The 111996-nt window shown below is 61.5% G+C and carries 116 protein-coding genes, 4 tRNA genes and 1 other RNA gene (2 of these 121 running past the window's edge); 49 read left to right on the forward strand and 72 right to left on the reverse strand.

Annotated features, from left to right (window positions below; genetic code table 11):
- From B6S08_RS05520 to paaA, 13 genes are all read right to left on the reverse strand, one after another.
- Positions 1 to 42 carry the 5' end (the start) of a phenylacetic acid degradation protein PaaY gene (locus tag B6S08_RS05520; protein ID WP_094199739.1) on the reverse strand. Its footprint begins 555 nt before the window's first position, so the window shows 42 of its 597 coding nt (coding positions 1-42); it begins with the start codon at positions 40 to 42; its stop codon lies beyond the left edge, outside the window.
- A 31-nt stretch (positions 43 to 73) separates the two neighbouring features.
- Entirely contained in the window at positions 74 to 1027 is a 954-nt protein-coding gene (gene paaX / locus B6S08_RS05525) for a phenylacetic acid degradation operon negative regulatory protein PaaX (protein ID WP_094199740.1), read from the reverse strand.
- A 178-nt stretch (positions 1028 to 1205) separates the two neighbouring features.
- Entirely contained in the window at positions 1206 to 2495 is a 1290-nt protein-coding gene (gene paaK / locus B6S08_RS05530) for a phenylacetate--CoA ligase PaaK (RefSeq protein WP_094199741.1), read from the reverse strand.
- Between the two features lie 26 nt (positions 2496 to 2521).
- Complete coding sequence (pcaF, locus tag B6S08_RS05535; RefSeq protein ID WP_094199742.1) at positions 2522 to 3730, reverse strand: 3-oxoadipyl-CoA thiolase; 1209 nt, start codon at positions 3728 to 3730, stop codon at positions 2522 to 2524.
- Positions 3723 to 4169: a hydroxyphenylacetyl-CoA thioesterase PaaI gene (gene paaI, locus B6S08_RS05540; RefSeq protein ID WP_094199743.1), complete on the reverse strand. Its 447-nt coding sequence runs from the start codon at positions 4167 to 4169 to the stop codon at positions 3723 to 3725. The genes pcaF and paaI overlap by 8 nt, the downstream gene beginning before the upstream one ends.
- Positions 4166 to 5665: a 3-hydroxyacyl-CoA dehydrogenase gene (locus B6S08_RS05545; RefSeq protein ID WP_094199744.1), complete on the reverse strand. Its 1500-nt coding sequence runs from the start codon at positions 5663 to 5665 to the stop codon at positions 4166 to 4168. The genes paaI and B6S08_RS05545 overlap by 4 nt, the downstream gene beginning before the upstream one ends.
- A 1-nt stretch (position 5666) precedes the next feature.
- The gene (gene paaG, locus B6S08_RS05550; RefSeq protein WP_094199745.1) at positions 5667 to 6458 is read right to left on the reverse strand and encodes a 2-(1,2-epoxy-1,2-dihydrophenyl)acetyl-CoA isomerase PaaG; all 792 of its coding nucleotides are present in this window, start codon (positions 6456 to 6458) and stop codon (positions 5667 to 5669) included.
- Positions 6458 to 7234 (reverse strand): enoyl-CoA hydratase-related protein, encoded by a 777-nt coding sequence (locus B6S08_RS05555; protein WP_094199746.1) that lies wholly within the window; start codon positions 7232 to 7234, stop codon positions 6458 to 6460. Before B6S08_RS05555 ends, paaG begins: the two co-directional genes overlap by 1 nt.
- Before the next feature lie 10 nt (positions 7235 to 7244).
- Positions 7245 to 8306: a 1,2-phenylacetyl-CoA epoxidase subunit PaaE gene (paaE, locus tag B6S08_RS05560; RefSeq protein ID WP_094199747.1), complete on the reverse strand. Its 1062-nt coding sequence runs from the start codon at positions 8304 to 8306 to the stop codon at positions 7245 to 7247.
- Positions 8307 to 8331: 25 nt separating this feature from the next.
- On the reverse strand, positions 8332 to 8826 hold the full coding sequence (gene paaD / locus B6S08_RS05565) for a 1,2-phenylacetyl-CoA epoxidase subunit PaaD (RefSeq protein ID WP_094199748.1): 495 nt from the start codon (positions 8824 to 8826) through the stop codon (positions 8332 to 8334).
- 10 nt (positions 8827 to 8836) lie between these two features.
- Positions 8837 to 9601, reverse strand: coding sequence for a 1,2-phenylacetyl-CoA epoxidase subunit PaaC (paaC, locus tag B6S08_RS05570; protein WP_211284158.1), 765 nt, complete (start codon positions 9599 to 9601; stop codon positions 8837 to 8839).
- A gap of 10 nt (positions 9602 to 9611) precedes the next feature.
- Complete coding sequence (gene paaB, locus B6S08_RS05575) at positions 9612 to 9896, reverse strand: 1,2-phenylacetyl-CoA epoxidase subunit PaaB (RefSeq protein ID WP_094199750.1); 285 nt, start codon at positions 9894 to 9896, stop codon at positions 9612 to 9614.
- A gap of 25 nt (positions 9897 to 9921) precedes the next feature.
- Positions 9922 to 10845, reverse strand: coding sequence for a 1,2-phenylacetyl-CoA epoxidase subunit PaaA (gene paaA / locus B6S08_RS05580; RefSeq protein ID WP_094200559.1), 924 nt, complete (start codon positions 10843 to 10845; stop codon positions 9922 to 9924).
- A 295-nt stretch (positions 10846 to 11140) separates the two neighbouring features.
- On the opposite strand from paaA, the gene paaZ reads away from it, so the two are divergent.
- Entirely contained in the window at positions 11141 to 13180 is a 2040-nt protein-coding gene (paaZ, locus tag B6S08_RS05585; protein WP_211284159.1) for a phenylacetic acid degradation bifunctional protein PaaZ, read from the forward strand.
- Between the two features lie 104 nt (positions 13181 to 13284).
- On the opposite strand, the gene B6S08_RS05590 is transcribed toward paaZ, so the two are convergent.
- Positions 13285 to 14109, reverse strand: coding sequence for an ion transporter (locus B6S08_RS05590; protein WP_094199752.1), 825 nt, complete (start codon positions 14107 to 14109; stop codon positions 13285 to 13287).
- Between the two features lie 18 nt (positions 14110 to 14127).
- Positions 14128 to 14985 (reverse strand): bifunctional methylenetetrahydrofolate dehydrogenase/methenyltetrahydrofolate cyclohydrolase FolD, encoded by an 858-nt coding sequence (gene folD, locus B6S08_RS05595; protein ID WP_094199753.1) that lies wholly within the window; start codon positions 14983 to 14985, stop codon positions 14128 to 14130.
- A 151-nt stretch (positions 14986 to 15136) separates the two neighbouring features.
- On the opposite strand from folD, the gene B6S08_RS05600 reads away from it, so the two are divergent.
- From B6S08_RS05600 to B6S08_RS05630, 7 genes are all read left to right on the forward strand, one after another.
- Positions 15137 to 15213 (forward strand) — tRNA-Arg (locus tag B6S08_RS05600).
- A 277-nt stretch (positions 15214 to 15490) separates the two neighbouring features.
- Positions 15491 to 16093, forward strand: a complete 603-nt coding sequence (locus B6S08_RS05605; protein WP_094199754.1) for a phage tail protein — start codon at positions 15491 to 15493, stop codon at positions 16091 to 16093.
- Positions 16094 to 16119: 26 nt separating this feature from the next.
- Positions 16120 to 16734, forward strand: a complete 615-nt coding sequence (locus B6S08_RS05610) for a phage tail protein (RefSeq protein ID WP_094199755.1) — start codon at positions 16120 to 16122, stop codon at positions 16732 to 16734.
- 67 nt (positions 16735 to 16801) lie between these two features.
- Positions 16802 to 17155, forward strand: a complete 354-nt coding sequence (locus tag B6S08_RS05615; protein ID WP_094199756.1) for a hypothetical protein — start codon at positions 16802 to 16804, stop codon at positions 17153 to 17155.
- On the forward strand, positions 17155 to 17715 hold the full coding sequence (locus tag B6S08_RS05620) for a GNAT family N-acetyltransferase (RefSeq protein WP_094199757.1): 561 nt from the start codon (positions 17155 to 17157) through the stop codon (positions 17713 to 17715). The genes B6S08_RS05615 and B6S08_RS05620 overlap by 1 nt, the downstream gene beginning before the upstream one ends.
- A gap of 1 nt (position 17716) precedes the next feature.
- Positions 17717 to 18202, forward strand: a complete 486-nt coding sequence (locus B6S08_RS05625) for a hypothetical protein (protein WP_094199758.1) — start codon at positions 17717 to 17719, stop codon at positions 18200 to 18202.
- A gap of 221 nt (positions 18203 to 18423) precedes the next feature.
- Positions 18424 to 18499 (forward strand) — tRNA-His (locus B6S08_RS05630).
- 46 nt (positions 18500 to 18545) lie between these two features.
- Here the strand turns inward: B6S08_RS05630 and B6S08_RS05635 are convergent.
- Genes B6S08_RS05635 through pspA form a run of 6 tightly spaced genes read right to left on the reverse strand, consistent with a single transcriptional unit; the run spans position 18546 to position 22872 of the window.
- On the reverse strand, positions 18546 to 19187 hold the full coding sequence (locus B6S08_RS05635; RefSeq protein WP_094199759.1) for a tellurite resistance TerB family protein: 642 nt from the start codon (positions 19185 to 19187) through the stop codon (positions 18546 to 18548).
- The gene (locus tag B6S08_RS05640; protein WP_094199760.1) at positions 19187 to 20197 is read right to left on the reverse strand and encodes a YcjF family protein; all 1011 of its coding nucleotides are present in this window, start codon (positions 20195 to 20197) and stop codon (positions 19187 to 19189) included. Before B6S08_RS05640 ends, B6S08_RS05635 begins: the two co-directional genes overlap by 1 nt.
- The gene (locus B6S08_RS05645) at positions 20194 to 21597 is read right to left on the reverse strand and encodes a YcjX family GTP-binding protein (protein WP_094199761.1); all 1404 of its coding nucleotides are present in this window, start codon (positions 21595 to 21597) and stop codon (positions 20194 to 20196) included. Before B6S08_RS05645 ends, B6S08_RS05640 begins: the two co-directional genes overlap by 4 nt.
- Entirely contained in the window at positions 21594 to 21989 is a 396-nt protein-coding gene (pspC, locus tag B6S08_RS05650; RefSeq protein WP_094199762.1) for an envelope stress response membrane protein PspC, read from the reverse strand. Before pspC ends, B6S08_RS05645 begins: the two co-directional genes overlap by 4 nt.
- Positions 21974 to 22207, reverse strand: a complete 234-nt coding sequence (pspB, locus tag B6S08_RS05655) for an envelope stress response membrane protein PspB (RefSeq protein ID WP_094199763.1) — start codon at positions 22205 to 22207, stop codon at positions 21974 to 21976. The genes pspC and pspB overlap by 16 nt, the downstream gene beginning before the upstream one ends.
- Positions 22204 to 22872, reverse strand: a complete 669-nt coding sequence (gene pspA, locus B6S08_RS05660; RefSeq protein ID WP_094199764.1) for a phage shock protein PspA — start codon at positions 22870 to 22872, stop codon at positions 22204 to 22206. Before pspA ends, pspB begins: the two co-directional genes overlap by 4 nt.
- A gap of 185 nt (positions 22873 to 23057) precedes the next feature.
- On the opposite strand from pspA, the gene pspF reads away from it, so the two are divergent.
- The 6 genes from pspF to B6S08_RS05690 are packed head-to-tail and all read left to right on the forward strand — an operon-like array spanning position 23058 to position 29318.
- A complete protein-coding gene (gene pspF / locus B6S08_RS05665; RefSeq protein WP_425435315.1) occupies positions 23058 to 24077 on the forward strand; it encodes a phage shock protein operon transcriptional activator in 1020 nt (339 codons plus the stop codon).
- Positions 24078 to 24079: 2 nt separating this feature from the next.
- Complete coding sequence (locus B6S08_RS05670) at positions 24080 to 25678, forward strand: ABC transporter substrate-binding protein (RefSeq protein ID WP_094199766.1); 1599 nt, start codon at positions 24080 to 24082, stop codon at positions 25676 to 25678.
- A 2-nt stretch (positions 25679 to 25680) separates the two neighbouring features.
- Complete coding sequence (locus tag B6S08_RS05675) at positions 25681 to 26643, forward strand: ABC transporter permease (protein ID WP_094199767.1); 963 nt, start codon at positions 25681 to 25683, stop codon at positions 26641 to 26643.
- Positions 26627 to 27520: an ABC transporter permease subunit gene (locus B6S08_RS05680; protein WP_094199768.1), complete on the forward strand. Its 894-nt coding sequence runs from the start codon at positions 26627 to 26629 to the stop codon at positions 27518 to 27520. The genes B6S08_RS05675 and B6S08_RS05680 overlap by 17 nt, the downstream gene beginning before the upstream one ends.
- Positions 27520 to 28521 (forward strand): peptide ABC transporter ATP-binding protein, encoded by a 1002-nt coding sequence (locus B6S08_RS05685; protein WP_094199769.1) that lies wholly within the window; start codon positions 27520 to 27522, stop codon positions 28519 to 28521. The genes B6S08_RS05680 and B6S08_RS05685 overlap by 1 nt, the downstream gene beginning before the upstream one ends.
- Positions 28518 to 29318 (forward strand): peptide ABC transporter ATP-binding protein, encoded by an 801-nt coding sequence (locus tag B6S08_RS05690; protein ID WP_094199770.1) that lies wholly within the window; start codon positions 28518 to 28520, stop codon positions 29316 to 29318. The genes B6S08_RS05685 and B6S08_RS05690 overlap by 4 nt, the downstream gene beginning before the upstream one ends.
- Positions 29319 to 29403: 85 nt before the next feature.
- On the opposite strand, the gene B6S08_RS05695 is transcribed toward B6S08_RS05690, so the two are convergent.
- From B6S08_RS05695 to B6S08_RS05710, 4 genes are read right to left on the reverse strand one after another with little or no spacing between them, the layout of a single operon-like run.
- Positions 29404 to 30816 (reverse strand): sodium:solute symporter family protein, encoded by a 1413-nt coding sequence (locus tag B6S08_RS05695; protein ID WP_094199771.1) that lies wholly within the window; start codon positions 30814 to 30816, stop codon positions 29404 to 29406.
- An 11-nt stretch (positions 30817 to 30827) separates the two neighbouring features.
- A complete protein-coding gene (locus tag B6S08_RS05700) occupies positions 30828 to 32222 on the reverse strand; it encodes an FAD/NAD(P)-dependent oxidoreductase (protein ID WP_094199772.1) in 1395 nt (464 codons plus the stop codon).
- Positions 32219 to 32494, reverse strand: a complete 276-nt coding sequence (locus B6S08_RS05705) for a (2Fe-2S)-binding protein (RefSeq protein ID WP_094199773.1) — start codon at positions 32492 to 32494, stop codon at positions 32219 to 32221. The genes B6S08_RS05700 and B6S08_RS05705 overlap by 4 nt, the downstream gene beginning before the upstream one ends.
- Positions 32487 to 33584, reverse strand: coding sequence for an NAD(P)/FAD-dependent oxidoreductase (locus B6S08_RS05710; RefSeq protein ID WP_094199774.1), 1098 nt, complete (start codon positions 33582 to 33584; stop codon positions 32487 to 32489). The genes B6S08_RS05705 and B6S08_RS05710 overlap by 8 nt, the downstream gene beginning before the upstream one ends.
- 99 nt (positions 33585 to 33683) lie before the next feature.
- Between B6S08_RS05710 and B6S08_RS05715 the strand changes: the two genes are divergently transcribed.
- Entirely contained in the window at positions 33684 to 34592 is a 909-nt protein-coding gene (locus tag B6S08_RS05715; RefSeq protein ID WP_094199775.1) for a LysR substrate-binding domain-containing protein, read from the forward strand.
- 76 nt (positions 34593 to 34668) lie between these two features.
- On the opposite strand, the gene miaE is transcribed toward B6S08_RS05715, so the two are convergent.
- Entirely contained in the window at positions 34669 to 35454 is a 786-nt protein-coding gene (gene miaE / locus B6S08_RS05720) for a tRNA isopentenyl-2-thiomethyl-A-37 hydroxylase MiaE (protein ID WP_094199776.1), read from the reverse strand.
- 341 nt (positions 35455 to 35795) lie between these two features.
- Here miaE and rbsD point away from each other — a divergent pair, with 341 nt between their 5' ends.
- The 14 genes from rbsD (at position 35796) to B6S08_RS05790 (ending at position 48124) form a co-directional block, all read left to right on the forward strand.
- Positions 35796 to 36215, forward strand: coding sequence for a D-ribose pyranase (gene rbsD, locus B6S08_RS05725; protein ID WP_094199777.1), 420 nt, complete (start codon positions 35796 to 35798; stop codon positions 36213 to 36215).
- A 7-nt stretch (positions 36216 to 36222) separates the two neighbouring features.
- On the forward strand, positions 36223 to 37725 hold the full coding sequence (gene rbsA, locus B6S08_RS05730; RefSeq protein ID WP_094199778.1) for a ribose ABC transporter ATP-binding protein RbsA: 1503 nt from the start codon (positions 36223 to 36225) through the stop codon (positions 37723 to 37725).
- Entirely contained in the window at positions 37722 to 38687 is a 966-nt protein-coding gene (gene rbsC, locus B6S08_RS05735; RefSeq protein ID WP_094199779.1) for a ribose ABC transporter permease, read from the forward strand. The genes rbsA and rbsC overlap by 4 nt, the downstream gene beginning before the upstream one ends.
- A 25-nt stretch (positions 38688 to 38712) precedes the next feature.
- On the forward strand, positions 38713 to 39594 hold the full coding sequence (gene rbsB / locus B6S08_RS05740) for a ribose ABC transporter substrate-binding protein RbsB (RefSeq protein WP_094199780.1): 882 nt from the start codon (positions 38713 to 38715) through the stop codon (positions 39592 to 39594).
- Positions 39595 to 39707: 113 nt separating this feature from the next.
- Positions 39708 to 40619, forward strand: coding sequence for a ribokinase (gene rbsK, locus B6S08_RS05745; RefSeq protein ID WP_094199781.1), 912 nt, complete (start codon positions 39708 to 39710; stop codon positions 40617 to 40619).
- The gene (locus B6S08_RS05750) at positions 40620 to 41624 is read left to right on the forward strand and encodes a substrate-binding domain-containing protein (protein ID WP_094199782.1); all 1005 of its coding nucleotides are present in this window, start codon (positions 40620 to 40622) and stop codon (positions 41622 to 41624) included.
- A 47-nt stretch (positions 41625 to 41671) separates the two neighbouring features.
- The gene (locus B6S08_RS05755) at positions 41672 to 42547 is read left to right on the forward strand and encodes a DMT family transporter (RefSeq protein ID WP_094199783.1); all 876 of its coding nucleotides are present in this window, start codon (positions 41672 to 41674) and stop codon (positions 42545 to 42547) included.
- A gap of 16 nt (positions 42548 to 42563) precedes the next feature.
- The gene (locus tag B6S08_RS05760) at positions 42564 to 43478 is read left to right on the forward strand and encodes a LysR family transcriptional regulator (protein ID WP_094199784.1); all 915 of its coding nucleotides are present in this window, start codon (positions 42564 to 42566) and stop codon (positions 43476 to 43478) included.
- A 116-nt stretch (positions 43479 to 43594) separates the two neighbouring features.
- Positions 43595 to 44626 carry a TRAP transporter substrate-binding protein gene (locus B6S08_RS05765; protein WP_165661591.1) on the forward strand — a complete coding sequence of 344 codons (1032 nt, stop codon included), beginning with the start codon at positions 43595 to 43597 and terminating at the stop codon, positions 44624 to 44626.
- Between the two features lie 79 nt (positions 44627 to 44705).
- Positions 44706 to 45155, forward strand: coding sequence for a TRAP transporter small permease (locus tag B6S08_RS05770; RefSeq protein ID WP_094199785.1), 450 nt, complete (start codon positions 44706 to 44708; stop codon positions 45153 to 45155).
- Positions 45152 to 46438, forward strand: a complete 1287-nt coding sequence (locus tag B6S08_RS05775; protein WP_094199786.1) for a TRAP transporter large permease — start codon at positions 45152 to 45154, stop codon at positions 46436 to 46438. The genes B6S08_RS05770 and B6S08_RS05775 overlap by 4 nt, the downstream gene beginning before the upstream one ends.
- Positions 46435 to 47184, forward strand: coding sequence for a M15 family metallopeptidase (locus B6S08_RS05780; protein ID WP_094199787.1), 750 nt, complete (start codon positions 46435 to 46437; stop codon positions 47182 to 47184). The genes B6S08_RS05775 and B6S08_RS05780 overlap by 4 nt, the downstream gene beginning before the upstream one ends.
- A gap of 86 nt (positions 47185 to 47270) precedes the next feature.
- Entirely contained in the window at positions 47271 to 47813 is a 543-nt protein-coding gene (locus B6S08_RS05785; RefSeq protein ID WP_094199788.1) for a septation protein A, read from the forward strand.
- Positions 47814 to 47824: 11 nt separating this feature from the next.
- Positions 47825 to 48124, forward strand: a complete 300-nt coding sequence (locus tag B6S08_RS05790) for a YciI family protein (protein ID WP_094199789.1) — start codon at positions 47825 to 47827, stop codon at positions 48122 to 48124.
- A 68-nt stretch (positions 48125 to 48192) separates the two neighbouring features.
- Here the strand turns inward: B6S08_RS05790 and B6S08_RS05795 are convergent, their stop codons facing one another.
- From B6S08_RS05795 to B6S08_RS05805, 3 genes are read right to left on the reverse strand one after another with little or no spacing between them, the layout of a single operon-like run.
- Positions 48193 to 49536, reverse strand: a complete 1344-nt coding sequence (locus B6S08_RS05795) for a short-chain fatty acid transporter (protein ID WP_094199790.1) — start codon at positions 49534 to 49536, stop codon at positions 48193 to 48195.
- A 47-nt stretch (positions 49537 to 49583) separates the two neighbouring features.
- The gene (locus B6S08_RS05800) at positions 49584 to 50246 is read right to left on the reverse strand and encodes a CoA transferase subunit B (RefSeq protein ID WP_094199791.1); all 663 of its coding nucleotides are present in this window, start codon (positions 50244 to 50246) and stop codon (positions 49584 to 49586) included.
- 55 nt (positions 50247 to 50301) lie between these two features.
- On the reverse strand, positions 50302 to 51000 hold the full coding sequence (locus B6S08_RS05805) for a CoA transferase subunit A (protein ID WP_094199792.1): 699 nt from the start codon (positions 50998 to 51000) through the stop codon (positions 50302 to 50304).
- Positions 51001 to 51138: 138 nt separating this feature from the next.
- Between B6S08_RS05805 and B6S08_RS05810 the strand changes: the two genes are divergently transcribed.
- The 3 genes from B6S08_RS05810 to galU all read left to right on the forward strand — a co-directional run bounded on the left by B6S08_RS05810 (position 51139) and on the right by galU (position 53458).
- Positions 51139 to 52029 carry a LysR family transcriptional regulator gene (locus B6S08_RS05810; RefSeq protein WP_094199793.1) on the forward strand — a complete coding sequence of 297 codons (891 nt, stop codon included), beginning with the start codon at positions 51139 to 51141 and terminating at the stop codon, positions 52027 to 52029.
- Between the two features lie 142 nt (positions 52030 to 52171).
- Entirely contained in the window at positions 52172 to 52459 is a 288-nt protein-coding gene (locus tag B6S08_RS05815; protein WP_094199794.1) for a ComEA family DNA-binding protein, read from the forward strand.
- A gap of 93 nt (positions 52460 to 52552) precedes the next feature.
- Complete coding sequence (gene galU, locus B6S08_RS05820; protein WP_094200561.1) at positions 52553 to 53458, forward strand: UTP--glucose-1-phosphate uridylyltransferase GalU; 906 nt, start codon at positions 52553 to 52555, stop codon at positions 53456 to 53458.
- Here the strand turns inward: galU and B6S08_RS05825 are convergent.
- On the reverse strand, positions 53452 to 54435 hold the full coding sequence (locus B6S08_RS05825; protein ID WP_094199795.1) for a response regulator: 984 nt from the start codon (positions 54433 to 54435) through the stop codon (positions 53452 to 53454). The genes galU and B6S08_RS05825 overlap by 7 nt on opposite strands.
- A gap of 134 nt (positions 54436 to 54569) precedes the next feature.
- Here B6S08_RS05825 and B6S08_RS05830 point away from each other — a divergent pair, with 134 nt between their 5' ends.
- Positions 54570 to 55256, forward strand: coding sequence for a DnaT-like ssDNA-binding domain-containing protein (locus tag B6S08_RS05830; RefSeq protein ID WP_094199796.1), 687 nt, complete (start codon positions 54570 to 54572; stop codon positions 55254 to 55256).
- Positions 55240 to 56082: a DnaA ATPase domain-containing protein gene (locus B6S08_RS05835; protein ID WP_094199797.1), complete on the forward strand. Its 843-nt coding sequence runs from the start codon at positions 55240 to 55242 to the stop codon at positions 56080 to 56082. The genes B6S08_RS05830 and B6S08_RS05835 overlap by 17 nt, the downstream gene beginning before the upstream one ends.
- Positions 56083 to 56095: 13 nt before the next feature.
- Here the strand turns inward: B6S08_RS05835 and B6S08_RS05840 are convergent, their stop codons facing one another.
- Genes B6S08_RS05840 through B6S08_RS05850 form a run of 3 tightly spaced genes read right to left on the reverse strand, consistent with a single transcriptional unit; the run spans position 56096 to position 57056 of the window.
- On the reverse strand, positions 56096 to 56335 hold the full coding sequence (locus B6S08_RS05840; RefSeq protein ID WP_094199798.1) for a hypothetical protein: 240 nt from the start codon (positions 56333 to 56335) through the stop codon (positions 56096 to 56098).
- Between the two features lie 9 nt (positions 56336 to 56344).
- Positions 56345 to 56737 (reverse strand): phage holin family protein, encoded by a 393-nt coding sequence (locus tag B6S08_RS05845; protein ID WP_094199799.1) that lies wholly within the window; start codon positions 56735 to 56737, stop codon positions 56345 to 56347.
- 4 nt (positions 56738 to 56741) lie between these two features.
- On the reverse strand, positions 56742 to 57056 hold the full coding sequence (locus B6S08_RS05850; RefSeq protein ID WP_094199800.1) for an ElaB/YgaM/YqjD family protein: 315 nt from the start codon (positions 57054 to 57056) through the stop codon (positions 56742 to 56744).
- Between the two features lie 220 nt (positions 57057 to 57276).
- Here B6S08_RS05850 and B6S08_RS05855 point away from each other — a divergent pair, with 220 nt between their 5' ends.
- Positions 57277 to 57852: a YceI family protein gene (locus B6S08_RS05855; protein ID WP_094199801.1), complete on the forward strand. Its 576-nt coding sequence runs from the start codon at positions 57277 to 57279 to the stop codon at positions 57850 to 57852.
- A gap of 61 nt (positions 57853 to 57913) precedes the next feature.
- Here B6S08_RS05855 and B6S08_RS05860 read toward each other — a convergent pair whose 3' ends face one another.
- The 7 genes from B6S08_RS05860 to B6S08_RS05890 all read right to left on the reverse strand — a co-directional run bounded on the left by B6S08_RS05860 (position 57914) and on the right by B6S08_RS05890 (position 66496).
- Positions 57914 to 58327, reverse strand: coding sequence for a host attachment protein (locus B6S08_RS05860; RefSeq protein WP_094199802.1), 414 nt, complete (start codon positions 58325 to 58327; stop codon positions 57914 to 57916).
- Between the two features lie 271 nt (positions 58328 to 58598).
- Positions 58599 to 61481, reverse strand: coding sequence for an aminomethyl-transferring glycine dehydrogenase (gene gcvP / locus B6S08_RS05865; protein ID WP_094199803.1), 2883 nt, complete (start codon positions 61479 to 61481; stop codon positions 58599 to 58601).
- 169 nt (positions 61482 to 61650) lie between these two features.
- Positions 61651 to 62040: a glycine cleavage system protein GcvH gene (gene gcvH / locus B6S08_RS05870; RefSeq protein WP_094199804.1), complete on the reverse strand. Its 390-nt coding sequence runs from the start codon at positions 62038 to 62040 to the stop codon at positions 61651 to 61653.
- 19 nt (positions 62041 to 62059) lie between these two features.
- Positions 62060 to 63163: a glycine cleavage system aminomethyltransferase GcvT gene (gcvT, locus tag B6S08_RS05875; protein ID WP_094199805.1), complete on the reverse strand. Its 1104-nt coding sequence runs from the start codon at positions 63161 to 63163 to the stop codon at positions 62060 to 62062.
- A gap of 332 nt (positions 63164 to 63495) precedes the next feature.
- A complete protein-coding gene (locus B6S08_RS05880) occupies positions 63496 to 64710 on the reverse strand; it encodes an FAD-dependent oxidoreductase (RefSeq protein WP_094199806.1) in 1215 nt (404 codons plus the stop codon).
- Positions 64711 to 64713: 3 nt separating this feature from the next.
- The gene (gene ubiH / locus B6S08_RS05885) at positions 64714 to 65904 is read right to left on the reverse strand and encodes a 2-octaprenyl-6-methoxyphenyl hydroxylase (RefSeq protein ID WP_094199807.1); all 1191 of its coding nucleotides are present in this window, start codon (positions 65902 to 65904) and stop codon (positions 64714 to 64716) included.
- Positions 65905 to 65929: 25 nt separating this feature from the next.
- On the reverse strand, positions 65930 to 66496 hold the full coding sequence (locus B6S08_RS05890) for a UPF0149 family protein (protein ID WP_094200562.1): 567 nt from the start codon (positions 66494 to 66496) through the stop codon (positions 65930 to 65932).
- A gap of 141 nt (positions 66497 to 66637) precedes the next feature.
- On the opposite strand from B6S08_RS05890, the gene B6S08_RS05895 reads away from it, so the two are divergent.
- From B6S08_RS05895 to rpiA, 5 genes are all read left to right on the forward strand, one after another.
- A complete protein-coding gene (locus B6S08_RS05895; RefSeq protein ID WP_094199808.1) occupies positions 66638 to 66937 on the forward strand; it encodes a cell division protein ZapA in 300 nt (99 codons plus the stop codon).
- Positions 66938 to 66956: 19 nt separating this feature from the next.
- A non-coding RNA gene (ssrS, locus tag B6S08_RS05900) (6S RNA) lies at positions 66957 to 67139 on the forward strand.
- Between the two features lie 20 nt (positions 67140 to 67159).
- A complete protein-coding gene (locus B6S08_RS05905) occupies positions 67160 to 67393 on the forward strand; it encodes a VF530 family protein (RefSeq protein WP_094199809.1) in 234 nt (77 codons plus the stop codon).
- 65 nt (positions 67394 to 67458) lie between these two features.
- Positions 67459 to 68037: a 5-formyltetrahydrofolate cyclo-ligase gene (locus tag B6S08_RS05910; RefSeq protein WP_094199810.1), complete on the forward strand. Its 579-nt coding sequence runs from the start codon at positions 67459 to 67461 to the stop codon at positions 68035 to 68037.
- 209 nt (positions 68038 to 68246) lie between these two features.
- On the forward strand, positions 68247 to 68906 hold the full coding sequence (rpiA, locus tag B6S08_RS05915) for a ribose-5-phosphate isomerase RpiA (protein ID WP_094199811.1): 660 nt from the start codon (positions 68247 to 68249) through the stop codon (positions 68904 to 68906).
- 141 nt (positions 68907 to 69047) lie between these two features.
- Here rpiA and modC read toward each other — a convergent pair whose 3' ends face one another.
- Genes modC through modA form a run of 3 tightly spaced genes read right to left on the reverse strand, consistent with a single transcriptional unit; the run spans position 69048 to position 71521 of the window.
- Positions 69048 to 70097, reverse strand: coding sequence for a molybdenum ABC transporter ATP-binding protein (gene modC, locus B6S08_RS05920; RefSeq protein WP_094199812.1), 1050 nt, complete (start codon positions 70095 to 70097; stop codon positions 69048 to 69050).
- Positions 70094 to 70774, reverse strand: a complete 681-nt coding sequence (gene modB / locus B6S08_RS05925; protein WP_094199813.1) for a molybdate ABC transporter permease subunit — start codon at positions 70772 to 70774, stop codon at positions 70094 to 70096. The genes modC and modB overlap by 4 nt, the downstream gene beginning before the upstream one ends.
- Positions 70775 to 71521, reverse strand: coding sequence for a molybdate ABC transporter substrate-binding protein (gene modA, locus B6S08_RS05930; protein WP_094199814.1), 747 nt, complete (start codon positions 71519 to 71521; stop codon positions 70775 to 70777). It lies immediately after the preceding gene.
- Between the two features lie 124 nt (positions 71522 to 71645).
- Between modA and B6S08_RS05935 the strand changes: the two genes are divergently transcribed.
- Entirely contained in the window at positions 71646 to 72419 is a 774-nt protein-coding gene (locus tag B6S08_RS05935; protein ID WP_094199815.1) for a TOBE domain-containing protein, read from the forward strand.
- Positions 72420 to 72575: 156 nt separating this feature from the next.
- Here B6S08_RS05935 and acnA read toward each other — a convergent pair whose 3' ends face one another.
- Positions 72576 to 75287, reverse strand: a complete 2712-nt coding sequence (gene acnA / locus B6S08_RS05940; protein WP_094199816.1) for an aconitate hydratase AcnA — start codon at positions 75285 to 75287, stop codon at positions 72576 to 72578.
- Between the two features lie 285 nt (positions 75288 to 75572).
- Between acnA and rimK the strand changes: the two genes are divergently transcribed.
- Positions 75573 to 76475 carry a 30S ribosomal protein S6--L-glutamate ligase gene (gene rimK, locus B6S08_RS05945; protein ID WP_094199817.1) on the forward strand — a complete coding sequence of 301 codons (903 nt, stop codon included), beginning with the start codon at positions 75573 to 75575 and terminating at the stop codon, positions 76473 to 76475.
- The gene (locus tag B6S08_RS05950; RefSeq protein WP_094199818.1) at positions 76475 to 77494 is read left to right on the forward strand and encodes a succinylglutamate desuccinylase/aspartoacylase family protein; all 1020 of its coding nucleotides are present in this window, start codon (positions 76475 to 76477) and stop codon (positions 77492 to 77494) included. The genes rimK and B6S08_RS05950 overlap by 1 nt, the downstream gene beginning before the upstream one ends.
- Before the next feature lie 738 nt (positions 77495 to 78232).
- On the opposite strand, the gene thrC is transcribed toward B6S08_RS05950, so the two are convergent.
- The 21 genes from thrC to rlmE form a co-directional block, all read right to left on the reverse strand.
- Positions 78233 to 79507, reverse strand: coding sequence for a threonine synthase (gene thrC, locus B6S08_RS05960; RefSeq protein ID WP_094199820.1), 1275 nt, complete (start codon positions 79505 to 79507; stop codon positions 78233 to 78235).
- Complete coding sequence (gene thrB / locus B6S08_RS05965) at positions 79504 to 80460, reverse strand: homoserine kinase (RefSeq protein WP_094199821.1); 957 nt, start codon at positions 80458 to 80460, stop codon at positions 79504 to 79506. The genes thrC and thrB overlap by 4 nt, the downstream gene beginning before the upstream one ends.
- Complete coding sequence (gene thrA, locus B6S08_RS05970) at positions 80461 to 82917, reverse strand: bifunctional aspartate kinase/homoserine dehydrogenase I (RefSeq protein ID WP_094199822.1); 2457 nt, start codon at positions 82915 to 82917, stop codon at positions 80461 to 80463.
- 219 nt (positions 82918 to 83136) lie between these two features.
- Entirely contained in the window at positions 83137 to 83829 is a 693-nt protein-coding gene (locus B6S08_RS05975; protein WP_169716386.1) for a tRNA/rRNA methyltransferase, read from the reverse strand.
- A 5-nt stretch (positions 83830 to 83834) separates the two neighbouring features.
- Positions 83835 to 84977 carry a ribosomal protein uL16 3-hydroxylase gene (locus B6S08_RS05980; protein WP_094199824.1) on the reverse strand — a complete coding sequence of 381 codons (1143 nt, stop codon included), beginning with the start codon at positions 84975 to 84977 and terminating at the stop codon, positions 83835 to 83837.
- 140 nt (positions 84978 to 85117) lie between these two features.
- A complete protein-coding gene (locus B6S08_RS05985; protein ID WP_094199825.1) occupies positions 85118 to 85612 on the reverse strand; it encodes a GNAT family N-acetyltransferase in 495 nt (164 codons plus the stop codon).
- A gap of 16 nt (positions 85613 to 85628) precedes the next feature.
- The gene (gene pdxH, locus B6S08_RS05990; RefSeq protein ID WP_094199826.1) at positions 85629 to 86264 is read right to left on the reverse strand and encodes a pyridoxamine 5'-phosphate oxidase; all 636 of its coding nucleotides are present in this window, start codon (positions 86262 to 86264) and stop codon (positions 85629 to 85631) included.
- Positions 86265 to 86445: 181 nt separating this feature from the next.
- Positions 86446 to 88590 carry a polyribonucleotide nucleotidyltransferase gene (gene pnp, locus B6S08_RS05995; protein WP_094199827.1) on the reverse strand — a complete coding sequence of 715 codons (2145 nt, stop codon included), beginning with the start codon at positions 88588 to 88590 and terminating at the stop codon, positions 86446 to 86448.
- A 201-nt stretch (positions 88591 to 88791) separates the two neighbouring features.
- The gene (gene rpsO, locus B6S08_RS06000) at positions 88792 to 89061 is read right to left on the reverse strand and encodes a 30S ribosomal protein S15 (protein ID WP_094200563.1); all 270 of its coding nucleotides are present in this window, start codon (positions 89059 to 89061) and stop codon (positions 88792 to 88794) included.
- 114 nt (positions 89062 to 89175) lie between these two features.
- A complete protein-coding gene (truB, locus tag B6S08_RS06005) occupies positions 89176 to 90111 on the reverse strand; it encodes a tRNA pseudouridine(55) synthase TruB (RefSeq protein WP_094199828.1) in 936 nt (311 codons plus the stop codon).
- Position 90112: 1 nt separating this feature from the next.
- Positions 90113 to 90517, reverse strand: coding sequence for a 30S ribosome-binding factor RbfA (gene rbfA / locus B6S08_RS06010; RefSeq protein WP_094199829.1), 405 nt, complete (start codon positions 90515 to 90517; stop codon positions 90113 to 90115).
- Between the two features lie 73 nt (positions 90518 to 90590).
- Positions 90591 to 93302, reverse strand: coding sequence for a translation initiation factor IF-2 (gene infB / locus B6S08_RS06015; RefSeq protein WP_094199830.1), 2712 nt, complete (start codon positions 93300 to 93302; stop codon positions 90591 to 90593).
- Between the two features lie 19 nt (positions 93303 to 93321).
- Complete coding sequence (gene nusA, locus B6S08_RS06020) at positions 93322 to 94824, reverse strand: transcription termination factor NusA (RefSeq protein WP_094199831.1); 1503 nt, start codon at positions 94822 to 94824, stop codon at positions 93322 to 93324.
- A 14-nt stretch (positions 94825 to 94838) separates the two neighbouring features.
- Complete coding sequence (gene rimP / locus B6S08_RS06025; RefSeq protein ID WP_014291934.1) at positions 94839 to 95297, reverse strand: ribosome maturation factor RimP; 459 nt, start codon at positions 95295 to 95297, stop codon at positions 94839 to 94841.
- 178 nt (positions 95298 to 95475) lie between these two features.
- Positions 95476 to 95552: transfer RNA gene (locus B6S08_RS06030), tRNA-Met, on the reverse strand.
- 58 nt (positions 95553 to 95610) lie between these two features.
- Positions 95611 to 95697, reverse strand: a tRNA-Leu gene (locus B6S08_RS06035).
- A gap of 6 nt (positions 95698 to 95703) precedes the next feature.
- Positions 95704 to 96039, reverse strand: a complete 336-nt coding sequence (gene secG / locus B6S08_RS06040) for a preprotein translocase subunit SecG (RefSeq protein WP_094199832.1) — start codon at positions 96037 to 96039, stop codon at positions 95704 to 95706.
- Positions 96040 to 96261: 222 nt separating this feature from the next.
- Complete coding sequence (gene glmM / locus B6S08_RS06045) at positions 96262 to 97587, reverse strand: phosphoglucosamine mutase (protein ID WP_094199833.1); 1326 nt, start codon at positions 97585 to 97587, stop codon at positions 96262 to 96264.
- On the reverse strand, positions 97584 to 98426 hold the full coding sequence (gene folP / locus B6S08_RS06050; protein WP_094199834.1) for a dihydropteroate synthase: 843 nt from the start codon (positions 98424 to 98426) through the stop codon (positions 97584 to 97586). The genes glmM and folP overlap by 4 nt, the downstream gene beginning before the upstream one ends.
- Positions 98427 to 98492: 66 nt before the next feature.
- Positions 98493 to 100439 carry an ATP-dependent zinc metalloprotease FtsH gene (ftsH, locus tag B6S08_RS06055; protein ID WP_094199835.1) on the reverse strand — a complete coding sequence of 649 codons (1947 nt, stop codon included), beginning with the start codon at positions 100437 to 100439 and terminating at the stop codon, positions 98493 to 98495.
- Between the two features lie 44 nt (positions 100440 to 100483).
- Complete coding sequence (gene rlmE / locus B6S08_RS06060; RefSeq protein ID WP_094199836.1) at positions 100484 to 101113, reverse strand: 23S rRNA (uridine(2552)-2'-O)-methyltransferase RlmE; 630 nt, start codon at positions 101111 to 101113, stop codon at positions 100484 to 100486.
- Between the two features lie 85 nt (positions 101114 to 101198).
- Between rlmE and yhbY the strand changes: the two genes are divergently transcribed.
- Complete coding sequence (gene yhbY / locus B6S08_RS06065) at positions 101199 to 101495, forward strand: ribosome assembly RNA-binding protein YhbY (RefSeq protein ID WP_094199837.1); 297 nt, start codon at positions 101199 to 101201, stop codon at positions 101493 to 101495.
- 166 nt (positions 101496 to 101661) lie between these two features.
- Positions 101662 to 102255 (forward strand): PilZ domain-containing protein, encoded by a 594-nt coding sequence (locus B6S08_RS06070; protein ID WP_094199838.1) that lies wholly within the window; start codon positions 101662 to 101664, stop codon positions 102253 to 102255.
- A gap of 20 nt (positions 102256 to 102275) precedes the next feature.
- Here B6S08_RS06070 and greA read toward each other — a convergent pair whose 3' ends face one another.
- The 4 genes from greA to grpE form a co-directional block, all read right to left on the reverse strand.
- Positions 102276 to 102752: a transcription elongation factor GreA gene (gene greA, locus B6S08_RS06075; protein WP_094199839.1), complete on the reverse strand. Its 477-nt coding sequence runs from the start codon at positions 102750 to 102752 to the stop codon at positions 102276 to 102278.
- Between the two features lie 126 nt (positions 102753 to 102878).
- Positions 102879 to 104012: a molecular chaperone DnaJ gene (dnaJ, locus tag B6S08_RS06080; RefSeq protein ID WP_094199840.1), complete on the reverse strand. Its 1134-nt coding sequence runs from the start codon at positions 104010 to 104012 to the stop codon at positions 102879 to 102881.
- Between the two features lie 88 nt (positions 104013 to 104100).
- Positions 104101 to 106029 (reverse strand): molecular chaperone DnaK, encoded by a 1929-nt coding sequence (gene dnaK, locus B6S08_RS06085; protein WP_094199841.1) that lies wholly within the window; start codon positions 106027 to 106029, stop codon positions 104101 to 104103.
- Between the two features lie 123 nt (positions 106030 to 106152).
- A complete protein-coding gene (gene grpE, locus B6S08_RS06090) occupies positions 106153 to 106767 on the reverse strand; it encodes a nucleotide exchange factor GrpE (RefSeq protein ID WP_094199842.1) in 615 nt (204 codons plus the stop codon).
- A gap of 179 nt (positions 106768 to 106946) precedes the next feature.
- On the opposite strand from grpE, the gene nadK reads away from it, so the two are divergent.
- Positions 106947 to 107831: an NAD(+) kinase gene (nadK, locus tag B6S08_RS06095; RefSeq protein WP_094199843.1), complete on the forward strand. Its 885-nt coding sequence runs from the start codon at positions 106947 to 106949 to the stop codon at positions 107829 to 107831.
- A 147-nt stretch (positions 107832 to 107978) separates the two neighbouring features.
- Positions 107979 to 109646 carry a DNA repair protein RecN gene (gene recN / locus B6S08_RS06100; RefSeq protein WP_094199844.1) on the forward strand — a complete coding sequence of 556 codons (1668 nt, stop codon included), beginning with the start codon at positions 107979 to 107981 and terminating at the stop codon, positions 109644 to 109646.
- A 64-nt stretch (positions 109647 to 109710) separates the two neighbouring features.
- Here the strand turns inward: recN and udp are convergent, their stop codons facing one another.
- On the reverse strand, positions 109711 to 110469 hold the full coding sequence (udp, locus tag B6S08_RS06105; protein ID WP_094199845.1) for a uridine phosphorylase: 759 nt from the start codon (positions 110467 to 110469) through the stop codon (positions 109711 to 109713).
- Positions 110470 to 110632: 163 nt separating this feature from the next.
- On the opposite strand from udp, the gene B6S08_RS06110 reads away from it, so the two are divergent.
- A complete protein-coding gene (locus B6S08_RS06110) occupies positions 110633 to 110971 on the forward strand; it encodes an outer membrane protein assembly factor BamE (protein WP_094199846.1) in 339 nt (112 codons plus the stop codon).
- A 41-nt stretch (positions 110972 to 111012) separates the two neighbouring features.
- Here the strand turns inward: B6S08_RS06110 and B6S08_RS06115 are convergent, their stop codons facing one another.
- A complete protein-coding gene (locus B6S08_RS06115; RefSeq protein WP_094199847.1) occupies positions 111013 to 111354 on the reverse strand; it encodes an RnfH family protein in 342 nt (113 codons plus the stop codon).
- The gene (locus B6S08_RS06120; RefSeq protein ID WP_094199848.1) at positions 111335 to 111784 is read right to left on the reverse strand and encodes an SRPBCC family protein; all 450 of its coding nucleotides are present in this window, start codon (positions 111782 to 111784) and stop codon (positions 111335 to 111337) included. The genes B6S08_RS06115 and B6S08_RS06120 overlap by 20 nt, the downstream gene beginning before the upstream one ends.
- Before the next feature lie 137 nt (positions 111785 to 111921).
- Here B6S08_RS06120 and smpB point away from each other — a divergent pair, with 137 nt between their 5' ends.
- Positions 111922 to 111996, forward strand: the beginning of a protein-coding gene (smpB, locus tag B6S08_RS06125; RefSeq protein WP_094199849.1) for an SsrA-binding protein SmpB. 411 nt of this gene lie beyond the right edge of the window; only the first 75 of its 486 coding nucleotides appear in the window; its start codon is at positions 111922 to 111924; the stop codon falls past the right edge of the window.

Consider the following 111996-nt stretch of genomic DNA (forward strand, 5'->3'; position numbering starts at 1 on the left):
TTCCACCACCGGCACCAGGCCGTCAATTTCATAACAGTTCATGGTCACTCCTTGTGATCCGTTTTACAGGCTGTCAGGCCGACACATCTGCCGTCTGGGCATGGCGGCGCAGGCCGCCAAAACGCTGATAAAAAGCGGCATCGGCGGGGGGCAGCGGGCCTTCCGCCGTGCGCCCTTTGTGCCAGATGTATTCTTCCGCCGTCGGATACAGCAGGTTGTAGATATTGGCGCATAGGGTGCGGGCCGCCATGCCCGGCCAGTCTGCAGGCAGTAACTCCGCCGGCAGCATGGGATCCCGCAGCTGAATACGACGGTAGTGATGCACCAGCAAAATGCGAAGCTGAAACGCCAGCATGGGATCAAGCGCCTCACCGTCTTCCAGCTGACCGAGCATGGGCCGGTACAGCGCCAGAAATTCCTCGTAGCGCTGGCGGATCTCGTCCAGGGGCCAGTTGGCCGAAATCATCCGCGACAAGGGCGGCGCTACCCCCAGGCCCAGATCCTGAGTCTGAGCCCGGAACACCACTACCTGCTCGCCCATGTCCAGATCGATCAACAACTGGCGCAGCCGGCGCTGCTCCAGGCCGGGAAAGCCCATCAAATTGGGGGCGATGGCAGCGCAGCCCAGCCACCCCAGCTCCTTTTTCAGCTGGGCCTTGGCTTCCAGCTCTACCGAACTCAGCAGCACCAGATCCCAGTAACCGTCCCAGGGCTTTTGCTCCATCACATAAATACGGTTTTCCGCTTCCCGCAGGCGCCGGAAGCCCTGCTCTGTCATGCGGTAGAAGCTGAGCCGACCAATCCGCTCGGAACTCAGCCAGCCGTCCTTGCCTAGTCGAAACACCGAGGTACGCACAAAGCGCTCGTTAAAGCCAAAGTCGGCCACCATATCGATCAGGCTGGCCAGGCTGATGCAAGCGCCGCGGTGGGAAATGGCATCACCGAAAATACTCATGATCAGTGAGGTGCCGCTGACGGTTTCATGATCCAGGGCCTGTTGCACTAAGGGAGATAAGCGGGTTTCCATGACACGTAATTACCAGATAAAGTGGGCCAAATGTCTGAGCTTGAAACAAATCTAAGCCGATAAAACAGCATAGCATGTATCAATTTAAAGGCCGATTTTATTGATTAGCTCATACATAAACAGATTAAATAAAAACAAAAAAGTGGCCATTCGGCCACTTTTAGTATCATTTTAAACTTCAGGCGCTTTTGCGCAAATCCACCACCCGGACCGCCTTGCCCTGGGAGCGGGGCAGCTCCCCTTCGCCCACCACGTCGATGGCGGTGGAAATGCCGATCATCGCCTTGATGCGGTGCTTGATATGGTGCTCCAGAGAATGCAGATCGGCGCTGGCATGGTCGTGGCGCAGCTCCACCCGAATGCGCAGGGAATCCAGGTGACCGTGACGGCTCACTTCCAGCTGGTAGTGCGGGGTCAGCTGGGGGAACTGCAGCAGCTGCTCTTCCACCTGGGTCGGGAACACGTTGACACCGCGAATGATCAGCATGTCGTCGCTGCGGCCGGTGATCTTGTCCATGCGCCGCATGGTGCGGGCGGAGCCCGGCAGCAGGCGGGTCAGATCCCGAGTGCGGTAACGGATCACCGGCAAGCCTTCCTTGGTGATGGTGGTGAACACCAGCTCGCCCTGCCCGCCGTCGGCCACAACCTCGCCAGTGACCGGATCGATGATCTCGGGGTAGAAGTGGTCTTCCCAGATGGTGGGGCCATCCTTGGACTCGAGGCATTCCATGGCCACGCCAGGGCCCATGACTTCAGACAGGCCATAAATGTCGAGGGCATCGATCCCCATGCGTTGCTCGATTTCATCGCGCATGCCGTTGCTCCAGGGCTCGCCGCCAAACACCCCTACTCGCAGGGAGCACTGACTGGCATCGCCCATCTGCCGCTCCAGCTCGTCGATGATGTTCAGGCAGTAGGACGGCGTTACCATGATGCCATCGGGTTGGAAGTCCTGGATTAACTGGGCCTGTTTCTCGGTCTGACCACCGGACATGGGAATGACTGCCGCACCCAGGCGTTCGGCGCCGTAGTGAGCGCCGAGGCCACCGGTGAACAGGCCGTAGCCATAGGACACGTGGATCTTGTCCTTGTTGCTTAAACCCGCAGCTCGCAGGGAGCGGGCCATCACGTCGGCCCAGGTGTCGATGTCCTGCTGGGTGTAGCCCACCACGGTCGGCTTGCCGGTGGTGCCGGACGAGGCGTGCAGGCGCACGATTTTGTCCATGGGCACGGCAAACAGGCCAAAGGGGTAGTTGTCGCGCAGATCCTGCTTGGTAGTGAAGGGAAACTTGCTCAGATCCTCCAGGCTTTTGCAGTCGGAGGGATGCACGCCGGCCTCGTCAAACTTGCGCTTGTACATGGGTACGTTGTCGTAGGCGTGTTGCAGCGACTTCTGCAGGCGCTCCAGTTGCAGTGAGCGCAGTTCGTCAACAGATGCGGTTTCGATGTGATCCAGTTTGGTTGTCATGAGTGCCTCCTCCCTTTGGCTAGTTCTCAGTCAATATTTTCCACGATCAGCGCGACACCCTGGCCAACGCCGACACACATGGTGCACAGACCGTAGCGACCTTTGGTGCGTTTCAGTTCATTTACCGCAGCCATCACCAGCCGCACGCCGCTCATGCCCAGGGGATGCCCCAGGGCAATGGCGCCGCCGTTGGGGTTGACCCGGGCGTCGTCATCCTGCAGGCCCAGCTCGCGCAGCACCGCCAGGGCCTGGGCGGCAAAGGCCTCGTTGAGCTCAATTACGTCCATTTCGTTCAGGCTCAGGCCGGTATTTTCCAGCAGGTTGCGCACCGCCGGCACCGGGCCTATGCCCATGTACTTTGGCTCCACGCCGGCACTGGCCATGGCCACAATGCGGGCTTTGGGCTTGAGGCCATATTGCGCCACCGCCTCACCGCTGGCCAGCAGGGTGCAGGCGGCGCCGTCGTTCACGCCGGAGGCGTTGCCGGCGGTCACCGAGCCACCGGCACGGAACGGGGTCGGCAGCCGGGCCAGATCGTCCAGGGTGGTCCGGGGCCGGGGATGCTCGTCGGCGCTGACCTCGGTCACCTGACCCTTGCGGCCGTGGATCAGCACCGGCACCATGCCCTGGGCCAGGATGCCGGACGCGCGGGCCTGCTCGGTTTTCTGCTGGCTGCGCAGGGCGAACAGGTCCTGATCTTCCCGGCTGATGCCAAAACGTTCCGCCACATTTTCGGCGGTTTCGGGCATGGAGTCCACGCCGTACTGGGCCTTCATCAGCGGGTTGACAAAGCGCCAGCCAATGGTGGTGTCGTGCACCTCGTTGGCCCGGCTGAAGGCGCCGATGGCCTTGGGCATCACAAAGGGGGCGCGGCTCATGCTCTCCACGCCGCCGGCCAGCACCAGCCTGGCCTCGCCGGCCTTGATGCTGCGGGCGCCAAAGCCGATGGCGTCCAGACCGGAGCCGCACAGGCGGTTCACCGTGGTGCCCGGCACCTGGGTGGGCAGCTCCGCCAGCAGGGCGGCCATGCGGGCCACGTTGCGGTTGTCTTCACCGGCCTGGTTGGCACAGCCCATGATCACTTCGTCTACCTTTTCCCAGGGCAGATCCGGGTGGTTCTCCTTCAGCCGGCGCAGGGGAATGGCCGCCAGATCGTCGGCCCGCACCGCGCTCAGGGCGCCGCCGTAGCGGCCCACCGGGGTTCTGACCATGTCACACAGAAACGCATCAGTCATGGTGTTCTTCCTTTAAAATGCTTCCTTTCACCTGGTAGGAACGCCCCCGGAACAGGGCCAGCGTTTCTCCCGCTTCGTTTTCCAGCACCACGTCGTAGGTGCCGGTGCGACCGCCTCTGTGCAGCTCCCGGGCCCGGGCCCGCAGAAACTCGCCGTTAAAGGCGGGCTTGAGGTAATCGATGGTGCAACCCTGGCCGATGGTCACCTTGTTGTAGCCGTTGCAGGCAAAGGCAAAGGCCGCATCGGCGAAGGTAAACAGAATGCCCCCCTGTATGCTGCCGTGGCCGTTGAGCATCCAGGGCTGCACCCGCATGGTCATCACGGCTTCGCCGGGGCTGACGCTCTCAATTTCCAGGCCCAGGTGCTGACTGCAGGCATCGTTGGCAAACATGGTCTCGGCGCACTGGCGGGCCAGCTCGTTTGGATTCAGTTCACTCATACTTGTGCCTCCTTCGTCGCCCAGTGGCGCAGTTGCAGGGACGGCCGGTATTTTTCCTCACCGTAGACCGCCTGCAGGTGGTCGAGCAGGACCACCAGCCGGCGGTAGCCCACCTCGGCGCCCCAGGCCACCGGCCCCTTGGGATAATTCACGCCAAAGCGCATGGCCAGATCCACGTCCTCGGCGCTGGCTACCTGATGCAGGCAGGCTTCCGCCGCCTCGTTCACCAGCATGGCCAGGGTACGCAGCACCAGCAGGCCCGGATGATCCGACAGCAGCACCACCTGCTTGCCCAGGGCCTGGAAGAAACCGGTGACGGCGGCCACCTGTTCCTGGCTGCAGTGGGCGGACACACCCAGAGCCACATGAGACACACTGTCGTAGTCGTCGGCCCAGTCCAGGGCTATGGCGGCCTGGCCGGGATAACGCAGGGCGGCGGACTGACCGTTGGTCAGGGACACCCGCACACCGTCAATAAGCCAAGCGGGCTCGCCCTCGGCGCGGATAAACTCGCCCTGGTGGCGGGCCAGCAGGGTCTCGGCGCCCTTCAAGCCGGACCAGTCACCCACCACAGTAACGCTTTCAGGCGTGCGGCCTGCCGGCACCGGCAGGGCTTCCACCACCGGCTTGCCACCCTGGTAGGCATAAAAACCCTGGCCGGTCTTGCGGCCAAAGCGGCCCGCATCCACCAGCGCCTGCTGCACCAGGGACGGACGGTAGCGCGGCTCGTCGTGAAAGGCGCGATAGACGCTGGCGCTCACCGCAAAGTTCACGTCCTGGCCGATGAGGTCGGTCAGCTCGCAGGCGCCCATGGGGAAGCCGGCGCTGCGCATCAGCGCATCCAGCACCGCCGGGGTGGATACCCCTTCCTGCAGGGCGCGCAGGGTTTCGCCGTAATAAGGACGGGCGATACGGTTGACGATAAAGCCGGGGGTGGAGCTGGCGTGCACCGCCACCTTGCCCCAGTCCCGAGCCAGCGCCAGCAGGGTGTCACGCACCTCGTGGGCGGTGGCCAGGCCGGAGATCACTTCCACCAGCTTCATCACCGGGGCCGGGTTGAAGAAATGCAGGCCGGCCAGCCGCTCGGGGTGCGCCAGGGCGGCACCGATGGCGGTAATGGAGATGGACGAGGTATTGGAGGCCAGAATGCACTGCTCGCTGCAGATGCTCTCCAGCTCGGCAAACACCTTTTGCTTGATGTCCAGGCGCTCGACGATGGCCTCGATCACCAGGCTGGCATCGGCCAGCTCGCTCAGGCTGTCGGCGGCGCTGATGCGGGCCTGCAGGGTTTGTGCTTCCTGCTCGCTCAGCTTGCCCCGCTTCACCCGGCTCGCCAGGCGGCTGGCAAAGTCGTCCAGGGCGCGGGCGGTCTGGGTCGCGTTGGCGTCGAACAGTTTGACCTGGTGGCCGGCCTGGGCCGCCACCTGGGCGATGCCCATGCCCATGGTGCCGGCGCCGATCACCGCCACCTGCTGGATCTTTATGCTGCTGCTCATGTTACCGTCCCTTGTATTCCGGGGTGCGCTTGTTAAGGAAGGCGTCCACCCCTTCCCGGTAGTCTTCACTGCGGCCGGCCAGGCGCTGCAGATCCCGCTCCAGCTCCAGCTGTTCGGCCAGGCTGTTGTCGGCGGCGCGGTGGATGGCCTGCTTGATCAGACCCAGACCGTAGGTGGGCTGACGGGCCAGGTGCTGGGCCTGCTGCATGGCCACACTCTGCAGCGCCTCGTCGTCCACCACCTGCCAGATCATGCCCATGTCCCGGGCCTGCTCGGCGCTGACCTTGTCCCCCTGCAGGGCCAGGGCCATGGCGCGGGCGCGGCCCACCAGCCGGGGCAGGAACCAGGTGCCGCCGGAGTCGGGCACCAGTCCCAGCCGGCAGAAGGCCTGAATAAAGGAGGCGCTGCGGCCGGCGATCACGATGTCGCAGGCTAGGGCGATGTTGGCGCCGGCGCCGGCGGCCACGCCGTTCACCGCACAGATCACCGGCTTGGCCATGCCGGTAATGCGGCTGATCAACGGGTTGTAGTAGCGGTCGATGGACTGGCCCAGATCCGGGGCGGCCTGGTCGCTGTTGACGGCGCGGTCACCCAGATCCTGGCCGGCGCAGAAGCCCCGGCCCTTGCCGGTGAGCAGCACGGCGCGCACCTCGGGGTTGCGATCCCAGTCTTTCAATATGGCGGCCACTTCTCGATGCATGGCCTCATTAAAGCTGTTGAGCTGGGCCGGGCGGTTCAGCACCAGCACGCCCACGGCGCCTTCCAGGTAACATTCGATGTGTTGATATTCCATTATTTCCCCCGGTAGTTCGGTGCGCGTTTTTCCAGAAACGCGTTAATGCCTTCGTTGCGGTCTTCGGTGCCGGCCAGCCAGACAAAGGCCTGCCGTTCCTGGCGCAGGCCCTGGCTCAGGCTGGTTTCCTGACAGGCCTTGATGGCGCCCTTGGCGGCCTGCACCGCCAGCGGTGCTTGGGCGGCAACCTGCCGGGCCAGTCGCCGGGCATACTCGGCGGTCAGGGCCGGCACACAGATCTGGCCCACCAGGCCCAGGGCGTGGGCGCGCTCGGCGCTGATCGGTTCGCCGGTCAGCACCATCTGCATGGCGGTCTGCTGGCCAACCTGCCGGCTCAGCCGCTGAGTGCCACCGGCGCCGGGCATGATGCCCAGCTTGATTTCCGGCAGACCCAGCAGGGTGCCCTCCCCCGCCACCACCAGGTCGCAGTGCAGCACCAGCTCCAGACCGGCGCCGAGGGCGTAGCCGTTGACGGCGGCGATCAGCGGCTTGTTGAAGTCGTCGATCCGCTTCCACAGCGCCGGCCTTTCGTCCTGCTGCAGGCTCACCGCGTCATGGTGGCGCATTTCCTCCAGATCGGCGCCGGCGGCAAAGCAGCGCTCGTTGCCCTGGATCACCACGGCGCGCACCGCATCGGTGGTGGCGGCGGCGGCGAGGGCATCCCCCAGCTCACGCAGGGTCTGGTTGCGCAGGGCATTGCGGCGCTCGGGCCGGTTCAGGGTGAGGGTCAGCACCCCCTCTTCAATCTCGCCGAAGCGAATATCTGCAACACTCATGACCTCGCCCTCAGTCGTCAAAGCTGATGCGTACTGTGCCGGCCCTGGGGCGGGACTGGCAGCTCAATACATAGCCGGCGGCCACTTCGTCAGGCTCCAGGCTGTAGTTGATGGCCATGTCCACTTCCCCTTCCACCACCTTGCACTTGCAGGTGGCGCAGACGCCGCCCTTGCAGGCATAAGGCAGGTCGGCGCCGGCACGCAGGGCGGCGTCGAGAATGCTGTCGTCATCCGGACTCACTTCCACCTGCAGCTCGCGGCCATCGAGGATCACGCCCACCAGACCCTGAGTGCGGGCGGCGCGCTCCTCGGCGCTCAGGGAGCGGGCCGGGCCGGTGTTGAAGCGCTCGGTATGCACCCGTTCCCGGGCCAGGCCGTATTCCGGCAGCACGGTTTCCACCGCCGTCATCATTTCTTCCGGACCGCAGGCAAAGCAGTGATCCACCTCGGCGGTCAGCAACCGGCTGTCCAGCAGGCTGCGGATCTTGGCCTCATCCAGCCGGCCGTTGAGCACCTCGCTCTCGCCCTGCTCGCGGCTGAAGATGCACACGAACTGGAACCGGGTCGGGTAGCTGTCCTTCATATCCGCCAGCTCGTCGGCGAACATGGTCTGGTTCCAGCTGCGGTTGCCGTAGACCAGGGTGAAGCTGGCCTGCTCATCCTGGGCCAGCAGGGTCTTGACGATGGACAGCAGCGGGGTGATGCCACTGCCGGCGGCAAAGCCCAGGTAGCTGCGGCCACCCATTTTCTCGGCCTGCTGGAAAAACACCCCCTGGGGCGGCATTACCTCCAGCACATCGCCGGCCTTGAGGTGGTCGTTCACCCAGTTGGAGAAACGGCCATCGGGAATACGCTTGACCGCAATGGTCAGATCTTCGTGGCCGTCGCGGCTGCAGATGGAATAGCAGCGGCGCAGCTCTTCACCTTCATGCTGGTGACGCAGGGTCAGGTGCTGACCCGGCTTGAAGCGAAAACGCTGATGGTTGTCGCCAGCGAGCTCAAAGGAGATGGCGATGGCATCGCGGGTTTGTTCCTGTACGGATTTAACCCGCAGTGAATAAAACTGATTCATGACTCTGCTCCCTGTCTGGTCGGGACTAAATGCACTTGAAATAATCAAAGGGCTCCAGGCAATCCCTGCACTGGTACTGGGCCTTGCAGGCGGTGGAGCCAAATTCGCTCACCAGGCGGGTATGCTGGCTGTTGCACTGGGGGCAGGGCACACCGTCATCCGGCACCAGGTGCTGGCCACAGGCCGGCCCCTGGGGCGGCGCGATGCCGTACTCCCGCAACTTGCGCTTGCCGTCGGCGCTCATCCAGTCGGTGGTCCAGGCCTCGCTCAGATCCACCCTGACCCGGGCCGGTTGCAGGCCGGCCTGCGTCAGCGCCGCCAGAATGTCGGCGCTGAGCTCATCGGTGGCCGGGCAACCGCTGTAGGTAGGCGTGAGGCGCACTTCCAGGGCGTTGTCGGCGGCCACGTTCACGCCGCGGATCATGCCCAGGTCGATCACCGACAGCACCGGGATCTCGGGGTCCGACACGGTTTTCAGCTGCTCCCAGCAGCGGGGAATACGGGCATCGACAATCTGCACCTGAACCTCCTTACCAGCTCATGTTCGGGTAGCTGCGCTGCACGGTCTGCATTTCCGCCAGCAGGTAACCCAGATGCTCGGTATGCAGTCCCTGACGGCCGCCCTGGCGGTAGGCCGCCTGCTCGGGCAGGCTCAGGCCGGCGTCGCGGCATTCCGCCTCGATACGGCCCTGCCAGGCCTCGGCCAGGCCGTCGAGGGCAGGCAGCAGGCCGGCGTCCACCAGGCTGGCTTCCACCTCGTCGGTGACAAACAGCTCGCCGGTAAAGCGCCACAGTTCGTCAACGGCGGCCTGGGTGCGGCGGGCGCTTTCCTCGGTGCCCAGTCCCAGCCGCTGGATCCAGTTGCTGGAAAAGCGCAGGTGGTAGTTCACCTCTTTCAGGGATTTGACCGCAAAGGCGGCCAGGGGCGCATAGCTCGACTGGGTCAGCTCGGTCAGCAGCAGCTGCTGGTAGTGATCCATCAGCCACTGGCGCACCAGGGTCTGGGCGAAGTCGCCATTGGGCTGCTCGCACAGCAGCAGGTTGTAGTACTCCCGCTCACCCCGGAAAAAGGCCAACTTGTCTTCGTCGCGGCCCTTGCCTTCCAGCTCACCGGCCAGGGTCAGCAGGGTGCGGGCCTGGCCCAGAATATCCAGGCCGATATTGGCCATGGCGATGTCCAGCTCCAGCTCGGGGGCGTGACCGCACCATTCGGACAGACGGTGCGACAGCACCAGCTGGCTGTCCGCCAGCCGCAGCAGATAGGTAAAGAGGGAATCTTGCAGTGCCTTGTCCATCACCAGCTCCTTACATGTGCTCGATGCCATCGGGGATGGTGTAGAAAGTGGGATGGCGGTAGATCTTGTCGTCCGCCGGCTCAAAGAAGGCGCCCTTGTCTTCCGGCTGGCTGGCGGTGATCAACTCCGACTTCACCACCCAGATGCTCACCCCTTCCCGGCGGCGGGTGTAGGCGTCACGGGCATTTTCCAGGGCCATGGCGTCGTCGGCGGCGCGCAGGCTGCCCACATGGCGGTGATGCAGTCCCTGCTTGCTGCGAATGAATACTTCGTACAAAGACCATTGCTTGCTCATTGCTTCTCTCCTTGGTCGTTCGTGATCAGGCGGCGTTCTGTTTGCGGGCGGCATAGGCGCTGGCGGCATCGCGTACCCAGCGTCCGCCTTCCCAGGCCTTGCGTCGGGCTTCAATGCGCTCATGGTTGCAGGGGCCCTGCCCCGCGATCACCGCGTAGAACTCGTCCCAGTTGATGTCGCCAAATTCGTAATGGCCGGTTTCCTCGTTCCATTTCAGATCCGGGTCCGGCACGGTCAGGCCCAGGGCGTGCACCTGGTGCACCGTGTTGTCCACAAACTTCTGGCGCAGCTCGTCGTTGCTGAAGCGCTTGATGTGCCAGGCCATGCTCTGGGCGGAATGGGGGGAATCGTCGTCGCAGGGGCCGAACATCATCAGTGCCGGCCACCAGAAGCGGTTAACGGCGTCCTGGGCCATCTGCTTTTGCTCCTCGGTGCCGTTGGCCAGCACCGTCATGGCCTCATAGCCCTGGCGCTGGTGGAAGCTCTCTTCCTTGCACACCCGCACCATGGCCCGGGCGTAGGGACCATAGGAGGCGCGGCACAGGGCCACCTGATTGACGATGGCGGCGCCGTCCACCAGCCAGCCGATGGCGGCCACGTCGGCCCAGGTCAGGGTCGGGTAGTTGAAGATGGAGGAGTACTTCATCTTGCCGGCGATAAGCTTGTCCATCATGTCGTCCCGGTCGGCACCCAGGGTTTCGGCGGCGCTGTACAGATAGAGGGCGTGACCCGCCTCGTCCTGTACCTTGGCCAGCAGCACCGCCTTGCGGCGCAGGGTCGGCGCCCGGGTGATCCAGTTGCCCTCGGGCAGCATGCCCACCACTTCGGAATGGGCATGCTGCCCGATTTGACGGATCAGGGTGCGACGATAGGCCTCGGGCATCCAGTCTCTGGGCTCTACGCTGCTTTCTGCCGCGATAGTCTGATCAAACCTCTGCTGTTGTTCCATGTTCTCCACCACTCACCCTCCAGCACCATTTAATGCAACATTTAAAAAACATAATAAAAAGCTAATACGACACCAATATTAATTCAATACATTTTTTTGTGAATCACAAAATAACAAAAATAAAATCAATAAATTCAATTAATTAACTAATCACAGGTTAACAAAACCTCTTTTTAATGACCGTAACACATTGACTTAAGTACAAAACACCAACAAATTATGTAACGAGACTTGTGAGTCACATGTTATTACCTCAATGAATTTAACGTATCGTTTAATCAAGGGAGAAAGAACGATGGAAAAGCTGAAAAGCTACGTATCCGGCCAATGGCTGGCGGGCTCCGGAGAAGGTCGGCTGGTGCGCCATGCGGTCACCGGCGCCCCCCTGTATGCGGTGACCAGCGAAGGACTGGAGATGGCACCCATGCTGGCGTATGCCCGGCAGGGCGGTAAAGCGCTCGCGGCCATGAGCTTTCATCAGAGGGCCATGATGCTGAAAAACCTGGCCAGCCACCTGACAGCGCAGAAAGAGGACTTCTACGCCCTGTCCGGTGCTACCGGCGCCACCCGCAAGGACAGCTGGATCGACATTGAGGGCGGCTTTGCCACCCTGTTTACCTATTCCAGCCTGGTGCGCCGGGAGCTGAGTGACGAGCCCTTCCTGGTGGAGGACGCCTGGACCCCGCTGTCACGCAAGGGCGGTTTCGGCGCCCGCCACGTGCTGACTCCCAAGCCCGGTGTAGCCGTGCACATCAACGCCTTCAACTTTCCCATCTGGGGCATGCTGGAAAAACTGGCTCCCACTCTGCTGGCGGGCATGCCGGCCATTATCAAGCCGGCCACCGACGGCGCCCGGCTGGCCCAGGCGGTGCTGCAGTCTGCCGTTGAATCCGGCATTCTGCCCGCCGGCGCCCTGCAGATTATCTGCGGCGGCGTCAATGACCTGCTCGATCTGCTCGGCCCCCAGGACGTGGTCACCTTTACCGGCTCGGCTCACACCGGTCAGACCCTGCGCGCCCATCCCAACTTCAACCGCCATTCCATTCCCTTCACCATGGAAGCGGATTCGGTCAACAGCGCCATTCTGGCGGAAGGCGCCGGTGACGAGGCCATTGCGCTGTTTGTGCGGGAAATCGCCCGGGAAATGACGGTCAAGGCGGGCCAGAAATGCACCGCGATTCGCCGCGCCTTTGTGCCCCGCTGTCAGCTGGAGCAGGTGAAGTCGGCGCTGCTGGCCCGCCTGGGCAAGGTGGTGGTGGGCGATCCAGCCCGGGAAGGCGTGACCATGGGTCCCCTGGCCAGCCTGCGCCAGCTGGAAGACGTCAAGGCACGGGTGGAGCAGCTTTCGGCCCAGGCCGAAATCCTGTGCGGCGGCCACCTAACACCCTTTGAGGTGCAGGCCGACGAGCCGGAGAAAGGCGCCTTCTACCCGCCCACCGTGCTGCTCTGCCATCAGCCCAAGGAAAGCCCGGCGGTGCACAATACCGAGGCCTTTGGCCCGGTGTGCACCCTGCTGCCCTATGACTCGGAAGACGAGCTGGCAGAGCTGGTGGCTCGGGGCGAAGGCAGTCTGGTGGCGTCCGTGGTATTCGACGCCGGCCAGGATGTGACCGCCCTGGTAGGCAGCCTGGCCCCCTGGCACGGCCGCCTGCACCTGCTTGATCCGATCAGCGCCGAGGAAAGCACCGGGCACGGCTCGCCCCTGCCTCATCTGGTACACGGTGGCCCGGGCCGCGCCGGTGGCGGTCAGGAGCTGGGCGGCCTGCGCGCGGTCAAGCACTATATGCAGCGCACCGCCGTGCAGTCTTCTCCCGGTGCCATGAGCCAGCTCACTCACAGCTGGAATCCCGGCGCACCGGTACAACAGGACAGAGTGCATCCGTTCCGCAAGTATTTTGAAGAGCTGGTGATCGGCGAGCGCCTGCTGACCGCCCGTCGCACCGTCACCGAAGCCGACGTGGTCAACTTCGCCTGTCTGAGCGGCGATCACTTCTACGCCCACATGGACAAGGTGGCCGCCGCCGAGTCGCTGTTTGGTGAGCGGGTGGCCCACGGCTACTTTGTGGTGTCGGCGGCCGCCGGCCTGTTTGTGGACGCAGCCCCGGGCCCGGTGATCGCCAACTACGGCATGGAAGGCCTGCGCTTTATCGAGCCGGTGAAAATCGGCGACACCATTCAGGTGGAGCTGACCTGCAAACAGAAAACCCGCAAGCCAAAGCGCAACCCGGAGGATCTGCCACAGGGCGTGGTGGTCTGGGACATCAAGGTCAAGAACCAGCGCGACCAGGTGGTGGCCAGCTACGATATTCTGACCCTGATCGAAGCCAGGGACTAAGGCATTGGACGTGAAACAAGCAGTAAGAGGGGAGCCATGCTCCCCCTTTTTTATTGTGCGTTAGCCCAGGATCTCCGCCTGCGCGAAGATAACAGACTTCCTACTCATACCTTGTTATTCGGTGGTTCCAGCTCGGCGCCACAGTGGTTGCAGAATTTCGCATCCCGCTCGTGACCGCTGCGATCGCACTGGGGGCAGTGACGGCGGGAATACTCCCGGCGCATTTCCCGGCCCAGCTCGGCGGTAATAATGCCGGTGGGCACGGCAATAATGGCATAGCCCATCAGCATGGTGACGGCGGCGATGCCCCGGCCCAGCCAGGTTTGCGGCGTGATATCGCCAAAACCGACCGTGGTGATGGTGACGATGGCCCAGTAAATACCGGTAGGAATGCTGGTAAAGCCGTTTTCCGGTCCTTCCACCACATACAGCAACGAGCCAAACAGGGTCACCAGGATGAACAGGCTGCTGAAAAACACCAGGATTTTGCGCCGACTCTGGTAGAGCGAGCGCATCAACAGGTTGGCTTCGTCCACATAGCGGATCAGCTTGAGCACCCGGAACACTCTGAGCACCCGCAGCAGGCGCACCATCAGCAGAAAGCTGGCGCCGGGAATAAAGATGGCAAGGTAGGTGGGCAATACCGCCAGCAGGTCGATAATGCCGTAAAAACTGCGTAAATAGGCCGACCGGCTCTGGGCGCACCAGATGCGCAGGCCGAACTCCACGGTAAACAGCAGGGTAAAGCCCCACTCAAGGCCATACAACCAGGGGCCGTATTGGGCGCGAATGCTGCCGATGGAATCCAGCAGCAGCACCACCATGGACAGCAGAATGGCAACGATCAGGGCAATGTCAAAACGACGCCCCGCCGGGGTCTCGGTGCCGAAAATGACGGTGTACAGGACATCCTTGTCGAGCCACTTCATGCCATTCCCCTGTGTGGTTTAGTTGTCGTGATAACGCTCGCAGGCAATCAGGGTGTTTTCAATCAGCGAGGCGACCGTCATCGGGCCCACACCGCCGGGCACCGGGGTGATATAGGCGGCACGCTCGGCGGCCACGGCGTATTCCACGTCGCCCACCAGGCGACCGTCGTCGAGACGGTTGATGCCCACATCAATCACCACGGCACCGGGCTTGATCCAGTCACCGGGAATAAAGTTGGGCTTGCCCACCGCCACCACCAGCAGATCGGCCCCTTCCACCTTGCCGCGCAGATCTTCGGTAAAGCGGTGACAGGTGGTGGTGGTACAGCCGGCCAGCAGCAGCTCCAGGGTCATGGGCCGGCCCACGATGTTGGAGGCACCCACCACCACGGCGTTGAGACCGTGGGTCTTGATGTGGCTGCGCTCGATCAGGGTCATGATGCCCTTGGGTGTGCAGGGGCGCAGGGCCGGAATGCGCTGGGCCAGCCGGCCCACGTTGTAGGGATGAAAGCCGTCAACGTCTTTATGGGGATGAATGCGTTCCACCACCAGGGTAGTGTCGATGTGGGCCGGCAGCGGCAGCTGCACCAGAATGCCGTCGATGGTGCCGTCCCGGTTCAGCTCATCGATCAGATCCAGCAACTGCTGCTGGCTGGTTTGCTCGGGCAGGTCGTAAGACTTGGACACAAAGCCCACTTCCTCACAGGCCCGGCGCTTGCTGCCCACATACACCTGGGAGGCCGGGTTGGCACCTACCAGTATGACCGCCAGGCCGGGGGCCCGTTTGCCGGCGCTTTTGCGGGCGCTCACCCGCTCGGCCACCTGGTTGCGCACCGCCTGTGCAATCGCTTTTCCATCGATTATTTGAGCTGACATCTGCGTTATTTCTCACCTTTATAAACCTGTGGCGATTGTCGCATTTTTTCGAGGCTTTGATAAGCAAGCGCCGCGCGGATAAAGCCGTTGACCCCTCGGGCTCAAATCGGTATTATCCCGCCCCGTTGCTTTCGGCCATGCCACGCAACATGCGCCCTTAGCTCAGCTGGATAGAGCATCCGCCTTCTAAGCGGATGGTCGCAGGTTCGAGTCCTGCAGGGCGCGCCACCTTTCTCCCTGCTTTATTTCATCGTTCGCTTCATCCATTGATTCCCCGGCTCGTTCGCCCGTCGGTCATCCTTGCGCTCGTCTTGCGTCCCCAGAAATCCCGTACGCAGTCTCTATTCCGCCACCTGCTCCTCATAAGGCCAACCCCCAGGCATGGGTTAGGGCAAACATCCGCGGTCATCGCCTTGATAAACGGTTATTCGGTTTGACAAGCCCACCCCATTCTGGAATCAATAGAGTCCATTTCACAGGAAGGGTTCACACTCAAGGAGGAGCCATGAACGAGGGCTATATGGGCGTCATTCAGGCGCTGGGTTTTCAGTTTGCCCCGCTGAACTGGAGTTACTGTAACGGCAACGTTATCGCCATCAGCCAAAACCAGGCCCTGTTCGCCTTACTGGGCGACATTTACGGCGGCGACGGCCACACCAGCTTCGGCCTGCCCGATCTGCGCGGCCGCACTCCAATGGGCCAGTTCCAGGGCCCGGGTCTAACCAACCGTGTCATCGGCCAGAGACTGGGCGCGGAAACCGTCACCCTGACCGAAGCCCAAATGCCGGCGCACACCCATACTCACTCCTATGCCGGCTCCGGCCCGGCCTCCGCGGCCACTCTTCGGGTCAGCACCGACCCCGGCACCCGCGCCGTGCCGGAGGACGGCGACGTGATCGCCAGCGTGGCGGGGACCAACATGTATCTGCCCGCCAGTGACGTCACCGCCACCGTGCCCCTCGGCGGCGTTTCCGGCGGTGGCAGCTTCGACAACAGCCAGTTCGCGATCCAAAACGCCGGCGGCAGTCAGCCGGTGCCCATCATGCAGCCTTCACTGGTGGTGAACTTCTGTATCTGCGTCAACGGCCTGTTCCCGCAGCGCAGCTGAAGCCCATCGGTCAAGGAGCATGACACATGTTTGATTCATATATAGGCGTCATTCAGGCGCTGGGGTTTCAGTTCGCCCCCGAGAACTGGGGCTACTGCGCCGGCGGCCTCATCCCCATCCAACAAAATACGGCCCTGTATTCCCTGCTGGGCACTATTTACGGCGGTGATGCCAGAACCGTCTTCGCCTTGCCCGATCTGCGGGGCCGCGTTCCGGTGGGCCAGTTCCAAGGTCCCGGTCTCTCTCCGTGGAACATGGGTATGCGCCCCGGCTATGAGGTGACTAGCCTGTCTGTCTTAGAGCTGCCCGTGCACAGCCACGGCCATGCTTACGGCGGGCAAAACGGGAGCATTGATGTACAGGTGGCCGGCCAGCTCGGGAGCCAGGATGCCCCCTCCACCGGCGACTATCTGGCGGGGCCGTCTCGGCGGGGCCGCCCGGCCGGCAACCTGTTTGCACCGGCCGATTCACAGCCCCTGGTCGCCGTGCATAGCTTGGTCGATGATCCCGGCCAAGGCTTCATCAACGCTGGCCTGACGATTGACGTTTCCGGCGACAACGGCGATGTGTCACTCGAACAGCCCAACCAGGTGATCAATTACTGTATCTGCATGGATGGAATCTATCCGTCACGCAGCTGAGGACCCATGACGGCGTCCGACCCGGACGCCGTCATGCACGACACCCAACGAATTCACAGGAAAAACCATGGAACACGCAAGCGATCAGGCCGGTGCCCTGGCGGCGCTCAACGCGGCGCAGTTTGCCGGGCGGGTTGACGAAGTCCCGTTCGAGCTGGTGAACGGGGATATCCGCCTCACCGTTACCCTGGCCCAGTGCCGGGAAAACCCGCAGGCGGCCGGCCCCGACAGCACCCGAGTCCCCTTTAGTCTGTTGTTTCGGGCCGACGATCTGCCGGAGCATCCCTTTCAGCAAGTGCAGAGCCTGCTGGTCACGCTGAATGACGCGTCAGACACCCTCGCCGACGGCATCATGCTGACCCGGGTGTTGCGTCCGGTGGGCATGGGACCAGGGGTCTATTTCCAAGCGGTATTCAACTGATGATTGCAGGCAATGTTCAGCTGCCTCACGGCATCACGGCGCGCCCCGCCCGGCCGGCGGACAAGGCATTTCTGACCACGCTGCACAAGGACAGCCGGCCCGAGCTGACCCAACTGAACGCGGAGCAGGACTTCATCGAAATGACCCTTAAACTGCAGCTCAAGGCCCAGACCCAGGGCTATGGCGGCCAGTTTCCCAACGCCATCTATCTGATCCTGGAGAAAAACGGCAGCCGCATCGGCAAGCTGACCCTCGACATTGGGCCGGTCGAGCTGCGCATCATCGATCTCGCCTTTATTCCCAAGGCCCGGGACAAGGGCTTTGGCCCGGCCATCATATTGTGGGTGATGAAGGCGGCGGCCCAGACCCGCAAACCCCTGGTAGCCCCCACCCGCCGGGATCTCACCGGGTTGATGACCTTTTTGCGCCGCTACGGATTCGTGGAGGAGGAACAACTCTCCGACTCGGTTTACGCCCGCATGATCTGGTTTCCCAACCAGGCGGAGATGCACGGCGGCGCCGACATTCGGCCCCGGACCGCCGGCGGCGGCACCCTCTGACATGGCGGACCTGCATCTCGTTGATCGCATCGTCGGCTTCCTGCGCGACCTCGGCCTGCCCGTGCACGAGGGCGAGGTGATCGCCGGCTTTCTGCCCGGCATCGCCATTCGCGGCGGCGGCCTGGTGGTGGACACCGCCAGGCTGAGCCATCCCGGCGACCTGCTGCACGAGGCGGGCCACTTGGCGGTGATGGCACCGGCCCAGCGGCTACAAGCGGACGGCGATGTCAGCAGCGACGGTGGCGAGGAAATGGCGGCCATCGCCTGGTCCTATGCCGCCGCCGAGTCGCTGTCGCTGCCCCTGGAAGTGCTGTTTCACGAGCAGGGCTACCGGGGCCAGGCGGCCTGGCTGAGGGAGCATTTCCGGGAAAGCCGGCAGGGCCGCCTGGGAGTGCCCCTGCTGGTGTATTTCGGTATGACGGACTCACCGGACCAAGAGAGGGACACCGGCTTTCCGGCCATGTGCCACTGGCTGAGACCGGCCTGAGCGCCATCCCCCTCCCATGCCCGGCCGCCCGCCGGCACGACGGGCGGCCGTAACTTTTTGCCACTCTGGTTGAAAATGCAAAAACAGGGTGCTAGTATGCGCGCCACTCGATGAGCGGGCCGGCTGTTAACTTCTGGTCTGGCGTGCCAGCATTCACCGTTCATCTGCGTTTGAGGCTACCCCGCCCGGGGACATAAACGCCTGCAACGCCCGCCACAATGGTGACCGTAGCTCAGTTGGTAGAGTCCCGGATTGTGATTCCGGTTGTCGCGGGTTCGAGCCCCGTCGGTCACCCCATTTCTCCCTGCGTTATTCGCACGCAATTTCAATATTTCTTAATGTTTTATTCCAGCCCCTTTCTGGCCTGTTGTTCCAGGTGTGCCACCAGCTCGGCCGGCAGTTGCAGCCGGTGGGCCAGCGCGTCCAGATAAACACGCTCCGCGGCCTGATCGGGATCGATCACCAGCCGGGAAGCCAGATACAGCTCCGCCGCCTGCTCCGGGCCCCTGGCCGAGGCCACTATCTCGCTCATGGCCACCGGCGCCGAGAGCATGTCAAACACCAGCGCCTTTTCGTCGGCGGCCAGCCCCAGCTGCTCCACCTGCTCAAAAATGCGTTGCTGCTCGGCGGCATCCACATGACCATCGGCCTTGGCGGCGCCTATCATGGCGCGCATCAGCGACAGCTGAAACGGTTCGCCGCCGGCGGAAGGCGCGTCTGGTGAGAAACGCGGATCCACGCGCCGAAAGTCATCCTCCTGCACCGGCGTGGCCTGCTCGGGCTGTTTGCCTTGCTGCCAGCCCTGATAGGCCTTCCAGGCCATGACCCCGGCGGCGGCGAGCCCAGCATATTTCAGGCCGCTACCGGCCATTTTACGGCCCTTCTTGCTGCCGAGCACGGCCCCCAGAATGCCGCCGGTGGCCGCGCCCTTGCCAAAGCCCGACGAATTGCCCAGAAACGATTTCATCAGCTTGTTTACATCCACTATTGCGTCTCCTTTTGTTCGCGCCGGGCCAGCAGGCTCGCCACCCGGTCTATCAGCGCACGACGAATGCCGCCCAGTTGCTTTTTCTCATCGCCCTGCCAGGGAATGGGCCGGCACAAGTCCATGGTCTGCAGGCCCAGGCGGGCGGTAAGCAGGCCGGCGCCCACCCCCTGCCCGGCCCGCGCCGACAGCCGCCCGGCCAGCTCCAGCCCGAGCAGGTCCATGCCGGCGTCGATGGCCGCTTCCGACACCCCCACATAGAGCATGTGATGCAACACTCCTTTCAGCAACCGCAGCCGGCTCAGGGCACCAAGGCGAATGCCGTAGCACCGGGTAATGTCTTCCATCATTTTCAGGTTGCGCCACAGCACCAGCAGCATGTCCACCGCCGCCAGGGGGCTTGCCGCCACCATTACCGCCGCCTCGCCGGACCATTTCAATACTCTGGCCCGAGCCTGCCTGTCCTGGCTGGCCAGCACCTGGCGACTGTACAGGCTCAGCACCTCATCGTCCTGCTCGTCACCGGTCAGCCCGGCTTGCCAGTGGGCAAAGGCATCGCCGTTGTCGAGGCCACTTTGCCGCGCCAACTGCTCGCAAAAGCCCCGGGCCTGGCCATGGCCGGCCTCGGCCAGCAACTGTTCGGCCCGGACCCGCTGCCGGGACACCCGGCCCAGCCGGCGCAGCTGCTTAAGTTCCCACCACAGGCTGCGCCCGGCGGCCAGGGCCAGCAACGCCAGCGCCAGGCTCCAGGCCGCCCCCAGCCACTGATTGTCCTGCCAGGTCTGCCATAGCGACAGCCCGGACTGCACCAGCAGCAACACCACCATCAAACCCAGCGCTCCGCCCCACAGCCGGTGCCGACGCCTGGGCCGCAACGCCTCGGTAAGGCCATCGGGAGTAGGCTCGGCCTGCAGAAAGTCCTCGTCGTCAAGGGGTTTTCCGGGGCGCAATGACTCGGGTTTGGAGGCGTTCAGGGGTTGGTCAAGAATGACCTTGCTCTTGAGGGTCACGCGAGTTTGTCTCCCAGTAAAAAGGCCAGCGCCCGATCCAGGCGCACATGCGGCAGCGGCTGTTCCGGCTGCCAGCCGGGGGGCGCGAAGTCGATAAAATCAAAGCCCTGTCGCTGCCAGAAGGCGGCGTCGGGCAAGCGTTCCGGCACCTCACCCGGATACAGGGTCACCGGCTCGCCGTTATCCAGGCGCCGGCCCTGCAGGGCGGGAATGCTTTCACCCTGGTGGCTGACCTCACCGCTGGTGGTGGCCTTGATGGAGGCCAGCGCCAGGGTCTCGATGTCGATACCAGAAAGCCTCGCATGGCGCTGCCCACCCCGAACCAGGGTATCCAGCAAGTGAGCCAGCCGCCCGTGCTGGTCCGGGGTGAGGTGATCGGCCTTGGTGGCGGCAAACAGCAGCTTGTCGATGCGCGGCGCAAACAGCCGGCGCCACCAGTTGCTCTTGCCGTAATCAAAGCTCTGCACAATGGCGTTCACCGCCCGGCCCAGATCTGCAAAACTGCCGGGGCCACGGTTCAGGGCGCTCAGGCAGTCCACCAGCACTATCTGGCGATCAAAACCGGCGAAGTGATCCCGGTAAAAGCCCGCCACCAGGTGTTTTTTGTAATGCTCAAAGCGGGTTTCCATCATGCCGTAGTGGTGTTGCTCGTTAAGCCCCGCCGGCACCTCGTCCCATACCCAGGGCACAAACTGCAGCATGGGCGCACCCTGGTATTCACCGGGCAAAATAAAGCGCCCCGGCTGCACCAGGTAGGCGCCGCATTCCCGTTTGATGTCGTGCAGCCACTGCGTATAGGCCGCCGCCAGGGGCGCCAGCCGGTTATCGTCGGCAGGGCTGTCGGGGGCGATGGCCTCGCCGGCGCTGAGCCAGCGATGAGCCAGACGGGCCAGCGCCGGTGTTTGCAGCAGCCCCCGCTGCTGGGCACTCCACTCGGCGTAGCTCATGGACAGCAGCGGCAGATCCAGCAGCCATTCACCGGGATAGTCCACCAGCTCCAGGTAAAGGGTGGCGGTGTCCTGCAGCCGGCGCTTGAGCCGGTTTTTGGGGCAGTAACGAATGGCTAGGGTGATTTCACTGATGCCCCGGGTAGGCTCGGGCCAGGCCGGTGGCGTGGCCGCCAGCTGGCTCAGCGCCGCCTCGTAGCCAAAGGCCGGCACATGGTGATGTCGCCCCGGCACCCGCCGGCTGCCCAGTACGCGCCTTTCTGCCGCCGGCAACCAGTGGGGCAGCCGGGCATCGAGCCCGGCATGCTCCAGCTGGTTGACCAGGCTGGTGATAAAGGCGGTCTTGCCGCTGCGGCTCAGGCCCGTGACCGCCAGCCGCAGCCGTTTGTCGAGCCCCCGCTGCACCCAGGACTCGGCCTTGTTGCGCCACTGCCGAATGGCCGTTTTGTTCATTTATCCTCGCGCAGATCGTTGAATTGTCGTCGCAGGCGAAACTCGCCGGAGGTGATCAGTCGCTCCATGGCCGCCACCCTGGTATTGAGTCGCGTCAGCCGGGTTTCGAGCCGCTCCAGCGCCTCACGCGGGGCCAGCCCCGAGCGCCAGCCGGCGGCCTTGACGTGCTCCTGGGCCGGCTCGGGCTGAGGGTTGTCCGGTATGTCGTCCAGCAACAGCCAGGCGGCGATATAAAGCACCAGGGTAAGAAAGCTGGCAAACAGCAGGCCGGTAATGGCCAGCACCCGCACCAGCCAGGGCTCGACCTCCAGCCGCCGGGCAATGCCGGCGCACACCCCGCCCAGCTTGCCGTTGCGCTTGTCGCGATAAAGGTTAATCAGCGTTGACGCCATTCGGGCACCTCCTGATCCAGCAGCCGTTCCAGGGTATCTACCCGCTCCGCCAGCTGCTCGGACTGTTGCAGGGCCTGCTCAAGGCGGGTGCGGGCGCTGTCGTCCAGGCCCTCATCGAGTCGACGCTTGCTGCGGTAATGCAGTACCAGCCAGATGGGCACCACCAGGAACAGAAAGATGTTTAACGGGGCCACCAGGGCCCAGGCCAATTCGGTCATTGCGGCTCCTTGTTATCATGCATTTTCGCCTTGAGCCGCTCCAGCTCCTTGCTGATGGCGTCGTCCACCTCCAGCTCGGCAAACTCCTGATCCAGGCCCTTGCTCTGGCTGTAGAGATCGGCCCGGGCTTCCAGTTCATCAATTTTACGCTCCATGCGATCAAACTTGTCGATGGCCGACTGGTTCTCGCTGCGGCGCACCCGCTCCTGCACCTGAATGCGGCTTTGGGCGCTTTGCTGGCGCAGCTGCATGGCCTGCTGACGGGTACGGGCGTCGGCCAGCTTGGCTTCGAGTTTGGCAATGGCATCGGACAGTTTGTTCATGCTGTCTTCCACCAGGGTGCACTCCTGCTCCAGGGCGGTAAGCAGCTCGCTTTGCTTTTTCTTTTCCAGCAACGCGGCCCGGGCCAGATCTTCCCGTTGCTTGGTCAGCGCCAGCTCGGCCTTGCCCTGCCATTCGTCCACCCGTTCATGGTGGCGTTCAATCTGGCGCAGCAGGTCCTTTTTTTCGGCCAGAAAGCGGGCCAAGTTGGAGCGCTCGCGCACCAGCTCGTCTTCCATTTCCTGAATGATCAGCCGCACCATTTTTTCCGGATCCTCCGCCTTGTCGAGCAGCGAATTGAGGTTGGCGTTAATGATGTCGGCCATGCGGGAAAATATGCTCATAAAGCGTCTCCTTGGTCATCGGGCGGGTCAACACCCCGCTCCACTGCCCCTATTTAATACAACTATCGTGCCAGCACCATAAATAAAGGTAATCCATTGTTTTTAAAATATAAAAATTAATCTTTACGGGACGGCGCTGGCCACCCATGGTTAAACACACTACCATTTGGCGAAATTCACCACACGTGATCATCATGGACAACGAACTCATTGGCCAGTCCAACGCCCTGCTGGAAGTGCTCGACGAGGTCTCCCGGCTAGCGCCCCTCAACCGGCCGGTGCTGGTGGTGGGCGAACGCGGCACCGGCAAGGAGCTGGTGGCGCACCGGCTGCACTACCTGTCATCCCGCTGGCAACAGCCCTTTGTGTCCATCAACTGCGCCACCCTGGCCGAAAGCCTGCTGGAAAGCGAGCTGTTCGGCCACGAGGCGGGCTCCTTTACCGGGGCACAAAAGCGCCACGCCGGCCGCTTTGAGCGGGCAGACGGCGGCACCCTGTTTCTGGACGAGCTGGCCACCACCAGCGCCCGCGTGCAGGAAAAGCTGCTGAGGGTCATCGAATATGGCGAATTCGAGCGGGTGGGCGCCAGCCAGCCGGTGCGGGTAAACGTGCGCCTGCTGTGCGCCACCAATCAGGACTTGCCCGCCCTGGTCAAAAAAGGGCAATTCCGGGCCGATCTGCTTGATAGACTGGCCTTTGATGTGATTACATTGCCGCCCCTGCGCGCCCGGGAAAAAGACGTGCTGCATCTGGCGGAGCATTTTGCGGTGAAATGGTGTGCAGAGCTGGGCCGGTCCTTGTTTCCGGGCTTTGCCGAGGAAGCACGCCGGCAACTGCTGACCCACCCCTGGCCGGGCAATGTGCGCGAGCTGAAAAACGTGGTGGAGCGCAGCCTGGGACGCCAGCGTGAGCCCGAACAACCCCTTGAAGCGTTGTGCCTGGACCCCTTTGCGTCGCCCTGGCGGCCCCAGGCCGGCGGCCAGGGCCAAAACACGCCCGCGCCGGCCTGGCCGATGGATCTGAAAACCCATCTGGCGTCACAGGAACGGGATCTGTTGCGTACTGCGCTCACTCATGCCCGTTATAATCAGCGCCAGGCGGCGGAACTGCTGGGGCTGAGCTATCACCAGCTGCGCGGCCTGCTGCGCAAACACGGGGTTACTACTTCCTTCGAGTCGCCTGCGGCCTCGAAGCACAAGGACTGAACATGCGTTTCTGGCTATGCTGGCTGAGCGCCCTGCTGCTGACGGGGTGCGACACCGGCGACCGACAACTGGCAAAAGAAAGCCTGCTTTACTGTGCAGAAGGCGCCCCTTTTACCTTCAATCCGCAGCTGGCCGCCGCCACCCAGACCCTGGACGCCACCGCCCACCAGCTTTACGATCGCCTGCTCGACATCGATCCGGAAACCCTGCAGCCGGTGCCGGCGCTGGCGCTGGACTGGCACCGCAGTGACGACGGCCTGCACTATCGCTTTACCCTGCGGCCCGGCGTGCAGTTTCACCACACCGCCTGGTTCTCGCCAAGCCGGCCGCTTAACGCCGACGATGTGGTGTTCAGCTTTCAGCGACTTATCGACAACACCCACCCCTTTCACGGCGTCAGCGGCGGCCACTACCCCTTCTTTGACAGCATTGGCCTCGGCGGGCTGGTGAAACGTGTCAGGGCCCTGGGCCCTCGGGAAGTGGAGTTTGAACTGCGCCGCCCTGACGCCTCCTTTATTGGCAACCTGGCCACCGACTACGCCGTGGTGCTATCGGCGGAATACGCCGGTCAGCTGCTGGCGGCGGGCACCCCCGAACTGCTCGATCAGCAGCCGGTGGGCACCGGGCCTTTTTACCTGGCCCAGTACCGGCTGGACGACTTTATTCGTTACCACCGTCATCCCGGCTACTGGCGCGGCGGCGTCAAGCTGGCGCAGCTGGTGTTTGACATCACCCCCAAGTCTTCCAAGCGTCTGGCCAAGTTGCTGACCGGCGAGTGTGATGTCATGGCCCATCCGGGTGCCAGCCAGATGGCGGTGATCAAGTCCCACCCCGAGCTGGTGTTGGATCAGGCCACCGGCATGAATGTGTCGGTACTGGCACTCAACACCCAAAAGGCGCCGTTCAACGACGTGCGGGTGCGCAAGGCGCTGGCGCTGGCGTTGTCGCGCAACGATATTTTGCAGGCGGTCTATTTCGGCATTGGCTCCGAGGCCGAGTCGGTATTGCCGCCGGTGTCCTGGGGCTACAACCCCAACCTGCTGATGCCCCTGCCCGATGCCGAGCGGGCACGCTGGCTGCTGGCGCAGGCCGGGCTGGCAAAGGGCTTTGACATGACCCTGCTGATCCCCACGGGGGCCCGCAGCTTTAACCCGGACGGACTCAAGACCGGACAGTTGATCCAGCGCCGGCTCGAGGAGCTGGGCATTCGCGTTCGGCTGCAGAGCCTGGAAGAGCAGATTTTGCGCCGGGAGCTGATGGCCGGCCGGCAGGATGCGGTGCTCACCGGCTGGTCTGCCGACACCCCGGATCCCGACAACCTGCTGCACAACCTGCTCGGCTGCCAGGCCATCGCGGCCGGCACCAACGCCAGCCGCTGGTGCCATCCGCTGTTTGAGCAGCAGATCAACGCGGCCCGCCGAGCCCCCACCCTGAACGAACGCATTCGTCATTATCACCTGGCCCAGGAGCTGATCTACCAGGACATGCCGCTGATCCCCCTTAATCACACCCTCAAGCAGCAGGCCTATCGTCGTTCGGTTCAGGATCTGCAACTGCAACCTTATGGCGGAGTGGTACTGCGCCAGGCCCGTAAGGAATAGTCATGCTGATTTATCTGCTGCGTCGTTTCAACCTGCTGTTCAGTACCCTGCTGCTGCTTACCCTGCTGGCCTATGCCCTGGAATACCGACTGCTGCATCAGGGGGACGGCGACTTCTGGCCGGGATATCTGCGCTTTATGCAGGCGCTGCTGGCGGGCGATTTCGGCATTTCGAGCGCCACCGGCCTGCCGGTGCTGGGGGCTCTGGGCCAGTATTTTCCCGCCACCCTGGAGCTATGCCTGGCGGCCTTTGTGATTTCCCTGGTGGTGGGCGTGCCGGTGGGTACCCTGGCGGCGGTGCGTCAGGGCCGCTGGCAGGACACCCTGATCCTCACCGGTACCCTGGTGGGCTATTCGGTGCCGGTATTCTGGCTGGGGCTGTTGCTGGTGATGTTGTTTTCCCTGCACCTGGGCTGGCTGCCGGTGTCGGGCCAGCTCAGCCTGCTGTATGAAATTACGCCGGTCACCGGCATCATGACCATCGACACCCTGATCACCGATCATCCCTATCGCTGGGAAGCCTTTGTCGATGCCCTGCGCCACCTGGTGCTACCAGCACTGGTGCTGGCCATCGTGCCCACCACCGAAGTCATTCGCCAGATCCGCAGCGCCCTGCTGGAAGTGCTCAAGCAAAACTACATTCGGGCGGCACTGACCAAGGGCTTTAGCGAAGCCCACGTAGTGCTGCGTCACGGCCTGCGCAACGCCCTGCCCATGGCCATTCCCACCCTGGGGCTGCAGTTTGGCACCGTGCTTACCTCCGCCATGATGACCGAAATCGTGTTTGACTGGCCGGGCCTGGGGCGCTGGCTGGTGACCAGCATTTCGCTGCAGGACTATGCTGCCATCAAGGGAGGCACCCTGGCCATCGCCACCTTTATCATTGTAGCCAGCGTCAGCATGGATATTCTCTCTACCCTGATCTACCCCAGCAGAAGGAAGGCCATCTATGCCGGCAAGGGCTAACATCTACCCCGAGCTGCACGTGCGCTCTCCTCGGGAGCGGGCCTGGCAGCTGTTTCGCCAAAATACCCTGGCCATGATCGGGCTCTGGGGCCTAGGCATTTTGTGTGCCCTCACCCTGCTCGGGCCCTGGCTGGCCCCCTATGCCCCCAATGAACAATTTGGTGAGGCCCTGCTGTTGCCGCCGTCCTGGGCCGACGAGGGAAATGTGGACTTCTTCTTCGGCACCGACGATCTGGGCCGGGACATGCTCTCCCGGCTGGTAAACGGCGCCCGGCTGACCTTTGGCAATGCGGTGCTGGTGGTGGTGCTGGCACTCGTTGTGGGCAGCGCCATCGGCGTGCTTGGCGGTATGAGCCGAGGGCTCAAGGCCAGTGTGCTCAACCATCTGCTCGACACCCTGATGTCGATTCCGTCGCTGCTGCTGGCCATCATCTTTGTGGCCATGCTCGGTCCGGGGCTGTTCAACACCCTGATCGCCATCACCCTGGCGCTGATTCCCCAGTACATACGCGCCACCTACAACGCGGTGTCGGACGAAATGCAGAAGGAATACATCACCGCCATTCGCCTGGACGGGGCCAACCCCTGGCGCATTTTGCGCTTTGGCATACTACCCAACCTGAGCGATACCCTGATAAGCCAGACCACCCGGGCGCTGTCGACCGCCATGCTCGACATCACCGCCGTGGGCTTTCTCGGCCTGGGCGCCCAGCCCCCCCGACCGGAATGGGGCGCCATGCTGTCGGACGCCATGGAGCTGGTGTTTCTGGCCCCCTGGACGGTCACCCTGCCGGGACTGGCGATCCTGCTCAGCGTGCTGGTGGTCAACATGGTGGGTGAAGGCCTGCGCCAGGCCATTAACGAGGTGATGGACTGATGGCACTGCTGGACATTCGCAATCTCACCATTGAAATCGACACGCCCCAGGGCATGGTCAAGGCGGTCGACAAGTTCAGCCTGACCCTGGCCGAAGGGGAAATTCGCGGCCTGGTGGGCGAGTCGGGATCGGGCAAGAGCCTGGTGGCGCAGACCATAGTGGGAATAGAAAGGGATAACTGGCGGGTGACCGCCGATCGCATGTATCTCGACAACGTCGATCTGCAGAGCCTGTCACCCAAGGAGCGACGGCTGGTGATGGGCCGGGACATGGCCATGGTATTTCAGGAGCCCTCTACCAGTCTGGATCCGTCCGAAAAGGTGGGTGCCCAGCTGATTGAGGCCATTCCGTCCCGCAGCTTTCAGGGCAAGTGGTGGCAGCGCTGGCAATGGCGCCGCAAGCAGGCGGTGGGTCTGCTGCATCGGGTGGGCATTCGCGACCACAAAATGGTGATGAACGCCTACCCCTTTCAGCTCTCCGACGGGGAATGCCAGAAGGTGATGATCGCCATGGCCATCGCCAATCAGCCCAAGCTGCTGGTGGCCGACGAACCCACCAATGCCATGGAGGCCACCAACCAGGCCCAGATATTCCGCCTGCTGGAGCGGGTCAACAAGCTCTCGGGCACCACCATTTTGCTGATCGGCAACGACATCACCAGTTTTGCCGGCCTGACCCACAACATTACCGTGATGTATTGCGGCCAGGCGGTGGAGTCGGGCAGCCGCGAGCAGATCCTGACTCACCCCCATCACCCCTACACCGCCGCCCTGCTGCAGATGATGCCAGATCTCGACGGCAGTCTGCCGCACAAGTCGCGGCTCAATACCCTGCCGGGGGTCATTCCGCCGCTGCAGAGCCTGCCCATTGGCTGCCGGCTGGGGCCGCGCTGCCCCCGGGCCCAGCGCCAATGCGTGGTGGCGCCGCCGCTGGCCAAATACAAGGGCCAGAGCTACTACTGCCACTTTCCCCTCAACATGCCAAAGGGCAAAAAGAAATGACCCGCCCTCCGCTGCTCAAGGTCGACAACCTCAGCAAGGTGTTCGTCAACCACACCGGGCTGTTTCGCAAGACCGTGAAAACCGCCTTTCACCCCCTCTGCTTTACCCTGGAACGGGGCCAGACCCTGGCGCTGATGGGAGATGCCGGCTCGGGCAAGAGCAGCCTGGCCAAGGTACTGGCGGGAGTGCTGCCGCCGTCCAAGGGCAGCATCTATATCGACGGGGAAAAAATCGAGGCCGGGGATTACAAAAAGCGCTGCCAGCTTATTCGCATGATTTTTCAGGATCCCGGCACCTCGCTTAACCCACGCAGCCGCATCGGCCAGATCCTGGAAGCACCGCTGCTGCTGAACACCGATCTCGATCCCGAGCAACGCGAGGCCCTGGTGCTGGATACCCTGCGCATGGTGGGGCTGCTGCCGGACCACTACCACTTCTACCCGCAGATGATCTCCACCGGCCAAAAGCATCGAGTGGCCCTGGCCCGGGCGCTGATCCTCTCTCCCAACATCATCGTCGCCGACGAGGCCATCTCCAACCTGGATATTTCGGTACGCTCCCAGATCATCAACCTGCTGCTCAGCCTGCAACAAAGCCTGGGGCTGTCTTACGTGCTGGTGGCCAACGATCTCGGGGTGGTGCGCCATATCAGCGATCAGGTCATCCTGATGCACGAAGGCCATGTGGTGGAAGCCGGACCCACCCTCAGGGTGCTCAACAACCCACAGAGCGAGCAGGCTGCGCGCCTGCTGCAAAGCTATAACAATGAGTATCGCTGGCGTCCGGCCAGGTTCTGACGTCATTCGGAACGCTGCGCCTACCGCAGAAAAAACAGCCCGACCAGGTCGGGCTGTTTTTTTTCACAACGGCGACCGTTGACGGTTAACGGTTCGCCTTGGCCAGACGCGATGCCCCCGGCTGGGTCATCAGGCTGACAGCCACGAATACCACCGCCGACATACCGATGCCCCACACCACCGCGGGGAGGAAAGTCAGCAGTTTGTAGCTGGAGCAGACAAAGGCGGCACTCACCCCGGTAACCATGCCGGCGATGGCGCCGGCTGCCGTGCCTCCCTGCCACAATCTGCCGGCATACAGAGGGATCAGCAGGCCGGATGCCGTCAGGGTATAGCCCATCAGCAGGATCTTGAACACCGCTGGCACATAAATGCCGATCACGATACCGGTCACGCCCACCACCAGCACACAGGCCTTGGTAAAGCGCAAAACCTGCCTATCGGTGGCCTTGGGGTTCAGCACCTGGTGGTAGATATCCCGGGTAATGCTGGATACCGTGCTGTGCAGTGCCGAATCGGCGGTAGAGACAATGGCCGCAACAATGGCCCCCACCATCAGAATGGCCACGCCTTCCGGCAACAGCTCCATCAGCGCCCAGGTCATGGCCTGTTCCTTGTCTTCCAAGCCGCTGTTCATGGTGTAAATGCTCATACCGAGCAGGGCTGCCCACACTCCCATGCCGGCAGAGGCGATGGACTTTATCACCATACTGTTGCGGGCAATGGCCTCGGTTTTGGCAGCATAGATACGCTGATGGTAAATCTGCAGCACCAGCTGACCAGGTATAATGGACAGCATCCAGCCCCACACCACCGCATCGCCGGCGGCCCAGATGCTCAGGTTCTCGCTGGGCACACTGGCAAAGACCACGTCCAGGCCACCGGCATTGTTGATGGCCAGCGGCAAAATAATAAACACCGCGATCAGCATCAGGATCAGCTGGGCCACATCGGTATACGCCACTGCCATGATGCCGCCCCCCATGGTGTACAGCATGACCACCACCGCCGAAATAATAATGCCCCATTCCAGCGGTAATCCGGTCAGCAGATTCAGGATCTTGCCGGCAGCCACCGGCTGAGCCACCCACCAGCCCATGGTAACCATCATCACCACACAGGAGCTGACCACCCTGAGTACCTTTGAATCACCGTATTGATGGCACATCCAGTCGGTGGTGGTATAAAAGTCCTGCTTGCGCAGCCACTTGGCCACTACAAACGCCAGCAGCATACCACCGATGGGAATGGCTATACTGCTGTAGGCCAGCTCGGAAAACCCCCACTTGTAGCCGATGCCTACATGGGCAATCATCATACCGCCGCCGAAAGCGGAGGCACACTGGGTGGCGGTCACCGTCAGCATGCCGAAATTACGGCCGCCGATCAGAAAATCCGCGCTGGTTTTCATCTTTTTGGAAGACAGATAGCCGATGAACAGCATGGCGGCAAAAAATCCGCCGATCACCGCCAACGTCAGCCAGTTAATCCCTGACATGTTTTAACTCCCTAAGTGTTTGAAGAAGGCCGGTGGCCCTGAATGTTGCCCAGCTCTCCGAAGGTGACAGGCACCACGGGTGAACGGGCGTGATAGTAACCGACCTGACTGACGGGCTCTCCCAGCCATCTGGCCTGTAACAGGCTGACCGCATTACCGCACTGACGGCCCTGGCAGGGCCCCATGCCGCAACGGGTGTAGGTTTTCAACTGATTCACCCCGCGAGCCCCCGCCTCACAGGCCTGTTTCAGCTCTGCCACCGTGACTTCTTCACAGCGACATACTACCACCTCATCGTCCAGGGTCAGCAGCTGGTCGAAAGGCGGTAAGAACAGGGTTTCCAGAAAGGGACGCACACGGGCATCGTCCTGGTAATCCCGCATTAGCTGACGATCGCGCGCCTCATCCACACTGTCGAGCCAGTGGAACTCGCGCAGGCACTGGCGCACCGCAAGAGCCCCGGACAGGGCGGCGGATCTGGCGCCAAAGATGCCCTGTCCGTCGCCCACCGCATAGATGCCCGGCACCGTGGTGCGAAACCCGTCCGCCCGCACCGGTCGCCAGCAGTGCTGGCTGTCATCCCAATGCAGATCAGCACCGACCGATGCCAGCAGGTTGGTGTTGGGGATAACGCCGAAATGGGTCATCAGGTGCTCGGTGTCCAGCCGCCGGGTTTGGCCACGGTGGGAAAAGGTCACCGCCTGCAGCCGCTGGCAGCCCTCGGCCGCCAGCTGGCTGCAGCCGTCCAGCCAGGGTACGCCGGCGCGGCGAACCTCGGCCTGCAGCGCCAGCCCCTTTTTCAGGTAGCTCCAACCTGCCACGGCGCTGGGCAACTGCCGCAGCGCCCGCAGATAGTTGATGCGTGGGGTCAGATCGACCACCGCCGCCGGCCTAACTCCGGCGCGCACATACTGCCAGGCCAGCAACGAGAGCAAGGGACCGGCTCCGGCCAGCACCACGTCTTGGGCGCTAATGCCGGCGCTCTTAAGCAAGATCTGACCGGCCCCGGCGGTCATGACCCCGGGCAGCTGCCAGCCGGTAAAGGGCACCGAACGCTCCATGGCGCCCGACGCTACCAGCAGGGCTCGGCCCTGTACCTGGGCGACCCGATCCTGCTGCCGGTAACAGACGGTGCCCTCCCGGTCGATACGCCAGACGGTACTGCCCGGCCGGAACTCGGCGCCGCTGTCCCGAAAGCCGCGGATCAGCGACTCACCGGCCCAGTAATCCTCGCCCAGTACCGAACGGTCCTGCAGCGGCGTGCTCTCCAGGGCGCGGTAAATCTGTCCGCCCGGCTGCCACTGCTCGTCGAGCACCACCACCTCCAGCCCGTGGTCGTCGGCCTCGGTGGCCGCCGCCAGCCCCGCCGGTCCGGCGCCGATGATCACCAGATCCACCCTGCTCATTCCAGCTCTCCCGTGTCGATACGCATGCCGGGCCTTACCCGGGTCATGCAGGCGCGTACGCCCGGTTTGTCGTCAATGGTCAGCTCGCAGCCGAAACACACGCCCATCATGCAGTAGGGCGCCCGGGGCTGGCCGCGGCGCAGCGAACAACCGATGGTGAGCACCCCCAGCTCCATCAGGGCGGCCGCCACGCTGATGCCGGCCATCAGCTGGCGTTCTTCCCCGTTAACCAGGGCGATGACCCGAAACGGGTCGGTAAGGCTGTTAAACATCGAATCTGTCTCCCCGAAAACTGGCCAGCGACGCCGGCAACTGCCCGTCGGCGATGCAGTTGGCCAATTGGTTGGCATGAAAGGCGGCCAGCGTAATGCCGCTGTGGCAGGACACGTTGAAAATGCCGGGATGCATGGGCGCCTGTTCGTAAAGCGGCAGGCCGTCCGGGGTCATGATGCGCAAGGCACCCCAGGCCCGGTTGACCTGAATGTCGGCCAGAAACGGATAGATGCGTACCGCCCGTTGTGCGATGGCCTGCATCACCTCGACCGTGGTGCCGCAATCCTCACCCACGTGCTCGTGGGAATCACCGCAGATGATGGTGCCCTCGCGGGTCTGACGCACCTGCAGGCTGGGCAGGGCCAGACGCTCGGGCTGGCGGGCCGACACCATGATCTGGCCCCGTACCGGCTCCAGCGGTACCTTGAGCCCAACCTGGCCGGCCAGCCGGTCGCTGTCCAGGCCGGCGGCAATCACCACCTTGTCGGCCTTCAGGGTGCCGGCGGTGGTCTCCACCTCCAGACGCTGATCCTGGCCTACCAGGATGCGGTTGGCGCGGCAACGGGTACGGTGGCTGACGCCCTGGCGGCGGGCGGCCGACAGCAGGGCGTACAGCAGCTTGAGCGGATCGCAGGTGCCGTCGAGTGGACAAAAGGAGGCACCGAGTACCTCTGGGCCCAAATCCGGCAGGGTCTCGAGCAGTTGCTCACGGTCAAGCAGGGAAAAGGGTATCGCCTCCGCGGCCTGCTGCTGGACCGCGTTCAGCCGTTGCTGGCGGGTATCGCGACCGGCGACGTCAAAATAAAAGTACAGGCCACCCCGGTTGTCGTACTCGACATCGATACCGGTCTCGGCCTGCAATTGCTCGGCGAAACCCGGCCACTCCCGACAGGAACGCGCCGTAATGTCGGCGTAGGCCGGGGCGCCAAAGCCCTTGCCCTGGCACCAGACCAGTCCGAAATTGCCCCGGGACGCCCGCAGCGCCCTATCGCCTTCATCCAGCAGGGTCACAGACAGTCCCTGCCTGGCGAGGCCATAGGCGACGGCGCTGCCCACGACGCCGGCGCCGATTACGATCACTTCCTGCATGAGTTCATCCGAGCGTGTTACAAGTGGGTGAAAATTATGCGCTCAGACCCATAAAATCCAATTATAATAAAGCATCCACCCATACACTTTTGATATGGTATGAAATTCGAATTGTTACGCGCCTACCGCGCGGTCATGCGCTACGGCAATGTCACCCGTGCCGCCGACATGATTGGCGCCACCCAGCCCGGTGTGAGCCGCATGCTGAGCCAGCTGGAGCACCAGGTGGGCTTTGCGCTGTTCGAGCGGGTCAAGGGCAGACTGTATCCCACCCCCGAGGGCGAACTGTTTTTTCAGGAAGTGGAGCATACCTACCAGGGAATGGAGCGGCTGCACGATACCGCCAGACGGATTCGAAAAAAGGAATCGGGCATGGTTCGGGTCTGCGCCATGCCGGCGCTGACCATCGGTTTTCTGCCGCGGGCCATCGCCCGCTTCAAGAAGGCCTTTCCCAACATTCATGTAATACTGACCACCGAGCGTTCGCAACAGGTCATTGAACAGGTGCGGGCGGGACACTGCGACCTGGCCATGGCCATGCATGCCGAACCAAGCGATGACTACAGTGCCCAGCCTCTGATCACCCCCAAGGTATGCCTGTTGCCGGCCGGCCACCCGCTCGTGAATAAAACGGTGATTACCTGCGAGGATCTGCGGGGCGAGCCCATGGTGACCACAGAACAAAGCTCCCGCAATCATCAGGAGCTGGTCGAGGTGTTCCACCAGGCCGGCGTGGCCCTGAACATAGAGCATGAAACCTCAATGAACGCCAGTTGCTGCCACTATGTGGCCAACCGGTTGGGCGTGGCCCTGGTGGATCCCTTTTCCGCCAGCTCGCATCGTTCACTGGGCTATGAGGTTCGCCCCTTTGAGCCGATCATTCCCTTCACCTGCTACCTGCTGCAGCCCCGGCACAGACCCAGGGCCAGTACCACCGACGACTTTCATCGGCTCTTTATGCAGGAAGCCGACGCCGTTCTGGCGGAGTTCGGGATTGGCCCCGGTTGAGCAAGGCTCGGAGCGGCCCAGACATAAAAAAGCGGCATCGCCTTTTGGCAATGCCGCTTTTTCCAACCAATGAGTGCTAGGCCAGGGCCGTGGGCACGCCGCTGTGAAAGCGAAACAGCTCGTCGGGCTGCCGAATAAGCGCCGCTTCCTGTTCACCGAAAAACGCCACCCGCGCATCGATACTTTCCCCGGCGTAGTCCCGTGCCAGCACCAGGTAGTCCTGATAATGGCGGGCTTCCGACCGTAACAGCGACACGTAAAACCGGCTCAGCTCCCCATCCAGGAAGGGCGCCAGTCGCGCAAAGCGCTCGCAGGAGCGGGCCTCGATATAGGCGCCGATGATCAGGCGGTCCACCATGGCCGCCGGCTCGTGGGTACGCACATGAGCCAGCATGCCCTTGGCATAGCGGGACGCCGACAGGGTATCGTAACCGATGCCCCTGGCCTGCATGATCTCCAGTACCTGCTCGAAATGGTGCAGCTCTTCCTGGATCAGCCGCACCATCTTCACCAGCAAATCATTCTTGGCCAGCTCGTCAAACACGCGGCGGTTGTCGCCCATCAGGGTCTGCTTGCCGAGCACCTCGCCCTTGTCCGGCAGGGCATCAAGGGACTTGTAAAAGTCGAGATTGGGCAACAGCTTGCGCTTGTCCTTGGGCAGGCAATAGCGGCGCACCAGGCTGTGGGCGCTCATCGCCGCCTTCATTTCGCAGTTGGCGTGATCCACCAGCAGCACCGCCAGTCGCTCGGGCTTTCTGGCCTCGGCAAGCCATGCCTCGGGGGTCGCGCAGTGCAGAAAGTCGTGAATGGGGGCAAGCAGGGTATCAAATTCGGTGGTCAACGGGCTGGCGGTCACAATCATTACCTGTTCGGTGCTAAAACGGCGGCCCGCAGTGTACCAATTCACCGAACCCGAGGCAGCCTTGTATCGGTCTTTTTCCGGCGTTCCCGCTTCGGCGAGCCGGCAAAACCGTCCGCTCATCGATATCGAGCAACAACCAGCCCCGAACGAGAACCATTTGAACAATGGGGTTCTCGGCAAACCTGACCCGCGTCACAGTTTTTAAGGCAAAGCCTATTTTCATCTAACATTATTGCTGGTTTTACCTAAAATCCCGCCATCGAATCGTTTGCGTAATCGTTTCGCCAGCCGATTCTTCGTTTAATCAGAGGACTTCGCTTCCTCACTGACAGGGCGCTACCGTGAAAAAAACCACTCTGCTGAACAGCCGGCTGTCCGCGCTGGTGGCAAGCCTCGGCCACACCGACGAAATCACCCTGGGGGACGCCGGCCTGCCCGTGCCTGCCGGGGTGGAACGCATCGATCTGGCGGTCAGCCCTGGCCTGCCGGGCCTTGAAAGCACACTTTGCGCGCTGCTCACCGAGCTGCAGCTGGAGGCCGTGGTGCTGGCGGAAGAAATCAAGATGGTCAGCCCGGAGCTGCATCAGCGCCTGCTGGCTCAGCTGGCCGACGCCGGTCGAGCTCAGGGTCGCGACATTGCCGTCAGCTATGTCAGCCATGGCGAATTCAAGCAGCGTAACCGCCACAGCCGGGCCGTGGTGCGCACCGGTGAATGCACGCCCTACGCCAACCTGGTGTTGTGCGCCGGCGTGCCCTTCTGAGGTAACCATGAACGCAGTATTGTCTCTTTCCGGCATTGAAAAGGCCTTTCCCGGCGTCAAGGCGCTGGATCAGGCCGGGCTCAATGTTTATGCGGGCCAGGTGATGGCCCTGATGGGTGAAAACGGCGCCGGCAAATCCACCCTGATGAAGGTGCTTACCGGCATCTATCAGGCCGACGCCGGCACCATTCACTACCGGGGCGAAGCGCGCCGTTTTAAAGGCCCGCGCGAGTCGCAACAGGCCGGCATTGGCATTATTCATCAGGAGCTGAACCTGTTGCCGGAGCTGACCATTGCCGAAAACATCTTTCTCGGTCAGGAGCCGGTCAACGCCTTTGGCAAAATCGACTGGCGCCGGCTTTATGCCGACGCCCAGGGCCTGCTCGACCGGCTGCAGATCAAGCACTCCCCCAAAACCCGGGTGGGCGATCTCAGCATTGGCGCCCAGCAGATGGTGGAGATCGCCAAGGCGCTGTCGTTCAACGCCGATGTCATCATCATGGACGAGCCCACCGACGCCCTCACCGATACCGAAACCCGTGCCCTGTTTCGCGTGATAGAGGAGCTGCGCCAGAGTGGTTGCGGCATCGTCTATATTTCCCACCGGCTGGCGGAGATCTTTGAGATCTGCGATCGCATCACCGTGCTGCGCGACGGCAAGTGGATTGGCGAGGAAGCGGTGGCCGACATCGACGAAGACCGCCTGATTGAGATGATGGTGGGTCGCCGCCTCGACGAGCAGTACCCTCGCCTGGCGGTGGACTCGGGCCCGGAAGTGCTGAAGGTGGAACACCTCGCCGGCGCCGGGGTCAAGGACGTTAGCTTTACCCTGAAGGAAGGGGAAATTCTCGGCTTCTCCGGACTGATGGGCGCCGGCCGCACCGAGCTGGCGCGCATTCTCTACGGCGCCGAGCCCCGCCACGCCGGCACGGTAACCCTGGCCGGCCAGCCCTATCACGCCAGGACGCCCCATCAGGGGCTGGACGCCGGCATTGCCTATATCTCCGAAGACCGCAAGGGCGACGGCCTGGTGCTGGGGCTGTCGGTGCTGGCCAACATGAGTCTGTCGGCCCTGGCCGAATTCAGCCGAGGCCCCCAGCTCAATCACGGCGCCGAACGCTCGGCGGTGGACGAATTTATTCGCCTGTTCAATATCAAGACCCCGACCCGGGAGCAGTTGATCGGCAACCTCTCCGGCGGCAACCAGCAAAAGGTGGCCATCGCCAAGGGGCTGATGACCAACCCCAAGGTGCTGATCCTGGACGAACCCACCCGGGGCGTGGATGTGGGCGCCAAGAAGGAAATTTACCAGCTGATCAACCGCTTCAAGCAGCAGGGCATGGCCATTTTGCTGCTGTCGTCCGACATGCCGGAAGTGCTGGGCATCAGTGATCGCATTCTGGTAATGCACGAAGGGCGCATTACCGGTGAATTCAAGGCCGCCGAGGCCACTCAGGAACAACTGCTGGCCGCCGCCGTGGGCCAGGCGCAACAAGAGGAAATGGCATGAACACCGCTCTCAACCCCGGCCGTCGCTGGTTCAGCAAGGAATGGCTGATCGCCCAGAAATCGCTGATCGCGCTGATCCTGCTGATTGGGGTGGTCTCCCTGCTCAGCCCCAATTTCTTTACCGTGGACAACCTGCTCAATATTCTGCGCCAGACCTCGGTCAACGCCATTATCGCCGTGGGCATGACCCTGGTGATCCTCACCGCCGGCATCGATCTCAGCGTGGGCTCGGTGCTGGCCCTGTGCGGGGCCTTTGCCGCCAGCATGGTGTCGATGGAGCTGTCGATTTTCATCACCCTGCCGGCGGTGCTGCTGGCGGGCTTTGCCCTGGGCGGGCTAAGCGGTGTGATCGTGGCCAAAGGCCGGGTGCAGGCCTTTATTGCCACCCTGGTGACCATGACCCTGCTGCGCGGCGTGACCATGGTCTATACCGAGGGCAGACCCATTTCCACCGGCTTTACCGATGCCGGGGATATTTTCGCCTGGTTCGGTACCGGCTATGTGTTCGGTATTCCGGTGCCGGTGTGGCTGATGGGCCTGACCTTCCTCGGCGCCTGGTATCTGCTTAACCATACCCGTTTCGGCCGCTATATCTATGCGGTGGGCGGCAACGAGGCCGCGGCCCGGCTGTCGGGCATCAACGTGGCCCGAGTGAAGATGGGCGTCTACGCCATCTGCGGCATGCTGTCGGCGCTGGCGGCCATTATCGTCACCAGCCGGCTGTCGTCGGCCCAGCCCACCGCCGGCACCAGCTATGAGTTGGACGCCATCGCCGCGGTGGTGCTGGGTGGCACCAGCCTGGCCGGCGGCCGGGGCGCCATTATGGGTACCCTGATCGGTGCCCTGATCATCGGTTTTCTCAACAACGCCCTGAACCTGCTCGACGTGTCTTCCTACTACCAGATGATCGCCAAGGCTTCGGTGATCCTGCTGGCGGTACTGGTTGACAACAAAAACAAGTAATTCACACAAGGAAAGGAAACGCATCATGAAAAAACTGACCACCATGCTCTCCGCCGCGCTGGTAAGCGCCACCATGACCGCCGGCGCCTATGCCCAGGATACCCTGGCGCTGGTGATTTCCACCCTCAACAACCCCTTCTTCGTGACCATGAAGGAAGGCGCCGAGCAAAAGGCCGCCGAGCTGGGCTATGACCTGATCGTGCTTGACTCCCAGAACGATCCCGCCAAGGAGCTCGCCAATGTGGAAGATCTGAGCGTGCGCGGCGCCAAAGTGCTGCTGATCAACCCCACCGACTCCGACGCCGTCACCAACGCCATTCGCCTGGCCAACCGTGCCGGCCTGCCGGTGCTGACCCTGGACCGCGCCGCCAGCCGTGGTGACGTGGTGTCCCATATTGCCTCCGACAACGTGGCCGGGGGCAAAATGGCCGGCGACTTTATCGCCGAGCGAGTGGGCGCAAGCGCCAAGGTGATTCAGCTGGAAGGCATTGCCGGCACCAGCGCCGCCCGTGAGCGCGGCGAAGGCTTTGCCCAGGCGGTGAGCGAGCACGGCTTTAACCTGCTGGCCAGCCAGCCCGCCGACTTTGACCGCACCAAGGGCCTGAACGTGATGGAAAACCTGCTCACCGGCAATCCGCAGGTGCAGGCGGTGTTTGCCCAGAACGACGAAATGGCCCTGGGTGCCATGCGCGCGCTGCAGGCCGCCAACAAGAAAGACGTGCTGATCGTGGGTTTTGACGGTACCGAAAACGGTATCAAGGCCGTGGAAGGCGGCCGTCTGGCCGCCACCATTGCCCAGCAGCCCGGCGAAATCGGTGCCATTGCGGTGGAAACCGCCGTGCAGGTGCTGAACGGCGAAACCGTGGCCAGCCATATTCCGGTACCGCTGCAGGTGATCGGCAAGTAACATCCCCTACCGCCGCAGGCACCGCCTGCGGCCGGTCCATCATGCATTCAAGGCCCGTTGCACAGGCCCGGCCGACTAACACGGCAACGACAAAAGACCCAGAGACTCGGAACATGACTTTAACCGTAACCGGCAGCATCAATATCGATCACGTGATTCGGCTGCCCCAGTTTCCCCGCCCCGGCGAAACCCTGACCGGCAATGACTACCGCATTGTGCCCGGTGGCAAGGGTGCCAACCAGGCAGTGGCTGCCGCCCGGGCCGGTGCCGTCACCCAGCTGGTAGCCTGTGTGGGCGAAGACCCCATGGCCGCCAGCCTGGTCGCCGGCTTTGCCGCCGACGGCATCAATACCAGCGCCATCGACACCGTGGCCGGGGTCAACACCGGCGTGGCGCTGATCCAGGTGAACGACACCGGCGAAAACACCATCGCCCTGGCCGCCGGCGCCAACGCCGCCCTGACCCCGGAGCGGCTGCAGAGTCATGCCAGCGCCCTGCATTGCAAGCAACTGCTGCTGCAGCTGGAGATTCCGCTGGAAACCAACCTGGCCGCCGCCCGCCTTGCCCGGGCCGAGGGCGCCCGCGTGGTGCTCAACCCCGCTCCCGCTCAAGCCTTGCCCGCCGAGCTGCTGGCGCTGGTGGACCTGATCACCCCCAATGAAACCGAGGCCGAGCGGCTCACCGGCGTGGCCGTCAATGACGAAGCCGGGGCCGCTGCGGCGGCCAGGGCGTTGCACCAGCAAGGCATTGCCACCGTCATCATCACGCTTGGGGCTCGCGGCGTGTGGCTAAGTGAGCAAGGCCATGGCCGGCGCATACCCGGTTTTGCGGTCAAGGCGGTAGACACCACGGCGGCGGGCGATACCTTTAATGGCGCCCTGGTGGCTGCCCTGCAACGAGGCCAGGCACTGGAGCCGGCGGTGCGGTTTGCCCAGGCCGCGGCGGCCCTTTCCGTGACCCGCCCCGGTGCCCAGACCTCGGTGCCCTATCGGGCCGAGATCGAGGCATTGCTGGAGCAGGCTTGAATGGCCACCATCAAGGACGTGGCCAGGCTCGCCGGCGTGTCTACGTCCACCGTCAGCCACGTGCTGAACAAAACCCGTTTCGTCAGCCCGGAAATCACCGAAAGGGTACAACAGGCCATCGACCAGCTGCACTACACGCCGTCGGCACTGGCACGCAGCCTCAAGGTCAACCAGACCCGTACCCTTGGCATGCTGGTGAACTCCAGCGCCAACCCGTTTTTTGCCGAAGTGGTTCAGGGAGTGGAGCAGCGCTGCTACGAGCTGGGCTATAGCCTGGTGCTGTGCAACACCGGCGCCGACAGCAACCGCCTGGGCACCAGCCTCGACATGCTGCAGCAAAAGCGGGTGGACGGCATTATCGTTATGTGTACTCGCGTCAACCTGACCGCGGGCGATCTTGAACGGCACGCCAGCCTGCCGCTGGTGATGGCCGACTGGGGCCCGGTGGATCTCGATGCCGATCTGATCCAGGACTCCAGCCAGCGCGGAGGCCGGCTGGCCACCGAACACCTGCTTCGCCTGGGCCACCGTCGCATCGGTTGCATTACCGGCCCCGCCGGCCAGCGCGCCAGCGAGGAGCGACTGGCCGGCTTCGAGGCGGCATTGGCCCGGGCCGGATTGGCGGTGCACCGCCCCTGGGTGGTGGAAGGTAACTTTGAACTGGCCGGCGGCCAGGCGGCCATGGCGCGTCTGCTGGCCCTGCCCGACCGTCCCACGGCGGTGTTTGCCTGCAACGACATGATGGCCGCCGGTGCCCTGCGGGCCCTGGCCGATGCCGGCCTGCATGTGCCGCAAGACATGTCCCTGGTGGGCTACGACAATATCGAGCTGGCCCGTTACCTAGTGCCGCGCCTCACCAGCATAGAGCAACCCAAGGCGGGACTGGGGGCACTGGCGGTGGATGCCCTGCTGGCACGCATTCAGAACCCCCATGCTCCCCGGCGTATCCTGCCTCTGGAGCCCAGCCTGGTGGCGCGGGAAAGCAGTGCTCCCCTGGCCATTTGACGTCACTGCGGTTAGCCTCGGGGGTTTACCCTGAACCGCAATGACTTATGGATAATCATCAGAAAGGACTGCTGCTCACCGCCCTGGGGGTGCTTATCATCTCCCCCGATGCCCTGCTGCTACGATTGGTCAACGTGCCGCCGGAGCAGCTGGTGCTGTGGCGCGGCCTGCTCAATATGCTGGGTTTCTGGCTGATCGTGGTGGCCCGCCACCGCCGGCACTGGCCTCAAGCCTTTCGCGTGTGTGGCCTGACCGGGGTGGGTTGCGCCCTGCTGTTTACCCTGGGCACCTTTGGCTTTGTGCTCGGCAACCACTTTACCAAGGCGGGCAACGTACTGGTGATCCTGGCGTGCTCACCGCTGATTGCGGCCCTGCTGAGCCGCGTGTTTCTGCATGAACGGCTGCCCCTGCGCACCTGGGTGGCCATTATTGCCTGCCTGCTTGGCATCGGCCTGATCGTGCTTGATGACGCCGGCAGCGGCTCCCTCACCGGCAGCCTGCTGGCACTGTTGGCCGCCCTGGGACTGGCCGGTAACCTGACCCTGGCGCGCAGCAAACCCGGCGTGGACATGAGCCCCATGCTGGCCCTGAGTGGCCTGTTCACCGCCCTGCTCACCTTTGCCTGGAGCGGCCAGATCATACTGCCCGAGGGCGCCAGCTTGGGCTGGCTGGTACTGTTATGCCTGGTGCTGCTGCCGGCGGGCTTTACCCTGATCCAGCGGGGCCCGCTCTATCTGCCTTCGGCGGAAGTCAGCCTGCTGATGCTGCTGGAAACCGTATTCGGCACCCTGCTTGTATGGCTGTTCTTAAGCGAACGCCCCAGCAACCTGGGACTGGTGGGCGGCGCCATCGTGTTGCTGGCCATGATCATCAAGGCCGTGCTGGAACGGCGGCCGCTCGCCGTTAATCCCGTGCGAGCCTGACAAGGAGCGTCTTTATATGTGGAAACTCAACCCGCGGGCACTGCGCTATCTCAACGAGGTATCCCGTCAGGGCTCGCTGCGCAAGGCGGCCGCCAGGCTGAATGTGGATGTTTCGGCTATCAGCCGGCAACTGCACCAGCTGGAAGAGGAAATCGGCCTGCCGGTGGGCTATCGCAACGGCCAGGGCTTTGTGCCAACCGAGGTGGGCGAAGAGCTGATCTCCCTCTATCGTCAGCAAAAGGCGAGCGAAGACGCCACCCTGTCCCGCATCGAGGCACTGCAGGATCTGCGCCGCGGTCAGGTTACCCTGGCCGTGGGCGAAGGCTTTATCGCCGACCTGATCTCGGCACCGCTGCAAAGCTTTATGCAGCACTATCCGGACATTGCCATTTCCGTGGAGATGGCCGGTGCCAACGAGGCCGTCCGCCTGGTCAAGGAAGACGAAGTCGATTTGGCGCTGGTCTATGCGCCCCAGCCGGATTCGGCACTGCATTGCCACGTGACCCGCAATCGCCCGCTCGATCTGATCACCCCGCCCGGGCATCCGCTTTCCCGCAAGGGCCGGCCCGACATTCACGACGTCCTGAACTACCCGCTGGCGCTGATCGATCAGCAATTTGGCATGGGCCAGCTGCCCAGGCTGGTTGAGCAACTGGAACACATTCGCTTCAAGCCGCAGCTGAAAACCAACTCGGTGTCGGTCCTCAAGAATTTTGTGCTGTCCGGCATGGGGCTGACCTTTATGCCCAGGCTGACCGTGCACGAGGAAGTCATGGCGGGAAAAATTATCTGCCTGCCCGCGCCCCATCCGCTCCTGGCCAGGGCTGAGGCGCAGATCATCAGCCACAAGGGTCGCGAGCTGACCGTGGCCGGCGAGCGCCTGCTGCGCCACCTGAGCGAGGGCATGCTGTTTTTCAGTCAGGGCAGATAATGATCACCACCATAGGTGTTGCGTAAATATCAACACCTTGACTATTGAAAAGTCAACAGATCAACACCTAACCTGAAGCCGTCCCCCAACCAGTATCACGATATGGAGATCATTCGATGAAAGCGTCATTTGCCCTTTCTCCCCTGCGCAAGGCCATGGTTACCCTGCTGGGCGCCGGCACCTTGATGGCAACCGGACTGACCCAGGCCGCCACCACCATCGATCTGTCTTACAACGGTGCGCCGGATGCAGACAAAAACGCGGTTCACCTGTTTGCCAGCAACCTGAAGCGGCTGGTGGAAGAAAAAACCGATGGCGAGCTGGAGCTCACCCTCTATCCCAACAGCATGCTGGGCGAAGAAGTGCAGCGCATGGAGCAGGTGATGGCCGCCCCCGGCCTGAACATTGCGTCGTTTGCCGGTATTTCGCCCCTGTTCCCGGAAATTTACACCAGCTCCATTCCCTTCCTGTTCCGCGACTTCGACCATGCCCGCCGCTTCTTTGATGAAGGGGAATACTGGAAGGCCGCCCAGCAGGAATTTACCGACCGTACCGGCACCCACCTGCTGGCGGTGGTGGAAGAAGGCGGCTTCCTCGCCTTTACCAACAGCAAGCGCCCGATCAAGTCACCCGAGGACTTCAAGGGCCTGCGTTTTCGTGCCATGGACAAGAGCCAGGTAGCGCTGTATGAAGCCTTTGGTGCCTCAGGCACCCCCATTCCCTGGACCGAAGTCTACATGGCGCTGAAAACCGGGGTGGCCGATGGGCAGATGAACCCGCCCATGTACATCATTCTGGGCAGCCTGCAGGAGGTGCAGCAGCACCTGACCCTGGCCAACATTCAGTATTCCGACCAGTTCCTGGTGGCCAATGGCGAACTGCTTGAGTCGCTGACCGACGAACAGCGTCAGGCGCTGAAAGATGCCGTGGCCGAAGCCAACCAGCTCAACCGCGAGTCCGTGGAAGCCAAGGTGGAAGAGCGCGTTCAGTTCCTGGCCGACAAGGGCATGCAAGTGTACCGTCCCACCGCCGAGGAGCTGGCGCAGTTCCAGGAAAAGGCCAAGCCCTCCTACATCAACTGGCTCAAAGAGCAGAACATTGAGCAGAAGTGGGTGGACCTTGCCCTGGAAGACGCCGGCAAGTTCTGAGTTTTTTCTGAATCATCCTACCTTTCTGGCGGCCTGACGGCCGCCCCTTTACGCCATGAGACAACGACTGATAACCCTGATGAGCCGGCTGGTTGAGGCGGTGGTCGGTACCCTGATCCTGACCAACCTGCTGGTGCTGCTGTACGGCGTGGCTTCTCGTTACCTGTTGGGCCGTTCGCCCATCTGGATGGACGAACTGTCACGTTTTCTGATCATTGCCTGTGCCCTGCTGATGGCCGGCGTGGTGCTGATACGCAACGAACACATGCGTATTGGCCTGCTCGAGCAACGGCTGCCGTTGCCACTAGCCCGCCTCCTCAAGCTGTACCAGTGGTTGCTGATCCTGGTCATCAGCGCCGGATTCTGCTGGTACTCCTGGCATTACGCCTTTTCGGTAAGCCGCTTCACCACCATGGGGCTCGGCATCAGCCGCACCTGGCCGGTGCTCAGCCTGCCGCTGGGCTTTGGCCTGCTGTTTGTATTCAACCTGTTGCGCGGCCCCTTTGGCTGCAAGGAAGCCCGCTCATGACCCTGGCCATGTTTGCCTCCTTTATCATGCATGTCTTGCTGGGCCTGCCACTGTTTATTGCCCTGCTGTTCACCGCCGTGGTCGGTTTCATGTTTATCGATCCGTCCATGCTGGGCCGCATGGTGCCGCAGCAGTTTTTTGGCGGCATTAATGTCTTTTCCCTGATGGCCATTCCACTGTTCATTCTGGCCGGCAACCTGATGAACAGTGCCGGCCTGACGCAACAGCTGATGGCCCTTGCCCGGGTCCTGGTGGGCCACCTGCGGGGCGGGCTGGGTTATGTCAATGTGGTGTCGAGCGTATTCTTTGCCGGCGTCAACGGCTCGGCGGTGGCCGACACCTCGGCGCTGGGCTCCCTGCTGGTGCCGGCGATGAAAAAGGAAGGCTATTCGGCCTCCTATGCCGCCGGCCTGACCGCGGGCAGCTCGCTGATCGGCCCCATTATTCCGCCCAGCATTTTCATGATCCTCTATGCCTCGCTCACCAATACCTCGGTGGGTGATCTGTTCCTGGCCGGCGTTATTCCCGGTTTGCTGCTGGGCCTGGTGTTCATGATCATGAACTGGTTTTACGCCCGCAAGGCACAGCTGCCGGTGTCGGGCCAGCGCCCGACCATGGGACTGTTTTTGCAGGCCCTGTGGGGCGCCCTGCCGGCACTGTTGGCCCCCTTTATCATCGTCGGTGGTATCGTATTTGGGGTGGTCACACCCACGGAGTCGGGTGCCCTCACCGTGGCCTATGTGGCCCTGATCGGCCTGTTCACCAAGCAGCTGAGCTGGCACCGGCTGTGGAGCGCCCTGGTGGAAACCGCCCGCCTGACCAGTGCCGTGTTTCTGATCATGGCCGCCTCGGCGGTGGTCAGCTGGCTGCTGTCTTACGCCCAGGTGCCCAAGGCCTTCGTGACCCTGTTTGATCCCATTATCGAACAGCCGGTGCTGGTGCTGTTGTTGCTTAGCCTGATCACCTTTGCCACCGGCATGTTCATGGAAGAGGTATCCGCCCTGATGCTGCTGACCCCCATCTTCATGCCCGTAGCCATGGCGGCGGGCGTGGATCCGGTGCACCTCGGCATCATCATCACCCTGAACATCACCATTGCCCTGATAACCCCGCCCATGGGCGCCTGCGTCTTTGTGGCCGCCGCCGTCAGCCGGCTGGAAATTACCGAGCTGTTCAAGACCATCTGGCCCTTTGTTGCCATCGCGTTGCTGGTGCTGGTGGTGCTGATCCTGTTTCCCGGGCTGGTGCTGTGGCTGCCCGGACTGTTCGGAGGACAGCTATGAACGCCCCTATTCCCCTGCTGAATGATCCCGACTGGACGCGCGTGTCTGCGCTTCCCATTCGAGAGAACCATGAGGATCTGGTGCCCGCCAGCCTGGCCCCGGCAAACCTGGCGTGCTACCCGGCCTACTACAAGCTGGGCATTCCCAACGCGGTGCCCGAATGCTATATGCGCCGGGGAGTGTATCAACGCCTGTTGGCGGCGTCCCGCAGCCTGCCCAAGGGCCTGACCCTGCTGGTGATGGACAGCTGGCGCCCCTATTCGGTACAGCAATATCTGTACGACACCCTGTATAACGCCATTGAAAACCACTGGCCCGACAAGCCCGCCGCCGAGCTGGAGCAACTGACCCGGGAGTTTGTGTCGCTGCCCAGCACCAATCCTCGAGCCCCCAGTCCCCATCTGACCGGAGGCTCGGTGGACGTAACGCTGATCGATGAGCACGGTTTGATGCTGGACATGGGCAGCCAGTTCGACGAAGCCACGCCCTGGTCGCACACCGCCGCCTTTGAACAGCTGGCCTCGCCCACGCCCCATGAGCAGCAGGTGATTGCCAACCGTCGCCTGCTCTACCGGGCCATGATCGACGCCGGCTTTACCAACCTGCCCAGCGAATGGTGGCATTACGACTTCGGCAACCAGTTATGGGCCTGGTACCGCGGTCAGCCCCAGGCCTGTTACGGCCCCACCCACCCCGAAAGCCTGGAAAGCCGCTGGCGCCAGGAAATAGACCGCCGGCATCAATAGGCCGGCGGCCTTCCGCAACGGGCGGCTTTGCCAGCCGCCCTGCTAATGAGTAAACTGGCTGCATCTAGGTTGTTCGGATTTCGATAATGAAGCAATTTGCCGAGTTTATTCCGCTGATCATTTTCTTTGTGGTCTACAAAACGGTGGATATCTATGCCGCCACCGGCGCGCTGATGGCCGCCACCTGTGTGCAGATGCTGGTGCAGTGGCTGCGCCACAAAAAACTGGAAAAAATGCACCTGGTCACCCTGGTGCTGGTGCTGGGGTTTGGCGGCATGACCATGTTTTTTCAGGATGACGCCTTTATCAAATGGAAGGTAACCGCGGTCAACGGCCTCTTTGCCCTTGGCCTGCTGATAAGCCGCTACGGCTTTAGCAAAAACCTCATTCAGCAGATGCTGGGCAAGGAGCTCACCCTGCCCGATGCGATATGGGACAAGGCCAACCTGGCCTGGGCCGGTTTCTTTGCCTTTTGCGGCGCGCTCAACGTCTATGTGGCGTTCAACCTGCCCCAGGAATGGTGGGTCAACTTCAAGGTATTTGGCCTGCTCGGCCTGACCCTGCTGTTTACCCTGGCGACCGTGCTCTACCTCTACCGCCAGCAACCCGAACACAACAATAACCGTTAAGGACAAACCTCATGTGGTATGTGATTTTCAGCCAGGACATTCCCGACAGCCTGCCCCTGCGCAAGGAAGCCCGTCCGGCCCACCTGGCCCGGTTGCAGGCCCTGGCCGACGAAGGCCGGCTGCTGGTGGCCGGCCCCAACCCGGCCATTGACGCCGAAGACCCGGCCGATGCCGGCTTTACCGGCAGCACGGTCATTGCCGAGTTCGACTCCCTCGAGGCCGCTCAAGCCTGGGCCGATGACGATCCCTATGTCGCCGCCGGCGTCTATGCCAGCGTGGTAGTCAAGCCCTTCAAAAAAGTCCTGCCCTGACAGCAAGCCGGCGCTGTTGCTAAAACAGCGCCAGCCTTCTTTCGCCTTCCTTCACCAGCCCACGGGCATCAGGTCATAAAATACAGCGCACCGGAAATCACCAGGCCGGAATACACCAGCATGATCAGGCAATAGCCCATGATGTCCCTGGCGCCCAGGCCGACAATGCCAAGCAGCGGCAGGGCCCAGAACGGCTGAATCATGTTGGTCCAGGCGTCGCCCCAGGCGATGGCCATGGCGGTCACCGTGGGGGACACCCCCAGTGCCTCTGCCGCCGGCAGCATAATGGGCGCCTGCACCGCCCACTGGCCACCGCCGGAAGGCACGAACACATTGACCAGCCCTGCACTGAGAAAAGCCAGCAGCGGAAAGGTATCGGTGGAAGACCAGGACACAAAGGTCTCGGTGATCTGACGGCCCAGGGAAATGCCTTCGCCGTTGGCGCCCATCATCATGCCCATGATGCCCGCGTAGAACGGAAACAGCAGCACAATACCGCTGATACCCCGCACGCTTTCGTCCACGGTGCGCATGTAGCGCTCCGGCGTGCCGTGTAGCAGCAGCCCGGAGAACAGGAAAATCGCGATGACCACATCCAGGCCCAGCACAAACCCCTTGCTGCTGAAGTGGTTGAACAGGTAAATGGCGGCAATGGCCACCAGCCCCAGCCCCAACAGGCGGCTGTCATCCAGGCGCTGCGCCGGCGTGTCACGCCGAGGCTGTTCACTGCGGGACTCCACCAGCCGGGTCGGATCGGCCACCTTGGCCTGCTGGCGCGGGTGCATGGCGCGGTTGAGCAGCGGCAGGCCAATCACCAGCAGGGCGATAATGGTCAGGTTGAGAGACGTAAACAGGGTCTGGGACACGCCAATCGGATCGGACAGCACGCCGGCGGTAATGTGATGCAGGCTGTCGCCACCACTGGCCAGCGACAGCGGTACCGAGCCGGACAGGCCCCCGTGCCAGATCAGGAAACCGGAATAGGCGGAAGCCACCAGCAGCGGATAATCTACCCCTTCAACCTTACGCGCCAGCGCCCGGGCAAACACGGCGCCGATCACCAGGCCAAAGCCCCAGTTGAGCCAGCAACCGGCCAGGGCCACCAGGGTTACCATGACCACCGCCTGCCCCGGTGAGCGGGCCAGGGTCGCTAGGCGGTCCAGCAGGCGGTTGATCACCGGGGCCGACGCCAGGGCGTGGCCGGTGACGAAGATCAGTCCCATCTGCATCGCAAAACCAAGCAGGGTCCAGAATCCCGCACTCCAGTGCTGCACCATCTCGGGCAGCGTCTGCTGCGTGGAAACCATGCCGGCGCCCAGCACAAACAGCGTCAGCAGGGTGGAAAACACAAACGGAGAAGGCAGGTAACGCTGCACCAGGCTCACGCTGAGCCCTGTTACTGTATTGAACATCATTAAGTCCTTTATGTAGATGAACAGCTTTGGTGGACGCTTCGCCGTCAGGCCGTGAAGGTCATTTCCGGTACCTGGTCGGGTACGATCAGCTTGCCAGCCGTTTTGGCCTGAATCTCTTCCACGCTGACCCCGGGGGCCCGCTCCCGCAGAATAAAGGCGCCGTTTTCGATCTCCAGATAGGCCAGATCCGTCAGCACCCGTTTGATGCAGCCGGCGCCGGTCAGCGGCAGGGTACAATGGGGCAACAGCTTGGACTCACCGTTCTTTGAGGCATGGGTCATGGTCACTATGATGTTGTCGGCGCCGGCCACCAAATCCATGGCGCCGCCCATGCCCTTGACCAGTTTGCCGGGAATCATCCAGGAGGCAATATTGCCGGCAACATCCACTTCAAAGGCGCCGAGCACGGTCAGATCCACATGGCCGCCCCGTATCATGGCGAAAGACTCCGCCGAGTCAAAAATGGACGCCCCGGTGCGTGCGGTGACCGTCTGCTTGCCGGCATTGATCATGTCGGCATCCAGCTCTTCTTCGGTGGGAAAGGCCCCCATGCCAAGCAGGCCGTTCTCGGACTGCAACATGACCTCCATGCCGTCGGGAACATAGTTGGCAACCAGGGTGGGAATGCCGATACCCAGGTTGACATAAAAACCGTCCTGCAGCTCACGGGCAACGCGCCGGGCCATTTGTTCGCGGGAAAGTGCCATAAGATTGCCTCTTTTACTGATCCAGGGTGTCGACTGCCATGACCGGCCAGCCGCTTCAGCCACGCAGGGTGCGCTGTTCAATGCGTTTCTCAAACCGGCCGCAGATAACCCGGTCCACGTAAATGCCGGGGGTGTGTATCTCACCGGGCTCCAGTGCGCCGGGCTCGACGATTTCCTCGACCTCGACCACGGTGATTTTGCCGGCGGTAGCCACCAGCGGATTGAAGTTACGGGCGGTATGGCGATAGATCACATTGCCATAGTGATCGGCCTTCCAGCCCTTGACGATGGCAACGTCGCCGGTAATGGCCTGTTCGAGAATGTGCGGCCGGCCGTTGAATTCGCGTATTTCCTTGCCCTCGGCAATGAGGGTGCCGAAACCGGTGGCGGTATAGAAGGCGGGAATCCCGGCTCCGCCGGCGCGCAGCTTTTCGGCCAGGGTACCCTGTGGCGTCAGCTCCACTTCCAGTTCACCACTGATCAACAACTGCTCGAACAGGGCATTTTCCCCCACGTAAGACGCGATCACCTTGCGCACCTGCCGGTCTTCCAGCAGCAGCCCGAGTCCAAAGCCGTCCACACCGCAGTTGTTGGATACCACGGTCAGATCCCGAGTGCCCCGGCGCCTTACCTCGGCGATCAGGTTTTCGGGAATGCCACACAAGCCGAAACCGCCCGCCAGCAGGGTCATGCCATCCTCAAGGCCTGCAAGGGCCTCCTCGTAGGAATTTACTCGCTTATCGAAACCCGCCATTACATTTCCTCTTTCTGTCACTACGGCAACTGAATGTTGCAAAGAGTATCCATTCGGGTTATTTATTTGTTAAGTTAAATTTATCAATCAATTGATTTACTTTTTAAAATAATTGACCACCGCGAGAACGTTGATTTCATGACCGCCAAGCAGCTCCGTGCCTTTATCGCCGTTGCCCAAACTCTGAATTTTGCCCAGGCCTGTGAACGGCTGCACCTGTCCCAGTCGGCCCTGAGCCTGACCATCAAAGCCCTGGAAGATCACCTGGGCGGCCGCCTGTTCAGCCGTACCACACGCCAGGTTCGCCTGACACCGGAAGGCGAGGCCCTGCTGCCGCTGGCACGGCGCCTGATGGCGGAGTGGGATAATGCCGAAGATCAGCTGCGTCAGCGCTTTGACCTTCAGCAGGGACGCGTCACCCTGGCCGCCATGCCGTCTTTTGCCGGCAACCTGTTGCCGCCTCTGCTGAAAACCTTTCGCAACCGTTATGAAAAAATCAATGTGACGGTCAATGACGTGATCAACGAGCAGGTGATCGACATGGTGCAGGATGGCCAGGTGGAGCTGGGAATCGCCTTTGAGCCGCCGCCGTCCACCCGCCTGCAGTTCATCCCGCTGTACCGGGATCGCTTCGTTGCCGTGGTGCCGGCGGACGCTGAACTGGCCAGTAACCAAGAAGTGACCTGGCGGCAGCTGCTGACACAGCCGTTTATTACCCTGCAGCGCCCCTCGGCGGTGCGGCTGTTGCTGGAGCAGCACCTGCGGGAATGGCAGCTGGCCTTGCCGGTGGCATTTGAAAGCCACCAGCTCGCCACCGTGGGCAGAATGGTGGGCTGCGGCCTGGGCGTCAGCGTGGTGCCGGCGCTGTGCAGGGAGCAGATGCACGAACTGGGTGCCTGCTGCATGCCGTTGATCGACCCGGTGATTGAGCGCCCGGTGGGCATTCTCAGCAGGACGGATCACGAATTGTCCGTCGCCGCCCAGGCACTTTACGACATACTGCTCTCCTCCCCCGTGCCGGCCTGTTAGCCTCTAAGGCATGCCGGTGTGCCCTCGGCTCACGCTTTTGAACAAAAAACGAGCGGTAAATTTGCCTATTTCCACACTATGGATAAGGCTCATTTATGTCCTTGCTTGAAGGACATAATAAGCACACGGGAGACATAGCAATATGCATAAATTACTGACTTCAGCCCTGCTGGGAGTATTACTGACCGCAGGCGTGCCGGCGCTGGCCAACGAAACCCAGGCCGACAATCCGGTGGTGACCAGCATCAACATCAACACCGCCAGCCGTGATCAGCTGGCGCAGCTATCCGGTGTGGGGCAGGCCAAGGCCGATGCCATTGTGGCCTACCGGGAAGCCAACGGCCCCTTTGAGTCGGTGGATGATCTGATGCAGGTCAGGGGCATCGGCGAAGCCACGGTAGAGAAAAACCGCCACCTGCTGAGCAACTGATTGGCTGAATAAACACACTGCCCCGTTCGGTGAATGGCCGAACGGGGCAGCTTTGGTTATGATAGCCGCCTTGTTCCCCATTCCGGTTTTCCCATGTCAAAGCAACAATCCATTCGCAAGGCCGTGATCCCCGTGGCCGGCCTCGGTACCCGCATGCTGCCTGCCACCAAGGCCATTCCCAAGGAAATGCTGCCGGTGGTCGACAAGCCGCTGATCCAGTATGTGGTGAGTGAGGCGGTGGCCGCCGGCATCAAGGAGATTGTGCTGGTCACCCATGCCAGCAAAAATTCCATTGAAAACCACTTCGACACCAGCTTCGAGTTGGAAGCCACCCTGGAAAAACGGGTCAAGCGCCAGCTGCTGAGCGAAGTGCAGAACATCTGTCCCCCCGACGTGACCATAATGCACGTGCGCCAGGGCGAAGCCCGTGGCCTGGGCCACGCCATTCTCTGTGCCCATCCCCTGGTGGGCGATGCCCCCTTTGCCATTCTGCTGCCCGACGTGCTGATTGACGACGCCGCCTGCGATCTGGACAAAGACAACCTGGCCGCCATGATTGCCGCCTTTGGCGACAGCGGGCACAGCCAGATCCTGGTGGAGCCGGTAGCCGATGAGCTGGTGGATCAGTTTGGTATCGTCGACCTGGGGGATGCCACCCTGAACCAGGGCGAGTCGGCGGCCATTGCCGCCATGGTGGAAAAGCCGGCCCGGGACGAAGCGCCGTCCAACCTCTCGGTGGTGGGTCGCTATGTGCTGCCGGCCTCCATCTGGCCGCTGCTGAAGAAAACCCCGCTGGGCAAGGGCGATGAAGTGCAGCTCACCGACACCATTGCCATGCTGATGGCCGAAGAGCGGGTAGATGCCCACCACATCACCGGCAAGAGCCACGACTGTGGCAGCAAGCTGGGTTATATGATGGCCAACGTGGAATACGGCCTGCGCCACAAGGAGCTGGGCGAGGCGTTTCGCCAAAGCCTGCAGCAGCTGCAGGCTCAGTAAGGCACCCGGCTGGCGGTCAGCTCAATGCGGCCGCCATGGCTGCCGCTGAGGCTGAGCTCGAGGGGAAAACGGCAATACTGTTGCCAGGGGCTGGCGCTAAAGCTGCCCCGCCCCACCGGGCCGACATTGCACTGCTCCAGCCAGTCACAGCCGACCATGCCGCCATTGGCCGCCTCCAGGGTATTGCTGTGGGCCTTGAGCCGCAGCAGCATGAGGTTGATGCCCGCGGTCAATCCCGCCTCAAACAGCCGCTGATTGATGTATTCCAGGGTCTGTGCCGGACTGTGCAGCGGGCTGCTGGCGCCACTGCGGTACTGCCGCAACGGCTCATTGAGCAAAAATGCCACCAGCAGCATCAGCATGGGGGTGTCCTGATGCAGTGGGTCGAACTCCGCCACCAGCAATAACAAATCGTCTTCCAGCCGCACCGACTGGGTAACCATCCAAGGCGTGCTGTGCCGGCACTGCAGCCGCCAGTCACCCAGGTGCTGCTCCCCCGACGGCCCCAACTCCCTGAGCAAACGCGTGGCGGCCATGTCCCGGTGGCGATAGAACTCCAGGTGTGACGCCAGCTCCCGCAACTCCTTGTGTTCGCGCATGCCCGCCGGCAGCAGACTGGCGGCCAGCCGGCTTTTTACCGCCGTCCAGTCACCCACCGGCTTTATCAGGTAATCACTGGCACCGGCCCTGAGTGCCTGGGCCACCTCGGCCATGTTGCCGGCCCCCGACACCGCCACAAAGGGCAGCGACGGTTGCTGCTGGTGCAACAGGGTTACCAGAGGCAGGCCTCCGGGCGTGGCCAGCCACAGGTTGCCCAGCACCAGATCGGGCCGAAGCCGGGCCGCCAGCATCACCCCCTCGGCGGCACTGTCGGCCTCCAGCACGCGGGCGCCCCACAACTCCAGCCAGGCAAACGCCTGCCGGCGAAATACGTCGTCATCGTCTATCAGCAGCACCAGGGTAGCCGGTGTGAACATGGTTTATTCCGTGGTTAAAGGTCATAAATTCAGCCTAGCCGATTTCCTTCGGACCGGCAGACAACCTCAGCCACGACTGTATTCCGGCGACGCTTTATTGGATAATGGTCACACCATTCCGGCACCCAGGCGCTATGACTCCCGCAGAATATCAGGCACTCACCTCTCCCAGACTGTCACACCCCGCCCGCAGCCTGTACCTGCTCTACCTCAGGCACCAGGCCCGGGGCGACGAGACTCAGCCCCTTGATTATCCAAGCCTGGGCCGGGCACTGGCGGTGCAGGGCGAAGGGGAATACCGTTACCGGGTGACCCCGGCCGGGTTGACCGAGCTGATTGACGAGCTGCAACAGGCCGGCCTGCTGGTGCTGCAGCAGCGGGCCCATCCGCAGCATTATCACGGGGCCCGTTTTCGCCTGGAGCTGAAGCGGCTGCAGGGGCTCACGCCCCTGCCCGCCCGCCAGTTTGCCATGCACCCGGACTGGCGTCCCGATGAGCAGCTCGACGGCCTGGCACGGCTGTGCGGCCTGCTCGACAGCCGCTATGACGACACCGAGTTGGGGGAATTTATCGCCTACTGGCTGGGCCGGCCGGAAGTGTTTGAAAACCAGCACCAGTGGATGCTGCGATTTGTGCGCCAGCTGAAAAAACAGCGGGCCCTGCGCCGGGATACCAACCCGGCGCCCGCCACCGGTTATCAGCAACAGGCCGCTCCCACCAGCACCGACACCGGCCCCAGCAAGCGGGCCCGGGAAATGATGGAAGAAGCCCAACGCCTGCGCGACGAGCAACAGGAGAGCCATGATGAAAAAGACACCTGAAGAGATGGCCGCCGATCTGGCCGACATTGCCCGCCGGCGGCGCCAGCAGCGCCACAAGGATCTCAGCCCGACGGCCGCCTCCGGCGATATCAAGCAGGTGCTGAGCCGGTTGCAACAGCTGCGCGCCGGCGGCAACCTGCCCCAGTACGATTACAACGGCCTGCGCCGGCAGTATGAACAGCAGGCCAACGCCGACGTGAAACGGTTGCAGCAGCAGGCCAAAGTGCACCGCACCGAGCGGCTGCTGGCCCAGGCCGACTTGAACAGCGACTGGACCTTTGCCAACATGGACGCCAGCGATCCCGCACTGGCGTCGCATATTGAAACCGCCCATCACTTTATCAACGCCTTTGATCACTGGGAAAAAAAGGGCGGTACCGGCATTTTGATCTATGGTGACTTCGGCACCGGCAAGTCGACCCTGGCCGGCTCCATTGCTCACGAGCTGATTCGACAGCACCAGAAGTCGGTGATCTTTCAGCAGTGGGCTTCGGTGGTGGATCGGCTGTTCTTCGGGGTGATTGAAGATCAGGAAAGCCGCAACCAGTATCGCCGTGCCCTGGAAGAGGTGGATTTGCTGGTGCTGGATGAAGTGGCCGCCAACCGCAGCCGGCTGGCGGAGAGCCAGTCCAGCTTTCTCGGCCATTTGCTGCGCCGCCGGCGCAACCTGTCAAAGAGCATTATCATCATCAGCAACCATGATCCGCAGTCACTGCACCGCGCGGTGGGGGATTTCTGCTTTGAAGCGATCAAGGCCTTTCACCCGGTAGACATCGCCCTGCGCGGCCCCAGCCGTCGGCCGGATATCGGGGATTACCGCAGCTGAGGCGACCCGGTTACTACAGCCGCCACCATATCAGTGCCAGCAGCCCTGCCCCCAGCAGCAGTTTATTGCGCAGACGCCTGGGGCTGGTCGCCAGCCGCCAGGCCAGGCTCACTTTGGGCACCTGCTCGGCCAGTGCCAGCCAGTCTACCCCAGGTTGCTGGCGGCGCCGGGCCTGTTGGGTCAGCAGCTTCAGGCGCAGCGCCTCGGCCTTGAGTTGCAGCATTTGTTGCTCTTCTCGCAGGTCTCTGTGCATTGCGCCTCCTCAGTCCTTCATCGACCAGTCGCTCATGTCGCGCTGGCCACGAAGGTAACTGACGTCTTCCTGCAGATCCTTCAGGGTCTGCTCCAGAAAACGCCGCTGCCCGGCCAGGTTGTTCACCATGGCCTGGCAGGCCCAGAGCATGCCCAGCAGCAGGGCTCCCGCCAGGCCGAAGAACACCCACACCCGGGCCACCGGCGACAACACCTCCTGCAGCCCGAACAGCAGGCTGACAAAGGCCATGAAAAACAGCGCCGCCGCCAGCAGCGCCAGCACACCCAGACGCACCATGCGCTCCTTCTGGGCGATAAACTCGATGCGAGCCAGGCGAAAGCGCACGAACAGCAGCTCGATCAGGGTGTCGAGAAGATCCCGCAGCGGCGTTTTTCCGGTCATGACCTCAACGACCCCGGCACAGCAGCGCACCCAGCAGCAGACCCACCACGGCGGCCACACCCATGGCATGATAGGGCTTACTGTGCACCAGATCATCGGCGTCGGCGGCAGCCTGACGGGTGCGCTCCACCACCGAGTCCTCCATATCCGCAAACTGCTGCTGGGCCCGGTCAAGCTGGGCCTTGAGCTTCTCCTTCAGGGCTTTGCCTTCCTTGCTGCCGTCATCGGCGGCAGCCTGATAGAGAGCCTCCGCGTCTTTGAGCAATTGCCTGATGTCGTCCATCAGGACGGCGCGTTCTGCTGCGTACTTACCGGCCATGGTGCCTCCTCGTTTCAGTTGATCTTAACCACTTGAACAAAACTGCACGCTCTGTGTACACCATATTCCCTCCCGTGATACTTGGCCAGCCACGCATCGCATTTTGGTGAAGGATGCGATCGAGACCGTCGCAGCCGCACGACCGTGACGGCTTCGGCCCTTTCCCTTCGACCGCCCTGCCCTATACTCGAACCAGCCCAATCCCGTAAAAGGAGCAACCATGAAACTGAAAAGCCTGCTGCTGGCGTCCGCATGCCTGACCAGCACCTCCGCCCTGGCCGACTGGCAACTGAACAACGAACTGAGCCGAGTGAGTTTTGTTACCGTGAAAAAGGAAAGCGTGGGCGAGCCCAATCACTTTGAGCGGGTCTCGGGCACGCTCAGCGACGCCGGCCGGTTTGAGCTGACCATTGATCTGGCCAGCGTGGAAAGCGGCATTCCCATTCGTAACGAGCGGCTGGAGGAATATTTGTTTGAAACCGGCCGCTTTCCCAAACTCACCCTGAGCGCGGATCTTTCCGGCCAGCTCGAGGCCCTGACCCAGGGCGAGGATCGAGTGATTGAAACCGACGCCACCCTCAACCTGCACGGCACCGAAAAGACCCTGCCCATCGCCGTGCTGGTCAGCCACAAGGGCAACGGCGATCTGGTGGTCTCGAGCTGGAAACCGGTTATTGTGCAACAGGACGACTTTGGCTTTACCGCCGGCATCGACAAGCTGCAGGAGCTGGCCGGCCTGCCCTCCATCACCCGCACCGTGCCGGTGAATTTTGTACTGAGCCTGGAAAAGCAATAAGCCGGCACTCCTGTTTAAGGCGAAAAAGTGAAATCGGTAGTGGTAGAAAAGGCCTGTGTGATCAGGCCTTTTTACCGCCGTTGGTGAGGGCGGCCAGTACTTCGCCGTAAGGTTCGCCAGTCAGGTTTTTATCCAGATCCCTTTGCAGTGCCTTGCGCAGCCGATCGTCCATGGCTTCGCGCAGCAGGCCAAGAAACTGGGGCGGTGCCGCCAGATAAAAACCCCCGATTTGGTTGTGATCCAGCGCATGACGTACCTCGTCGATAATATCGCGGGCAAAGCGCTGATTCTCGGTATGACAGGGATCGCTCTTCTCCGGTATGGCCTGCACGTCGGTAACAAGGTCACTCGCCTTGAGGCGAGCTTGCGGATGAACCAGATTCATCACCTCTTCCCCGGTGTTCTCCACCCAGTCCTGCTGGTAGAAAACGGCTTTGGCAGAATCGGCAACAACGATCCAGTCTGGCAATGGCATATCACACCTCTTTTGCTGGTTGAACACCCCAACCTTATGGTTGAGCGTTCTAAGTATTGTTGATTCCTGCCGAATTGCATGGCGCTGAATGACCCCCAACGACCCGATTCGGCGCACCGGCTCAGCCGAGTAAAGCGATAGCGACAAGATGACTCCAAAGGGCGAAATCATCATGAATGAGATAGATATGAAAAAAGATCGCTCACAAACAAAAAGCCCCGCTTTTCAGCGGGGCTTTTGCTATCTCACCAGACCACAGCAAGTAACCGAATTACTCGCCGTAGGCTTCGGTGGGCAGGCAGCTGCAGAACAGGTTGCGGTCACCGTACACATCATCGATGCGGTTGACGGTGGGCCAGAACTTGCTGCGGCGCACGTCTTCAGACGGGAACACGGCCAGCTCGCGGCTGTAGGAACGGTTCCATTCGGAGTCCATGACGTCGTCCTGGGTGTGCGGGGCGTGCACCAGGGGGTTGTCTTCCAGGGTCCACTCGCCGCTTTCCACCTTGCGCATTTCGGCGCGGATCTGCTTCATGGCGTGAATGAAACGGTCGATTTCCACCTTGGACTCGGACTCGGTCGGCTCGATCATCAGGGTGCCCGCCACCGGGAAGCTCATGGTCGGGGCATGGAAGCCAAAGTCGTTCAGACGCTTGGCCACATCCATTTCACTGATGCCGCTGGTTTCCTTGAGCGGGCGAATGTCCACGATACACTCGTGGGCCACGCGATCGTTGCGGCCGGTGTAGAGGATGGGGTAATCCTCGGCCAGGCTGCGCATCAGGTAGTTGGCGTTGAGAATGGCCAGCTGAGTGGAGCGCTTCAGGCCTTCGTCGCCCAGCATGGCGATATACATCCAGCTGATCGGCAAAATGCTGGCGGAGCCGAACGGTGCGGCCGACACGGCGCCGTTGTTGCGGCTTTCCTTATCGGTTTTCACCACAGCGTGGCCGGCCACGAAGGGCGCCAGATGCGCCTTGACGCCGATGGGGCCCATGCCCGGGCCGCCGCCACCGTGAGGAATGGCGAAGGTCTTGTGCAGGTTGAGGTGCGACACGTCGGAGCCGATAAAGCCCGGAGAGGTAATGCCCACCTGCGCGTTCATGTTGGCGCCGTCCATGTATACCTGGCCGCCAAAGCCGTGCACGATTTCGCACACTTCGCGAATGTTTTCTTCATACACGCCGTGGGTAGACGGATAAGTCGCCATGATGCACGACAGGTTCTCGCCCGCTTCCTCGGCCTTGGCCTTGAGGTCGACCATGTCGATGTTGCCCCGCTTGTCGCAGGCCACCACCACCACCTTCATGTTGGCCATCTGGGCCGACGCCGGGTTGGTACCGTGGGCGGAGCTCGGGATCAGGCAGATATCGCGATGCCCTTCTCCCCGGGACTCGTGGTATTTCTTGATGGCCAGCAGGCCGGCGTATTCACCCTGAGCACCGGAGTTGGGCTGAATGCAGATGGCATCGTAACCGGTGATCTTCACCAGCCAGCTTTCAAGCTCGCCGATCATCTTCTGGTAGCCCTGAGTCTGGCTCAGCGGCGCAAAGGGGTGAATGCGGGCGAACTCGGGCCAGCTCACCGGCACCATTTCGGCGGTGGCGTTCAGCTTCATGGTGCAGGAGCCCAGCGAGATCATGCCGTAGTTCAGCGCCAGATCCTTCATTTCCAGCTTGTGGATGTAGCGCAGCATCTCGGTTTCGGAGTGGTAGCTGTTAAACACCTCGTGCTCGAGAATGGCGGTGTCGCGCACCAGCCCGGCGGGAATGGAGGCGGTGCCGGCGGCGGCCTTGGCGTCCAGGCTGTCCACGCTCAGGCCGTGGCCTTCACCCAGGAAGATGTCGAACAGCTCGGCCACGTCACCCCGGGTGGTGGTCTCGGACAGGGACACCCCGAGAGCACCGGCCAAATCGGAACGCAGGTTGGCGCCCTTGGCTTCGGCACGGGCCAGAATGGCGTCCTTGTCGGCGGTTTCCACGGTAATGGTGTCGAACCAGGTGTCGTGCTTGAGCGCCACGCCCTTGCTCTGCAGGCCCAGGGCCAGAATGTCGGTCAGGCGGTGCACCCTATCGGCAATGCGTTTCAGGCCTTCCGGACCGTGATACACGGCGTAGAAGCTGGACATGTTGGCCAGCAGCACCTGAGCGGTACAGATGTTGGAGTTGGCTTTTTCGCGGCGAATGTGCTGCTCGCGGGTCTGCATCGCCATCCGCAGGGCCGGACGGCCGCGGGTGTCCTTGGACACACCGATAATACGGCCCGGCAGCGAACGCTTGTGCTCGTCGCGGGTGGCGAAGAAGGCAGCGTGAGGGCCACCGTAACCCATGGGCACACCAAAGCGCTGGGCGTTGCCCAGTACCACGTCGGCACCCAGTTCGCCCGGAGCCTTCAACAGCACCAGGGAGAGAATGTCGGCGGCCACACAGGCAATGCCCTTGCCGCTTTGCACCTGGGCGATCAGCGCCTTGAGGTCGCGGATCTGGCCGGTGGTGGACGGATACTGGAACAGGGCGCCAAAGACGTCGTGCTCCACCACCGCCTCGGCAGGGGCGACCTTGATGTCAAAGCCGTAGTGCTCGGCGCGCTCGCTGACCACGTCAATGGTCTGGGGGTGCACGTCGTCGGCAATAAAGAAGATGTTGGCCTTCTTGTTTTTGCTGACTCGGCGGGCCAGGGCCATGGCCTCGGCGGCGGCGGTGGCTTCGTCCAGCAGTGAGGCGCTGGCCAGGGGCAGGCCGGTCAGATCCTGGGTCATTTGCTGGAAGTTGAGCAGGGCTTCAAGGCGGCCCTGGGCGATCTCGGGCTGATACGGGGTATAGGCGGTATACCAGCCCGGATTTTCCAGCACGTTGCGCTGAATCACCAGGGGCACATGGGTATCGTGATAGCCCATGCCGATATAGCTCTTGAACACCTTGTTCTGATCGGCCAGGGTTTTCAGGTAGCCCAGGGCTTCCTGCTCGGTGCGCGGGGCGCCAATGCCAAGGGGCTGGTCGTTGAGAATGCTCGCCGGCACGGTCTGCTTGATGAGATCGTCCAGGCTGTCGGCGCCCACCACCGCCAGCATGTCGGCCACTTCCTGCTCGGAAGGACCAATATGACGGCCGATAAAGGCGTTATTCTGCTCAAGTTCAAACAAAGACTGGGTCATATTTCCTTACTTCCTTCTTCGGGCACAAGGCCCGAGGGTAGACAGACGACCGGCCCCGTGGGGGGTACTTGCCGGCAAAGAGTCTGATATTGAGATTGCACATCAACAGCCGGGGCTGCGTGACCAGGGCAACATCAACAAAGCCCCCATACGGGGGCTTTAAACGTGCTTATTCTTCGTCGATGCTGTTTTCGTAGCCTTCGGCATCCAGCAGCTCGTCCAGATCGGACTCGTCTGCCAGCTTGATGCGGAACAGCCAGCCGTCACCGTAAGGGTCGGAGTTCACCAGCTCGGGGCTGTCTTCCAGATCCTCGTTCACGGCAATGATTTCGCCGCTCACCGGCGCATAAATGTCGGATGCGGCCTTGACCGACTCGGCTACGCAGCACTCTTCGCTGGCGTCCACGTTGCGGCCCACTTCCGGCAGCTCAACAAATACCATATCACCCAACAGATCCTGCGCATGTTCGGTAATGCCGATCACCGCTTCACCGTTCTCTTCAATACGTACCCATTCGTGCGAGCGGGCATACTTCAGTTCACTGGGGATATTGCTCATCAGTTGTTCCTCTTGGTTCTTAAAACTCGGCAACCGCCTTGCCAAATCGTACAAAAGTCGGCTTGACCACGGCTACCGGCATCCATTTCTTGCGCAGTTCCACTTCCGCATTGTCGCCAATGGCGCGCGGCACCCGCGCCAGCGCAATGCTGAAACCCAGTGTAGGCGAGAAGGTGCCGGAGGTGATCACGCCGTGCTGTTCATTCCCCTCGGCATCGGTAAACCGCACCGGGGTTCCGGCGCGCAACACGCCTTTTTCTTTCATGACCAGGCCAACCAGCTTGGGTTGATCGCCGGCGGCGCGCTGGCTCTCAAGCACGGCGCGGCCAATAAAGTCACGCTCGGCCGGCTCCCAGGCAATGGTCCAGGCCATGTTGGCGGCCAGGGGGGAGACGGTTTCGTCCATGTCCTGGCCGTAAAGATTCATGCCCGCTTCCAGGCGCAGGGTGTCACGGGCACCCAGGCCACAGGGGCGTACGCCGGCGTCTTTCAGGGCATTCCACAGGGCGCCGGCCTGGTCGGCGGGCACCACAATTTCGTAGCCGTCTTCACCGGTGTAGCCGGTGGTGGCAATGAAGAGGTCGCCGGCCTGCACCCCGAAGAAGGGCTTCATGCCTTCCACGGCGGCGTTTTGTTCGGCACTGAATACGGTGGCGGCCTTGGCCTTGGCGTTGGGGCCCTGCACCGCAATCATGGCGAGTTCGGGGCGTTCGGTCAGGGTAACGTCAAAGCCCTCGGCCTGTTTGGCCATCCAGGCCAGATCCTTGTCGCGGGTGGCGGAGTTGACGATCATGCGGTAATCGTCGTCGGCAAAGAAATAGGTGATGAGATCGTCAATGACCCCGCCCTGTTCGTTGAGAATGCCGCTGTAAATGGCCTTGCCCGGCTGGTTGGCGCGGCCGATGTCGTTGGCCAGCAGGCGCTGCAGGTAGGCTTTGGCCTGGGTGCCCTTCACATCCACAATGGTCATGTGAGAGACATCGAACATGCCGGCGTCCTGGCGGACGGCGTGGTGCTCCTCAAGCTGAGAGCCATAGTTGATGGGCATTTCCCAACCGTGAAAGTCCACCATTTTGGCACCGGCTTCCAGGTGCTGCGGATGCAAAACTGTTTGCTGAGTCATGACGCTTCCTTATATTCCGAGCCCGGCCAGCGAGCGATAATCCGGTCTAGCGTGTTTGATTATACTCAAGCAGATTTGGGATAACACAGCAAGGAAGTCAAAAAAAACTAATCGTTTATTAACACAGTGCGAAATGTGAGCTATCCCTCGACGGCCTTTTTAACGTGAAGAAAGCTACATTCGTGGCTTTTAAAACCAAAAATTAACAAAAAATTAAAATTTGATGTATTTAATTGCCTTGTGACAAGCACAAGCGCAAAAGTTGCGCCTGTGTTCGAAAGAAAAATCGGCTTAAAAAAACTAATTACCAACAAGGCTCGGATTAGTTTTTCTCAAGTATTTTCACCCATACGGGAAAGCCGGGGCTGCAGTCCGCCAATGCCCAGGGCATGGGCCGCCAGCCGACGCTTAAGGGGCATGAGGCCGTCGGTCAGGGTCAGGCCGAGGGTACGCACTTCCCGCACCAGCGGCAACCGGCTGCCAAATAGCCGCTTCAGCCCTTCCATGCCCGCCAGCATGGTGGCGGCCTCGGCCTTGCGCCAGCGCTCAAAGGCGCGCAGGCCGGCCAGTTCGCCAATATCCTTGCCCTCGGCGTGACGTGCCAGCAGGGTGTCGGCCAGGGCCGCGGCGTCCTGCAGGCCCAGGTTGACCCCCTGCCCCGCCAATGGATGTATGGTGTGAGCGGCGTCACCAATCAGCGCCCAGCGCGGGCCGCAAAATTGCTGGCTGTAGCGGGCCTTGAGCGGAATGGCGGCACGGGGACCCAACACGCGGCACAACCCCAGACGCAGATCAAAAGCAGTGGCCAACCGCTTGTTGAACTCGGCGTCACTCAGCGCCAGCAGCGCCTCGGCCCGCGCCGGCGGGCAGGACCAGACAATGGAGCAGCGGTGCGGGTGGGCCAGGGGCAGAAAGGCGAGAATGTCATCGCCACGAAAGATTTGCCGGGCGCAGCGGCCGTGGGGCTCGTCGGTTTCAATGGTGGCCACCAGGGCGTGATGATCATAATCCCATTCGGTCATGCCCGGCTGCATCTGCCCGCGCAGCCAGGAGCGGGCGCCGTCCGCTCCCACCAGCAGCCGGCCGGTAATGGGGGTACCATTGTCCAGCAGCACAAAGGCACCGCCATCGCTGGCCGACACGGTCGCGGCCCGGGCCGGCAGGTGCAGGCTGATGTGCGGGCTGAGCCGCGCCTGCTCCAGCAGGTGGTGCTGCAGCAGCCGGTTTTCCACAATATGACCCAGGTGGGGCTGATGCATCAGCTCGGCAGAAAAGCCGATGCGGGCCCGGCTTTCGGCTTCCCACACTTCCATTTCGGTATAGGGGCCGAGCCGGTCGCTGTTACCCGGCCAGGCATTCAGTTGCTCAAGCAGGGTCTGGGACGCCAGGTTAATGGCACTGACCCGGTTGTCGGCGATATCGCCAAAGTCGGAGTCGGGCGTCTGCCCTTCCACTACCGCCACCTTCATGCCGCTTGGCGCCAGCGCCAGCGCCAGGGTAAGCCCCACCATGCCGCCGCCAATAATAATGATGTCTGCCGCTTGCATCGATTACCTCTTGCCCATGGCCCGCCAGGCCAGTTGACTCTTTAACGGGGCACAGGCGGCCATGGCCGACAACCCCAGATTGCGTCCGGCGGCGAGCACCGGGTTGTTGTTGGAAAACAGCAGTGCCAGCGCCGTGGTAAAATTCACCATGCCGGCCTGATCCGGCAGCCGCGCCCGGCCATAGTCACTCAGCACGCCATGACTGCCGATGTCCCGCCCTTCTGCCAGGGCCTGACTCACCCTGTCGGTCAGGGTGGCCACATCCCGCAGTCCAAGGTTAAAGCCCTGGCCGGCAATGGGGTGCAGCAGGTGGGCGGCGTTGCCCAACAGCACCACGCGGTGATGCCAAGGCTTGGGCGCTTCGTCCAGCACCAGCGGGTAACAGTGGCGCTTGCCGGTGCGGGTGAGTCTGCCCAGGCGGTAGCCAAACTGCCGCTGCAGGGTGGACAGAAAGGCATTGTCCTCCATCGCCATCAGTCGTTCGGCCCGCCCGGGGCTGATGCACCATACCAGGGAGCTGCGCCCCTCACTCATGGGCAGCAGCGCCAGCGGGCCTTCCGGGGTAAAGCGCTCAAAGGCACGGCCCAAATGCGGCTCGGCGGTGGCGATATTGGCAATGATGGCGCTCTGGTGGTAATCCAGCTGGCGGCGTGGCACGCCGAGCTGCTGGCCAACCAGGGAACGGTTGCCGTCGGCGGCCGCCAGCAGGCTGGTGGAAAACGCCGCGCCGCCCTCGAGCGCTATGGTCACGCGCTCGGGATGCTGTTCAAAACGAATGATGCGATCGGGGCAGAACAGGGTGATGTTCTCACAGGCCGTCAGCCGCCGGTGCAGCTCACTGCCCACCGGCTGCAGCTCCACCACCTGGCCGAGGGCGGGCACGCCGTATTCCGCTGCGTGCATGGCCACCCGGCCAAAGTGACCCTGATCGGACACCTGAATATGGGTAATGGGGGTCGCCAGGGGCGCCAGCGCCGGCCAGATCCCCAGCCGTTGCAGCAGGGTCTGGCTGTGCCAGGCCAGGGCAATGCTGCGGGCATCAAAGCCTGGATGGCGGTCGTGCTCGGGGCGCACGGCCTCGATCACTGCCACGGAAAGCCGGCCGCCATCGGGCCGGCGCAGCCCGGCCAGGCCCAGCGCCAGCACGGCCCCGGCCATGCCGGCGCCGTTGATTACCACGTCGTAATGGGTCATTGCGGTTGTGTGTTGTCGTGCTAAATCAGTGCAGGGTTGGACGCTCGGGCACCGGGCGGCCCTTGCCGAATTCTTCAAAGGCCATGGTGGCACCGAGCTTGAGGTGTTCGTAGAGCACCACAAAGGCGGCTTCACTTTCTTCGTCTTCCTGCTCGAACTCGCCGGAAACCTGAGTGATGCTGCTGATGTCCTGGATCATCTCCTGCAGCTCGGGAGAGGCCTTGTTCAGCTCCTGCTGAACCACGCCAAAACCGGCCAGAAAGGCGCCGGCCCATTCCATCATGGCGTCGAGCCGGTCGTCGAGGGGCTCTTCGTCGGCGGGCAGCAACAGCTCAAACCGGCTTTGCTCCAGCAGATCGTCAAACACTCGGTTAAACAGCAGATTCACCGCCTTTTTCAGTTCGGCGGGCAGGCCAAAGCCATCGTTGAGCAGATCGTTGAAATGTTGCTGCCAGCGGGCGTCGTCCCGGGCCATGCCACCGCAGACAAGGCCACAAATCACGCCGTGAACTTCGGCGGCGGTCACCACCATGTTGTGCTGTTCCAGCAATGTGGTGAAGGCATCAAAGTTAAGGCGGGCGTTATCGTTCATCATTTACTCGAAAGTGGTGCTGAATTACCGCAGATCCTAGCACCGTCGCTCATTGCAGACCAGCAACCCCTTGAAAGTTCTGATACGCCACTATATATTCGCGGGACTTTCATTGCTCATTGCAAGCCACCTGAGGACCACATGACCACAGCGGCAATCGACATCGTAATTCTCGGGCGCCCATACAAGGTGGCCTGTCCTGCCGGGCAGGAAGAGGCATTGCATCGGGCGGCCGACATGCTCAACGAGCGCATTCGCAAGTTTCGCGAAAGCGGCAAGTCCGCATCCAATGAGCAAATCGCCATTATGCTGGCGCTGAATGTCTGCCACGAGCTTGAGCTTGAAAAGGACAAGAATCATCAATATGCTGACGCCATGGACAGACGCATCAAGATGCTTCAACACACCATTGAAGAGGCCCTCGCCAGCAAGGTAAACTGAGCCTGTTCCGACAATTTGTTTTTCCCTGGGGTGTTCGTCAGTGAGTGGCGTCCCTGAGCCGATATCAACAGCACAGGAATCCCGCGTTGCTCGCTATTGAGCATGCTCGGCCTCGACCGAGACGCCTGCGGCGGGTACCGGGCTTCCGCCTTGAACCGACGGGTTCAAGGACTAACACTCGCAACGGCACTCTGGGGACCCCTCATTACTTTCGGCCTTGTCATGACCCAGCAACAACCCAACAATCCCCTGCACGGCATTACCCTTGAAGCCCTGCTGACCGAGCTGGTAGAAAAATACGGCTGGGACGAGCTGGCCCGCCGGGTCAATATCAACTGCTTCAAGAACGATCCCAGCATCAAATCGAGCCTGAAGTTTCTGCGCCGCACGCCCTGGGCCCGCACTCAGGTGGAAGAGCTTTACCTGCGTCTCAAAAACAGTCCCTGGCATCGCTGACCCTTTGCCTCGCACCCGGTATTGGGAATAAGCTCGGCACATTCTCGTTTTCAATGGAATGAGCCATGTCAGAACGCCATATCATCCGTCAGCAGATCAGAAACGCCCGTCGCCGGCTGAGCCATGCCGAACAGCAGGCCGCCGCCCATGCCATTGTGGACCGGGTGGCCGACACGCCACACCTGGCCCAGGCCGGCAAGGTGGCACTGTATCTTGCCAATGACGGCGAGCTCGACCCCCACCCGCTGATCGATTGGTACTGGTCCCAGGGCACCCAGGTATATCTACCGGTGCTGCACCCCTTCAGCCCCGGGCACCTGATGTTTTTGCGCTATGATCCCGACGCGCGCCTGGTGGCCAACCGCTTCGGCATTCCCGAGCCCCGCCTCGATATTCGCCTGCTGTTGCCCAAAAATGAACTCGACGTGATTTACACCCCCCTGGTGGCCTTTGATGCCACCGGTAACCGCATTGGCATGGGAGGCGGTTTTTACGACCGCACCCTGGCGGGCTGGCATCAAGGACAGGGCCCGCGCCCGGTGGGCCTGGCCCACGACTGCCAGCAGCTGCCCGCCATTCCCACCGATCACTGGGACGTCCCCCTGCCCGAGCTGCTCACCCCGGCCCGGCACTGGCGCTGGTAAAAGCCCTGCCGGTATTTTATTACTGCTGCAGACCGTAGGTTGAAATGAGTGTAGCGAATTCCAACATTCCGCCGCCGGTTGTTTGTTGCGATTCGCTTCGCTCATCGGCAACCTACGCTGTCCTACCTGTCACTCAGCAAACACAAGCCATGCAACCGGGGCCGGCTTTGCTATAATGCGCGGCACTTTTGCAGGAGAACAGCACAGCCATGACACAAGACGAAATGAAAAAGGCCGCCGGCTGGGCGGCGCTGGAGTTCGTGACCCCGGGCAGCATTGTTGGTGTGGGCACCGGCTCCACCGTCAATCACTTTATCGATGCCCTCGGCTCCATCAAGGATCAAATCAAGGGCGCGGTATCCAGCTCCGAGGCCTCCACCGCCCGGCTGAAGGATCTGGGCATTCCGGTGTTTGATCTCAACGACATCAGCGAGCTCAACGTCTATGTGGATGGCGCCGATGAAATCGACGGCTCCATGGCCATGGTCAAGGGCGGCGGCGCGGCCCTGACCCGGGAAAAAATCGTGGCCGCCGTGGCCGACAAGTTCGTGTGCATTGTTGATGGTACCAAGACCGTCGAGGTGTTGGGCACCTTTCCGCTGCCGGTGGAAGTGATCCCCATGGCCCGGGAATACGTGGCCCGGGAGCTGCGCAAGCTGGGCGGCCGGCCGGTATACCGGGACGGTGTGGTCACCGACAATGGCAACCACATACTGGACGTACACGGCCTGGCCATTACCGAGCCCAAGGTGCTGGAAACCCGTATTAACGCCATTGTGGGCGTCGTGACCAACGGGCTGTTTGCCGAACGCGGTGCCGACGTGCTGCTGATTGGCACCCCCGACGGCGTGGTGCGCCAGGGCGGCTGATATCACTGCTCAACCCAAACCGTAGGTTGCCGATGAACGAAGTGAATCGCAACACAGGCAGACGCCTGCCAAATGTTGGAATTCGTTCCTCATTCCAACCTACGGACTGGATCTTCGCGTCGCGGAGATGACAGCCAATATTCAGTTCACCAGGGCCACCGCCTTGATCAGGGCATAACACGCCATGCCCTGATGCAGCCCCAGCTGCCCCGCCGACCAGGCGGATACCTCGGCCAGCAATCGCTGGCCGCCATCAAGCTTCCCGTCCACCAGTACCCTGCCCTCACCCAGCTGATGCAGCACCACCAGCCTAAGCGGCAACTGGTTCAGTATCGATACCCCTGCCACCGGCGCCAGCGCCAGGCTCACATCCGAGGCCTGAATGCGCACTCGGGCCCGTTCACCTCCCTGCCGGCGGGCATGCACCAGCCACAGGGTCTGACCGTTAAAGGCAAAGGGTGTTCGGCCATCCTCCAGCTCGGCTTCCAGCGTGCCTTCTAGTATGCTGGCCGCCCCCTGCTCCACAAACAGCGTCGAATCGGGACGGGCCATGGCCTGCTGCAATGGCTCAACCTGGGTGGTGCGGCCGCGCGCCATAAAGATCACCCGATCCGCCAGCCGTTCCACTTCGTCCGGAGCATGGGTGACATAAAACACCGGTACTCCGGCCCGGGCCGACAGTCCCTCAATCCAGGGCAAAATCTCCCGTTTGGCCTGAGTGTCCAGGGCCGACAGGGGTTCATCCAGCAATAATAACCGGGGCGCCGTCAGCAGGGCCCGGCCAATGGCCACCCGTTGACGCTGGCCGCCGGAGAGTGAGGCCGCCCCCTGCGCCAGCAGGTGCGACAGTCCCAGCCAGCCCACCACTTCGTTTACATTGGGTCTGGTGATGCCTTTGGGCAGCCGGCGCCAGCCATAGAGCAGGTTGTCGCGCACCGACAGGTGGTTAAACAGGCTGGCCTCCTGAAATACGTAGCCAAAGCGGCGCCGGTGCACCGGCAGACCATGCAGGCTCTCGCCGTTCAGCCACAACTCGCCATCGGCCCGCTCCAGCCCGGCCAGGCAGCGCAGCAGCGTGGTCTTGCCACAACCGGACGGGCCAAATAATGCGGTAACCCCAGTTGATGGCTGCTCAAAGGCGGCGTCGAGGCAAAATCCGGGGCGCACCAGCTTAAACCGAGCGCTGATCATGGGTGCACCACCGAAAAGCGGCGGTTAAGGGCATACACCGCCATCAGAATGCTGAACGACAGCACCAGCAGCAGCGCCGACAGGGTATGGGCCTGATCGTATTGCAGCATCTCCACATGATCGTAAATGGCGATGGAAATCACCTGGGTGGCGCCGGGAATATTACCGCCCAGCATCAGCACCACGCCGAACTCCCCCAGGGTATGGGCAAAGCCGAGCACGATGGCGGTAAGAAAACCGCGCCGGGCCAGGGGCACCGCCACGGTAAGGAACCGGTCCAGGGGTGAAGCCCCGAGGGTGGCGGCCACCTCCAGCGGACGCCGGCCCATGGCCTCAAAGGCCCCTTGCAGTGGTTGCACCACAAAGGGCAGCGAATAAAACGCCGAGCCAATCACCAGGCCGGTAAAGGTAAAGGCCAGGCTGCCACCTCCCAGCGCCATGGACAAACCGCCAATCACCCCATGGGGCCCCAGCGCCAGTAGCAGGTAAAAGCCCAGCACGGTGGGCGGCAACACCAGCGGCAGCGCCACCACCGCCTCGATGACGGTTTTGAGGCGGCTTTGGGTCTGGCTCAGCCACCAGGCCAGGGGCGTGCCCAGCACCAGCAACACCAGCACGGTGACCCCGGCCAGCCGCAGGGTCAGCCCGAGGGCGGCCATATCCTGAGGCGCCAGCATTTACTGCGCCGCGTCGGTGCCGTAACCGTAGGCCTGGATCACCGCCAGGCCTGCGGGGGAGCGTAGATAGTCCAGCAGGGCCGTTGCCGCCGGAGTATCGCGCAGCTGTACCGCCTGCTGCACAATGGGTGCATAACGGTCGGCGGGCACTTCCCACCAGGAGCCGTCGGCAAATTGCCCCTGGCTGAACACCTGGGACTTGGCCACAAAACCCAGATCGGCATTGCGGCTGTACACATACTGGTAGGTCTGGCCGATGTTTTCGCCCCGCACCATCTTTTTGCTGAAGCGCTCCCACAGCCCCATGCCGGTGAGCACCTCCTGGGCGGCGCGCCCATAGGGGGCGGTAGCCGGGTTGGCGATGGCCAGAAAACGAAAATCGCCATTGTTGAGTACCGACTGTTCGGCGTCTATCAGCCCCCGGTCCGGGCTCCACAGCACCAGGGTACCCAGGGCATAGGTAAAACGACTGCCGGGCACGATGGCTGCTTCATGCTCCAGCAGTGCGGGCCGCGCCTCGTCGGCGGCCAGAAACACATCAAAGGGTGCGCCGTTCTTGATCTGAGCATAGAGCTTGCCGGTAGAGCCGGACGAGATCAGCACGGTATGACCGCTTTGCCGCTCAAACTGCTCGCTCAGGGTGGTGATGGCATCGAGAAAATTGGCGGCCACCGCCACCCTGACCTCATCGGCCAGGGCCGGCATGGATACGCACAACAGCAACGTGGCGGAGGAAAGTTTGGGCATCACGAATCGTCCTTTGGTTATATAGCCATGTATATAACGCAGCAATGTATCGCTATAAAATAAAAAACACAACGCTAATGACGTATCATGGCCCCAGGCCCTGCCAACACATGCGAGGAACAAGGTGGAACTGGACATATTGCTGAGCCTGCAGCAACAGGGGCGACTGTTTATTTCCCCCAAGCGGGTGCGTCTGCTGGAGTGCATTCGTGAGCAGGGCTCCATCAGCCGCGGCGCGCAAGCGGCGGGCATCAGCTACAAGTCGGCCTGGGATGCGGTCAAGGACATGAACACCCTGGCCGGCCAGCCCCTGGTGGCCAGCGAAACCGGCGGCAAGGGCGGCGGCGGCGCCCGGCTGACCCCCTATGGCGAACGGCTGCTGAAAATCTATGCCCTGCTGGGGCGTATTGAGCGCATGGCGGTAAACGCCCTGCAGGACGAAAGCGCTTCCCTCGACAGCCTGCTGGCGGTGGTGTCGCGCTTTGGCCTGCAGACCAGTGCCCGCAACCAGTTTTTTGCACAGGTGACATCGGTGGGCCGCCGGGATCTCAGCCATCAGGTCGGCCTGAGGCTGAATGGTGGCGCCACCCTGCTGGCGGACATTACCGAGCGCAGTTGCCGGCGGCTCGGGCTGATCCCGGGCAAGGAGGTGCTGGCGCTGATCAAGGCCCCCTGGGTGACCATTGAAACCGGGTCAGGGAAAACCCCCAACCGTCTGGCCGGCACGGTGTCGGCGGTCATGGCCGGTGATCGCTTTAACGAAGTGATGCTGACGCTGGATCAGGGCGGCGAAATCTGCGCCCTGCGTCCGATCCATGAAACCCTGCCCGCCCTCGGCGCACGGGCATTTGCCTGCTTTGCCCCGGAGCAGGTGATCCTGGCCACGCTGGAGCCCTGATACAGGCCCGGCTTCAGCCGGGCCAGCTTGTAGCATGTGGCAAGAGGCGTAGGTTGGCGATGAGCGCAGCGAATCCCAACATTATACCGCCGGCTTCGTGTTGGTATTCGCAAGGCTCATTCCAACCTACGGTTCACTGACTGACAGCTTCGAGCGTCACAGCATATTCCTGATCACATAGTGCAGTATGCCGCCGTGGCGATAGTAGGTAAGCTCGTCCTGCGTGTCGATGCGGCACAGAGCCTCGATTTCCCGCGTCTTGCCATCACCGTCGGTAATGGCCACGGTCAGGCGGCAGCCGGGGTTGAGGCCGTCCAGGCCACGAATCGACAACTGCTCCTCGCCGGACAGCCCCAGGCTTTCCATGCTGTCGTCGCCGGAAAACTCCAGCGGCAGCACGCCCATGCCAATCAGGTTGGAGCGGTGAATGCGCTCGTAGGAGCGGGCCAGCACCGCCCTCACCCCCAGCAGCCGGGTGCCCTTGGCAGCCCAGTCCCGGCTGGAGCCGGTACCGTATTCCTTGCCGGCCACCACCACCAGGGGCACGCCTTCGTCCTGATAACGCATGGCGGCGTCATAAATGGACAGTTGCTCGCCACTGGGATAATGACGGGTTTCGCCCCCTTCCACATCGTCCAGCATCAGGTTGCGAATGCGAATATTGGCAAAGGTGCCGCGCATCATCACCTCGTGGTTGCCGCGCCGGGAGCCGTAGGAGTTGAAGTCCTTGCGCTTGATGCCGCATTCCTGCAGGTATTTGCCCGCCGGGCTGTCGGCCTTGATGCTGCCCGCCGGCGAAATGTGATCCGTGGTCACCGAGTCGCCCAGCAGCGCCAGCACTCGGGCCGACTCAATGTCGGTCACCGGCGCGGGCTTCGCCGCCATGTCGCTGAAAAACGGCGGGTGACGAATATAGGTAGAGTCGTCCTGCCAGTCAAAGGTGGCGCTGCCGGTCACGTCAATGGCGCGCCAGCGTTCGTCGCCGTCAAATACCTCGCCATACTCCTTGCTGAACATGTCGGTTTTCACCTTGGCCACCGCCTCGGCCACGGCTTTTTGTGATGGCCAGATGTCCTTCAGATAGACCGGCTTGCCGTTCTTATCGGTACCCAGCGCATCCTTGGTGAGATCCACATGCATGTTACCGGCAAGCGCATAGGCCACCACCAGGGGCGGTGACGCCAGCCAGTTGGTCTTCACCAACGGATGAATGCGGCCCTCGAAGTTGCGGTTGCCCGACAGCACCGAGGCCACGGTGAGATCATCCTTGCGAATGGCCGCTTCAATGGACTCGGGCAAGGGCCCGGAATTACCGATGCAGGTGGTGCAGCCGTAACCCACCAGGTGAAAGCCGAGTGCTTCCAGGGCCGGCATCATGCCGGCGGCTTCCAGGTAGCGGGTTACCACTCGAGAGCCGGGGGCCAGCGAGCTTTTCACCCAGGGCGCCCGGGTCAGTCCTTTTTCCACCGCGGCCCTGGCCATCAGGCCGGCGGCCATCAGCACGCTGGGGTTGGAGGTGTTGGTACAGGAAGTAATGGCGGCAATCACCACGGCGCCGTCGCGCAAATGATGGGTGGCGCCATCCAGATGAAAGGGGGTACCCTTCTGGGCCTGCTCGCAACCCACTGCGGTCTGACCGCCCTCGCCTTCCAATCGGCTTTCGGCGCTGTCGCTGACCGACTGCCCCCGGGCCAGCTCAAAGGCCTGAGGCACCCGGCTGAGCACCACCCTGTCCTGAGGACGCTTGGGGCCGGCCAGGCAGGCTTCCACCTCGCCCATGTCGAGCGCCAGGGTGTCAGTAAACACCGGTTCGTCTCCGGGGTTGCGCCAGAGTCCCTGGGCCTTGCTGTAAGCTTCCACCAGTGCCAGCTGCTGCTCGGCTCGGCCGGTCAGGCGCAGGTAACGCAGGGTTTCTTCATCCACGGGGAAAAAACCGCAGGTGGCGCCGTATTCCGGGGCCATGTTGGCAATGGTGGCCCTGTCCGCCAGGGGCAGGCTGGCCAGGCCATCGCCGTAGAACTCCACAAACTTGCCCACCACGCCGTGGTTGCGCAGCATTTCGGTGACGGTCAATACCAGATCCGTGGCGGTCATGCCTTCACGCAGGCTGCCGGTCAGCTTGAAGCCCACCACCTCGGGAATACGCATCGACACCGGCTGGCCTAGCATGGCGGCCTCGGCCTCAATGCCACCCACACCCCAGCCCAGAATGCCCAGGGCGTTGATCATGGTGGTATGGGAGTCGGTGCCCACCAGGGTATCGGGGCAGATCAGGGTGCCGTCGCCGGTGTCCTGCTGCCACACCGTCTGGCCCAGGTATTCCAGGTTGACCTGATGGCAGATGCCGGTGCCGGGCGGTACCACGCGAAAATTGTCAAAGGTCTGCTGGCCCCAGCGCAGAAAGGCGTAACGTTCGCCGTTGCGAGCCATTTCCAGATCCACGTTGGTGGCAAAGGCCTGCTCATTGGCAAATTCGTCCACCATCACCGAGTGGTCGATAACCAGGTCCACCGCCGACTGCGGGTTGACCTTTTCCACCTCACCGCCCAGGCGTTTCACCGCCTCGCGCATGGCGGCCAGATCCACCACCGCCGGCACCCCGGTAAAGTCCTGCATCAGCACCCGTACCGGGCGAAAGGCTATTTCCCGCTCACTGTGGCCGTGCTTCAGCCAGTCCACCATGGCCTGCAGCTCCTCCTTCAGGCCATGGTCGCCGTGGCGCAGCAGGTTTTCGGTGAGCACCTTGAGGGACTTGGGCAGTCGCGCCAGCTGCGTGCCGCCGGGCGCCTGGTCGAGGGCATAATAATGATAATCACGGCCGTTCAGGCCAAGCCGGGCCTGAACGGTGCGGGTCAGTTCGGAAGACATGTTTCCTCCTTGGTTCCTGAGCGTCCGGCACCCCGTTACGGCAGTGCCGCCGAATAAGCATTATTTTTATATATCAGACAGTTAGGAATTGATTATGGCCCAAGGACGAACAAGGATCAAAAAATGGCCGGCGACCGGCTTAGGGGCCATACTGCAAGGGGAATGACAACCATGATTTTTTGGCCTCAGCCCCGTTTTTTCTCGTTGGCACAATGCGCCGTGATGGCGTAGAAGGAAGCCCGAAATCACCTTGCACACTCAGTTACAGGACACCGCCGCGCACTCATGAAGATCGCCATTCTTTCCCGCAATCCCTCGTTGTATTCCACCCGGCGCCTGCAGGCAGCCGCCGAGGCCCGGGGCCACGAGGTCAGCATCATCGATGCCCTGCGCTGCTACATGAACATTAACGACAACAAGCCCTCCATCCATTACAAGGGGGAAGATCTGGCGCATTTCGACGCCATCATTCCCCGCATTGGCGCCTCGGTCACCTTTTACGGCACCGCCGTATTGCGCCAGTTTGAAATGATGGGTTGCTACACCCTCAACCACTCGGCGGCCATCAGCCGCTCCCGGGACAAGCTGCGCTCGCTGCAGGTGCTGTCGGGCCACGGCGTGGGCATGCCGATCACCGGCTTTGCCAACAAGCCCGACGACGTCCCCGATCTGATCGACATGGTGGGCGGCGCCCCACTGGTGATCAAGCTGCTGGAAGGCACCCAGGGGATTGGCGTGGTGCTGGCGGAAACCCGCAAGGCGGCGGAAAGCGTGCTGGAAGCCTTTATGGGCCTCAAGGCCAACATCATGGTGCAGGAATTTATCGAAGAAGCCGGCGGCGCCGACATTCGCTGCTTTGTGCTGGGTGACAAGGTAATCGCCGCCATGAAACGCCAGGCTCAGGAGGGCGAATTTCGCTCCAACCTGCACCGGGGGGGCGAAGCGCGCCTGGTGCGCATTACCCCCGAAGAGCGCAAGACCGCCATCGCCTCGGCCAAGGCCATGGGCCTTCAGGTGGCCGGGGTGGATCTGCTGCGCTCAAAGCGTGGCCCCCTGGTGATGGAGGTCAACTCATCCCCCGGCCTGGAAGGCATTGAAAGTGCCACCGGCAAGGACGTGGCGGACCTGATCATTCAGCACATCGAAAGCCATGCCCATCGCAAACCCCGTCACCGGGAGCGTGGCTGATGAGAGCGACTTTTGAACTCGCCGGCCAGCATGTGGCTCCCGGCCGCCGCCAGACCATGCAGCTGGCCCTGGCCCAGCTCTATACTCAATCGCCACTGACGGTGCCGGTAGAAGTGGTGCACGGCAAACTGCCGGGCCCGGTGCTGCTGCTGTGCGCCGCCATTCACGGCGATGAGCTCAACGGCATTGAGGTGGTCAACCAGGTGCTGGCCAGGATCAACCCGGCCCGCCTCAGAGGCACCCTGGTAGCGGTGCCCGTGGTCAATGTGTTCGGCTTTATTCACAAGTCCCGCTACCTGCCGGACCGGCGCGATCTCAACCGCTGCTTTCCCGGCTCGGAAAAAGGCTCACTCGGCGCCCGGGTTGCGCACTTTTTCGTGAATGAGATCGTCAGCAAGTGCAGCCATATTATCGACCTGCACACCGGCGCGATTCACCGCAGCAACCTGCCCCAGATTCGTGCCCAGCTTGACTGTCCGGTCACTCGGCAAATGGCGGAGAGCTTTGGCGCGCCCATTATTCTGGATGCCAGCATTCGCGACGGCTCCTTACGCTCGGTGGCAGAGACCCAGGGGGTGCCGGTGATCCTCTATGAGGCCGGCGAGGCGCTGCGCTTCGACCCGCTGCCGATCAAGGCCGGGGTGCGGGGCGTGCTCAGGGTGATGCGCACGCTGGGCATGCTCAGGGCCACCACCGCCAAATCCGTGACCGAACCCATTATCGCCCGCGCCAGCACCTGGATTCGAGCCGAGCACGACGGCCTGCTGCACCTGAAAGTGCGCCTGGGAGAGCGCATTCGCAAGGGGGACTGCCTGGGCACCATCACCGCCCCCCTGGGCACGGAAAACCGGGATATCATTGCACCGCGCAGCGGCATTGTGATCGGCAGCCTGACCATGCCCCTGGTCAATGAAGGCGACGCCATCTGCCATATTGCCCTGTTTGACGAGATCAAACAGGCGGAGAAAACGGTGGAACGCTTTGTGGACGAGTTGGATGTACAGACGCCGGCCATGTAGTGCATGGCCCGCTATCACCAATAGAAAAGGGGCAGCCACCGGCTGCCCCTTTTGATGTCGTCGGCTCGTTCCTGAACCTGATTGCTCCCTGCAATCCCTGACCTGACTCCTCCGAGTCTTCCTCTTTCCCGTTCCATCGGGCTCGTCCCTGCATCTTCCATGAATGGCCGCCGTCCTGCTGCCAACCGCTTCTTCCTGAAGGTATCCCTGATCTTCCTGACCTGTTCCACTTGGCCTTCATGGCCGTGTCCCTTGCCATTCCTGGCTGCCGGCATCCTGCCTGCACCGTCTTCCCCGATTCCTTTCTTCACACCTTCCGTGTTGGTGTGTCCTGTGAGCCTTCCTGCTCGCTGCCTTCCCGGCAACTCAGCCTGCCTTGCTGTTGGTATTCATCATATCCTTTCCCCCGGCCGACACAATGCGGTGGGCAGGTTCACGCCTCTGCTTGAAATTCAACCTGACAACAAAAATTCTTTATATTCATAAACTTACAACGAATTTCCGCCAAAATCCATATATCAAAAGCGCCTTTTCCATGCGTGCCTTGAGAGATCGCTTACAGGGAGCGGGGGTAAATCAGGAAGGGGAATCATCAGTCGCCCCAGAGATAATGGTCGTTTGGCGCCGAATACCACGGACTCACGACCCAAAGGCAGGCTGGCGTATGGATAAACAGCGGTATTACAAATAAAAAATGCCGGGGCAAGCCCGGCATGGTGATATGGCAAGCGGTTCGCCTCAGCCCATCATTTTCGCCTTGAGGGCGGCAAAGTCGGCGGGAATGGTCTCGGACAGGGATTCCATGGCGCCGTGCTTGGCCAGCGGGCCCGGCAGTTCAATGTCCTGCTCCAGAATGCGGTCCACACTTTCCTTGAACTTGGCCGGATGAGCGGTACACAGGAAGATGCCCACTTCGTCCTTGCCGCGCTCCTTGTTGAGCAGATCCCAGGCGATGGCGCCGTGGGGCTCGCACAGGTAGCCCTTGGCAAACAGCCGCTTGAGGGCGTCCTGGGTTTGCTCATCGTTAAGGGCACCGGAAGCGATATCAGAAAGACTCCAGCCCTTGACCCGGCACAGCTCTTCCACCCGCGGCCAGTTGTTGGGTCGGCTCACGTCCATGGCGTTGGACAGGGTGGCCACGGTGGCCTGCGGATCCCAGTTGCCGCTTTCCAGGTAACGCGGCACGGTGTCGTTGGCATTGGTGGCGGCCACAAAGCGCTTCACCGGCAGGCCGATGGCCTTGGCAATCAGACCGGCGGTCAGGTTGCCGAAGTTACCGGACGGCACGCAGATCACCGCCTTGTTGCGCTGCTCGGCGGGCAGCTCGGCCACGGCTTCAAAGTAGTAGCACACCTGGGCCAGCAGACGGCTGATGTTGATGGAGTTGGCGGAATTCAGGCCCACGGCGGCCTTCAGCTCTTCGTCGTCAAAGGCGTTCTTGACCAGCGCCTGGCAGGCGTCAAAGTCACCCTGCACCGCAAAGGTGCGAATGTTGCCACCCAGGGTGGTGAACAGCTTTTCCTGCAACGGGCTGATTTTGCCCTCGGGGTAGAGGATCACCACTTCGATATTGGGCAGGCCGTAGAAGGCGTGGGCCACGGCGGCACCGGTGTCGCCGGAGGTGGCGGTCAGAATGGTGATCTTGCCTTCACTGCTCAGGGTGGCCAGGCACTGGGCCATAAAGCGGCCGCCAAAGTCCTTGAACGCCAGAGTCGGGCCGTGGAACAGCTCCAGGGCGTAGGTGTGCTCGTCCACCTTCACCAGCGGCGCCGGAAAGGTAAAGGCGTGCTCCACCATGGCGGTGAGGGTGTCCTTGGGAATTTCGTCACCGATCAGATGCTGCAGTATGGCTACCGAGCGGGGCACCAGCGGCTGCTCCAGCAGGGCGTCAACGTTGGCAAGCGGGCTCAGGTTTTCCGGAAAGAACAGGCCCTGGCCCCGGCCCAGGCCCTGCTTGACGGCGCCGGCAAAATTGATGGTCTCTGCATTATCCTTGATGTTGTACAACTTCATAGCTTGGTTCCTGTGACTCGCGCGCCTTCGGCGTCGAGTTTGCAAATATGGCAAAAGCCATCCTGATTCTGAATAAAGTGGTCGGCCAGCCAGGCCTTGAGTTTTTCCGCCTGATGCAGATCCTTCATCACCGTAAACACGGTGGGGCCACTGCCGGAAATGCCGGTGGCCAGGGCCCCCATGGCGGCGGCGTGCTCACGCACTTCCTTAAAGCCGGGGATCAGCTGGGCACGATAGGGCTCGGCAATCACGTCCTTGAGCATGGCCGCAGCCACCTGCTCCTGACCGGTGTGGCTGGCGTGCACAAAGCCCGCCAGGCGACGACCGTATTCCAGGCAGTCCTGACGGCGGTACTGGGCCGGCAGAATTTCCCGGGCGGCAGAGGTAGACACGGCGATGCCGGGGTAACACACCACCCAGTACCATTCTTCAAAGGACGGCAGGGTCTGGCTGACCACACCGGCTTCGTCCAGCACCAGTTGCATGCCGCCCAGGTGACAGGGTGCCACGTTGTCGTAATGCACCGAGCCGGAGATTCGCCCTTCCAGCTCACCCATCAGCAGCATCAGCTCATGCTCGCTCATGGCGTTATCGTAAAAGGCGTTCAGGGCCACAAAGGCGGCCACTATGCTGGTGGCGCTGGAGCCCAGCCCCGAGCCCACCGGCAGGTTCTTTTCCAGGGTCATGGTCAGCGGCTTGCGCGCCAGGCCCTTTTTGTCGAGCGCCTTTTCATAGGACAGCCAGCAATCGTAAACGATATTCTGGGTGTAATCGTCCGGCAGCTTGTGGGCATAGGGACCGGCATTGGTAAGGTAAAAATCGCCGCTGGCGTTTTCCACCAGCACGCGGTCCCCCAGCAGGGAGCCATCGAGGGGGGCCAGCGCGGCCCCCAGTACATCAAACCCAACACTGACGTTGGCGGTAGAGGCCGGCGCGTAGGCTACAACACTCATTTAAATCTCCTGCTTCCAGTTATGGGTGCGCAACAGGTCGGCAAAGACACCGGCGGCGGTCACATCGGCACCGGCACCGTAGCCACGCAGCACCAGCGGAATGGGCTGGTAATACTGGGTGTAAAACGCCAGGGCGTTTTCGCCGTCCTTGACTTTAAACAGGGGATCATCCCCGTCCACGGCCTTGATCGCAACCTTGCATTGGCCATTTTCGATAACGCCCACATAGCGCAGCACTCGTCCTTCGCCCGCCTCGGCGGCCTTCTCGGCAAACCAGGCGTCCGCTTCCGGCAATCGGGCCATAAAGGACTCGATATCACCGCTGGCGTCAAAGCCCGGCGGCAGCGCCTGCTCCACCTCAATCTCGTCGAGGCCGAGCTCCATGCCCGCTTCCCGGGCCAGGATCAGCAGCTTGCGGGCCACGTCCATGCCGTTCAGATCGTCGCGGGGGTCCGGCTCGGTAAAGCCGTTCTCCCGGGCGATGCGGGTGGCTTCGGCAAAGCTCATGCCCTCATCCAGCTTGCCAAAGATATAGGACAGAGAGCCGGACAGTATGCCGCCAAAGGCCTTGAGCTTGTCGCCGGCACGAATGAGGTTCTGCAGGTTCTCGATCACCGGCAGGCCGGCGCCCACGTTGGTTTCGTAAAGGAACTTGCGACGAGTGGAACGGGCCGAACGGCGCAGCTCGCGGTAGTAATCCAGGCTGGCGGTGTTGGCCTTTTTGTTGGGGGTAACCACGTGAAAGCCGGCGGCAAGAAAGTCGGCGTACTGATCGGCAATCTGCTCGCTGGTGGTACAGTCCACCAGCACGGGGTTGATCAGGTGGCTGTCTTCCACCAGCCGGGTGACCCGCTCCAGACTGAAGCTTTCCTGGGCCTGCTCCAGGCGATCGCGCCAGTCATTGAGGCTGATGCCGTTTTTATCCAGCAGCATTTTGCGGGAGTTGGCGATGCCCACCACCCGAATGCCGATGTCCTGGGCTTCCAGCACCGATTGTTGACGACGGATCTGCTCGAGCAGGGCGCCGCCCACGCCGCCACAGCCCACCAGAAACACATCGATGAACTGACGGCTGGAGAAGAAGTTCTGATGGCAGGCCTTGATCGCCTCGGTCACCTTTTCCTTGCGGATCACCGCCGAGATGGAGCGCTCGCTGGACCCTTGAGCGATGGCCACGATATTGATCGAGGCTTCCGCCAGGGAATTGAAGAAGCGGGCAGACACGCCCCGGGCGGTGCGCATGCGGTCCCCCACCAGGGAGATGATCGCCAGATCGTCAATCACATCCAGCGGCTCCAGCAGGTTGTTCTTGAACTCCAGGGCAAATTCGTTGGCGATGGCCTTTTGCACCTTTTGCTTGTCGTAGGTATGAATACAGAAGCTGACGCTGTATTCCGACGAGCTTTGGGTGATTAGCACTATGCTGGCACCGGCACGGGAGATGCAGGAAAACAGCCGGCCGGCCATGCCCACCATGCCCTTCATGCCCGGGCCGGAGATGTTGATCATGGTCATGCCGGCCAGATCGGAAATGCCCTTGACCTGCAGATCGTCGTCACTGCACTCCGGGCCGATCAGCGAGCCTTCGCCCTGAGGGTTACCGGTATTCTTGATCAGGCAGGGAATGTGGAACTGGGCGATGGGAGCGATGGTTTTAGGGTGCAGTACCTTGGCACCGAAATAGGACAGCTCCATGGCTTCCTTGTAGGACAGCTGGCGCAGCAGCTTGGCGTCGGGCACCAGCCGCGGGTCACAGTTGTAGACGCCGTCCACGTCGGTCCAGATCTCGCAGCACTCGGCACCCACGCAGGCGGCCAGCACGGCGGCGGAGTAGTCGGAGCCGTTGCGGCCCAAAATGACGGTTTCACCCTTTTCATTGCCGGCGGTAAAGCCCGGCATCAGGTAAACGCAGTCGTCACGCAGGCCCTTGTCGGCGAAACGCTGGCGGGACACCTCGATATTGACCTGGGCCTCCAGCACACTGCCCTCGCCCAGCAGCATTTCCTGGGGCGAGATCACTTCCACCTGCTCGCCCCGGGCGCGCAGCAGTTCGGCCATGGTGGCGATGGACAGCGCCTCGCCCCGGCTGAGAATGCGGGCCTGAATATTGTCGGGGCACTGTTGCAGCAGGCTGACCCCCTGCAACAGCCGGGTCAGCTGGTTGAGCTCGCGCTCCACCACGGCCTTGAGCCCGGTGTCGTCCAGTTCGGCATACTTGCCCTTGAGTCCGTCGATGATGCCGTGAAAAATCTGCTCGATTTCCTTCAGCACCGGCGCCGCTTCCAGGCCGCGAATGGTCTGCTCCACCACGGCCACCAGGTGGTTGGTTACTCGGGCCGGTGCCGACAGCACCAGCGCCACCTGGGACTGCCGCTGGTTGTTGACCACGATATCGGCCACGGTGTCGAACCGTTCGTTATTGGCCAGCGATGTACCGCCAAATTTCAGGACTCGCATTCATTACTCCCTGTGTAAAACTAAAAAAGCCCGTATCTGGTAGGGACACGGGCTTTTCGATTCAAATTCTGTTTGTCGTCAGCGCATCAGCCCGCCCCGGTGCCACCGATGGTGGTGCCGGTAATAATAATGGTGGTGGTGCGGGTGAACTGCAGCATGACATACAACCTGTAACAACGAATGGCATAGCAATAACCCGGGGCCGGCGGCTTGTCAACTTCACTCCCGGTGTTTGAGGGCCCGTTCAAGGTCCTTGCAGAGCAGGTGCAACAGGTTCAGGTCCCGCTGCTCCAGCACAGGCAATCGGTCTTTAACCCACTCGGCCAGTTTTTCCTGCTGAGAAACCCCGATGAAATCCAGTAATTGTTCTGTTTTTTGTTGCAGCACGCGAAGCTGAGCGTTTTCCTGCCGAACGTCGCTTTTTTGTTCAGCTTTCGGTGCCAGCCCCTGACTGAACTCCCAGGCATACAGCATGATGGCCTGCCCCAGATTCAGCGACGGATAACTCACCTTGAGCGGCAGATAGCTGATGATATCGGCCTGGGCCAGGTGCTCGTTGCTCAGGCCCGACTCTTCACAGCCAAACAACACCGCCACCCGTTGTACCGCCTTGTTGTTGATCTGGGACACGGCTTCCCGGGGGGTCAGATAATGCTGATAGCGGCCCCGGCGGCGGGCCGTGGTAGCGATCACCAGATCCATGTCGGCCAGGCCCTCGGCCAAGGTAGGATAATATTCGGCCTGCTCCAGTATCTCCTGGGCGCCGTGGGCCACCCACTGGGCCTGATCCTGCTCATGCACTCGGCTGTTGACAAGGCGCATGCGCGAAAAGCCCATGGTTTTCATGGCGCGGGCCGCGGCGCCGACGTTTTCCGGACGGGCCGGCGACTCCAGTACGAAATACAACTCCACCGACATTACTCGTCTTCCTCAAAATACCAGTAGCCCTGATTCACCAGCGGCAGCAGGCAGTCGAGCAGGTTGCGGGGCGCCTTCAGGCAGGCCACTTCCGGGCCACAGATGCGGGCCTGATCACACAGCAGGGCAATGGCGTCGGCATCGGGCTCGGCCAGCTGGTAACGATCGCCATCCAGATAAAACACATCCGCGCTGCCTTCATGGTAGAAACAACGTACACCGCCCAGGCGGTAGAGGTGGTCGCCGTGATCCAGACGCAGCACCAGTTCTTCCAGGCTGTAGACGGGCTCGGCGGTTTCAAGATCGAGGTCGTGTTTGGCTTCCGAAATCATTTCGCCAAACCAGTCATTCAATCGAGTGTCGTCGTCGAGCAGCTCGCGCATCAATGTCTTGACCTGATCCATCACGCTGGCATCGAGGCGGCCATGGGCGGCGGCGGCACTCATGCCGGCATCGTCAAAACGTCGAGTGCTGTCCACATGGGCCAGCAGATGGTCCGCAAAGCTCGAAAACAGATCCCGGGCGTCCGGGGCACGAAAACCGATGGAATAGTTCATTGCCGGGGTCTCGGCGTAGCCCTCATGAGGGCAGCCGGGGGGAATGTAAATCATGTCGCCGGGCTGCAATACCTCGTCGATCACCGCCTCGAACTCGTCGCAGTGACGCAGGGCGCCGTGGGCGGCGAACTCCCGCAGGTGTTGGCGCTCCCCTACCCGCCAGCGGCGGCTACCGGCGCCCTGAAGAATAAAGACACCGTACTGGTCGATGTGCGGACCCACGCCACCGCCCGGGGTGGAAAAGCTCACCATGACGTCGTCAAAACGCCAGCCGGGAATAAAACGAAACAGCTCGGCCAGATCCTGCACGCCGGGGTGCCACTGGTTGACCGCCTGCACCAGCAGGGTCCAGTCGTTTTCACCCAGGTGGTCGTATGACTCGAAAGGCCCGGTTTCCGCCTGCCAGCGGTCCTGCTCACGCCAGACCCGGCGGGATTCGATATGGGGCTCGAGGGCCAGGCCGGCCAGCTCGTCGGGGCTCAGGGGATCATCAAATTCGGGCAGGGCAGCCTTGAACAGGCGCGGCCGGCGCTGCCAATCGTGGGCCAGAAAGTGGTCGATATCCAGTTTAAGTGGGCTGTGCATGAAAAACTCGCAACGAGGGCATAATGGCGTTAACTATGGCCGCCATTATGCCCGCGGCGCGGGCATAATCATAGGTACAAGCCGCCCGGCGTGGATATAACGACGGGAGTAAGCCGGCACCAAGACAGAAACGGGTCGGTTCAGAGTGCGTCAAAGGCCGGGTGGTAGGTCACCAGGCCGGCGGGCGCCGGCTGTTTCAGGGCCAGCGCCATAAAGGCATCGCCGGCATCGGGATAGGGGCAGGTCAGCCCCAGCTCCCGCGCCGGACGAAAGCCAAAGCGCTGGTAATAGGCCGGGTTGCCCAGCACCACGATGCCGGCCCAGTCAAAGTCGTTGGCGGCCTGAATGGCCTCACGAATCATCTCCGAGCCCACGCCCTGATTCTGGCAGTCGGGCCACACGCTCACCGGGGCCAGTCCCAGCCAGCCGATGTCCTCACCGTTGATCAGCACCGGGCTCATGGCCAGATGGCCAATCACGGCGCCCTCATACTCCGCTACCTGGCTGACACTGATGGCGCCCTGCTCGCGCAAGGCCAGCACCAGGTCGGCCTCGTCGGGGCGGTCAAAAGCGGCGTACACCACCTCATCGATATCGTCGCCGTCACCGGGACGTTCGGTTCTGCAAATCAACATACTGCCTTCCGTACGCTCAGGGTGCCAGACGGGAAATGGTCCAGCCGTCCTGCTCGCGCTGGTACACAAAGCGGTCATGCAGCCGGTTGGCGCCCCCCTGCCAGAATTCCACCGCATCGAATTTCACGCGAAAGCCGCCCCAGAAGCTGGGCAGCGGCACCTCGCCGCTGGCGAACTTCTGCTTCATTTCCAAAAACTTGGCTTCCAGCAGGCCTCGGGCCGAGATCCGTGAGGACTGTTTTGATACCCAGGCGCCAATCTGGCTGTCCTTGGGGCGGCTGGCGAAATATTTCATCACCTCGGTGGCGGCGAGTTTTTCAACCTGGCCGGTGATGTGCACCTGGCGCTCCAGTGGATGCCAGGGAAACAGCAGGCTGATGCGGGGATTGTGGTTAAGGTGCGCGGCCTTGCGGCTGCCCATGTTGGTGTAAAACACAAAGCCCTGCTCATCCACCTGCTTGAGCAGCACGATGCGCTGATAAGGCTGGCCTCGCTCGTCGACCGTGGCCACCACCATGGCGGTGGGATCGGGCAGCCCGGCGGCAATGGCCTGCTGCATCCAGGTTTCAAACAAGGCAAGGGGGGTGTCGGGCAGGTCATTACGCCGCAGGCCGCCCTGCAGGTATTCCCGTCGGTAATCCGCCAGCTCCATGTGTGTTGTTTCCGTCGGCTGAAAGTGGCTTCATTGTGCAAAGCCGGCTCGGGCTTGGCAAGTGTTGTTGCCAGGACGTGGGACGCAGAGACGTGAAATGTAAGGAATGAGGGAATGAGGAGAGAAATGAAAATAAAAAAGCCGGAGAAGGACTCTCCGGCTTTGGCGTTAACCGAGTGGCTTATTCGGCGCTGTCGGTCTTGGCTTCTTCGCTGGCCTCGGCGGCAGGCGCTTCGGCTTCTTCCGGCTTGTTCGCTTCCTTGATGGACAGGCGAATGCGGCCCTGGCGGTCCACTTCCAGCACCTTGACCTTGACGGTGTCACCCACTTTCAGGTGATCGGACACATTCTTCACCCGCTCTTCGGTGATCTGGGAGATGTGCACCAGACCGTCCTTGCCGGGCAAAATGTTAACAAAGGCGCCAAAGTCGGCCAGACGAACCACCTGACCTTCGTAGATGGTGCCGCTTTCCACTTCCGCGGTCAGCTGTTCAATGCGGCGAATGGCGGCCTTGGCGGCTTCACCGTCAACGGCGGCAATCTTCACGGTGCCGTCGTCATCCAGCTCGATGGTGGTACCGGTTTCTTCGGTCAGGGCACGAATGGTGGCGCCACCCTTGCCGATCACATCACGGATCTTCTCGGGGTTGATCTTGATGGTGTGAATACGCGGCGCGAAGTCGGAAATATCGGCACGGGGCGCCTGCAGGGCCTCGTCCATCACCTTCAGAATGTGAAGGCGGGCGTTGCGGGCCTGGTTCAGGGCCACTTCCATAATTTCCTTGGTGATGCCTTCGATCTTGATGTCCATCTGCAGGGCGGTTACGCCCTCGTTGGTTCCGGCCACCTTGAAGTCCATGTCACCCAGGTGGTCTTCGTCACCCAGAATGTCGGACAGTACCACAAAGCCTTCTTCTTCCTTCACCAGACCCATGGCGATACCGGCCACCGAGGCCTTGATCGGCACACCGGCGTCCATCAGGGCCAGTGAAGTACCACACACGGAAGCCATGGAGGAAGAGCCGTTGGATTCGGTGATCTCGGACACCACCCGCACGGTGTAGGGGAATTCTTCCGCGCTCGGCATCACCGCGGCCACGCCGCGCTTGGCCAGGCGGCCGTGACCGATTTCCCGACGCTTGGGGCTGCCGACCATGCCGGTTTCACCCACGCAGTAGGGAGGGAAGTTGTAGTGCAGCATAAAGCGGTTGGCGCGCTCGCCGGTCAGCTCATCGATCAGCTGGGCGTCACGCTCGGTGCCCAGGGTCGCGGCCACCAGGGCCTGGGTCTCGCCCCGGGTAAACAGGGAAGAGCCGTGGGCACGGGGCAGCAGGCCGGTGGCCACGTTCAGGGCACGGATCATGTCGGGCTCACGGCCATCGATACGCGGCTCGCCGCGAACCACACGGCCACGCACGATGGTTTTTTCCAGCTTGCCCAGCAGTTCCTGGATTTCCTTGATTTCCGCTTCCGGTGACTGCTCCAGCACGGCGGCCTGTACCCGAGCCTTGATATCGGCAATGGCGTCGCGACGGGCGGTCTTGTCGGTGATGCGGTAGGCTTCACCCAGCTCGGCGGACGCCAGCTCGGCGACCTTGGCCTTGAGGGCCTCGTTTTCGGCCTTGGGCTGCCAGTCCCAGGGCTGGGTGCCCACTTCGGCGGCCAGCTCGTTGATGGCGTTAATGGCGGCCTGCATCTGGTCGTGACCATACATCACGGCACCCAGCATGACGTCTTCGGGCAGCACGGAGGCTTCGGATTCCACCATCAACACGGCACCGGCGGTACCGGCCACCACCAGATCCAGCTGGCTTTCCTTAAGCTCGGTGATGCTGGGGTTCAGCACGTATTCACCGTTCAGGTAACCCACTCGGGCGGCACCAATGGGGCCGGCAAAGGGAATGCCGGAGATGGCCAGGGCGGCGGAGGTGCCCAGCATGGAAATGATGTCCGGGGCGATTTCCGGGTTGGCGGACATCACGGTGGCAATCACCTGAACTTCGTTTTTGAATCCATCGGGAAACAGCGGACGAATGGGACGATCGATCAGACGCGCGGTCAGTGTTTCACCTTCGGTGGGACGGCCTTCACGCTTGAAGAAGCTGCCGGGAATACGGCCGGCGGCGTAGGCCCGCTCCTGGTAGTTGACGGTCAGCGGAAAGAAGTCGCGGCTTTCGTCGGCTTCGCGCTTGCCGACCACACTTACCAGCACGGAAGTGTCGTCGATACTGGCCATCACGGCGGCGGTAGCCTGACGGGCGATCACGCCGGTTTCAAGGGTGACGGTATGCTGACCGTACTGGAAGGTCTTTACGATAGGATTCACGTGGTAGATTCCTTTAACTGTTTGATTCTTTAATACGCCGGCACAGTATACTTGATTCCTGTTTAAAGGACAGAATGGCTGGAATAAAAGCGTAAGGGGTAAGGCGTGAAGAGTGAGGTGGATGCTTTACCCCTCACAACTAAAAAACAGGCAATAAAAAAGGGAGCCGAGGCTCCCTTTTTAACAAGGCTTTGGAGTCGATTAACGACGCAGGCCCAGCTTTTCGATCAGGGCACGGTAGCGCTCTACGTCTTTGCGCTTCAGGTAGTCCAGCAGGTTACGACGCTGGGATACCATGCGCAGCAGGCCGCGGCGGCTGTGGTGATCGTGGATGTGCTGCTTGAAGTGGCCCTGCAGGTGGTTGATCTGGGCGCTCAGCAGAGCTACCTGCACTTCGGGAGAGCCGGTGTCGCCTTCGCCACGGGCGAATTCGGCAACGATCTGGGCTTTGGTTTCAGCATTTAGTGACATGGTGTCTACTCCAAATAACATGAATGAATTCCAGCCGATCACTAATTCAGCCGGAAGGAAGCACGGCATTCTACCAGCAACGCCGCGCTTGGCAACCTGAAATGCGCGCTAAATTCAGCGCACCAGCCGGCGCGGCGCCACCTTGCCGTCGTCATCGATTTCACCGACGCCGACAAAACGATGGTCTTCGCCCACCGTCATGCGCACAAACCCCTCAAGGGGCGCGCCCGACACCTGCACCGCCTGGCCGTGCAGCAGGTAACCGGCCACCAGCTCCGACAGGTTCACCTCGGGCAGGCTCTGCACCGCGGTGTCCATTGGCAGCAGCAGCGGATCCAGTTCCACCCGGGGCGAAATCTCATTGGCCTTGCAGTTGTCGAGAATGCACTGCAGCTGCTCCAGGGTCAGCATGCGTTCGCCCGGATATCCGGCCACCGCCAGCCGGCGCAGCACGGTGACGTGGGCACCACAACCCAGCCGCTCGCCCAGATCGTCGACGATGGTGCGAATATAGGTACCCTTGCTGCAGTGTACTTCCAGCTCCACCTCGTCCCCTTCAAAGCGAATGAGCTTGAGCTCAAACACCGTGATCGGGCGCGCTTCCCGGGGCACCTCAATGCCTTCCCGGGCGTACTGATACAGGGGTTTGCCCTGGTACTTGAGCGCCGAATACATGGAGGGGATCTGTTCAATGTCACCGCGAAAGTGATCCAGCGCCTCGATCAGCTCGCCGGTGGACACATTCACCGGGCGGGTCTCCACCACTTCACCGTCGGCGTCACTGGTGTCGGTGCGCTCACCGAGCTTGGCCACCACCCGGTAGCGTTTGTCGGCATCAAGCAGAAACTGGGAAAACTTGGTGGCTTCACCCAGGCAGATCGGCAGCATGCCGGTGGCCAGCGGGTCCAGGGCACCGGTGTGGCCGGCCTTGGCGGCGGCGTAGATACGCTTGACCTGCTGCAGGGCATCGTTGGAGGTAATACCCGCCGGCTTGTCGAGCAGCAGAATGCCGTCTACCTCACGGCCGCGAAAACGTCGCTGACGCCCCATCTCAGTCCTGCTCCTTGTCGTCTTCGTCGTCGCGGCCGGCGCTGCGGCGCTTGTCTTCGGCGACGGTGCTCGACACCAGGGTGGAGATGCGCATGCCTTCCACCAGGCTCTGATCATAGGAGAAGCGCAGCTCCGGGGTGACCCGCAGGCGCATGGCCTTGGCCACCAGGCTGCGAATATAACCGCTGGCGTCCTTCAGCGCCTCCATGCCCTGCTCCACGCGCTCGGCGTCGTTGTCGAGAAAGGTCACGAATACCTTGGCGTAATTAAGATCCCGGGACACTTCGACTCCGGAAACGGTGACCATGCCCAGACGGTCGTCTTTGATTTCCCGCTGCAGGATAACGGCAATCTCTTTTTGCAGTTCCTGTGCTACCCGGCGGGTACGGCTGAATTCTCTGGCCATTGCTTTTTTCCAAGACAAAGGGGGCCTCGAGGCCCCCGTTGATAACAGTGTTCAGACGTGGTTGGCCGCGACCTTACAGGGTGCGCTGCACTTCCACAATCTGATATACCTCGATCTGGTCGCCTACGCGCACGTCGTTGTAGTTCTTCACGCCGATGCCGCATTCCATGCCGTTACGCACTTCCTGAACGTCATCCTTGAAGCGACGCAGGGATTCCAGCTCGCCTTCGTAAATCACCACGTTGTCGCGCAGTACGCGAATCGGATTGCTGCGCTTGACCACGCCTTCGGTAACCATACAGCCGGCGATGGCGCCGAACTTGGGCGAACGGAACACGTCACGCACCTGGGCCAGGCCGATGATCTCCTGCTTGAACTCGGGTGCCAGCATGCCGGTCATGGCCTGCTTCACTTCGTCCAGCAGCTCATAGATCACACTGTAGTAGCGCAGGTCGATCTCTTCCGCCTCGATCATCTTGCGGGCGGAAGCGTCGGCACGCACGTTGAAGCCCAGAATGATGGCGTTGGACGCGGCCGCCAGGCTGGCGTCGGTCTCGGTAATGCCACCTACGCCGGAGCCCACGATCTTCACCTTCACTTCGTCGGTGGACAGCTTCATCAGCGAGTCGGAGATCGCCTCGATGGAGCCCTGTACGTCCGCCTTCAGCACCAGGTTGACCTCGGCCACTTCGCCTTCGCTCATGTTGGCGAACATGTTCTCCAGCTTGGCCTTCTGCTGGCGGGCCAGCTTGACTTCGCGGAACTTGCCCTGACGGTACAGCGCCACTTCCCGGGCCTTTTTCTCGTCCCGTACTACCGTGGCTTCGTCACCGGCAGTGGGCACGCCGGACAGGCCCAGAATCTCTACCGGAATGGACGGACCGGCGGCTTTCACTTCGCGACCCAGCTCGTCCTTCATGGCGCGTACCCGGCCGTACTCCAGGCCGCACAGCACGATGTCACCCTGGTTCAGGGTGCCGTCCTGCACCAGCACGGTGGCCACGGGGCCGCGGCCCTTGTCGAGACGGGATTCGATCACCACGCCGGAGGCCATGGCGTCGTATACCGCGGTCAGCTCCAGTACTTCGGCCTGCAGCAGGATCGCTTCCAGCAGTTCGTCGATACCGGTACCGGCCTTGGCGGAGATGTGTACGAAAATGTTTTCGCCACCCCAGTCTTCCGACATCACGCCGTGCTGAGCCAGTTCGCTCTTGACCCGATCCGGATCCGCTTCCGGCTTGTCCATCTTGTTCACGGCCACGATCAGCGGCACTTCGGCGGCCTTGGCGTGCTGAATGGCTTCAATGGTCTGGGGCATCACACCGTCGTCGGCGGCCACCACCAGAATCACGATGTCGGTGGCCTTGGCACCACGGGCACGCATGGAGGTAAAGGCCGCGTGTCCCGGCGTATCCAGGAAGGTGATCATGCCGTTCTCGGTTTCTACGTGGTAGGCACCGATGTGCTGGGTAATGCCGCCGGCCTCGCCAGACGCCACCTTGGTACGACGAATGTAGTCCAGGGTGGAGGTCTTGCCGTGGTCAACGTGACCCATGATGGTCACCACAGGCGCGCGGGACTTGCGCTCGGCGTCGGTGTCACGGTCGGACAGCACGCGCTCTTCCAGCTCGTTTTCGCGGCGCAGCACCACCTTGTGGCCCATTTCCTCGGCCACCAGCTGAGCGGTTTCCTGATCGATCACCTGGTTGATGGTGACCATGGCGCCCATCTTCATCATCGCCTTGATGACTTCGGTGCCCTTGACCGCCATGCGGTTGGCCAGCTCGGCCACACTGATGGTTTCGCCGATTTCCACTTCACGGCTCACCGGCTGGGCCGGCTTCTGGAAGCCATGCTTCATGGACTTGGGCGTCATCACCTTGGCGCGCTTGCCCTTGCGCTGGCGCTCGTTGCGGCTTTCGCGATCTTCACGATCTTCCTTCGACTTACCACCCTTGCGCTTCTTGCCACCGGTGCGACGGGCTTTCTGCTCTTCGCTCTGATCGGCTTCGTCTTCGGCGGCACGGGCGTGCTGGCTGGTGGTCACGTGGTAGTCCGCGTCTTCCGGCTTCTTGGCCGCTTCTTCGGCCCAGCGCTTCTCGTTTGCTTCCGCCAGCTTGCGCACTTCTTCCGCCTTCTGCTGGGCTTCCAGCTCGGCTTTGCGCAGGGCTTCTTCTTCGCGCTGTTTTTTCAGGTTTTCTGCTTCGCGCTTGGCCATCTCATCCGCCTTTTTCTGCTCTTTGCTCTGGGACTGGTCGGTCCCCTGCTCGGTGTTCTTCTGAGCCTGCAGCTGAGCCTGACGGGCTTTTTCTTCCGCTTCACGCTTGGCTTTTTCTTCCGCTTCGCGCTTGGCTTTTTCTTCCGCCTCGCGCTTGGCTTGTTCTGCTGCTTCTCGTTGGGCCGCTTCCTCGGCCTCACGACGCGCCTGAGCCTCGGCTTCCTGGCGCGCCTTTTCTTCCTCTTCACGACGCTGGTCTTCGAGCGCATCGCGTCTTACGTAGGTGCGCTTCTTGCGCACCTCTACCTGCACTGCCTTGCTCTTGCCGCCGGCACCCTGAACACTCAGGGTACTCATGGTCTTGCGCTGCAGGGTCATCCGTTTGGGTTCATTATCGTCATTGGCACCGTGCTGCTTTTTCAGATGCGCAAGCAAGGCGGCCTTTTCAGTTTCGGAAACGGTGTCGTTGCCGGATTTCTCCATGCCCGCCTCACGAAACTGCTGGATCAGACGATCAACCGGCGTGTCGATGTCACTGGCAAGTTGCGTCAATGATACTTCTGCCATTCATTTACCTCCGATGATCTTAATCTTCGTTCTGCTCTCCGAACCAGCAGATGTTACGGGCAGCCATGATGAGTTCGCCCGCGCGGGTCTCATCGAGGCCTTCAATGCCTTCCAGGTCGTCAATGCCCTGCTCTGCCAGATCTTCCAGATTCCCGACACCACGAGCGGCCAGTTGATAGGCCAGCTCGCGGGTCATGCCGGTCAGACCCAGCAGGTCTTCTGCCGGCTCTACCCCTTCAAAGGATTCTTCCTGGGCCAGGGCACGGGTAGTCAGTGCGTCCTTGGCCCGGTTGCGCAGCTCTTCGACGGTATCTTCGTCCAGACCTTCCACACTCAGCAGCTCGCTGACCGGAACATAGGCGATTTCTTCCAGGGTGGAGAAGCCTTCGCCCACCAGCAGGGAAGCAAAGTCGTCGTCGATGTCCAGGCTGTCTACAAACAGGGTAATGATCTTGTCGTTTTCGGCCTGGTGCTTTTGCTGCAGGTCTTCCACCGTCATCACATTCAGTTCCCAGCCGGTCAGCTGGGAAGCCAGGCGCACGTTTTGACCATTACGGCCAATGGCCTGGGCCAGGTTGCCGGCTTCCACGGCGATGTCCATGGAATGGGCGTCTTCATCCACGATGATGGAGGCCACATCGGCCGGCGCCATGGCGTTGATCACGAACTGGGCGGGGTTGTCGTCCCACAGCACGATGTCCACGCGCTCGCCACCGAGCTCACCGGATACCGCCTGCACACGGGCACCACGCATGCCCACACAGGCACCGATGGGATCGATGCGGCGGTCGTTGGTCTTGACCGCAATCTTGGCGCGGCTGCCCGGATCCCGGGCGGCGGCCATGATTTCGATGATTTCTTCACCGATTTCCGGCACTTCAATGCGGAACAGCTCTTTCAGAAATTCCGGGTTGGAGCGGCTGACAAACAGCTGGGCACCACGGGCTTCGGGGCGAACTGCATAGAGCAGACCTCGCACCCGGTCACCGGAGCGGAACGACTCGCGGGGCAGCAGATCTTCGCGGAAGATCACGGCCTCGGCATTGTTGCCCAGATCCAGGATCACGTTGTCGCGGGTGGCCTTTTTCACCACACCGGTAATGATTTCGCCTTCCTGGTCCTGGAACTGCTCCACCACCTGCATGCGCTCGGCTTCACGCACCTTCTGCACGATAACCTGCTTGGCAGTCTGGGTGGTGATGCGGTCAAAGGTGATGGACTCGATTTGATCCTCTACGTAGTCACCGAGCTGAATTTCGGGCTCGTCGATCTGGGCCGCTTCCAGGGTGATTTCCCGGTAGGCGTTGGTCAGGGACTCCTGATCTTCCACCACCTGCCAGCGACGGAAGGTATCGAAGTCTCCGCTCTTGCGGTCGATGGCAACCCGGACTTCGATGTCGCCTTCGTATTTTTTCTTGGTGGCCGTGGCCAGCGCGGTTTCCAGCGCCTCAAAAATTTTCTCGCGAGGCACCGCCTTTTCGTTGGAAACGGCGTCTACAACCAGCAATATTTCTTTATTCATGTCCGAGGGCCTCGTCAGTCAAAGTTCGGAACCAGATTTGCTTTTTGAATGTTGGCGTAGGCCACGGGAAATTCCTGGCCATTCACCTCCAGCCGGACCATGGTGTCGTCGGCCGACACCACAATGCCTTTGAGTTTGCGGCGATTGTTCACGGCCATGCGCAGTGCCAGTTCGGCCTCCTGGCCGATAATGGCCTGGTAATGGGCCGGTTTGAACAGAGGTCGTGCGAGCCCCGGGGATGAGACTTCCAGATCATACTCGGTGGAAATGGGATCTTCCACATCCAGCACGGCGCTGACCTGCCGGCTGACTTCGGCGCAATCGTTCACATCGATGCCGTTTTCATGATCGATGTACAGCCGCAGGGTCGAGTGACGGCCGGCGCGAACAAATTCCAGCCCCAGCAGTTCAAAGCCCAGCGCCGCTACCGGTTCGCTGAGCATCTCGGTCAATCGTTGTTCCAATGTAGCCAAAGCTACCCCCTTCAAAAACAAAAAAAGGGCTCGCAGCCCAGTTTAAATATGCATCGCCAAACCGATGCCAAAGTCCAGATAACAAAAAGCCCCGATATTCAAATCGGGGCTATTCACCTGGACCCTGATTGTCGCCTCGCAGCGACCATTCATCGTGAGCAGACGATGAACGTGAAATTGGTTGCGGGGGCCGGATTTGAACCGACGACCTTCGGGTTATGAGCCCGACGAGCTACCAGGCTGCTCCACCCCGCGTCCGAAATCGTGCGAGATTATAGTCAAATCGAGCATTCATCTCAACCGAACTATAAATTGGTGCCGAGAGCGGGACTTGAACCCGCACGCCCATACGGGCACTACCCCCTCAAGATAGCGTGTCTACCAATTCCACCATCTCGGCAAAAACTTAGTTGGGAACGTCGCTGCCGCTTTCGACCGGAACGTCACCCTGAACAGGAGTTTCAACTACTTCGGGAGCCGTCAGGTCTTCCCACTCGCTGCTCTGCTTGGTTGCATTGGTAGAGAGATTACCAAGCACCAGACTTACTACAAAGAAACCAGCCGCCAGCAATGTGGTCGTTTTGGTCAGGAAATTACCTGAGCCGCTGGATCCGAAAACCGTATTGGATGCACCCGCTCCGAAGGAGGCGCCCATATCGGCGCCTTTCCCTTGCTGTATCAGCACCAGGCCAATCAGGGCCAGTGCTATCAGCAGGTACACCACCAAAAGAATCTCGTACATTTTGCTACCTTTGGTTGGCGCTCGCTTCCCTTGGCAGGCTGCCCTTGGGAGCGGGGCTAATACTAGCGACACCCCCGATGGGATACAAGCGCAATTTTAAAAAATTCGTTCAAGTGCATAAAAAGAAGGCAAAGCGATGATTACACAACCGTTTTTGCCTGAAGTGTGAGAAGACGGAGGTAATTAAGCGCATTTTACTGCCCTCCTCACACTCCACCCGGTTCAGAGCACCGCTTCGGCGATATATTCGGCCAGGCGGCGCACCTGGGGCTCATCGGCGCCTTCCACCATCACTCGAATCAACGGTTCCGTGCCCGACTTTCGCAATAGCACTCGGCCCTTGCCGGCCAGCTCCGCCTCGGCCACGGCCACCCGTTGTTGTACTTCTTCCTGGGCCAGGGGATCGGTGCCGGGAGCATAGCGCACATTAACCAGTACCTGGGGAAACAAAACCAGCCCCGAACGCAGCTCGGCCAGCGTCTCCCCTTGGTTGATCAGGGCCCGCAGCACCTGCAACGCGGCGACGATGCCATCACCGGTGCTGTTGTGATCCAGGCTGATGATATGGCCGGAGTTCTCACCACCCAGTTTCCAGCCGTGCTCCTTGAGCTGCTCCATGACGTAACGATCCCCTACCTTGGCGCGCTCAAAGGGAATGTCCAGCTCCGCCAGGGCCAGCTCCAGGGCCATGTTACTCATCAGGGTGCCAACCACGCCACCACCGAGCTTGCCCCTGCGCTGGGCGTCCCGGGCAATGATGTACAACACCTCGTCACCGTCCACCAGGGCCCCGGTGTGATCCACCATGGCCAGGCGGTCGCCGTCACCGTCAAAGGCAATACCCAGGTCGGCACCATGCTCCCGCACCGCCGCCTGCAAGGCCGCCGGGGCGGTGGAACCGACGCCGTCGTTGATGTTAAGCCCGTTGGGCTGCACGCCGGTACGGATCACCTTGGCACCCAGCTCTTCAAACACCGCCGGTGCAATGTGATAGGTGGCACCATGGGCGCAGTCAAGCACTATGGTCAGGCCATCCAGGTGCAGACCGCTAGGAAAGGTGCTCTTGCAGAACTCAATGTACCGGCCGGCGGCATCGTTGATACGGCTAGCCTTGCCGAGCTGATCCGACGGCACGCAGTCCATGGGCTGATCGAGCATGGCTTCAATGGCCAGCTCCACCTCGTCGGGCAGCTTGGTGCCGTCGTGAGAAAAGAATTTGATGCCGTTGTCGTAATAGGGATTGTGTGACGCACTGATGACGATGCCCGCTTCGGCCCTGAAGGTGCGGGTCAGGTAGGCAATGGCCGGGGTCGGCATGGGGCCCAGCAGTGCCGCCTGCAGGCCGGCGGCAGACAGGCCCGCTTCCAGTGCCGACTCCAGCATGTAACCGGAAATGCGGGTGTCCTTGCCAATCAGTACCTTTCTGGTACCGGTTTGCGACAACACCTTGCCGGCGGCCCAGCCCAGCTTCATCACAAATTCGGGGGTAATGGGGTACTCACCGACCCGGCCGCGTACGCCGTCGGTACCAAAATATTTTCTGCTCATGAAGATTGTTCCTGATAGTGGGCGGCCCTGCGCCATACGCGCAGGGCGTCGACCATTTCCTTTACATCGTGCACCCGTACAATTTGCGCGCCTTGCGCCACTGCAAACAGATGGGCCGCCAGGGTACCGGCCAGGCGCTCACTGACCTCACGATCCAGCAACTGGCCAATCATCGACTTGCGCGACATACCTGCCAGCAGTGGCAGTCCGAGCCGGTGCAGCTCGCCGATGCGGCCCAGCAGTTCGTAATTGTGCTCCAGGGACTTGCCGAAGCCGTAGCCGGGATCCAGACAAATGCGTTCGCGGGGAATGCCCGCCGCAGCACAGGCGGTCAACCGTTCCTCGAGAAAAACGGCTACCTCGGCGGCCACATCGTCGTAATCCGGCGCCTGCTGCATGGTACGAGGCTGACCCTGCATGTGCATCAGGCAGACGGCGGCACCGCTGGCAGCAGCCACCTGCAAGGCATCGGGTTCGCGCAGGGCGCGAATGTCATTGATCAGATCGGCCCCGGCCCCGACCGCCTCGCCCATGACCACCGCCTTGCTGGTATCCACCGATATCCAGCAGTCCAGCTCGGCCCGCAGCCGCTCAATAACGGGCACCACCCGTTCCAGCTCCTGCTGCTCGGCCACCTCATCGGCACCGGGCCGGGTCGACTCACCGCCCACATCAATAATGCTGGCACCGTCGGCCACCATTTGCAGGGCATGGCGCAGGGCGGCGTCCTGGCCGTGAAAACGGCCGCCGTCGGAAAAAGAGTCTGGGGTGATATTGAGCACACCCATTACCTGTGGCGTGGAAAGATCCAGCGTACGGGATAAAGAAGATAACAACATAAACGGGTGATTCCTAAAAACAAAAAGCCCCGGTAAGGATGACCGGGGCTTAATTTATCATAAAACTCAGTTGCTGGTGGCGTCACCGGGCTTGTTCAGGTCGGGAGACGTCGCTTTTTTGTCTTCGCTCTCTTCCTGCTTGTCACCGGTGCCGGCGGTCGGCCCCTGGGGCTTGTCACCGTGCTCATCCTTCCAGTCGGCGGGCGGACGGACATCCCGGCGCGCCATCAGATCGTCGATCTGGCGGGCGTCGATGGTCTCGTACTTCATCAGCGCGTCCTTCATGGCATGCAGAATGTCGATGTTATCGTTCAGGATCTGCTTGGCCCGGTTGAAGTTGCGCTCAATGACCTGCTTGACCTCGGCATCGATCAGCTTGGCGGTTTCATCGGACATGTGCTTGCTCTTGGCCGCGCTGCGACCCAGGAACACCTCGCCCTCTTCTTCCGCATACAGCAGGGGGCCCATTTTTTCGGACAGACCCCACTGGGTCACCATCTTGTGGGCGATTTCGGTGGCCCGCTCGATGTCGTTGGACGCGCCCGTGGTCACCTTGTCAAAGCCATAGATGATTTCTTCCGCCAAGCGGCCGCCGTACAGGCTGGAAATCATCGACTCCAGGTGCTGCTTGCTGTAGCTGAACCTGTCCTGCTCGGGCAGGTACATGGTCACACCCAAGGCACGGCCACGAGGTATGATGGACACCTTGTACACGGGATCGTGCTCGGGCACGATACGGCCCACAATGGCGTGACCGGCTTCGTGATAGGCAGTCATTTCCTTTTCGGACTCGGACATCACCATGGAGCGGCGCTCGGCACCCATCATGATCTTGTCCTTGGCCTTTTCGAACTCTTCCATCGATACCAGACGGCGACCGCCACGGGCGGCAAACAGGGCGGCCTCGTTCACCAGGTTGGCCAGATCGGCACCACTGAAGCCAGGGGTACCCCGGGCAATCAGGGAAGCCTCTACGTCGTCGCCCAGCGGTACACGACGCATGTGTACCTTGAGGATCTGCTCACGGCCACGTACATCGGGCAGCCCTACCACTACCTGGCGGTCGAAACGGCCCGGACGCAGCAGTGCGGGGTCGAGCACGTCGGGGCGGTTGGTGGCGGCGATGACAATAACGCCCTCGTTGCCTTCAAAGCCGTCCATTTCCACCAGCATCTGGTTCAGGGTCTGCTCGCGCTCATCGTGCCCGCCACCCAGACCGGCACCACGCTGGCGACCGACGGCATCGATTTCATCGATAAACACAATACAGGGCGCGGACTTCTTGGCCTGTTCGAACATGTCGCGCACTCGGGAGGCGCCCACACCCACGAACATTTCCACAAAATCGGAGCCGGAGATGGTAAAGAAGGGCACCTTGGCCTCGCCGGCAATGGCCTTGGCCAGCAGGGTCTTACCTGTGCCGGGCGGACCTACCAGCAGAATACCGGTAGGAATTCGGCCACCCAGCTTCTGGAAGCGGCTGGGATCACGCAGGTAATCCACCAGCTCCTTCACGTCTTCCTTGGCCTCGTCACAGCCGGCCACGTCGGCAAAGGTGGTTTTCACCTGATCTTCGCTCATCAGCCGCGCCCGGCTCTTGCCGAAGGTCATGGCGCCTTTGCCGCCACCGCCCTGCATCTGGCGCATAAAGAACACCCAGACGCCGATCAGCAGCAGCATGGGGAACCAGGAAATAAAGATGGACGTCAGCAGGCTTGGCTCTTCCGGCTTTTCGCCCACTACCCGCACATTATTGTTGAGCAGATCGTTAAGCAGCTGAGGATCTTCGGAAGGCATAATGGTAGTAAACCGATCACCGCTGCGCTTGACGCCGTTGATGGTCTGGCCGTCCATACGCACTTCACGGATCTGGCCCTGGGCCACTTCCTGCACAAAGGTGGAATAATCCGTCTGGCGGCCGGACGGTTCGCCGGGGCTGAAGCTCTGGAATACCGACATCAACACCACGGCAATGACCAACCACAGGATCAAGTTTTTCGCCATGTCACTCAAATTACTAACCTCACCGGCTGACAGTTTATGACTGAAACAGGGTACTACAGTTTAAAACCTGTAGCCACAATGTAGACTTCGCGGGAACGAGCCCGGGAAGAGTCTGGTTTTCTTACCTTGACCGTAGCAAAAGACCGGCGTACTTCACCGAGAAATTCATCAAATCCGGCCCCCTGGAACACTTTCACCACGAAACTGCCTCTGGAAGCAAGTACCTGCCGGCACATATCCAGGGCCAGCTCCACCAGGTACATGGCCCTGGGCTGGTCCACTTCGGGCGTGCCACTCATGTTCGGCGCCATGTCCGACAGCAGCACATCCACCTTGTCGTCCCCTACCCGTTCCAGCAACGCATTGAGCACGTTTTCGTCACGGAAGTCACCCTGCAGAAAATCGACGCCGGCAATGGGGTCCATGGGCAGAATGTCACAGGCGATAACCTTGCCGGCCTGGCCCACCTGCTCGGTGGCGTACTGACTCCAGCCACCCGGGGCGGCCCCCAGATCCACCACCGTCATGCCGGCACGCAGCAGTTTGTCGCGGCCCTGCAGTTCTTCCAGCTTGAATACGGCTCGCGAGCGCAGGCCCTTCTTTTGCGCCTGTTGTACATATTTGTCGTCAAAATGTTCCTTCAGCCAGCGGGTTGAGCTGGCCGAGCGTTTCTTTTTGCCCATTAATTTGTCGCTCTGCTATTACCATTAATGCCTAGATGGGGGTACAATGCTCCCCTTTCAACCTGATTAACCGAAGCATTTTGCAATGACCCTGAACAATAAGCAAAGACAATACCTCAAGGGACTGGCCCACAGCCTGAAGCCGGTGGTATTGCTTGGCCAGCATGGCCTGACCGAAGGCGTACTGGCCGAGATTGACCTGGCCCTGAACCACCACGAACTGATCAAGGTCAAGGTCGCCGCCGAAGACAGGGACGTCAAAAAGCTGATCATGGACGCCATTGTGCGCGAAACCGGCGCCGTCAAGGTACAGACCATTGGTCACATTCTGACTATCTACCGTCAGAGCGAGCAGAGAAAAATCATTCTGCCCAGGGGCTGACCCGGCCCGTCACAGCGAGGTCCGGTCGGGCCTCGCTGATATTCCCTTCCAGGGTACCCCCTCACCCCGTTGTAACCTTGCCTTCTGCCCTTGTGCAACAACAAAATGATGGCCGCCGGCCAAACTGCTCCTAATCTTAAAGGGAACTTGCCAGGCGCAACTGTCCATGTCTCACCGATACCTTGACGATGAAGAGCTGGCCATGCTGAACGAGGTGTTTCGTCAGCAACATGCCGAGCCCCCGCTCAGCCTGTCCATTCACATGGACGCGGCACTGCGCCCCTTGCTGTCCGATGCCTCGACCCTGGAGCTGACCCTGACACTGGATGGTATCTATCTGATCTTTCCCCTCAGCCTGGATCAGCGCCAGGAGCATGCCGAAGAGGCCCGCCTGTGTGTGCCCGAGATTATCTCCGGCGGGGTCCAGGAACGGGCCTGGCGCCTGCCCTCACCCGCCGGGGTGCGGCTGTTGCGCGACAACGGCCTACCGCTCGCGGCGGACATTGCCGATCTCTCGGTCAGCGGCATGCAGCTGGTCTCGGCACATCCCTTGTTCCGGCAGCAGGTCAGCCGACGGGTATTGCTGGAGCTGAACGACGGCCAGCGCTTACCGATGCAGCTGGAGTTGTTGCGCAAACGGCGTCAACGGGGCGTGTGCATCAGTTCGGTGCAGTTTGAGCTGGCCATTGCCGACAGGCTGGCGTTGTCGGAATTCGTGTTTCGGGAGTTTCTGAAAAGCAGGGAGCAGGAGCGGCGCTGAACGGCCACTCCCGGCGCAGGTTACAGGTACTCGACCTTGATGATTTCGTATTCCACGTCACCGGAGGGCGTCTTGACCACGGCAACATCGTCTTCTTCCTTGCCGATCAGGCCCCGGGCGATGGGCGAATTGACCGAAATCAGGTTGGCCTTGATGTCGGACTCATCGTCGCCCACGATGCGGTAGGTGATTTCGCGCTCGTCATCCACGCGGAACAGGGTCACGGTGGAGCCGAAGATCACCTTGCCATTGTTGGGCATGCGAGTGATGTCGATGACCTGGGCATTGGACAGCTTGGACTCGATTTCCTGAATGCGGCCTTCGCAAAAGCCCTGCTGCTCACGGGCGGCATGATACTCGGCGTTTTCCTTCAGATCGCCGTGCTCGCGGGCCTCGGCGATGGCTTCAATAATCTGGGGGCGACGCACCGACTTGAGGTGGTCCAGCTCTTCACGCAGCTTTTGCGCGCCGCGAATGGTCATGGGTGTTTGTTTCATGGTGGAAACCCGGTTCCTTTCAAACAACAAAATAACAAGAGCCCTGCCGGAACAGGGCTCAAATCGTTAGCATTTTTACATGGCCAAAGGCCGCTTTGGCTGTAGGACCAGCCTAATACAGCGGGCTTAGCGGGTCAAATCGTCAAAGAAACGCTTCACCCCGTCAAAGAAGCCTTCCGACTTGGGCCTGTGCTTCTTGGCCGCGGAGCCGCCGCAGGAGTCCTCGAGCTGACGCAGCAGCTCCTTCTGCTCTTCGGTCAGGTTCACCGGAGTCTCGATGTAGACCTTGCACACCAGATCCCCGAGCTGGCCGTTGCGGGCCGAACGCACGCCCTTGCCCTTGAGCCGGAACATGCGACCGGTCTGGGTTTCGGCGGGGATCTTGAGCTTGACCCGGCCGTCCAGGGTGGGCACTTCCACCTCGCCTCCCAGGGCCGCGGCGGTGTAGCTGATGGGCACTTCGCAGAACAGGTTGTTGCCGTCGCGCACGAAAATTTCGTGCTCACGCACGTGCATCTGCACGTAGAGGTCACCCGCCGGGGCGCCGGCTTCACCCGCCTCCCCTTCGCCGGACAGGCGAATGCGATCGCCGGTGTCCACACCCGCCGGAATTTTCACCGACAGGGTTTTGGTCTTCTGGTAACGACCTTCGCCATGACACGTGGTGCAGGGATCACTGATGATCTTGCCCTTGCCGCGGCAATGAGGGCAGGGTTGCTGCACGGTGAAAAAGCCCTGACGCATCTGCACCTGGCCATGGCCATGGCAGGTGGGGCAGGTCTTGGCCTGGGTACCCGGCTTGGCGCCGCTGCCGTCACAGACATCACAGCCGACCAGGGTGGGCACCTTGATCTCTTTGGTCACGCCCCTGACCGCTTCTTCCAGGGTCAGCTCCATGTTGTAGCGCAGATCCGATCCGCGGGCAGAACGCTGCTGCCGGCCCCGTCCGCCGCCGAAGATGTCGCCGAATACGTCACCGAAAATATCACTGAAATCGGCACCGCCGCCAAAACCGCCGTGGCCACCGTGCTGACCATTAACCGCATCGTGGCCAAACTGGTCGTAGGCCGCCCGCTTCTGGGCATCGGTGAGCACCTCGTAGGCCTCGGTGGCTTCCTTGAACTTGTCGGCCGCGTCGGCATCGTCCTTGTTGCGATCGGGATGATATTTCATCGCCATTCGCTTGTAGGCTTTCTTTATTTCGCGCTCGTCGGCTCCCTTGGAGACGCCAAGCACCTCATAGTAATCTCGTTTCGACATAGCTTGCGTGCTTACCTGCTGATTAACACAAAGGCGGGCGTTGGTGTCCCAACGCCCGCACGGTCAGCGTCTGTGCGCCGGGGTTGCCTTACTTCTTGTCTTCTTTGACTTCTTCGAATTCGGCATCCACCACGTCATCGTCGGCCTTGTTGCTGCCGGCATCCTGAGTCTGGGCACCCGCATCCTGGGCCTGAGACTGAGCCTTGGCCTGAGCGGCCTCCATCAGCTTCTGGGACGCCTCCAGCAGCGCCTGCTGCTTGGCTTCGATCTCGGCCTTGTCTTCACCACGAACGGCGGTTTCCAGTGCGCTCAGGGCAGACTCGATGGCACTCTTGTCGTCGGCGGCCAGGGCGTCACCGGCTTCTTCCAGCTGCTTGCGGGTGGCGTGAGCCAGACCGTCGGCCTGGTTGCGGGCCGCTACCAGCTCTTCGAACTTCTTGTCTTCGGCGGCATTGGCCTCGGCGGCGCGTACCATGGCATCGATCTCTTCCTCGCTCAGACCGGAAGAGGCCTGAATGGTGATCTTCTGCTCCTTGCCGGTGTCCTTGTCCTTGGCGGACACGTGCAGAATACCGTCGGCGTCGATGTCAAAGGTCACTTCGATTTGCGGCAGGCCACGCGGCGCCGGACGAATGCCTTCCAGGTTGAACTGGCCCAGTGACTTGTTGTCGGCGGCACGCTTGCGTTCACCCTGAATAACATGAATGGTCACGGCAGACTGATTGTCTTCGGCAGTAGAGAACACCTGGGACTTCTTGGTCGGAATGGTGGTGTTCTTCTCAATCAGCGCGGTCATCACGCCACCCATGGTCTCGATACCCAGAGACAGCGGGGTCACGTCGAGCAGCAGCACGTCCTTCTTGTCACCGGACAGTACGGCACCCTGAATGGCGGCGCCCACGGCCACGGCTTCATCGGGGTTCACGTCCTTGCGCGGCTCCTTGCCAAAGAAGTCACTTACGGCCTTCTGCACCAGCGGCATACGGGTCTGACCGCCCACCAGAATAACGTCGTCGATATCGGACACGGACAGGCCGGCATCCTTGAGCGCGGTGCGCACCGGATCCAGGGACTTTTTGACCATATCTTCTACCAGGGACTCCAGCTTGGCCCGAGTTACCTTGATGTTCAGGTGCTTGGGACCGCTGGCGTCGGCGGTGATGTAGGGCAGGTTCACCTCGGTCTGCTGGGCGGAAGACAGCTCACACTTGGCTTTTTCGGCGGCTTCCTTCAGACGCTGCAGGGCCAGCATGTCGTTGCGCAGATCGAAGTTCTGCTCGCGCTTGAACTCTTCCACCAGGTAGGTGATCAGGCGGTTGTCAAAGTCTTCACCACCCAGGTGAGTATCACCGTTGGTAGCCAGTACTTCAAAGGTCTTTTCGCCGTCCATGTCATCGATTTCGATGATGGAAATATCAAAGGTACCACCACCCAGATCGTATACGGCCACCTTGCGGTCACCCTGAGCCTTGTTCACGCCATAGGCAAAAGCGGCGGCGGTGGGCTCGTTGATGATACGTTTTACATCCAGACCGGCGATGCGGCCGGCATCCTTGGTGGCCTGACGCTGGGCGTCGTTGAAGTAGGCCGGCACGGTGATAACGGCTTCGGTGACGGCCTCACCCAGGTAGTCTTCGGCGGTCTTCTTCATCTTCTTCAGCACTTCGGCAGAGATCTGCGGCGGTGCCATTTTCTTGTCTTTGGCTTCCACCCAGGCGTCGCCGTTGTCGGCATTAACGATGCTGAAGGGCATGATCTTGATGTCGCGCTGTACTTCTTCGTCTTCAAAGCGACGGCCGATCAGGCGCTTGATGGCAAACAGGGTGTTTTTGGGGTTGGTCACGGCCTGGCGCTTGGCGGGCTGACCTACCAGGGTTTCTCCATCGTCGGTATAGGCGATGATGGAGGGAGTTGTGCGGGCACCCTCGGCGTTTTCAATGACCCGTGGAGTATCCCCGTCCAGGATCGCAACGCAGGAGTTGGTGGTACCCAGATCGATGCCGATGATTTTACCCATAGAATCCTCTCTTGATATTGCTAATTCGGTAACAAGCGTTTGGTGTATTTTGCTTTAACGTCTATATGTGGCTGCCGGTGAAGGCTTTCAAGACGACGGTCACATTTTTTTGCTGAAACTGGTTCAGGCCTGAGTGTCGATGGCCGGGCCCTTGGCCACCATGACCATGGCGGGGCGCAGCACCCGGCCGTTAAGCTCATAGCCCTTCATCATCACCGCCAGCACGGCATTGGGCGCCACTTCGTCGCTTTCCACCATGCTCATGGCCTGGTGCTTGTTGGGGTCAAAGGGCTGGCCCTTGGGGTCGATGGGCTCGACACCGAATTTTTCCACCACGTTCAGCAACGACTTCAGGGTCAGCTCCACGCCTTCGTGCACTGCCTTAAAGGCATCGCTTTCCTCACTGGTGTGCTCGATGGCCCGCTCCAGGCTGTCGATTACCGGCAGCAGCTCACCCGCAAACTTTTCCAGGGCAAATTTTTGTGCCTTTTCCACGTCCTGCGCGGCGCGGCGGCGAATATTTTCCATCTCGGCCACGGCACGCAGGGCGTTGTCCCGCTCTTCCTTGGCACTGCTTTCGGCGGCGGCCAGTTTCTGTTCCAGTTCGGCGACATAAGCCGCATCGGGCTGGACGGCATCCTGCGCTTGCTCGACCTGCTCAGCCTCGGCGGCCGGCTGTTGCTCCTGCTCGAGTTCTGCGGCCTGCTCCGTATCCACCTGATTCTGCTTGCTGCTCATGTTGTCTCCCGTCAGTATCAATGAACTTTGCTGGCTATATGGGGACGCGGATTGTCATTTCAAGGGCGAAAGCACAGAGACTTGTATTCCCCCTGGTAGCACTTGGGCAACACTCTGATTAGAATGGCGATTATTCAACAACGTCGAGCAATGTGGACCGCTTCGCCGGACAGTGATTTATGGAAACCGACTTCAATACCATCGCCCTTATCGGCAAACCGGATCATCAGGGCGCCAACCAGACCCTGGTGGCGCTGTACCGCTACCTGGCGGGGCTGGGTCTGAATGTGGTGATCGAGCGCCGGGTGGGTGAACAACTGGGCCTGGCCGACGCCGAGTTGCTGGAAATGGTGGAGCTGGGCGAGCGCGCCGATTTGGCCATCGTGGTGGGCGGTGACGGCAACATGCTGGGCTCGGCCCGCGTGCTGTCCCGCTTTGATGTGGCGGTAGTGGGTGTTAACCGGGGCAACCTCGGCTTTCTGACCGATATCTCCCCCGACAGCTTTGAGCAGCCACTGGAACGGCTGCTGGCCGGTGATTACCAGACCGAACACCGCTTTCTGCTGGAAGCCCAGGTGCACCGCCACGGGCAGCTCAAGGCCAGCAATACCGCCATGAACGAAGCGGTACTGCACCCGGGCAAAATCGCCCACATGATTGAGTTTGAGGTATATATCAACGGCCATTTCATGTATAGCCAGCGCGCCGACGGCATGATAGTGGCCACCCCTACCGGCTCCACCGCCTATTCCCTCTCCGCAGGCGGCCCCATTCTCACCCCCAACCTCAACGCCATTACCCTGGTGCCCATGTTCCCCCATACCCTGAGCTGCCGGCCCATCGTGATCGACGCCGACGCCCAGATAAAAATGGTGCTCTCCCCCGCCAACAAGAGCGAACACATGCTGGTGAGCTGTGACGGCCATGTGTCGTTGGCGGTGCAACCCGGTGATGAAATTCACATCAACAAGAGCCCACACCGGTTGAAGCTGCTGCACCCGCGGGGCCACAGTTATTTTGAAGTACTGCGCAGCAAACTGGGCTGGGGCAGCAAGCTGTTCTGATCCCGTGAGGGGTGAGGAGTGAGGGGTGAGAAGTAAATTACGGATTCGCCTCACACCTTACCCCTCACCACCCCCTCCCCTTGCACTGTATAAAACAACAGTATACTGTATTCCCATACAGCATCTATTTTGTTGCGGGGAATCACCATGTTGCTTCAGCTCACCATCAGCAATTTCGCCATCGTTTCCTTTCTCGAGCTGGATCTGCGTAAAGGCATGACCAGCATTACCGGCGAAACCGGCGCCGGCAAATCCATCGCCATCGACGCCCTGGCCCTTGCCCTGGGCGAGCGCGCCGATGCCGACTCGGTGCGCCCTGGTGCCGACAAGGCCGACATCAGTGCCCGCTTTCGCATCGACAAACTGCCCCGAGTCAAGGCCTGGCTGTGCGAGCAGGAGCTGGACGAGCAGGATGAGTGCATACTGCGCCGCACCCTGAGCCGGGAAGGCCGCTCCCGCGGTTATATCAACGGCACCCCGGTGCCGCTGTCGCAACTCAAGGCCCTGGGCGGCCTGTTGGTCAATATTCACGGCCAGCATGCCCATCAGGAGCTGCAAAAACCCGATCATCAGCGCGCCCTGCTCGACGCCTATGCCGGTCACCACCAGCTGCTGGCCGGTGTCAGCGCCGGTTATCAGCATTGGCGGCAGCTCAACAACGAGCGCAAACAGCTGCAAGCCGAACAGGAAAAATGGCAGGCGGAGCGCCAGTTGCTGGAATATCAGGTGGCGGAGCTCGACGAGCTCGCCCTGGCCGAAGACGAATTCCCCGAGCTGGAAGCCGAGCACAAACGGTTGTCAAACGGTGCCGAGCTGCTCACTGACTGCCAGCTGGCCCTTAATGTGCTGGGCGACAACGACGAAAGCAATGCCCTGCAGTTGGTGCGCCAGGGACTGAAAACCCTGAGCGAGCTGGTTGCCATGGACTCGCGCCTGGGCCCGGTATTGGAAATGGTGGAAGGCAGCCTCATTCAGCTGGAAGAAGGTCACAGCGAGCTCGGCCGTTACCTGGATCGGCTGGAACTGGATCCGGAGCGCTTGCATGAGGTGGAAAGTCGTATGAGCAAGGTGATGGAGCTGTCGCGCAAGCACCATGTGCCCGCCGCCGAGCTGTTCCTGTTCCACCAGCAGCTCAAGGCCCGACTGGCCGACATGGATCACGGCAGCAGCCGGCTGGAAGGACTCGATGAAGAAGTGGAGCAGGCCCGGGAAAACTTTGTACAGGCTGCCGAGCGACTGAGCCAGAGCCGCCAGCGATACGCCGACGCCCTTAACAAGCAGATCACCCATAGCCTGCACCAGCTCAGCATGGAAAAGGGTCGTTTTGAAATACAGGTGCACGCCGATGCCAGCGCCGGGTTCTCTCCCCTGGGCATCGACCGGGTCGAGTTTTTGGTAAGCACCAATCCGGGCCAGCCCATGAGCCCGCTGGCCCGAGTGGCGTCGGGCGGCGAGCTGTCACGTATCAGCCTGGCGATTCAGGTGATTACCGCCCAGAAGGTGGAAACCCCGACGCTGATTTTTGACGAGGTGGACGTGGGCGTGAGTGGCCCCACCGCCGCTGTGGTTGGCAAGCTGCTGCGGAAACTGGGCGAGTCAACCCAGGTGCTGGTGATCACTCACCTGCCCCAGGTGGCGGGCAATGGCCATCAGCATTTCTTTGTGAGCAAGAGCAGCAATACCGATAATACCGAAACCCGCATGCAGGAGCTGGACGAACCACTCCGCCTGCAGGAACTGGCCCGACTGCTGGGTGGCAACCGCATTACCGACAATACCCTGGCTAATGCCCGGGAACTGCTGGTGTGTGAGTGAAATGGGGAGACGGAAGATGTGGAAACGAGAAGACATAACACGTCCCACATCTTATCTACAATCTCTACACCAGCCGGCGGGCGGCACCCACCACGATGTCGATCACTTTTTGCTCGGTGTTTTGCATTGTGCTTTCGTCGGGAATTTCCTGCTGAGTACGGTTGACGATCACCCCCGCCACACAACCGGCCTTCAGGCCCTGACTGGCACACATGGTGAACAGGGTCGCCGACTCCATTTCGTAGTTCAGCACGCCCATCGACTGCCATTCCTTCATGCTGCCCTGAAATCGGCGCAACATGCGGGCCGAATGGGTGTCGTAGCGCTCCTGCCCCGGATAAAAGGTGTCGGACGACGCGGTAATGCCCACATGGGGCGCCACGCCCAGCTCCCGTGCCGCATCCACCAGGGCACAGGTACAGTCAAAATTGGCCACGGCCGGAAACTCCAGGGGGGCAAAATGGCCGCTGGCGCCGTCGAGGCGCACCGCTGCCGTGGTCACAATAATGTCACCCACCGCCACCTCGGGCTGTATGGCCCCCGTGGTGCCCACCCGCAAGAAGGTACGTACTCCCAGCTGAGCCAGCTCTTCCACCGCAATGGAAGTGGAGGGTCCGCCAATGCCGGTGGAACACACCACCACCGGCTTGCCATCCAGCTCTCCCAGCCAGGAGGTAAACTCCCGCTGGCTGGCGAGGTGCACCGGATTTTCCAGCTGACGGGCAATGCGCTCTACCCGTTCCGGTGCACCGGGCAGAATGGCCAGTGCGGCGCCACGCAAATCCTCATCGGTCACACCCAGATGAAAAACATGTTTGGTCATCACGAAGTTCCTCAAGCGAGTACAATAGCCTCGAATAGTAAGCCAGCCCGGGGAAAATCACCATGTTAACCCGCGGAACCAATTCAAGCGGCACCGGTCAGTCTTTTACATCCCATTGCAGTGCCGCTATGATGCCGGCAGGATTCACAGGACAACACCGCCTATGCAACTCAAAAGCTTGATATTACCCCTTTTTCTCGCCCTGCCCCTGACCGGTTGTAACCTGGTCTACAAGGTCGACATTCCCCAGGGCAACTACCTGGAAGAAAAACAGGTGGCACAGCTTCGCCAGGGCATGACCAAGGAGCAGGTGCGCTTCCTGCTGGGAAATCCCATGAGCCTGGATGGCTTTAATCACGACCGCTGGGTCTATCTCTATTATTTCAAACCGGGTCGGGGTGAGCTGGAACAAAAACGTCTGGTGCTGGATTTCGTCAATGATGGTCTGGTGACCATGGGCGGCGACTTCACCTCACCCGAAGCCTTTGAACAGGGTCTGTAATGCCATTATCCCAATAAAAACGGAGCCCGCGGGCTCCGTTTTTATTTGCGGGTACGCTTGGGATCCGGCCGGCCGCCGGTGACCTTGTCGGCCCGGCCTTCTTCCTTGGCCTGCTCGGCCCGGCGCCGGCGTATGTCTTTCGGATCCGCCAGCAGCGGCCGATAGATTTCAATGCGGTCACCGTCGTGTACCGACTGGCCCAGCTTGATCTGCCGGCTGAATATGCCCACCGCGTTCTGCTCGAGATCGATATCGGGAAACTGCTGCAGAATACCGGACTGCTCGATGATCTCCCGCACCGTAGCCTCGGGAGACACACGCAGGCTCAGCACCGTCTGCCGCTCCGGCAGGGCGTATACCACTTCAACCTGAATAAGATGCATTGCCGTATACCTCCCGCGCCCGCTCACTGAAGGCATGCACCATGGCATTGGTCAGCTCCTTGAAGATACCGCCAAAAGCCAGCTCCACCAGCCGGGACTTGAACTCGAAATGCAGCTTCAGCTCCACCTTGCAGGCGTCTTCATCAAGGGGAATAAAAGTCCAGCCACCGTTCAGCGCCTTGAAGGGGCCATCGACCAGCTCCATGTTGATTTTGTGGTCCTGTTCAAGGCGGTTGCGGGTAGTAAAGGTCTTGCGGATTCCAGCCTTGGCCACATCGAGCGCCGCCGTAATGCTGTGTTCGTTTTTATCCAGTACGCGACTGGCCACGCACCCGGGCAGAAACTGCGGGTAATCGTCCACATTATTGACCAGCTCATACATCTGCTTGGCACTGAACATCACCAGCGCACTTCGAGTAATACTCGGCATAACCTCTCCTGGCATTCTGACGGGGCGATTTTAACACTTATGCGAGCCGGGCTCACCCTCAGGTGAAGCTCAAAAAGTGACCGGTCGCCAGTTAGCCAATTCCCAAGCACCAAAGGGCACCGTATAATGCGCGCACTATGGCAAAAAACAAACCCAAAAAGAAACCCGTCTCCAGCACCATCGCCGTCAATCGCAAGGCGCGGCACGAATAT

Origin of the sequence: Oceanimonas doudoroffii, from assembly GCF_002242685.1 — a bacterium.
In the GTDB taxonomy this organism is placed as follows: domain Bacteria; phylum Pseudomonadota; class Gammaproteobacteria; order Enterobacterales; family Aeromonadaceae; genus Oceanimonas; species Oceanimonas doudoroffii.

Coding starts and splice junctions, on each gene's coding strand:
- paaX (WP_094199740.1), bottom strand. CDS start 1,027: ATGGAAACCCGCTTATCTCCCTTAGTGCAACAGGCCCTGGATCATGAA.
- paaK (WP_094199741.1), bottom strand. CDS start 2,495: ATGACAACCAAACTGGATCACATCGAAACCGCATCTGTTGACGAACTG.
- pcaF (WP_094199742.1), bottom strand. CDS start 3,730: ATGACTGATGCGTTTCTGTGTGACATGGTCAGAACCCCGGTGGGCCGC.
- paaI (WP_094199743.1), bottom strand. CDS start 4,169: ATGAGTGAACTGAATCCAAACGAGCTGGCCCGCCAGTGCGCCGAGACC.
- B6S08_RS05545 (WP_094199744.1), bottom strand. CDS start 5,665: ATGAGCAGCAGCATAAAGATCCAGCAGGTGGCGGTGATCGGCGCCGGC.
- paaG (WP_094199745.1), bottom strand. CDS start 6,458: ATGGAATATCAACACATCGAATGTTACCTGGAAGGCGCCGTGGGCGTG.
- B6S08_RS05555 (WP_094199746.1), bottom strand. CDS start 7,234: ATGAGTGTTGCAGATATTCGCTTCGGCGAGATTGAAGAGGGGGTGCTG.
- paaE (WP_094199747.1), bottom strand. CDS start 8,306: ATGAATCAGTTTTATTCACTGCGGGTTAAATCCGTACAGGAACAAACC.
- paaC (WP_211284158.1), bottom strand. CDS start 9,601: ATGGACAAGGCACTGCAAGATTCCCTCTTTACCTATCTGCTGCGGCTG.
- paaB (WP_094199750.1), bottom strand. CDS start 9,896: ATGAGCAAGCAATGGTCTTTGTACGAAGTATTCATTCGCAGCAAGCAG.
- paaA (WP_094200559.1), bottom strand. CDS start 10,845: ATGGAACAACAGCAGAGGTTTGATCAGACTATCGCGGCAGAAAGCAGC.
- paaZ (WP_211284159.1), top strand. CDS start 11,141: ATGGAAAAGCTGAAAAGCTACGTATCCGGCCAATGGCTGGCGGGCTCC.
- B6S08_RS05590 (WP_094199752.1), bottom strand. CDS start 14,109: ATGAAGTGGCTCGACAAGGATGTCCTGTACACCGTCATTTTCGGCACC.
- folD (WP_094199753.1), bottom strand. CDS start 14,985: ATGTCAGCTCAAATAATCGATGGAAAAGCGATTGCACAGGCGGTGCGC.
- B6S08_RS05605 (WP_094199754.1), top strand. CDS start 15,491: ATGAACGAGGGCTATATGGGCGTCATTCAGGCGCTGGGTTTTCAGTTT.
- B6S08_RS05610 (WP_094199755.1), top strand. CDS start 16,120: ATGTTTGATTCATATATAGGCGTCATTCAGGCGCTGGGGTTTCAGTTC.
- B6S08_RS05615 (WP_094199756.1), top strand. CDS start 16,802: ATGGAACACGCAAGCGATCAGGCCGGTGCCCTGGCGGCGCTCAACGCG.
- B6S08_RS05620 (WP_094199757.1), top strand. CDS start 17,155: ATGATTGCAGGCAATGTTCAGCTGCCTCACGGCATCACGGCGCGCCCC.
- B6S08_RS05625 (WP_094199758.1), top strand. CDS start 17,717: ATGGCGGACCTGCATCTCGTTGATCGCATCGTCGGCTTCCTGCGCGAC.
- B6S08_RS05645 (WP_094199761.1), bottom strand. CDS start 21,597: ATGAACAAAACGGCCATTCGGCAGTGGCGCAACAAGGCCGAGTCCTGG.
- pspC (WP_094199762.1), bottom strand. CDS start 21,989: ATGGCGTCAACGCTGATTAACCTTTATCGCGACAAGCGCAACGGCAAG.
- pspB (WP_094199763.1), bottom strand. CDS start 22,207: ATGACCGAATTGGCCTGGGCCCTGGTGGCCCCGTTAAACATCTTTCTG.
- pspA (WP_094199764.1), bottom strand. CDS start 22,872: ATGAGCATATTTTCCCGCATGGCCGACATCATTAACGCCAACCTCAAT.
- B6S08_RS05670 (WP_094199766.1), top strand. CDS start 24,080: ATGCGTTTCTGGCTATGCTGGCTGAGCGCCCTGCTGCTGACGGGGTGC.
- B6S08_RS05675 (WP_094199767.1), top strand. CDS start 25,681: ATGCTGATTTATCTGCTGCGTCGTTTCAACCTGCTGTTCAGTACCCTG.
- B6S08_RS05680 (WP_094199768.1), top strand. CDS start 26,627: ATGCCGGCAAGGGCTAACATCTACCCCGAGCTGCACGTGCGCTCTCCT.
- B6S08_RS05685 (WP_094199769.1), top strand. CDS start 27,520: ATGGCACTGCTGGACATTCGCAATCTCACCATTGAAATCGACACGCCC.
- B6S08_RS05690 (WP_094199770.1), top strand. CDS start 28,518: ATGACCCGCCCTCCGCTGCTCAAGGTCGACAACCTCAGCAAGGTGTTC.
- B6S08_RS05695 (WP_094199771.1), bottom strand. CDS start 30,816: ATGTCAGGGATTAACTGGCTGACGTTGGCGGTGATCGGCGGATTTTTT.
- B6S08_RS05700 (WP_094199772.1), bottom strand. CDS start 32,222: ATGAGCAGGGTGGATCTGGTGATCATCGGCGCCGGACCGGCGGGGCTG.
- B6S08_RS05705 (WP_094199773.1), bottom strand. CDS start 32,494: ATGTTTAACAGCCTTACCGACCCGTTTCGGGTCATCGCCCTGGTTAAC.
- B6S08_RS05710 (WP_094199774.1), bottom strand. CDS start 33,584: ATGCAGGAAGTGATCGTAATCGGCGCCGGCGTCGTGGGCAGCGCCGTC.
- B6S08_RS05715 (WP_094199775.1), top strand. CDS start 33,684: ATGAAATTCGAATTGTTACGCGCCTACCGCGCGGTCATGCGCTACGGC.
- miaE (WP_094199776.1), bottom strand. CDS start 35,454: ATGATTGTGACCGCCAGCCCGTTGACCACCGAATTTGATACCCTGCTT.
- rbsA (WP_094199778.1), top strand. CDS start 36,223: ATGAACGCAGTATTGTCTCTTTCCGGCATTGAAAAGGCCTTTCCCGGC.
- rbsC (WP_094199779.1), top strand. CDS start 37,722: ATGAACACCGCTCTCAACCCCGGCCGTCGCTGGTTCAGCAAGGAATGG.
- rbsB (WP_094199780.1), top strand. CDS start 38,713: ATGAAAAAACTGACCACCATGCTCTCCGCCGCGCTGGTAAGCGCCACC.
- rbsK (WP_094199781.1), top strand. CDS start 39,708: ATGACTTTAACCGTAACCGGCAGCATCAATATCGATCACGTGATTCGG.
- B6S08_RS05750 (WP_094199782.1), top strand. CDS start 40,620: ATGGCCACCATCAAGGACGTGGCCAGGCTCGCCGGCGTGTCTACGTCC.
- B6S08_RS05755 (WP_094199783.1), top strand. CDS start 41,672: ATGGATAATCATCAGAAAGGACTGCTGCTCACCGCCCTGGGGGTGCTT.
- B6S08_RS05760 (WP_094199784.1), top strand. CDS start 42,564: ATGTGGAAACTCAACCCGCGGGCACTGCGCTATCTCAACGAGGTATCC.
- B6S08_RS05765 (WP_165661591.1), top strand. CDS start 43,595: ATGAAAGCGTCATTTGCCCTTTCTCCCCTGCGCAAGGCCATGGTTACC.
- B6S08_RS05770 (WP_094199785.1), top strand. CDS start 44,706: ATGAGCCGGCTGGTTGAGGCGGTGGTCGGTACCCTGATCCTGACCAAC.
- B6S08_RS05775 (WP_094199786.1), top strand. CDS start 45,152: ATGACCCTGGCCATGTTTGCCTCCTTTATCATGCATGTCTTGCTGGGC.
- B6S08_RS05780 (WP_094199787.1), top strand. CDS start 46,435: ATGAACGCCCCTATTCCCCTGCTGAATGATCCCGACTGGACGCGCGTG.
- B6S08_RS05785 (WP_094199788.1), top strand. CDS start 47,271: ATGAAGCAATTTGCCGAGTTTATTCCGCTGATCATTTTCTTTGTGGTC.
- B6S08_RS05790 (WP_094199789.1), top strand. CDS start 47,825: ATGTGGTATGTGATTTTCAGCCAGGACATTCCCGACAGCCTGCCCCTG.
- B6S08_RS05795 (WP_094199790.1), bottom strand. CDS start 49,536: ATGTTCAATACAGTAACAGGGCTCAGCGTGAGCCTGGTGCAGCGTTAC.
- B6S08_RS05800 (WP_094199791.1), bottom strand. CDS start 50,246: ATGGCACTTTCCCGCGAACAAATGGCCCGGCGCGTTGCCCGTGAGCTG.
- B6S08_RS05805 (WP_094199792.1), bottom strand. CDS start 51,000: ATGGCGGGTTTCGATAAGCGAGTAAATTCCTACGAGGAGGCCCTTGCA.
- B6S08_RS05810 (WP_094199793.1), top strand. CDS start 51,139: ATGACCGCCAAGCAGCTCCGTGCCTTTATCGCCGTTGCCCAAACTCTG.
- B6S08_RS05815 (WP_094199794.1), top strand. CDS start 52,172: ATGCATAAATTACTGACTTCAGCCCTGCTGGGAGTATTACTGACCGCA.
- galU (WP_094200561.1), top strand. CDS start 52,553: ATGTCAAAGCAACAATCCATTCGCAAGGCCGTGATCCCCGTGGCCGGC.
- B6S08_RS05825 (WP_094199795.1), bottom strand. CDS start 54,435: ATGTTCACACCGGCTACCCTGGTGCTGCTGATAGACGATGACGACGTA.
- B6S08_RS05830 (WP_094199796.1), top strand. CDS start 54,570: ATGACTCCCGCAGAATATCAGGCACTCACCTCTCCCAGACTGTCACAC.
- B6S08_RS05835 (WP_094199797.1), top strand. CDS start 55,240: ATGAAAAAGACACCTGAAGAGATGGCCGCCGATCTGGCCGACATTGCC.
- B6S08_RS05840 (WP_094199798.1), bottom strand. CDS start 56,335: ATGCACAGAGACCTGCGAGAAGAGCAACAAATGCTGCAACTCAAGGCC.
- B6S08_RS05845 (WP_094199799.1), bottom strand. CDS start 56,737: ATGACCGGAAAAACGCCGCTGCGGGATCTTCTCGACACCCTGATCGAG.
- B6S08_RS05850 (WP_094199800.1), bottom strand. CDS start 57,056: ATGGCCGGTAAGTACGCAGCAGAACGCGCCGTCCTGATGGACGACATC.
- B6S08_RS05855 (WP_094199801.1), top strand. CDS start 57,277: ATGAAACTGAAAAGCCTGCTGCTGGCGTCCGCATGCCTGACCAGCACC.
- B6S08_RS05860 (WP_094199802.1), bottom strand. CDS start 58,327: ATGCCATTGCCAGACTGGATCGTTGTTGCCGATTCTGCCAAAGCCGTT.
- gcvP (WP_094199803.1), bottom strand. CDS start 61,481: ATGACCCAGTCTTTGTTTGAACTTGAGCAGAATAACGCCTTTATCGGC.
- gcvH (WP_094199804.1), bottom strand. CDS start 62,040: ATGAGCAATATCCCCAGTGAACTGAAGTATGCCCGCTCGCACGAATGG.
- gcvT (WP_094199805.1), bottom strand. CDS start 63,163: ATGACTCAGCAAACAGTTTTGCATCCGCAGCACCTGGAAGCCGGTGCC.
- B6S08_RS05880 (WP_094199806.1), bottom strand. CDS start 64,710: ATGCAAGCGGCAGACATCATTATTATTGGCGGCGGCATGGTGGGGCTT.
- ubiH (WP_094199807.1), bottom strand. CDS start 65,904: ATGACCCATTACGACGTGGTAATCAACGGCGCCGGCATGGCCGGGGCC.
- B6S08_RS05890 (WP_094200562.1), bottom strand. CDS start 66,496: ATGAACGATAACGCCCGCCTTAACTTTGATGCCTTCACCACATTGCTG.
- B6S08_RS05895 (WP_094199808.1), top strand. CDS start 66,638: ATGACCACAGCGGCAATCGACATCGTAATTCTCGGGCGCCCATACAAG.
- B6S08_RS05905 (WP_094199809.1), top strand. CDS start 67,160: ATGACCCAGCAACAACCCAACAATCCCCTGCACGGCATTACCCTTGAA.
- B6S08_RS05910 (WP_094199810.1), top strand. CDS start 67,459: ATGTCAGAACGCCATATCATCCGTCAGCAGATCAGAAACGCCCGTCGC.
- rpiA (WP_094199811.1), top strand. CDS start 68,247: ATGACACAAGACGAAATGAAAAAGGCCGCCGGCTGGGCGGCGCTGGAG.
- modC (WP_094199812.1), bottom strand. CDS start 70,097: ATGATCAGCGCTCGGTTTAAGCTGGTGCGCCCCGGATTTTGCCTCGAC.
- modB (WP_094199813.1), bottom strand. CDS start 70,774: ATGCTGGCGCCTCAGGATATGGCCGCCCTCGGGCTGACCCTGCGGCTG.
- modA (WP_094199814.1), bottom strand. CDS start 71,521: ATGCCCAAACTTTCCTCCGCCACGTTGCTGTTGTGCGTATCCATGCCG.
- acnA (WP_094199816.1), bottom strand. CDS start 75,287: ATGTCTTCCGAACTGACCCGCACCGTTCAGGCCCGGCTTGGCCTGAAC.
- rimK (WP_094199817.1), top strand. CDS start 75,573: ATGAAGATCGCCATTCTTTCCCGCAATCCCTCGTTGTATTCCACCCGG.
- B6S08_RS05950 (WP_094199818.1), top strand. CDS start 76,475: ATGAGAGCGACTTTTGAACTCGCCGGCCAGCATGTGGCTCCCGGCCGC.
- thrC (WP_094199820.1), bottom strand. CDS start 79,507: ATGAAGTTGTACAACATCAAGGATAATGCAGAGACCATCAATTTTGCC.
- thrB (WP_094199821.1), bottom strand. CDS start 80,460: ATGAGTGTTGTAGCCTACGCGCCGGCCTCTACCGCCAACGTCAGTGTT.
- thrA (WP_094199822.1), bottom strand. CDS start 82,917: ATGCGAGTCCTGAAATTTGGCGGTACATCGCTGGCCAATAACGAACGG.
- B6S08_RS05980 (WP_094199824.1), bottom strand. CDS start 84,977: ATGCACAGCCCACTTAAACTGGATATCGACCACTTTCTGGCCCACGAT.
- B6S08_RS05985 (WP_094199825.1), bottom strand. CDS start 85,612: ATGTTGATTTGCAGAACCGAACGTCCCGGTGACGGCGACGATATCGAT.
- pdxH (WP_094199826.1), bottom strand. CDS start 86,264: ATGGAGCTGGCGGATTACCGACGGGAATACCTGCAGGGCGGCCTGCGG.
- rpsO (WP_094200563.1), bottom strand. CDS start 89,061: ATGTCACTAAATGCTGAAACCAAAGCCCAGATCGTTGCCGAATTCGCC.
- truB (WP_094199828.1), bottom strand. CDS start 90,111: ATGGGGCGTCAGCGACGTTTTCGCGGCCGTGAGGTAGACGGCATTCTG.
- rbfA (WP_094199829.1), bottom strand. CDS start 90,517: ATGGCCAGAGAATTCAGCCGTACCCGCCGGGTAGCACAGGAACTGCAA.
- infB (WP_094199830.1), bottom strand. CDS start 93,302: ATGGCAGAAGTATCATTGACGCAACTTGCCAGTGACATCGACACGCCG.
- nusA (WP_094199831.1), bottom strand. CDS start 94,824: ATGAATAAAGAAATATTGCTGGTTGTAGACGCCGTTTCCAACGAAAAG.
- secG (WP_094199832.1), bottom strand. CDS start 96,039: ATGTACGAGATTCTTTTGGTGGTGTACCTGCTGATAGCACTGGCCCTG.
- glmM (WP_094199833.1), bottom strand. CDS start 97,587: ATGAGCAGAAAATATTTTGGTACCGACGGCGTACGCGGCCGGGTCGGT.
- folP (WP_094199834.1), bottom strand. CDS start 98,426: ATGTTGTTATCTTCTTTATCCCGTACGCTGGATCTTTCCACGCCACAG.
- rlmE (WP_094199836.1), bottom strand. CDS start 101,113: ATGGGCAAAAAGAAACGCTCGGCCAGCTCAACCCGCTGGCTGAAGGAA.
- yhbY (WP_094199837.1), top strand. CDS start 101,199: ATGACCCTGAACAATAAGCAAAGACAATACCTCAAGGGACTGGCCCAC.
- B6S08_RS06070 (WP_094199838.1), top strand. CDS start 101,662: ATGTCTCACCGATACCTTGACGATGAAGAGCTGGCCATGCTGAACGAG.
- greA (WP_094199839.1), bottom strand. CDS start 102,752: ATGAAACAAACACCCATGACCATTCGCGGCGCGCAAAAGCTGCGTGAA.
- dnaJ (WP_094199840.1), bottom strand. CDS start 104,012: ATGTCGAAACGAGATTACTATGAGGTGCTTGGCGTCTCCAAGGGAGCC.
- dnaK (WP_094199841.1), bottom strand. CDS start 106,029: ATGGGTAAAATCATCGGCATCGATCTGGGTACCACCAACTCCTGCGTT.
- grpE (WP_094199842.1), bottom strand. CDS start 106,767: ATGAGCAGCAAGCAGAATCAGGTGGATACGGAGCAGGCCGCAGAACTC.
- nadK (WP_094199843.1), top strand. CDS start 106,947: ATGGAAACCGACTTCAATACCATCGCCCTTATCGGCAAACCGGATCAT.
- recN (WP_094199844.1), top strand. CDS start 107,979: ATGTTGCTTCAGCTCACCATCAGCAATTTCGCCATCGTTTCCTTTCTC.
- udp (WP_094199845.1), bottom strand. CDS start 110,469: ATGACCAAACATGTTTTTCATCTGGGTGTGACCGATGAGGATTTGCGT.
- B6S08_RS06110 (WP_094199846.1), top strand. CDS start 110,633: ATGCAACTCAAAAGCTTGATATTACCCCTTTTTCTCGCCCTGCCCCTG.
- B6S08_RS06115 (WP_094199847.1), bottom strand. CDS start 111,354: ATGCATCTTATTCAGGTTGAAGTGGTATACGCCCTGCCGGAGCGGCAG.
- B6S08_RS06120 (WP_094199848.1), bottom strand. CDS start 111,784: ATGCCGAGTATTACTCGAAGTGCGCTGGTGATGTTCAGTGCCAAGCAG.